Raw genomic sequence first — 115343 nt, 5'->3', positions numbered from 1 at the left:
ATTATTGTCGTTATCGATGTTCCATTTCAAATCTGGAACCACAACAAGCAGCTGAAGATGACGAAGCAGGAGATAAAAGATGAATATAAAGATACCGAAGGTAAGCCGGAAGTTAAGGGCAAAGTAAGGCAGATGCAAAGAGAGATGGCGCAACGCCGCATGATGGGCGAAGTACCTAATGCCGATGTGATTGTGGTCAATCCGGACCATTATGCCGTTGCGGTTAAGTATGATGCCATGAAAGCCACGGCTCCCTTTGTTTTGGCAAAAGGCGTCGATGAAGTGGCATTCAAGATTAGGGAGATAGCGCGAGAACATGAGATTGCCATCGTCTCAGCCCCACCTCTGGCGCGTGCTATATACCATACAACTAAGATCGATCAGGAAATTCCCGAAGGACTTTTCACTGCGGTAGCTCAGGTGCTCGCTTACGTATTTCAGCTTCGTCAATTTCAAAAACATGGTGGTAAACGACCCAATCCAATTCCAAGTGAACAACCTATCCCTGATGAACTTAAACATTAAGTTACCGCTGTTAAGTGTTAAATAATGGGCAATTGAAGCTTGGCTGATTCGATATAAGAATATTAACCCTCAGAATAGTTGCATTCTTATCCACGTCTACCGCTTTTATCATTATATTGTCCATTTGAGATATTAAGCCGTTCATTTACCGTGTGTTTAACGGTATAGTGGCGCAGCTAAAAATCTACTTACTAATTTTTTACTAAGTTTTTACTAAATTCGCACTAAATTACTAAACTCCCCATATTGGCTTAAAAATTGCTGAATAAGGGCTAGATGTCAAAGTTTGGACTCTTTTTGAATGGATGTTAAAGCAAGCCTAGGTCAATTAAAGCAAGTAAGACCCGCCAATTTTAAAGGCCTGGGTACACCTCTGCTTGTTTTAGCCGCTTTGGCTATGATCGTATTGCCGATCCCTGCATTCCTGCTCGATATTCTTTTCTCTTTCAATATTGCCTTAGCGCTTGTTGTATTACTGGTATCTATCTATACCGACAGGCCACTGGATTTTGCCGCTTTCCCAAGTGTATTGCTGGTTGCAACCCTGTTGAGGTTGGCACTTAACGTCGCCTCTACCCGAGTCGTTCTGCTCGAGGGGCACAATGGTGGTGATGCGGCCGGTAAGGTGATTGAGTCTTTCGGTTCTGTGGTGATTGGCGGTAACTATGCCGTGGGTCTGGTGGTCTTTCTCATTCTGATCATCATTAACTTCGCCGTAGTGACTAAAGGTGCCGGGCGTATCTCAGAAGTGAGTGCCCGCTTCACCTTGGATGCCATGCCTGGTAAACAGATGGCTATCGATGCCGACTTAAATGCCGGGGTGTTAAATCAGGATCAAGCCCGGGTTCGCCGCGCTGAGGTCACTAAAGAAGCTGATTTCTATGGCGCGATGGATGGTGCATCGAAGTTTGTAAAAGGTGATGCGATTGCCGGTATTATGATCATGGTGATTAATATCTTAGGTGGTTTCGTCATCGGTATGGTTCAGCATGGACTCGATTTCTCCTCTGCGGTAGAGATCTACACCCTGCTAACCATTGGTGATGGCCTGGTGGCTCAGATACCAGGCCTGTTGCTCTCTATTGCGGCTGCACTCATGGTGACACGTCAAAATGAGTCGGGTGATATGGGCCAGATGATGATGAGTCAGATGTTTGACAATCCGAAATCGATAGCCATCGCCGCCGCAGTCCTGTTTATCATGGGTATCGTACCAGGGATGCCACATGTTGCCTTTCTCACTCTCGCTTTTGCCGTCGGCGGCGTTGCTTTCATGATGTATAAAAAGAAGGAAAATGAGCGCGAGAAAGCGCTGGAGTTGGCTAAGACCTCTCCGGCTGAGAAGGCCGATGCCGGTAAACCAAAAGAGCTCAGTTGGGATGATGTTCAACACGTCGATACCATTGGGCTTGAAGTGGGTTATCGATTGATCCCACTGGTCGATAAAGGTCAAGGTGGAGAACTGCTGGGCCGAATCAAAGGGGTTAGAAAGAAACTGTCTCAGGAACTTGGCTTCCTGGTTCCTGCTGTTCATATTCGCGATAATCTTGACCTGTCGCCAAATACCTATCGTATCTCTCTGATGGGAGTGGCCTCCGGGGAAGCCGAGATCAGACACGATTGTGAACTGGCGATTAACCCTGGACAGGTGTATGGCAAGTTAGATGGCATTGAAACCACCGATCCCGCCTTTGGGCTGGAGGCGGTGTGGATTGCCCCTGAGCTTAGAGAGCACGCACAAACCTTAGGGTATACCGTTGTTGACGCTGCGACGGTAGTGGCAACGCACTTGAGTCAGCTATTAACCAATAATGCGGCTAAGTTGCTGGGCTACGAAGAGGTACAGCAGTTGATGGAGATGTTAGGTAAGCATTCTCCAAAGCTTGTCGATGGATTCGTGCCAGATGTGATGCCACTTGGCTCTGTAGTAAAAGTGATGCAGAACTTGCTTAATGAAGGTGTTTCAATCCGGGACCTGAAGACCATAGTTCAGACATTACTTGAGTATGGCACTAAGAGCGCCGATACCGAGGTACTGACGGCCGCGGTGCGTATTGCACTGAAACGCATGATAGTTCAAGAGATCAGCGGACCAGAGACAGAGATCCCTGTCATTACATTGGCGCCAGAGTTGGAACAGATGTTGCATCAGTCTATGCAGGCGACTGGCGGTGAAGGTCCGAATATTGAACCTAGTCTAGCTGAACGTATGCAGAAGTCTTTAGAAGACGCATCACAGAGGCAGGAGATGGTTGGACAGCCGGCAATATTGCTTACATCGGGTATGTTACGTTCAACCTTGTCCAGGTTTGTTAAACATACAATTCCAAACCTAAGGGTGATCTCCTATCAGGAAGTGCCCGATGAGAAGCAGATTAGAATAGTATCTGCTGTCGGTCAGTAGAGGGTGTGTAAGTGAAGATTAAACGATTTTTAGCAAAAGATATGCGCACAGCTCTCGCCCAGGTTAAAGAGACCTTAGGTTCAGATGCCGTGATTATGTCCAACAAGAAAGTGACGGGTGGCATAGAGATAGTGGCGGCTGTCGATTACGACGAGCCTAAGCCCAAATTGCAGCAAGCTGCAAATGCTGCTCCCACGTCATCATTTCTGGATCTGGCAGAAGAGAAAATTTCTCTTGGGTCAAAAAGACCCGTTCGGACGGAATCAAAAATTAAGCCGGCTCCTGCCGCTGATTCATTGCAAGCCCTGTTAGAGAGACAACAGAGTCGTGTTAACCAGCAGGTCGGTCACAAATCTGATGAGCTGGATATGCCCGAGTGGGCAAAAGGGTTACAAGCTCCATCTGTTAATGCGAGAGTAGCCGAACCCGAAGCAAAGCCATTTAGTGGTCGAAGCGGGCATGAATCTAAAGTTAAACCGAATCAAGAGTTTGATGCGATGCGTGAAGAGTTAGCCTCTCTGCGTAATTTATTGACTCATCAGGTGACGTCGTTACTGACGGAGCAAAAGAGTCGGGTTAATCCTGTCGGTGCCATGTTAGAAAGTAAATTGCTGGATGCCGAGTTTTCACCGGCAGTGGCAACAAAGCTTTCCGATTTGAGTGAACATTATACTCCGGCCGAACTCGTCAGAACTTTGCCGCGCAGTTTGGCCAATATGTTAGATAATCAAGGTGATGATATCGTTCGTCAGGGTGGTGTCGTCGCATTTGTTGGCCCTACAGGGGTCGGCAAAACAACAACTGTTGCAAAATTAGCCGCCAGATATGTTGCACACCATGGTGCAGATCAAGTTGCATTGATTACAACCGATCATTATCGCATAGGAGCCTTTGAGCAATTGGCTACCTATGGCAAAATAATGGGGTGTCCGGTAAAGCAGGCACACGATCTCAGTGAGTTGGAACAAATTCTTTATCAGTTCAGGAATCGCAAGCTAGTATTGATAGATACGGCGGGTATGGGTCAACGAGATATCAGGCTTTTCCAACAACTTGATAATTTAGCTGCAAATAGCAGAATACCTATACGCAGTTATCTGGTACTGTCTTCTACAGGGCAGAGAAGGGTCTTAGAGGACGCCGTAGCGCAGTTTAAACGTATTCCGCTATCGGGAGCCGTGTTGACTAAGCTCGACGAATCAATTTCTTTAGCTCCAGCATTGAGCGTATTGATACAAAGTGGGTTACCATTAAGTTATGTAACTGACGGGCAAAGAGTTCCAGAAGATATGCAAGTTGCTGATACCTTAGCTTTAGCCAATAAAGCGTTATCGGTATTAGATAAGAAAGAACACTTAGTACAGAACAATGAACGGTCAGATGAAAGGGCCTATGCATTTGAGTAAAGCAATGAGTCGGGATCAAGCAAGTGGTTTACGTATGATGAATCAACCTTATAACGAAAAAGTAAAAGTAATCGCGGTTTCCGGTGGTAAAGGTGGCGTGGGTAAAACCAGTGTCTCTATCAATACCGCTGTCGCCTTGGCTGAAAAAGGAAAGCGTGTATTAGTCCTGGATGCTGATTTAGGCTTGGCTAATGTCGATATTATGTTGGGGTTACGAGCCGATCGTAACTTATCACATGTATTATCGGGAGATGCAGAGCTGGATGATATTATCGTTCGTGGGCCTAAAGGTATCGGTATTATTCCGGCGACCTCGGGAACACAGGCGATGGTTGAACTGTCTCAGGCACAGCACGCCGGTTTAATTCGAGCCTTTAGTGAGATGCGTACTCAATTCGACATTTTAATTGTCGATACTGCGGCAGGTATCTCAGATATGGTATTGAGTTTTTCTCGGGCTTCTCAAGATGTGCTAGTAGTAGTCTGTGATGAACCGACATCGATCACCGATGCTTATGCCTTAATAAAGATATTGAGTCGTGAGCATGGTGTTTTCCGTTTTAAAATAGTTGCCAATATGGTGAGAAGTTTACGGGAAGGGATGGAACTCTTTGCTAAACTTAGTAAAGTTACGGATCGTTTCTTAGATGTCGCGTTGGAATTAGTTGCAACGATACCTTTCGATGAAAATTTACGTAAATCTGTACGTAAACAAAAATTGATCGTAGAGGCGTACCCTAAATCGCCGGCATCAATTGCTTATCATGGCCTGGCCAATAAGATAATTAGTTGGCCGATACCTCAGCAACCAGGTGGTCATCTTGAATTTTTTGTCGAGCGATTAGTACAACGACCTGAGTATCAAGAGGATAGGACGAGTGAGTAAAGCCGCTGCGTATACTTGTTTAGATAATAAAGCCTCAATAGTTGAACAGTATGCACCGTTGGTTAAAAAGATTGCCCACCATCTGTTAGCGCGTTTACCGGCATCGGTTCAACTCGATGACCTGTTGCAAGCCGGAATGATGGGGCTTCTCGAAGCTTCTTCGAAGTTTGATGGTAGCAAAGGGGCAAAATTTGAAACTTTTGCAGGCATTCGGATCCGTGGTTCGATGCTTGATGAGATCCGTCGGGGAGACTGGGTTCCGCGTTCGGTTCATCGTAATCAAAGGCGCGTTGCTCAGGTTATCGATGAATTAGGGCAAGAGCTAGGCAGAGATGCCGTTGACAGCGAAATTGCACAGCGACTTGATATGTCGCTCGATGAGTACCATCATATTCTAAATGATGTTTCAGTGGGTAAAGTTGTTGGTATCGAAGATTTAGGTGTGTCGGTTGATGTTGTTAGCCATGAAGAGGTTCAGCAGGACGATATATTTGAGTCGATAGCAGACGTAGAATTTCATAAGGCATTAGTGGAAGCTATCAAGCTTTTGCCTGAGAGAGATGGATTAGTTTTGTCGCTTTATTATGACGAAGCACTGAATTTAAAAGAAATTGGGGCCATTCTTGAAGTTAGCGAGTCGCGGGTAAGCCAGATATTGAGTCAGGCGATGCTCAGACTTAAAGCTAAACTTAAGCATTGGACAACAAAATAACAATTATACACCCAAGCTGCCTCAAGTAGTTTGGGGATATCAGTAACAATTAAAGAGCTCCGCGGAGGAAACCTTGGACAAGAATATGAAGATTCTCGTTGTTGACGATTTCTCAACAATGAGGCGTATCATCAAGAACTTGTTAAGAGACTTGGGTTTTAATAACACTCAAGAAGCAGATGACGGTTCAACAGCACTGCCTATGTTGCAAAAAGGCGACTTCGATTTTGTCGTGACCGATTGGAATATGCCTGGCATGCAGGGAATCGATCTATTAAAAGCGATTCGTGCAGACGATGAGTTAAAGCACCTCCCTGTGCTGATGGTTACTGCAGAAGCAAAAAGAGAGCAGATCATCGCAGCAGCGCAAGCGGGTGTGAATGGTTATGTTGTTAAGCCTTTTACAGCCGCTACGTTAAAAGAGAAGTTAGACAAAATTTTTGAACGACTCGGATAATCAAGGTTGTGTTATGCAGGCTATAACTTCAGGGCTCATTTCGTTAGAGCAAGCAAATAAACTTGTCGAACTGCTGACCGAAGGCCAGCAAGAGCAAGCCGACGAGTTGGTCAGGGACATTGCAACGCCAATTCAAAAAGAACTGTTCGATGAGGTTGGAAGACTGACTCGACAGCTTCACAGTGCCATTGTTGATTTTCAGGTCGATGACAGACTGATCACATTAGCGAGTACTGAGATCCCTGACGCTAAAGAACGCCTAACATATGTCATCGATATGACAGAGCAAGCTGCAAATAAAACCATGGATGCTGTTGAGGAGTGTCTGCCTTTGGCAGAGGCTCTGACAACGAATATTCAATCGGTAAAACCAACATGGGGTAAGCTCATGAGGCGTGATATCGAACTGAATGAATTTAAGGTTCTTTGTCATGACGTTCAGCAGTTTGTCGATCGAAGCGAATTAGATTCGATTCGTTTAAGAGAGCTACTAAATGAAATTTTATTGGCTCAAGATTTCCAAGATTTAACAGGGCAGATGATTCGAAGGGTCATCGACTTAGTACGTGAAGTCGAAAATAACTTAGTTTCTATGCTTACTGTATTTGGTGAACAGCCCGTTAGTGAGGACACACCAATCACGAGCAGCAATGTTGAAGCCGAGGGGCCTATCATGAATGCAGAGGAACGTGATGATGTTGTCACAGGTCAAGACGAAGTCGATGATCTGCTTTCGAGTCTGGGTTTCTAATTAGGAGTCATATTAATGTCATTTGATGTTGATGAAGAGATACTGCAGGACTTTTTGATCGAAGCTGGTGAAATTTTAGAGCTTTTGTCTGAACAGTTAGTCACTCTGGAAAATAATCCAGAAGATACGGAACTGCTAAACGCAATCTTTCGAGGTTTCCATACCGTAAAAGGCGGTGCTGGATTTCTTAGCTTAGGCCCAATGGTCGATGTGTGTCATGAAGCCGAGAATACCTTCGATCTGTTGCGGACAGGTAAGCGAGAAGTATCTTCAGAATTGATGGATATCATTCTGCAAGCAGTGGATGCCATCAACGCAATGTTTGCTCAGACTCAGGCAGGTGTCGAGCAAGACCCCGCCGATGCAGAACTATTAGCCAACTTAAAATTACTGAGCTCAGGTGCTCCTCTTCCCAGTGAAGGTGCTGCCCAGGAGGCTCCAGCCTCCGACGACTCAATTGAGTTATTCGATCAAGCTCCGGCAGCGGATGATTCGGGTATCGAGCTGTTTGATGAGGCACCTGCACCAGCAGTCCAAGCCCCGGAAACCACAGTCGCTGGAGCTGGTAGCGGCTCTGGCAACGGCAGTATTGATGAAATTGATGAGTCAGAATTTGAGGCGCTTCTCGATGCTCTTCACGGTGCGGCGAATGGTCCTACCGGTTCTAAGGATTCTAAATCTGATGCTCCTGAAACTCCTGCAAGCAGTGATATCACAGACGATGAGTTTGAGTCACTGCTCGATGAACTGCATGGCTCTGGTCAGTTTAAAAATAAGGATGCACAAGTTGCCCCACCAGTTGAGCCTGCGCCTCCAGCGGTAGATTCCGACGACATATCTGATGATGAATTTGAAAAATTACTCGATGAATTGCATGGTTCGGGTGGAGCCCCCAAAGCTGTCAGCCCAGCTCCTGTAGCTAGCCAGCCTAAGAGTTCACCTGCAGCTCCAGCAACCCCAGTTGCCAAGCCTGCTGCGAAAGCGCCGGTAGCTAAAGCGGCACCTAAGGCTGTAGCCAAAGCGGCACCGGCGAATATGCCACAAGCGGAAACGACAGTTCGTGTCGATACTGCAAGGCTCGATCAGATCATGAATATGGTCGGTGAGTTAGTGTTAGTGAGAAACCGCCTTATCAGCTTAGGGATTAACCGGGACGATGAGGAACTCTCTAAGGCCTTGGCTAATCTGGATCTTGTTACCGCCGATCTTCAAGGTGCGGTGATGAAGACTCGCATGCAGCCGATTAAGAAGGTCTTTGGCCGTTTCCCTCGAGTCGTGCGTGATTTAGCCCGTACCCTGAATAAAGAAATTGATCTGAGAATGATCGGTGAAGATACCGATTTAGATAAGAATCTTGTCGAAGCACTTGCCGATCCATTGGTTCACTTGGTTAGAAACTCTGTCGACCACGGCATCGAGATGCCAGCAGACAGAGAAGCTACGGGTAAATCCAGAACGGGTACCATAACCCTTTCTGCTAGTCAGGAAGGTGATCACATCCTATTGAAGATTGAGGATGACGGCGCCGGAATGGATCCAAATAAACTTAAAGAGATCGCCATAAGTCGTGGTGTGCTCGATGAAGATGCCGCGTCAAGAATGTCTGACGAAGAGGCGTATAACCTGATTTTTGCTCCAGGTTTCTCAACCAAAGTTGAGATCTCCGATATTTCGGGGCGTGGCGTCGGAATGGATGTGGTTAAAACCCGTATTGCTCAATTGAACGGAACCATTCATATCGACTCCTTGCAAGGTAAGGGAACTCGATTAGAGATTAAAGTACCGTTAACGCTCGCGATTATGCCGACATTAATGGTTGAAGTTGCAACACAAGTCTTCGCACTGCCTCTATCAAGTGTGAGTGAAATATTCCACCTCGATCTGACTAAGACAAATATCGTCGATGGTCAGCTGACAGTAATCGTTCGGGAAAAGGCCGTGCCTCTGTTCTATCTAGAGCACTGGCTTAGCCGAAAACAGACCGGGTTTAAGCATGGTGATAAAGAGCATGGCCATGTGGTTATTGTTCAACTTGGCACTATGCAGATAGGTTTTGTGGTTGATTCTCTTATTGGTCAAGAAGAAGTTGTTATTAAGCCTCTGGGCACCTTGTTGCATGGAACACCAGGCATGGCAGGGGCCACAATTACATCTGACGGTGGTATTGCACTGATCCTTGATGTACCTGGTTTGCTGAAGAATTACGCAAAAAAATAAAACAACATGCGGTATAGGAAATTGAATGGGCATTAAAGTTCTTGTTGTTGACGATTCCAGTTTTTTTCGTCGAAGGGTAAGTGAAATTGTCACTAAAGATCCAGAGCTAGAGGTAATTGGTACCGCTTCTAATGGTCTGGAAGCCGTAAAAATGGCGGCAGAACTTAAGCCACAAGTGATCACTATGGACATTGAGATGCCCGTAATGGATGGCATCAGTGCCGTCCGTGAAATTATGGGTAAAACACCGACGCCAATTTTGATGTTTTCTTCATTGACTCAAGATGGCGCTAAGGCGACGCTTGACGCGCTAGAAGCTGGGGCACTCGATTTTCTTCCTAAACGCTTCGAAGACATTGCGACCAATAAAGATGAGGCGATTCTCTTACTGCAACAGAGAATTAAGGCACTTGGACGTAGACGAATTTATCGACCTGTAACCCGCTCTACGACACCGACGCCTGCTAAATCGACTAAAACGCCGGCATCTCCTCAGTTAGCCCGTTCGGTGACGCCCGCTCCGGCTCCTGTAAGAGGAACCGTTGTTAAAAGGGCATCGGGTAAAAAATATAAATTATTATTGATTGGTACTTCCACCGGTGGGCCTGTGGCCTTGCAGAAGATATTGACTCAACTACCGGCAAATTATCCCCATCCTATTTTATTAATTCAGCATATGCCGGCAGCCTTTACTCCAGCATTTGCCAGTCGCTTAAATGGACTTTGTAAAATTCAGGTAAAAGAGGCACAAAATGGAGACCAATTAAGACCAGGCTCCGCATATCTGGCTCCTGGCGGGATGCAGATGATGCTTGAGAGAGGTGGTGCTCATGGTCGGATTAAAATCGTCGCCGGTAGTGCAGATATGAATTACAAGCCCAGTGTCGATATTACGTTTGCTTCAGCTTCAAAAATATCCGGAAGGGAGACGATGGCAGTGGTCTTAACCGGAATGGGAGCCGATGGAAGAGAAGGGGCCAGAATGCTTAAGAGTGCCGGTGCTACTATCTGGGCACAAGATGAAGCCAGTTGTATCGTCTATGGTATGCCTCAAGCTGTGACTGCCGCCGGGATATCGAGTCAATCGATAGCGCTGGATGATATGGCCGAAGCTATTTTAAGAGAATCCAGCCATGGCTAGAGCCAAGAGAAAGATGAACACTTTCTCTATTCTGATTATTTTTCTACTCTCAATAGGCGTTTTTGTTACAACTACCCTCTACTTCGATGTGCGGCATAAAAATACATTGCTACTCAGCGAGGTGGAGCGATTGCAAAGTAGTCAGGTTTTACTCATGGTGCCAGACGAGCAAGCTGAAGTTGTAGCAAAATGGATGGCTGAACATCCCAAAGCGACACAGGCATTGCTATCCCACGCTAAACCTCAGCAGGAAGTTAAGGTGACAGTTGGACCCGGTGTAGAGGTTTCTGAGGCCAGAGTTCACAAAACGAGTCAAGGTGAGTCGCGTAACGCTGCACAATTGGGTCAGGATGATATAGTTGTACCAAGCAGTATTGCCCGCACTCCGAATCAGAAAATTGATGGGGACTCTGTTAACGAAGCAACGGATCTATCCAGACATAGTTCACAAACGCCTTCGAATACCCAGGAAGCCGAGCTTGCTTCCACTCTTGAATCCGGTGGGATAAAGAGTGAAGTCGACGGTAGCGGCGTTCAGAAAGAGTTAGTGGCGGTTCCCCTAACTATTTCAGAAAATGAAGATGGGGTTAAAGTGATAAGCTTGCCTCATGGCGGCATTCGAGTGACAACTCGAGAAAATAATTAGAAAAGTGATATTGATTGTGAATTTGAGGGGCTTTTTTTGAAGATCTGGACCATAGCAAACCAGAAAGGTGGCGTGGGTAAAACGACTACGGTTGCCAGTTTAGCTGGGGCTCTGGCTAAACGTGGCCAGCGTGTCTTGATGATCGATACCGATCCTCACGCATCACTGGGCTATTACCTTGGCATTGATTCCGAAGAGGTTCCTGGCTCTCTCTATGATGTTTTTTTGGCTCATAAGCAGCTCACTAAAGAGAGAGTGAAAAGCCATGTCGTCTCAACGGATGTCGAGGGGATCGACCTCCTTCCTTCGACTATGGCGCTTGCGACCTTAGATAGGTCTCTCGGTCACCAAGGAGGCATGGGGCTCATACTGCAAAAACTGCTTGTTTTAGTTGAAGATGACTATGATGTCGCACTGATCGATTGTCCACCAGTCTTAGGTGTGTTGATGGTCAATGCGCTTGCGGCAAGTCAGCATATCATTGTGCCTGTTCAAACGGAGTTTCTTGCGATTAAAGGTTTGGACCGAATGATAAAAACCATGATCTTAATGGGGCGGTCTAAGAAAACCAGATATAACTATACTGTTGTTCCTACTATGTATGACAGACGGACAAAGGCGGCATCATCCGCACTGCAGCATCTGGGAGAAAAGTATGGTGACAAACTCTGGCCGGATGTTATTCCGGTTGACACAAAATTCAGAGATGCGAGTTTAGCGCATCTTCCCGCTTCTCATTACTCGGCAAGCAGTCGTGGTGCGAAGGCATATGAAAGGTTGTTAGAACATCTACTGACTGGGGAGCTTTCTCATGACAACCTCAGTTGATGAAACCGTATTCGATTATTTTTCTCTGCTTCTTACTGAGGTCGAAGATGAGTCAAATATTCAAGTTGAGGCACTAACGGCCGATATTGCTGAACAAGTGTTCCCCGAACTGATTTCAGACGGATCAAGTGTCGAGGCGTTGAAACCAGAAGCTTTAAATCAAGAACAAGTAAAACCAGATCTTGTAAATAAAAAGGCTGTAAATATTGACCCTTTAACGCAAGAGTCATCAAGGCCTGCTGGAAATGAGTCTGTAACTGAAAAGCCAGAAGCGATTGAGCCGCCAAGGCTACAAACACAACTCAAGACTCAATCCCACAATCAGACGCATACAGAGACACAGGCGTTAACGAAACCAAAAATTAGAGAGACCGATCCTAATCTGGATAAGTTGGCTCTGGAGCAACTTTTAGCGCCGGTTTTCAAACCTGAGCCACAGATTGAAACTGAATCAATTGTTAAGCTTCAGAATCAAACGCTTGCGAAATCGAAAATTAAGACGACATCTGTTCCGGATAAAGTCTCTGTTAAGCCTAAAGTCGATGTTCATGTTGAGAACAAGGCCGATATTAAGCAAAAGCAAAAGCAGGAACAGGAATTAGAGTTAAAGACACAATTAGGTGAAATACCACCTAAAGTGACAAAAGATCTGCTTGAAACGCTCGATGATGAGTTTCAGGTACTATTCTTTAAGGTAGCAGGGCTGACATTGGCCGTGCCGTTAGTGAGCCTGGGCGGAATAGTTAAAATTGAACGGATTAATCATATTATGGGCAGACCCGCTTGGTATAAGGGAGTCCAAACATATAGAGATACACAGTTAAATGTTGTCGATACCGGTGCTTGGGTCATGCCTGAAAAGTACGATAAAGCGTTAGCTGAATCCGTAAACTATCAATATGTTGTATTATTAGAAGATAGTAACTGGGGATTGACGTGTGAATCCTTGGTAAATGCAGTAAGAATCACGAAATCTGAGGTCAACTGGCGGAGCAAAGCTGGGAAGCGCCCTTGGTTGGCTGGTGTAGTAAAAGAGCAGATGTGTGGCATATTGCATGTGCAAGCACTCATAGAGTTATTAAATTCAGGTTTAGGTAGTCAGGATCCTGTTGGCTGAGGTAGATATGACAGACGCAAATAAAGTAGCGGTAGCGGTAAATAAAGATGATGAGGTGTTGCAGTGGGTAACCTTCAGACTCGACAATGAAACTTATGGCATTAATGTCATGCAGGTTCAAGAGGTATTAAGATATACCGAAATTGCACCCGTTCCCGGTGCACCACACTATGTATTGGGCATTATCAACCTAAGGGGTAATGTTGTCACAGTCATAGATACGCGCACTCGTTTTGGCTTAGCTTCTGCTGAAATAGACGACTCAACAAGAATTGTGATCATTGAAGCTGAAAAGCAGGTGATTGGTATTCTGGTCGATAGTGTTGCTGAAGTTGTTTATCTTCGTGGTTCAGAGATAGATAATGCACCTAACGTCGGAACAGAGGAAAGTGCCAAGTTTATTCAAGGTGTGAGTAACAGGGATAATGAGTTACTTATCCTTGTAGACCTGGATAAGCTGTTATCTGACGAAGAGTGGATGGAACTGTCCCAACTTTAACCGCTACAGTTTCTGACTCAGGCTTAGATCTATTCGTTTCCATCTTTTAGATCGAGTGCAGCCAGAGTTTAGTATCAGGAATTTGCTGGTCTATTTTCAGGTTCCGGTTTTGCCGGAGCCTGAAATCTTGTATCTTCTATAAAGTTACTTCCTTAAAAGAGTCTTATACCAGTTCCGTTAAGTATCTGTTCATTCAGCGGGAACTCAAGGCTCTGAAGACGAGGTGGATACTCGAAGTTTATAGTTGTTCTATACCAAGAGTATCAAACGAAGTATACAGAGCCTTACTCTTGGTTAAAGCACTAGCCGCCCTTAGGGAGCTTCTCTGGCATTCCACTTCTGTGTTGCATTGACTTAAAAGGGAATAACCATTTCTACATCAATGCGCCTTGAATTGAAAAGCCTGAGTAGCTCTGAATTGACAACATACTTATCGGAATTGGTATATTCACATGATCGGTGATGAAATCTTAATCGCAGCATTAGTGTATGTGATTGCGAGTTTAGGCTTGGCATTCTTTCAGCAAAAGCAAACCGCTAAGCTTAAGGCGAAAGTCGATGCTCTGACCGTATTAGTTAAAGAGAGTGATCGGCAGCGAGAAGCGGTAAAGCGTGAGCTTCAAGAGTTAAGAAGCGGTACGATCGGTGTCGGAAAGCGCATGTTAGAGCTTGAAAAGAAAACCTCCCAACAAGATGCCAGACTCGATGAAGCAAACCAACAAGACCCACAGGCCAAGTTGTACACTCGGGCGATGAAAATGGTCGACTTAGGTGCAGGTGTCGAAGAGTTGATTCACGAATGTGAGCTCCCCAAGGCTGAAGCCGAGTTAATCATCAGGCTGCATGGGAAAGGGTAAAACTAAAGCTAAGATGACGCTGCGCTGTCAGAGCCGAGATGACGCTGCGCTGTCAGAGCCGAGATGACGCTGCGCTGTCAGAGCTAAGATGACGCTACGCTGTCAGAGCTAAGATGACGCTACGCTGTCAGAGCCAAGATGACGCTGCGCTGCCAGAGCAAAGATGACGCTGCGCTGCCAGAGCAAAGATGACGCTGCGCTGCCAGAGCAAAGATGACGCTGCGCTGTCAGAGCTAAGAGGACGCTGCGCTGTTAGAGCTAAGATGACGCTGCGCTGTTAGAGCTAAGATGACGCTGCGCTGTTAGAGCTAAGATGTCGCTACGCTGTTAGAGCTAAGATGTCGCTACGCTGTTAGAGCTAAGATGTCGCTGCGCTGTTAGAGCTAAGATGTCGCTACGCTGTTAGAGCTAAGATGTCGCTGCGCTGTTAGAGCTAAGATGACGCTGCGCTGTCAGAGCTAAGACGATGCTGCGCTGTTAGAGCTAAGATGACGCTGCGCTGTTAGAGCTAAGAGGACGCTGCGCTGTCAGAGCTAAGATGACGCTGTGCTGTCAGACCCAAGATGACGCTGCGCTGTTAGAGCTAAGATGACGCTGCGCTGTTAGAGCAAAGATGACGCTGCGCTGTTTGATGTTCCCTGTAGGAGCGTGCTTCAGCCGCGAAGCTTTTACTCAAAATAATTTCAAACCCATTCCCGGCTAAAGCCGGTCCTACACAAGCGTCTCAGCTCCACAGGCTAAGCCGTCGCTTAGCACACAAGGTGTGCATCTTCTCAGCCCTTACAGCCAACTGGTTGGCGTCGTCTCAGCTTTCTAAGGCAAAACCATCGTCTCTGCTTCCACAGGCATCGCCGCCAATCAGCACACAAGGTGTGCGTCGCTCTTTTAAACCTCCTCAACAATCTTTTGATGCATGTTATTCCACTGCTCTGGGAATTTTCCGTCGAGCATGTAGACGAATGCAATTAATTCGGCAATAAGAAAGTAGAGCTCTTTGGGGATCTCCTCGCCAAGCTCTAAGCGCTGCAAAAAGTCGCTTAGGTGTGGGTTCTTATGAATATGAACGCCGGCCTCTTCGGCTAAGGCAATTATCTCTTCGGCAACCAGGCCCGTACCTTTAGCCGTAACGGTAGGTGTGTGTTGACCGTCGAACCCAAGTGCTACAGCCTGTCGCTCAGTCTGTGGGGGCTCTTCTTGATAGCTATCATCTTCTTTTTTCATATCTGTCACTTTTTATTAATTTGCTGGACCATTCCCGGCTAAAGCCGGTCTTACATCAAAGCCGGTCCTATACCATAACCATTAACCATTAACCATTTGCCCTCCCTTGTAGGAGTGCGCTTCAGCCGCGAAGCTCTTGGCTACGGAGCGGCAGCGGATGTATGTCGAAGCCATTCCCGGCTAAAGCCGGTCTTACATCAAAGCCGGTCCTACACCATAACCATTAACCATTAACCATTTGCCCTCCCTTGTAGGAGCGCGCTTCAGCCGCGAAGCTCTTGGCTACGGAGCGGCAGCGGATGTATGTCGAAGCCATTCCCGGTTAAAGCCGGTCTTACATTAAAGCCGGTCCTACACAATCAAGCCTTAATCTTAACTAAATAATGATCGCCGGGGAGCAGCGTCGCGGGGACTTTAGTCCGTTTGGTTACTACCTTATCCGGTGTTAAACCGATATCGACCAGTTTTTCCATGAGTGGTGGCAATAGCAGATCAATCTTATTGAGTAAGGTGTCATCTTCGCCGTTGAATGTCATCTCTAAGCGGTTGGCTTTTATATGGGTCTTAATTAAAAGGGGCCCTTGAGCTAAGTTAAATTTGAGCTGGAGTCGCCAATTTGAATCTGGGTCATCTTCCTGGTTAGCTTCCTCTTTGGTGAACTGTCCCTCAAGTTGATCTTGATGCTGATTGAGCGAGTAGGGGAGGGTAAAGTACCAGTTAGTCTGCCCATTGTTATCGTTGCTGGCCTGGGAGTAGAGGTTCAAATTGTTAACTAGCTTCGCCATAGTCTCAGTCGTCCCCGCCTTGTCGAACATGGACAGAAGCGAAGGGGTCACACCTAACTGAGCCTGAAGCTTTTGTAAATATTTTTGAGATGACGCACTCAGTTTAGCGCTATTACCGCTTCCGGGCTTACCGGCTAATCCAGTCGTCTTAACACCGAGTAGAAGCTGAAACAGTAGCGAGACTGAGTTCATGTGTGACATGGATGCTCTGGCGACTGCATTGACCTCAGCAAATGAATGTAAATGCAGCAGGCCCGCTAACTCCTCCTGGACCTTGCTCGGTAGAGCTAAGGTTCGCAACATAGAGGGTTGAATTTGGGGCAGAAGTTTAAACAACAGAGTAGCAAGGGATTTTTGAGGCTCAGCGGCTTTCTCTGTCATTTGCGGGAGGCCTCCCGCTTTCCCGAACGCCTTATTAAGCGCACTTAACATCAGATCTCTGTTTAGCCCGGACGAAGGGGCCTCTTTTTCCTGTTTACCTGTACCGGGTGACACAAACTCTGACTTTTGATTCGGTGACTGTAGTTCAGGTGACTGCTGTTTAGGTGACTGTCGCTTAATCTCTTCGATCACTCCCTTTACTGAGTCGGGTATATTGAGTCCTTTACTTGTCAGGTCTTGATTCGTCTGGTTCTGGTTCGCCTGATATTTATTGCTCTGCCCGGTATCTGTCTGTGAACCCGATGCCTTAGATTCAGAAGCATTAGTTAGTGTATGCGATAGTGATTTAGCTAAAGCCTCCGGGTTTATGCTAGCGCTGGTTTTCGTTGAGCCGACAGTAGAGTTAGCCTCAGCTAAAACACCTGTCGGTGACAGCTTGGTACCGGGTACATTTGAACTGGCAGGGGGCAAGCCATTTGAGTCTTTGTAGGGGAGTTTTTCCAGCACTTTAATTAAGCTTGAGTACAGCTTAGATAATTCCGGCTTAGCTAACACTAACTGTGACTCCATCTCCCCTATGTTTCGTGATGAAGGTTGAGACCGTAAGTTAGAGGTGAGCTCCACGATGCTGGTCTCTATGATAGGAGTAAGCTTCAAAACCCATTGCTGGTTTTGATAAGTAATGCCAGGTATGACATCAAGTCTGGGAGTGGTGCCTTGAGTGGGAGAGGCTTGAGCTTTGATCAGAGATGAAAGACTGACTTGTGGCAAAGGCAGTGACAACCCATTGGAGAGGGTTAACGCCTTGCCGTCGAACTGAGCGGTGGGAAGTGGGTACCCTTGGGATCGGGAACTCAGCTGCTTTAATTGGTTGAGGTTTATGCCATTTTGTTGGATCAAGTTTTTAAGCCCATCGGGCAGGCTTGTGGATATCGTTTTACCCAAGGATATCAACTGAGCCGTGAATGAATCTGTCCCCTTAGAAGTAACTGCACTTTCAGTCGCCGGATTTTGAGGTTGAATTTTATGAGCTAATGTTTGTTGAGCCAATGCTGTTTGAACCTGTGATTTTTGAACTATTGAGTTTTGAAGATGTGAGAACTCTTGACTAGTATTGACAAGGTAACTCATGGCCTTTAACGCAGTGCGACGACTCGAGTAAGATGAAAAATCAATATTGTAATTTGAGCCATTTAAAGTTATTTGGTCTATCTTTGAAGAAAACTGTATAACGGCTGCTCTTAGCCCCTGAGCCTCTACTTTTATTTGTGGATTTCTGTCAGTAGCAATCGAAGAGGAGGGCACTTGGACCTTACTGTCGGCTTTTTGTGAAACTGCCGAGCCCACTCCCTTTGGAGTTGCCGTGTGAGGCGCCGGGCTGGTGTTAGTACCCGTATTGGGCACTGAAGCAGCTGTTTTCGTTTGAGGTTGAGTTTCAGGAGAGGGCACCACCTCTCCTCTGGAATGGTTACCGGAAACGACTCTTGTTATGGGCAGGGCACTATTTCCACTGCGTGTGTTGACAGGTTCTGACATTGACTGATTTCCGGTATTTTTTCATTAGTGCTTACAATTTTCGAGATAATTAATTTGATCTATTTTTTTTGACTAGTATCCTTATCGCCTTACAAACAAAAATCACACTGAGTAGTCTAGTTATTAGCTGATTAGGATATTTTTTGTCATTACTACTCATTATCGACTCTAGCAGAGACTTACTTTAGTTTTTCCTGCTAAGAGCCTAAGCAAAGCTGAATTTTAGCTGAGGCTACAGTCACTCAGGTAACTGGGACTCACTCTTAAATCTAGCACCAATGCAGTGTCTGGTTTGTATTAATCGTAAGCAGTATCAGCTGAAACGGATTCAGTTGTTTTACCAAAGAGAAAAATATGAAGTTTAAATGGATAATGCTGGTTATAGCAGTGTTTGGCGTTGCGCCCATTTCAGCATCGCAGTTAAACAGATACGGACAGGACGTCGAACGTGTACATGTCGATTCTACCGATTCCCAAATTAGCTCTGGTCAGACTAACTCTGACCAGGCTAACTCAGTCCAGGCTTACTCAGAACAGAGCATCTCAGGCCCAATTGACGGTTCCGATATCGCATCTGGCATCGAAGGGATTGATTCCGATGTTAGCGCGTCTGAGGGTAATGCAGAGGTCACGACCGCCGAGGTTACCGTTACCTATATTGATCCAAGAGATCCCATCGAAGGGTTTAACCGGGCTATGTGGGACTTTAACTACCTGTACCTGGACAGGTATTTTTATCGACCAGTTGCTCATGGATATAACGATTATGTACCAAGACCGGTGAAGACAGGTATCCATAATTTTGTGACTAACCTCGATGAGCCCAGCGCCTTGGTGAACAACACCTTGCAGGGTAAATGGGGCTGGGCGGCAAATGCCGGTGGACGCTTTACGATAAACTCGACCATGGGGTTACTCGGTGTAATCGATGTCGCAGATATGATGGGCCTGCCCCGCAAACAAGATGAATTCAATGAGGTGTTAGGCTACTACGGTGTACCTAATGGCCCATACTTTATGGCGCCGTTCTTAGGACCTTATGTCACCAGAGAGGTCGCGTCGTTCTGGGTTGATGGCCTATACTTTCCAATATCGGAGATAACTGTGTGGCAGTCCTTGTTAAAATGGGGGCTTGAGAACCTGCATAGAAGGGCCGGAGCTATCGATCAAGAAAGACTCGTCGATAACGCATTAGACCCTTATACTTTTGTTAAGGAAGCCTATTTTCAACATATGGACTATAAGGTGTATGATGGTGATGTACCTGTCGATCTTGATGAAGATGAGCTGTTAGATGAGTTTATGCAGGAATTAGATTAAAGAAGGCCCAGGGCATATTTATACCCAAACGACCTCGAAATGCAGGATTCAGCATGTCGAGAAGTGACAGAGTTCAAGGCATGAAATAGCTGAACTAGTTATTCTAATTTTATATTTCATAACGCAGAAACATGTTGCTTCTCACCTTGCCCTGCGGGAGTTTCCGTAGAATACCTGCACTGCGTTAGTGATATTGAAAAGGGGCTCACCATTCTCTTCAATCACTGCCTTGTTCAGCTACCCTACGGGAGCTCTGAAACGAGCATTTTGAAGTAGCTTGGGTATACCCCAGGCTCCGGGTAGTAGAACCCGGAAACTCGAGCCTTCTAAAAAGGACCCTTATGGCGCTAAAAGATTTAGTCATTCTACTTGTTGAAGATGATCCTGTTTTTCGTCGTATCGTTGCATCGTTTCTCGATAGCCGCGGTGCGACGGTTATCGAAGCCGATGATGGCGAACAGGGGCTGGAAAAGTTTAAGCAAAGAGCTTTCGATATTGTCCTGGCCGATCTCAGTATGCCGATAATGGGCGGTTTGGTCATGCTCAAGAAGATGTCTGAGTTAAATCCCGGCACACCGTCAATCGTTATATCCGGTAATCAGGTCATGGCAGATGTCGTTGAGGCGCTGCGTATTGGCACAAGCGATTACTTAGTTAAGCCTGTCTCCGATCTATTTCTCATCGAAAATGCGATAAAGCAGAGCCTGGATGAGAAACACACTAAAGATGTTCAACTCGAAGATATCGAGGAGCTCTCCTATCAGGAGTTGCAGGATAACCTGGCGCTGTTAGAACAAAATGCCGAAGCGGCTAAGAGTGTTCAGCAGCAGTTATTCCCCCCGTCACAGATTAACTATCTCACCGCCAAAATTGACTACAGCCTGTTTAAGACCGATGAGGTGAGTGCTTACTTTATCGATACGGTCAATGTCGGCGATAAACATCTTGTGATGTATATGGCTCATTTTCACCCTCAGGATAATCGCGCGGCTTTCGCCAGCGTCTTGCTTAAGAGTTTCGTTAATCAAAAGCTGAAGTTGTTTCGCAATGGCACCACTCAGGCGATCATCGAACCCTACAACATGCTCACTTATCTCAATGAACGCATGACAAAATCAGGTTTAGATATCTGTATCGATATTGTCTATGTGGTGGTAGAGCTGACTAAATACCGCGCATCGATAGCGCAAGCCGGCCAAGGTTTACGTTGTTACATCAGAAATAACGAAGGATTAACGCCTCTCGCGCTCTCAGACTCTCTCCAGCTTGGAATATTGGATTGGGGGCACCCAAGTGCTCAGTTCAGGACTTTAATGCCCGGAGAGCAGCTATGTATCTCTTCAAGTAAGCCCGTCCATAAGCAGATGTTACTCGAAAACCAATTCCACGGTCTCGTCTACGACACCCAAACCCCCACCGGCGGCTATGTGCAGTTGTCGTTTTAAAAAAGGGTCGAGTTAGTAGTTCCTAGGAACTAGGATAAGCGGAAAGCTTTAAGGGCCAAGTACCACCAGCCCTTTATACATAACCATGGATGGTGACATGAGAAAGTATTCTTTTGAAAACTTAGATGTTTGGCAACGTGCTTCGCGTTTAGTCTGTAATGTTAATACCAATCGGAATAAGAAAGTGATCTACTCAGAGTTTTTTTGGCAAACTAATTCAAGACGAATGGGTGAAAGAATGGTGTTCCCTTTTGAAGTCATTTAACGCAGAAGTAGGCAGCCAAAAACACTCCTGAAAGGCGAGTTTTAGCGCTTCCTATACAGTGTTAACGAGCTTAAACGTAGAATTACTATGTTCTTTACTCGTTGCCTTGCCTAGAAAGCGCTAAATTCTCGCTGAGCGGTCACATCTTTATACCGATTGGTATTACTCTTTGAATGTAGTCGTGATCGTGGTTTTAAGGACCAAGTCACCAGAGCCGCTCTTTCTATCCCATCCAATATTGCAGAAGGGGAGGAGAGAGGCACACCTAAAGATTCTGCAAGATTCCTCTATTATTCCAAAGGTTCAGCCGGAGAGTTGGTTACACAGCTATATATCGCCATTGAAATAGGTTTAGTCGATAAAACTAAAGCATTACAGCTGATAGATGAAACCAAACAGTTATCCGCAATGTTGGCTGCTTTGATCAAAATACGCAAAGGTGAAGTGTATGAATGCCCTGCAGGATATCAGGCTAAGGAAGACTGAAATTCTTAGATTCTGCTATAGGCAAAGTTTGAAGTTTCTTCTTGAGTTACCAGTCTTAGAATAGTCTGGGGATACGTTTACTTTTAGTCCTCGAATTGAACTCCTCGAACCTAGGCACTCGTAACTCTATACTTCTTTTAGATATAAAAAACGCCGCATATACATATGCGGCGTTTATTCGTTTGAGCTGGTCGGTACTAGTAAACTAGAGTCTCGAACCTTCTTTTAACGCTGTATACCTTCATGCTCTGCAGTCACTGCGATCTCTTCTTCCAGAGCTTCTTCTTCAGTATGATGCGGGCCTTCGGCACCGTGCATCCAGCTTACTAGCTTGTCAGCCATGAAGTAGAGGATGATACCCGAAATAGCCGATGTGATGGCGATACCGGCGAAGATAGACATTGCGTTAGCAAGCTGCTCCTCTTTTGGTCCGCCGTGTCCAATGAATGAACCTACGATACCACCAATCTTGTTTGCAGCAGCAACGAACAGGAACCAGGCACCCATCATCAAAGATGCGATGCGAAGCGGAGCCAATTTAGTCACCATAGACAGACCGATAGGAGACAGACATAACTCACCCATAGTATGGAAGAAGTATGCACCTACTAACCACCACATGCTTGACTTAGCATCCGGGTTACCACCCATCTCAAGTACGGCACCAATCATAAATAGGAAACCAACACCAAGCAGTACCAGACCTAAGGCAAACTTAACCGGAGAGTTCGGCTCGTTCTTACCCAAGCGGATCCAGATAGAGGCGATCACCGGCGCGAAAATCACGATGAACATGGCGTTCAATGATTGGAACCAAGTGGTCGGCACTTCCCAGCCACCAATCATACGGTCGGTAAAGTCGTTGGTGAACAGGTTCATCAGACCACCGGCTTGCTCGAAACCAGCCCAGAAGATGATAGTGAACAGACCCATGACCATGATCACCTTAATGCGATCACGCTCAACCTTGGTCAAAGGTTCTTTTTTTACATTTTCTTGACCGTTGGCTGCCGCTTTCTCTTTCTCAAGTTTGGCAGCCGGGTGTTTACCGATATCACCGAGTAAACGTTGTGCGAAGGCAAATTGAATGATTAAAGAGAAGACCATACCGATACCGGCACAGAGGAAGCCCATCTGGAAGTTGCCGTCATAGGCGCTGACAACCGAACCTACAATGATACCCGAAAGGAAAGCACCGACGTTGATACCCATATAGAAGATAGTGAACGCGCCATCACGACGATGATCGCCCTCTTCATAGAGGTCACCAACCATGGTAGAGATGTTAGGCTTAAACAGGCCGTTACCTAGAATAAGTACGCCAAGACCAAGATAGAAAACTTGAGTCTCCATTCCCTGTACCCACGCATGTGGTGTACCAAGGATGAATTGACCGGCTGCCATCAGAGCACCACCAATCATGATGGCGCGGCGTTGACCCAGATATGTATCGGCTAACCAGCCACCGATGAGGGGAGTCAGATAAACTAAACCGGTAAATGTACCATAGAGTGAGATTGCGTCTGCGCTGGTCCAACCTAAACCGTGACCACCTTCTGTTTGTACTTTATCTACCAAATACAGCACCAAAATGGCACGCATTGCGTAATAACTGAATCGTTCCCATAACTCTGTTGTAAACAACAGGAACAATCCCTTCGGATGCCCTAGCATCGTCCCCTGGGGTTTTGCTACGCTCATTAAGTCTTCCACCTTCGCTTGTGATTGCCTGCGGGACAAATGTCGCCACAGAAAAATGTTACTACTTTGTTTTACAGTCTTGTAACCTTACATGCCAATTGAGCACTCGCTTACATTAAATACATGATTGTAAGAACTTTATGTGCCCAGGCCGCTAACAAGTGTGTCACAGACTATTGTTATATTTTACTATTTGAAGTTATAAATCCTACGAAACCCATCTTATATACCCTTTTCAGGCTGCAAATGTCAATTTAGATGGACCGAGTGGCGAGTATTTAGCCTGTTAGACTCTTAAAAGTTTGCTCTGTGGAATTCTTTTCACAAAAGAAGTGGAGTTTGATATTATGAAATCGAATTGGAAATCACTAATTGTTGGTTAATAGAGACAATTAGGGCTGTTTAATTAGGCATCCTGATGCAAATGGCCGGTTAAAAGGACGTATAGGCATAATAATGCAAAGAGTAAAAATGTGATGAAAGCTTGGTATCTTTTATATTGTAAGCCTCGCGGAGAATCCAGAGCACTTCAAAATTTAACTATTCAAAATATTGAAACTTACCTACCAACTATTGCTGTCAAAAAGGAGCAAAAGGGTCAAGTTTCGGTCGTGAAAACTTCACTCTTCCCAAGTTACCTCTTTATTAAGTTTGATCCCAAAGAGGTAAGCGTTAGTCGAATAAATTCGACCCGTGGTGTTGTTCAGGTTGTTGGTTGTAAGGAGTTGATGACACCAATCGACGACGGGATTATAGATGCAATTCGACAACAAGAATACGAGTTGAACTCGATGACTCAAGGTTCAACCGATATCGGTTCGTCTTCCAATGAAGAGTTTGAACCCAAAGTGATTAATCCCGGTGAAAAAGTTCGCTTGACTGAAGGAGTATTCTCTACTCTTGAAGGGATTTTTCAAGAAAAAAGTGGTGATAAGCGTTGTCATGTTCTATTTGAGATAATGGGGGAGATGAAGAGCGTTAAAATTCCCATGTCTATCGTCAAGCCTTCTGATTAATTTCAAATGTGGCGTTGTCTCCGTTAAGCATGAGTTGGTTCTATGTTGCCTTTATGTTTTCAATGTGGAAACGAATGATTTTTTAGTCAGTTTGTTTTGATGTGCTACTGTACTGAGGTTATTAAAGGCGTATAATCGTGCGAAATTTTTATCTGAAAATTTATTGGTTTGCTGGTTCCAGCCTATAAATTAGTAGGAACAGTTATTGATTTATGTTTAAGAAAGTGAATTCATAGGTTTGAATTTGCCGATTTATTTTTTAGCTAGTGCCTTTTTGTGGGCACCGATTTTTGGTTTGATTCTCGGAGAGTGCGGTGTTACTAAAAGTAAAAAAACTCATTATAGTAAGCATAGGTGTTATATGTTTAGCAAGTGGGGCGGTTCAGGCTGTTACCCCTTCACCGCAAATGATCGAGCAATTCAAGACCTTACCTAAGGCAGAGCAAGAAAGGCTTGCCAAGCAATATGGGCTCGATCCATCAATGCTAAATGCTGACTCTACCACTACTCAAGAAGGGTTTGAAAATCAGTCAATTATCAACCCAAGAGAAGTGGAAGATGAAAAAGCGAAGGAGTTGAAAGAGCAGCAGATCATCGTAGATGAAGTCACTCAGTTCTTAAAAGATCAAAAAGATAAAGATACAAAAAAATTACAGCCATACGGTTATGACCTGTTTGAAGGTGAACCAATGACTTTCGCACCTGTATCGGATATTCCGGTACCGGGTGAGTACCTGGTTGGCCCTGGTGATAACATCAAGGTTCAGCTTTATGGTAAAGAGAATAAAGAGTATGACTTAGTCATCAGTCGTGACGGTAACATTCAGTTTCCTGAACTGGGTCCAATCTCAGTCTCTGGTTTGAAGTTTGAAGATCTGCGTAAGACGGTTTCGGCACGTATTAAGCAGCAGATGATCGGGGTAGAGACCAATATCACCATGGGTGAACTACGCTCTATTCGCATCTTTATCGCCGGTGATGCCTATAAACCAGGTTCATATACCGTATCCAGTCTCTCTACAATTACTCAGGCACTATTTGTTGCCGGTGGTATTGCTGAAATTGGCTCGTTAAGAAACATCCAACTCAAGCGTAAAGGTAAGCTTTTAGGCACATTAGACCTGTATGATTTGCTGATGCGGGGTGATGCATCGAACGACATGCGCCTGCGCTCAGGTGATGTGGTATTCATTCCATCTGTTGGTGGGCTTGTCTCGGTCGACGGTGAAGTCCGACGCCCGGCTATCTACGAGCTTAAAGGTAAAGAGTCCATGGGTGAGGTTATCGCCATGGCTGGTGGTCTCAAAGGCGCTGCCTATCCAAGAAGTAGTAGTATCGAGAGATACAATAAGCAAGGTTTGAAAACGATTAAGAATGTCGATCTGACAGCCGATAAAGGCCGAGCTGTGATAGCCAAAGCTGGCGACATTGTTAAAGTTAAAACGGCTACAACTCAATTCGAAGATGCGATTACCGTCCTTGGTGCAGTAATTCGTCCGGGTAAGTATCAGTGGTATCAAGGTCAAAGGGTCAGCGATCTGCTACCATCAATCTGGGGCGATTTCCAGCCTTCTGCCGATCTCGATTATGCGATTATCATCAGAGAGATCAATAAGCACGGTGATATAGAGGTGCATCAATTTGCACCGTCGCAGGCGATTATCACCAAAGCGGCTACAGAAGATTTAGAGCTCAGCCCACGTGACATAGTAATGGTGTTTAACTTCAGTGATGATGCACAGAATCGATTCGAACTCAATAAACTCGTTAGGGAAAGAGTCGAAAAAGTTGTACAACTTGTCGGTGACAGCTCTCTTTCGAAAGATCTATTCAAAGCAGGTTTTTCCCAGTTAGAAAATCAAAAACTGCGCAACCGCAGCCAACTTGGTGGCGTGGTAGTAGCTAAAGAGCAGGTAGAGGATGACGAAGCTTTAGCTATAAAAGGTGAAGTCAACAGGATGATGGCTAACCTGTTTGAAGATCCTGAACTCATCAAACTCAGTGGTTTGATGAACCGTAGTGAACTGCTTTATCCAATCATCATGAAGCTAAATCATCAGAGCCGTTCGGGCGATGGTGTACAGGTAGTTGCCATTAAGGGGCAGGTCTACCACGAGGGTATGTATCCACTCGCAGTTAATGCCAGAATTTCAGAGGCTGTTAAAGCGGCGGGAGGACTGAAAGAGGGCGCCTATACATCCAGAGCCGAACTGACTCGCACCGTCACCGTTGCAGATGGTTCGAACATCACCCACCAAAATATCGAACTATTAGCGGCATTAAATGGTGAGCCTAGCTCAAACTTGACATTAAAAGGCCGAGATATCCTGACTATCATGACCACGCCTGAGTGGCAGGAAAACAAGTCAGTCGAAATTCGTGGTGAGGTTCGCTTCCCGGGTGTCTATAACATTCGCCGTGGTGAAACGCTTAAAGAAGTCGTTGAGCGAGCAGGTGGCTTTACTAACTTTGCTTATCTTCCTTCATCGGTATTCGTTCGTGAATCGGTCCGTTTGCAGGAACAGCTGGAAATTAAAAAGTTAGCCGATCAGCTTCGACGGGATATCGCTACTCGTGGTGTCTCTAAAGATGGTGATGTTGTGAATTACGCCGATGCCCAGTTGATGTTAACGGATCTCGAGAATATCGAAGCCGTTGGTCGTCTCGTTGTTGACCTTTCAGCCATCTCAATTGGCATCGAACAAGCTGATCTTCAGTTGGAAGATTCTGATGTTCTTTACGTGCCATCAACCAAGCAAACTATAGCAGTAATGGGTGAAGTGCAGCACGCAGCAACTCACAGATATAAACAAGGGTTAACACTGGATCAGTATCTGAATATGTCAGGTGGTGTGAGAGAGAGAGCCGACGATGGCAGAACTTATGTTGTGAAAGCTAATGGCTCAGTGATGCTACCTAGCCGCTCAATGTGGTTTAGCAGTGAAGACCGTTTACAACCGGGTGACACCATTATTGTACCACTGGATACAGAATACAAAGATAATTTAACCCTTTGGACTCAGGTTACCAGTATCATCTATAATACAGCCGTTGCATTTGCTTCAATTTCTAATATTAAATAGAAACTGTGGCCGTTATGTTTTGAGTTAATTGAGGGTTGTAAGTCTTTGATTAACTATTTTACAAACATGTAGTGCAAAAACAGGTACTGCTTGAAAGTTCGAGTAGTGCTTGTTTTGTGCTCTGTTCAACGTTAGATCATTTGTAAGAAGATAGGAAAGCATTCATGGATTTTCTAATCCCTTTGAGTTGCGCGTTTTTCGTTTCGTTTATGGCGATACGCTGGGTTATCCCCGTCGCGGAAAGATTTGGCCTAGTTGATGTACCTGCTGGTAGGAAGCAACACGATGGAAAAGTTCCGCTTATTGGCGGCTTTGCCATCTACCTGAGTGTTTTAACAACAAGCATGATGTTCATTCCCAATAGCCAGGCACTCAATATCTATCTGGTGTCGGCGTCCTTGATCCTTTTTATCGGAGTATTAGACGATAAATACGATATTCCGGTCAGGTATCGTTTAGCGGCTCAGGTTATCATCGCCTCTATGATGATCTTCGGTGCTGGTCTATATCTCAAGGATTTAGGTAATCTGTTAGGCTTTGGGCTTATCTCACTTAGTTTTGTAGGCGTCTTTGTTACGGTTATCGCGGTTATCGGGGCGATTAACGCCTTCAATATGGTCGATGGTATCGATGGCCTTGCCGGAATGCTCAGTCTAATAACCTTTGCCGGGTTAGCTTTCCTGTTAAGCCGTGTAGGCAGTGACTGGTACCTCTTACCCCTCCTGTTTATTGCCTCATTGGTTGCTTACTTAATGTTTAATTTAGGTTGGCCGACTAAGATATTACGCAAAGTTTTTATGGGTGATGCCGGTAGTATGCTTATTGGTTTAACGGTTGTCTGGCTACTTGTTATCGGGGTCGATGATGGTGTAGATGCTTTTAGGCCGGTTACAGCACTTTACTTGATAGCTATCCCCTTAATGGACATGGCTGCAATTATGTTCAGAAGGATCAATAAAGGTGAATCACCTTTCAAACCCGATCGTGACCATCTGCATCATATTTTTATGCGCGCAGGGTTTACGCCAAGGCAGTCATTGGTCATTATTAGCCTATGTGCCAGCTTGTTCACCTTTGTTGGCGTATTATCTGAACTTTATCATGTTCCTGAAGTCATCATGTTTATCGGTTTTATTATGATCTTTGGACTCTATAGTTATGCCATTCAGCATGCCTGGCAGATATTGTCGTGGTTCAGAAGTCAATTTTATTCATAGTGCTTTATTTAGCAGTCGAATTATGTGTTAAGAGGTAAGATTTTAAATGGTTAAGATAAGCAGTTTGTTACGTAGAAAAAACTCAGGCTTTACGCTAGTTGAGCTACTTATTGTCATTACTATCTTGGGACTACTGATGTCTCTGGTAGCACCCAAAATGTTCAGTAAGGTTAGTTCAACTCAGCGCAGTACCGCAGTTGCTCAAATGCAAAACCTCGAAACATCACTCGATACATATAGATTAGATGTAGGCTCTTATCCGGCTAACCTGCAAGAGCTAAGAAGTTCAACCAAACGCGGTTGGGATGGCCCGTATTTGCCAAAAGATGTGCCATTAGATCCTTGGGGGAATCCATACCAATATGAATCTCCAGGAGAAGGTGGTTTACCTTATTCTCTGAGATCTTTAGGTAAAGACGGCCAAGTTGGCGGCACAGACGATAACGAAGATATTATCCACCAATAATGAATATTGAAACACTACTGACGCAAGACTTCGCCGTATCAACAGTCGATATTGAAAAAGCAATTGCTTATCAAAAACGTGCTAATGGTCGCCTTGAAAAAATTCTTGTTAATATGGGAGCCTTGTCTGAAGAGGTACTACCGCGCCTTTATAGCAAGCTTTTACAATTGCCCTTGGTCGATATCAACGCTTTGCAAGACTGGCAAGCGCCAGTTTGGGAAGAAAAAGTCGACCTTTCAAAATTAGTTGAACATGGTTGGTACCCACTTCAGCAGACTAAAGGTGTTTGGACTATTGCGGTTCAGGACCCACTTAACTTTGATATCATGCAACTGTTAGAGTTTTATCAAATTCAGTTTGAACTGCAGGTACTCGATGATGAAACGACTACGGTATTAGTCGGTCATTATCAAGATGCAGAGTTACAAACCGCTGATAATGAACTATCTACCGATGAAGAGGAAAGGTTAAAGGAGTTAGCTACAGAAGCACCGACAGTTAACCTTTTAAATTCTTTGATTGGTAGAGCATTAAAGGCTGGTGCTTCAGATATGCATCTGGAACCATACCAAGAGAAGTATCGAATTCGATTCCGTATCGATGGGGTACTGCAAGATATCGAGATGCTCCCGGCAAAGATGCGTCTACCTATAGCATCACGTCTGAAAATTTTGTCAGGTATGGATATCGCTGAAAAGCGAAAGCCTCAAGATGGCAAAATCGAAATGAAGATCGCCTCTGAAGAGTTTGATATTCGAGTATCGGCCTTACCATTGAACGATGGCGAGAGTATTGTGATGCGTTTTCTGCGTAAAGAAGCCATTAAGTACGATATGGATGTGCTCGGTCTATCCGGTGATATCCGTGAGCTGATTGAGGAAGATCTTAAAACCACGGCGGGTGTTATTCTGCTAACCGGCCCAACCGGTAGTGGTAAAACGACAAGTTTATATACCTTCCTCAACTCCATTAATAATAGTGACGTAAAAATTATTACCCTCGAAGATCCAGTCGAGTATCAACTGGAAGGGGTTAACCAGGTTCAGGTTCAGTCTGAAATCGGCTTCGATTTCTCAGCCGGCCTTCGAAGCATAGTCAGGCAAGATCCCGATGTGATCATGTTAGGTGAAATTCGTGACTCAGAAACTGCTCAAATCGCCATGCAGTCTGCACTCACCGGACACCTGGTATTCAGTACTGTTCATACAAATGATGCGGCCAGTGCCTATACTCGCTTAATTGACTTGGGTGCTGAAGAGTTTCTACTTAATGCGGCGATAACCTCTGTTATTGCGCAACGTTTGGCTCGAAAGCTGTGTAAGCATTGTTCGCTACCTCATCCCGATGCAGATAAAATAATTGAAAAGTATCAGTTAAGACCTTTAGCAGATCAGTGTGGAGTCGAAATAAACCTCCATATTCCAAATGGGTGTGAGCACTGTAATGAAAGTGGCTATAGCGGCCGAATTGCGATTGTTGAATACCTTCGCTGTGATGACGAGATAAAAATGCTACCGAAAGATAAACATTTTCCTATCGTTGCCCGCGAAACTGCAAAGAAAAGGGGTTATCGAAACTTGCTAGAAGATGGGCTTTATAAGGCCATGATAGGTATCACTTCAGTAGATGAAGTGCTTCGGGTTGCCGGATAATGGCGCAATTTACGTACAAGGCTTACGATGCCAGCGGCGCAGTTGTGACCGGTGAAATGGAAGCTGTTAACTCTGGACAAGCTAAAGAGCAGTTACTGAGAGATAAACTTCGCCCGGTGCAGCTCGTCGAAAAAGCGGTTGCTGCAGAAGGAATAAAGCTAAGCTTTGGTAACAATAACGTGGTGACGCTGGACGATGTAGAGTTTGTCACCGCCGAGTTAAGCTTGCTGCTGCAAAGTGGCGTTAAAATTGACAAGGCCTTGTCAGTTCTTGCCAGAACAAAGTCAGGAACCGCACTGGCTGACTTACTACAAAAACTATCCAATGATGTACGTAAAGGTCAAAGCCTCAGTGAAGCTATGGCTAAGCATCCTAAGGTGTTTGATAATCTCTATATCAACCTGGTCACCATTGGTGAGTCTAGTGGTAATCTTGTTGAAGTCTTTGCCGGTTTAGCTCAAGATCTCAAATACAGAAAAGAGCTCAAGAGTAAGATCACACAGGCAATTGTCTATCCAAGTGTAATTCTGTTGGTCTGTATCTGTTCAGTACTATTTATCTTTAATTTTGTTGTACCTAAACTGACCGTTATGTTTGCCGATGCGGCAGAGCTCCCCATCTATACCGAAATTCTGCTTGGAGTGTCCGACTGGATCCAATCCTATCAGATCCATCTGTTTGTCGTCGTTGCAGCCATAGCTTTCGGCTTTCGCTGGATGATGCAGCAGGGGCATTTTGCTCATAAGTTTGACGACATTGTATTGCAACTTCCTGTGCTGAGGAATTCTGTTAATTTGGTCGAACGTATCCGGTTTGCCAGTAGCATGTCCTTGATGCTCAATTCGGATGTTAAGCTAGATCAGGCCCTAGTATTATCTGCGGGTAGTGTTAAAAACCGTGTTATCGCGAGAAACCTCTCGGGTGTAAAAGACAAAGTCCGTAAGGGAGAGTCAATTACTGTTGCGTTAAAGCAGAGTGGTCTATTTCCTGACTTGTTTATGTCACTGCTCGAAGTGGGTGAGGAGAGTGGTAAAATGGCGCCTGTATTTGAGGAAATTGCTGGTCGTTCACGTACCGAGTTTTCAAATTGGACCGATAAGATGACAAGTCTAATCGAGCCTTTGATGATCCTCTTTATGGGGGGGATTGTAGGTTCGGTGGTTGTGGTGATGATGATGAGTATTGTATCTGTTAATGATATTGGGATTTAAGTTGAAGTCATTAACTTATTCTAAGGTCAGAGGTTTTACACTCATAGAACTCATAGTTGTTATGTCTATAATGGCAATTGTGATGTCTTTGGTTGGGCCATTGACGATACAAATGATTAATAGAGCTCAAGCACAGTCAGAACTAATAGCCTTCAAAAATAACTTACAAAAAATAAGTTACCTCTCTTTTGCCAGCGCTACTGAATATACCTTTGAATTTGAAAATAGCCACTTTAAGCTATTTAAGAGCAATGAACTGTTTAAACAGTCAAGTTTTGAGTATCTTTCATTGGGTGACCAAAAGATAACTTTTAACAGTCGGGGCTACCCCAAGCCAGAAATATTAAGTGTCGAAATGCCTTCAAAAATCGATGAGATAAATGTATTTAGGTTAATTGAGGGTGTCGATGCGCAAGTTACCGACTAATTCGAAAGGTTTCACACTGATAGAGGTGTTAGTTGCAGGTGTGATTCTAATTATCACCGTTTCGGCTATGACTCTCGTCTACAGAACAGCTTCAATCTCTAGTTTGACGGCTTCAAAAAATGTCAATTTTAGCGGCAGTGTGGGGTTAATACTCAATACAATAAAAAGTGAGATTAGAGGTACTAATGCTTCAACAGCACTAGAAGGCTCCGGGGAGATAGGAGGAGTTAACTATACCTGGAGCTCAACCTTGATATCCAAAAAAGGGCCACCGGCAAGATTTGAGCCTGATTCAGGTAAGTGGGTTGTACCACCCGAAAAGTTTTTCCTCTGGCAAGTAGAGCTAACTATTAGCAGTGAAGCGAAAGAAAAGCACTATAGCTTCAAAGAGATCAGTTGGTTAGCTAAATGATCCGAGTATCCAGAGGTTTTACACTTGTCGAACTGCTGATTTCTATGACATTACTTTCGATGATCATGTTATTGGGAAGTTGGAGTTTTTCTGTTTTCACCAATAAATGGGAAGGACGCCTTGGGTATTTCTCTCAGCACGTATCTCAGACAAAAGATCATATTCTTTTGAATGATGTCATTATGTCCATTATCCCTTATGTATCCAAGGTTAAGAATAATCCTAAGTATTACTTTTCTGCTTCAGCGTCAGAGCTGAAAGCTGTGACACAGAGTTCAATTTTTCATCCCGGCCAACCAGTTGTATTTAGATTATCAGTAGAAGAGTCAGATGATGGTAGTAAATATCTTTTGTATCAAGAGTCCTTGCTGAGTGTATTTGAAGAGAATACTGACATTGTTTATACGCATGAGAAAATTTTGATAGCTAAGGCAAGTGCAATATCCTTTAGTGCCTTTGGCTGGTCTAGTGCCCAGTCAAAGATAAGAAGTGAAGATCCGATATCAGCTGGTACAAATGAAAAACCAGTATGGCGTACTAATTATAATTCGGTACAGTCAAATTTAATGCCTATCTCAATTCGAGTGGCATGGGATGGTAATCTTGTCAGCTTTCCGGTTCAAAATGATCAGGGGATGTGGTTAACCTTGATGATAGGGGAAAGTAACTGATGGGAGCATTAATGTCTCACTCTAAGTCAAAAGGCATGGCACTTTTTCAAGTATTGTTGATCACTATGGTGATCAGTATCTTGGCATTACAGTTTACCCAAACAGCCAAAAACCAGATAATAATTGCTGCAACTATCGTCGATAGAGTACAAGCTCAAGTCAATTTGAAAAATACTGAGTCAGAATTATTATTTGCCTTGTTTACTGAGGTGAGAACCGGGCAAACAAGTGATGAAAATCAATTAGCTCAACATTGGAATTTTCATGGCAAACCTTTCACTACTGACGAAAATGTGAAGGTATCAATGCAAGACCAAAATGGTTTGATTAGCCTCTATAAAGGAAGACCTCAAAAGTTATTGGAATCAATGATAAACTATCTGGGAGTTGAAAATGTATCAGCTTCTGTTGCGAGTAATAGTTTAATTGATTGGCAAGATGGGGATGATTTAATAAGAGCTAATGGAGCTGAAGCGAGTTACTATGGGGCTCCGGGCATGCCCACGAATATGCCATTACAAACTTATTCTGAAACACAGAACATTCGTGGTTTTACTCCTGAATTAGTCGAGGCTCTGGCGCCGTATGTCACTATTCGACCACAAACTTATTTCAACCCTATGACTGCACCAAAAGAGATTTTAGCTATAGTTGTCGGCGCTGATAAGGCTAATCAGATTATATCGCTGAGAGAGACCAGTTCACTTTCTAACTCTATGTTTCAGCAGTTATCTGGTATCAGACAAGATGAAGGGATAAATTTTTCGCCTAGTGGCCTGTTAAAAATTAGTCTTAAATCAAATGTAAATGACGTGATACTTGAAAAAAGTATTGAAATTTTGGTCCAGCCACTAAATCTGCATCCGTTGATTGAATATCAAGTAATAAATTAATGTAATATGCGAGAGCAGACTCAATCGTGTCACTATTCACAATAAAAGTTTGGACAAGATATTGAAATATAAATACATCAACAAGTTCGTGTTTTACTATTCAAAACAGAGCTTCAGATTACAAGATGATGGTCTTGAACCCATAGAAAGATCAAACTTGGCTAAAGTGATGATAGTAGCCAGGCAGCATTATATTGAACGTGCAATCTCATTACCGATCACGTTAACTAAAGATGTGAATGCGGCAATCCAATTCGAAATTGAGTCACTGCAAAGTGAGTTTCACCTGTTTCACAAAATCATCAGTACAGCTGACGGTAAAACGCAGGTCATGATATGGCAGATCCCGAGAGATATTGTGCCAAAAGGCGTAATGCTGGTGTTGCCTGAAACATATTTACTCTCTTTCATTTTAGAAACTAATCAGGTTTGTGTTTACCAAGCGCCTTCTGGTGCGGGCCCCGTAAAACTGGTTAAAACGACCAAAAAAATCTGCTCCTCGGCAAGCGAGCAGCAGTCACTGGCCATCTTCTCCCAAGCAGCAGGTGTGAACCTTCAAAATACGCTGGATATCAGTGCTGAAGAATTTTTGAGCCACCTGTTAAATGCTTTGAAGATTTCTGTTAAGCATCTAGTGACCGGTTTTTGGGTAAAACCGTCGGCGGAGAAAAAAGATTGGGGACAAATTTTAAAGCCTTTAATTGTGCCTATAGCGACATTTTTCATCGGTTATTTGGCAATCACTTCGTTATACGTCTCTTACCGTTTATCCACTGTCAGCAATATGATTGAAGATCAAAGAGAAGATATCGATACTGTACTCACGTTACAGTCAAGTATTCACGAGTTACAAAATCAGATTGAGCAATATCAATCGATGAGTTCAAGCGAAGAGCCTGCTTTCAGAATGTGGCAAGTATTCGCTCCCCTTTACAAGCAAGGAATACAATTTAAGTTTATTCGTTATAACGGACAACAGGTGTTTTTTAGCGCGTCAGCCAAGTCGGCATCTAAGGTCTTAGAGCAACTATTGAATGTTAAAACTGTGATTTCCCCTCAGTTTAGTACGGCAGTAAGAAAAACGGGTGATGAGGAGACATTCATCATTAAGTTCTCCCTGGCAGCTGAGGAAAGTCTAGATGAATAACAAACCTTTACTATTAGGTGCTCTGGCAGTTTTATTTCTGTTGAAATTCATTGTTGTACCCGTTATCGAGTGGCAAGATGAAGCCGTTTTAGAAACTAAAAACTTACAGTCAAAAATTGATAAATCCCAGTCCCATATCAAAGATCTACCTAACTTAGTCAAATACAAGGATCAGTTAGAGGTCAGTTTGACTAAAGCGAAAGAAACCATTGAACGATACAATGACGCCAGTCGATATCAGATATCCAAGCAGCGGCAGTTTGAAGCGCTATTTAAAGAGCATCAGTTGACTATGTCCAGTAGCAACTGGAGAGATGTTGTTAAAACCGATAACGGCTCGACTTTTCAGCTACAAGTCCAGTTTAATGGTATGTTAAGCGATTTTATCGCCTTTCATTTGCAAGTGAATGCTATGGGGCCAAGTGTGGTGATTGGTAATCTTGGTTTGAATATTCGGGGTCAATCTCAGGCATCGCTTGGATATATGACCGGAAATATGGTCATATTTTTCAATCCCGCGGAGAGTGTCGATGCAACTATCTAACCAAAAATCATGGGCTATTGCTGCTTGCATAACGGCGTTGGTTGTTAGTTGGGATTTTAGCAATAGAATCATGATTTCAAATCATTCTAAAGTTTCAAACACAGAATTAGATATGAGCTATATTGCTTTATCCCAAGCTAGTTCTGATAACACCGATGATAAGATAATCGGTCTGTATGCTGAATATGATAAACCTGTAGCACCAGTTACTCCGGCTTCTGACATTCTGGAAACTAAAAAGAGTGGCATGACAGCCGAGCAGATGAAGAATCAGGAAGGGAGACTGGATAAGTTTTTCATCGGAGATTATACCTATGTACTATCGGGTGTTTTTTTCGAAAAATCTAGATTTGCTGTTTTGTTACAAACGAGTATAAAGACAAACAAAGTAAAAGAGATTAAGGTTTCTCAAGGTGAGAACATCGGAGAGTATCTTGTCGATAATATCTCTGAAAAAAGAATTGTTTTTAGTGAGCAAGACAGAAAAGTGGAATTATCGATTTTTTAGCATGTTCCAAACAACTAACTTTTCGTTAATGCTGGCTAATAAGATCACTCAGCGTTATCGATAAAACACTTTTATTACATTTTACTAATTAAGAATAACCATGAATCTAGTTAAGAAGAATTTTTTTGGTTTGAAAATAAACCAACTGGCAATAGCCGTGTCCTGTGCGCTTTTATTAACGAATTGTGCATCTACTTCTGAGCATAAAGTCGACTATTTAGAAACCGGTGATAAATTTCAAATAAAACCTTCTTACCTGAAAAGTGATAAACTTTCCGATGGTATAGTAGAACAGACAACTCAGACGGATGAAGAGTCTGAAATGTCTGGAGAGCTAGGGGTTGAAAAACTTAGTCCGTTATCCAGAGAAAAGGTTAGTGTTTCCTCTGAAGGATTAAATCGGCATTTTAGCGATAGCAAAGAACTTTCTGTTACTGTCAATGATATGACAATGAAATCTTTCTTGAATTATGTCTTCGGTGATCTACTTTCGATAGATTATGTTATTGGTAAAAATGTAGAAAACTCTAAAATAACCCTAAATGTAGCAAGTAAAATCAGTCCCAGAAAACTGTTTGAAATGACCACTCAGGTTCTACAGGAACAAAGAGTTGGCATTAGGTTGAATGATGGTATCTATTACATATATCAGCTTCCACAAGGCGGTAAAGTCAGCGTCGCCATGGGGTTTGGGCGAGACAGCCAATCTGTACCACAGAACTCCGGGCAGGTACTGCAGGTTGTTCCACTTAAATATGGTGTTCGGATTAGCGTCGAGAGAACGCTAAACGGCTTGGTCGATGCGAAAATAACACCAGATTTTGAACAAAGTGCATTGTTTATTCAGGGAACACGCGATCAAATTATACGAGCACTCGATCTGATTCGCCTTCTTGATGTACCTTCCAATAGAGGCAAGTATATATCCTTGATATCTCCAGTTTTTATTTCGGTTGATGATTTTGTTTCATCGACCACAGAACTACTTAAAACGGAAGGTATCGAGATCCCTAAACCGGGTAGTAATAACGGTAACTTATTGTTTGTGCCGTTAAGTCAACTAGGGTCAGTGGCTGTTTTCTCGGCTGAGCAAGAGTTGCTAAATAGAGTCGAGTATTGGGCGGCACAAATTGACAAGCCCAGTAAAGGGACTGAGCGTCAGTATCATATCTACACACCAAAGTTCGCTCGAGCATCCGATCTGGGTGACAGTATCTCTCCGCTTATTAGCGGGGAGAGCTATTCGGGGAATAGTAAAAAAACATCGAGTAAAGATAATAAAGATTCATCGGTAGTGGATAATAATAGCTCTATGTCTACTCTAACCAGTAACGATAAGATGACCTTGGTCGTCGACGCACGGTCTAACTCTTTAATATTTCATGCATCGGGTACAGAATATCAATCTATCCTTCCTCTCGTGCAAAGAATGGATATTTTGCCAAAGCAAGTCTTGTTAAGCGTGACGATTGCTGAAGTCAAATTAACTGGTGAATTTAAGCGTGGTTTCGAATTTGCGCTCAGCAGTGGTAATTTTAGCGGGTCTACCAAGGGCGGATTAGGCTTAGATGAAATTGTGGGAGGGACTTTTAGTTGGAAGTCGGGGGCAAATGAGATTATTGGCAAATTTGTCGAAGAAAACTCCCAAGTTAACATTCTATCTAAACCCTCTCTGCTTGTTCGTGACGGCACCGAAGCCAACATTAATGTCGGCGACAAGATCCCGGTCAGTAGTGGTAGTTCATCTAGTGGAAGTGGTGAGGTGGTTACCGAAAATATCACCTATCGTGAAACGGGGATTAAATTGACGGTGACGCCAACGGTAAACGCGCAAGGTGTGGTTATCATGGAGATTAATCAGGAGATCTCCAACCAGGTCGTCGGCCCGGTGGGTAAGGGAGGTAACCCGACCTTTTTCGACCGAAGTATCAAAACAGAGGTGGTTGCAGATACCGGGCAGACGATTTTGTTGGGTGGTTTGATAAGTGACGACACTACAAACAGCAATAAAGGTGTACCATATCTTAAATCTATTCCCTTAATAGGTGCTCTTTTTGAGTCGGATTCAAAGAACAATACCAAAACTGAGTTGGTCATCATGGTTACGCCAAAGATTGTCGAGCGTTCGAGTCAATGGAATGGGATTCTGAATCAGTTCCAGAAGGCCTTGACCAACATAGATATCGAATAACTTGTTTAATTTTTGTAAGGGAGAAGTGTGATGTGCTTCTCCTTTTTGAGCCTTGGTAAAGTATATAAATCTAATAGGTAACAATTTAGTTGTATTGCAACCCCCTTGATTTCTGGCCGGTCAGTTCAAACCATCGGCTGGCTATGTATCTTAAATGTTCCGTTAATATACGGGGCATACAACAGCATTGAATTCATTGATTAACTGAGTCATAAACTAAAATATTATAAGATGTTGGTTTCAACGATGTTATTACAATGTTTTGTTGCGGCGCTAAGTTTAAGCTGAGGTGTTATTTCAGTGATTCGTATCAATGTTTACAGCTTTAAAGTGAGTTTTTACTTGTGACAACAGGCTCCCTTGATAAAATGGTTTCACAATATCTGTTGCTGTTAACTTATTGCCCACAGACGGAGATAGATTACAGGCTTGTAAGATATTGTTTATCTAAGGTATAAGAAAACCCTCGTTTGGTTGATAAGTAAACAGTTTTTCCGGTTTTAGAGGTTGACACAAATTAATTACACTCTAGAATTGGTTCCGGTGTAAGCATCCAAGATGCTGCGTAGCTATTGTGTAAATAGCATACTTGATTCTAGCCGAAGTATTACTAGGTATAGTAATTACTAGTCATTACTACATTTAGTATTGATAATTGAAGATTCAAGGATTTCTTGGTTTTTCTTGTCAGGGTTAGAAAAGAGGGTGGTGTTGAGGTGGTTTACCCACGTTAAATTTAACAAAAAGAAGAGTCCACACTACCCCTTAATTGGAAATGGATAATTCTAAATTTCATGAAATTGGAGACAAAAATGAAAACGATTTTCAAGAGCACTCTACTAGCAGCTACTGTTGCTGCAGTATGTGGTACAGCTGTTGCTGGTGATATTTCAACTGCACCAGTAACTTACTCACAAGAAGGTGTTAGTGCTGTTATTACTGCTCAGTCTTACGCTGCTATCAGCTACTTGACTAAAGCTGCTTACGCAGTTGGTGATAAGGTAACTTATACTTTTGATGCTGGTGCACTAGATACAACTAACGTATTCCCAGCTCAAATTAACGTTGCTGCTGTTACTGGCCGCGCTGGTATGGCTTTGGGTCTATTGAACCAAACTGCTGACACTGTTACTTACCGTGTAACTTCAGTTAACCAGTTTGGTACTGAAACTGGTAAGACTACACTAGGCGCTACAATTGTATTGACTCCAACTACTGCAGCGCTTAAAGCGACAGCAGTTGCAGGTGGTACAATCAACGTAACTGTTAGCTCTGAAACTTCAACTGGTGATGATCTAGACAGCTCAAGCAGCACTAACGCTAGCCGTACTGGTCCTCTTACTCTAGTTAAGACTCAGTTTGGTAAGATTTCAGTTGGTACTGAGCTTGACGGTACTATTTTGGTAGCTAAAAACCGTAAAGAACTAGACAACGGCAACGTTGATTCAATGGTTTACTCTATCAGCCAAATCACAACAACTGGCTGGCAGCAACTTGTTACTAACAACGGTACTGTTGCTACACTTAAAGCTGACCTTGCTGGTTGGGATCTAACTAAGAGCATCGGCTCTATTGGTTCTTCTGCAGGCGGTACAGCAACTTATGATGATGCTAAGAAAGAAGTTACTTTGAACTACGGTACAAACGTAATTACTACTGATACAGTAACTCTTACGCCTCCTACAGGTACTAAAGCTGTCGTTCTATTAGCTCAAGACTTCGAAGTTGCTGCTTCTTACGCTTATACTCATGGAACTTCAACTGGTTCAGCTTCAGTAGGTACTGCTGATGCTGGTGAGTGGACTCTAGATGGTGCTGTAGTTAACGTTCCTTACATGCCTTATGCTGATTCAATCACGCAGATCATGTACGTAACTAACGAAGGTTCTCTGGACGCTGACGTTTCAGTTATGGCATTCGACGAAGCTGGTAACGACTACGACCTAGGTGTTGTAGCTGTTTCTAAAGCGGGTACTGTTGAAGCTATCGCTGGTGCAGTTCAAACTGCCCTAGAAGCTCAAGGCTTCACTAAAGGTAAGGTTTCTCTAACCGTTACTGTTAACGCACAAGACAAAGATATCAGCATCTACGCTGCATACAATGTTGGTGGTGTTGACCGTGGTACAGTGACTAACTCACAGTACAAGCAAAAGTAATTTTACTTAATTATTTTTGAAAAAAGGCGAGCTTAGCTCGCCTTTTTTATTGGAAAATTCAATGTCCATGTAGAGTAGACTTTAGAGGTCTCTGAGTTTTTTATTAGACACAGGCAAAGGTGAAAACGTTGGAACAGATAAGAGTTATTTTTAACCGGTATCCGAGTCTCTCTTTTGTCATATTAGCTTTTATCACATCTTTACTGGCTTACTGGCCAAGTTTTTCCGTTCCTTTCTATCTCGATGACAGAGTCTCGATTGCTGAAAATCCGTTGTTATTAACTGGCACTATGAGTCAGATATGGCAAGTATACGGAATGCGATTTGTTGGTTATCTCTCTTTTTGGCTCAATGTGCAGACATCTGAACTGAATCTTTTCGGCTTTCACCTGACTAACTACGCCATACACCTACTTAATGGTTTACTCATCTTCGCTATAGTTAAGCAACTGCTAAAGTGCTTTGCAGGTGATTGGTCGCTACCCAGACAACATATATTTGCCTCAACAGTAGCCCTTATATGGCTGCTGCATCCTTTAAATACTCAGGCCGTCACCTACATCGTTCAAAGGCTGGCCTCACTGGTTACCCTCTTCTACCTTGTGGCCCTTTATAGCTATTTGAAATTTCGATATGGCAATCGGAAGGTTATTTGGCTATCGCTGTTTGTTTTTAGTTGTGTGCTTGGCCTGTTGACGAAGCAAAACTTCATCGTCTTGTTTGCATTTATTGTGTTCTACGAACTTATCTATGCTGAACAGGTAATTAAGAAGTGGCTTCTTGTTGGTTTTGCCGCAACTTTTGTCACGTTAGCTATCGCGTACCCATTTATCCCTCATGTCATAGAAATTATATCGGGTATGACTAAAGAGACTGCTGCGATCTCCCGCTACGATTATTTTGTGACTCAAACCTTGGTGATATGGGAATATATTCTAAAGTTCTTCATACCTTATCCGCTACAACTTGATATGGGCGTTGATATAGCAAAAACTTCTTCAGGGATCCATTTTGCAGCACTTTTGGCTCATCTGACTCTAATCTTGTCAGCACTGTTCGCGGCTAAGCATTTGCCTCTTTTCAGCGTAGGTATCATAGTTTTTTACACAGGCCACAGTGTAGAGTCTTTTGTCATCCCGATAACGGACCTGGCTTTTGAGCACCGCACCTATCTTCCGAATATTGGTTTAACATTGGCTGTCTGCGGTCTGTTGTTTTATATATCTGACAAGCAAGACAAATCAAACAAAATTATCACTGCCGTAATTCTACTAATCTGCGGAATGTTCGCTGTTATGACTTTTGAAAGAAACACTCAGTGGCAAGAACCATATGCGTTTGCTGAAAATGAATATAATCTCGAGCCTGATAGTCCGAGAGCAATGACTTCCTATGCGCTTGAATTAGTTAAAGTGGGAGAGTTAGCACAAGCTGAGAAACTCCTGGTTAGTGCCGTGAATTCAAATATGCAAAAAGGAAAGCTGACGGTAACCAGTATCAATAACCTTATGCTGCTGCTGTTTAACCAAGGTAAGTACCAGTCTGCTGTAAACACCGGAATGATGGCGTTAAAATACATCAAAAGGCCCAACGATCGAAGTCTAACACTGAGTAACATTGCCTATGGCTACATTAAGATGGGCTACTGTGATTTTGCGATAGGTTTGACCCGGAAAGCCATAAAACTTGATGCACATAACGAGAATGCAAAAAATTATTTAAATCACTGTTTATCCCTGAAACCGCAATGAAAGTTTGAATTTTCCTACTATTGGGATGACGTTAAGATGAAACTATTGGCTGCTAATTAACCATGTTTGAGGTCGGGAACAGCTGCGTGTGATTCAGATATATCTATAGCTATATCTGAATCGATTTTTTGACTAGACCTGTTATACTGTCGACCTCGAAATTTCGAGACTGAAAATTTAAAAATGCAGGGATACGGGAACCTTACCTATGGGCGGTAGCGTGTCTTAAATGTTAGTAAGACTCTGAGGCGGCTATGAAACAAGCTATTGTTATTCCCGCATTTAATGAAGAGAAAACGATTTGTAAAGTAATCGAGTCGGTACGCCCGTTTAGTGACTTTGATATTATTGTTGTTGATGATGGCAGTGCGGATTCAACTTCTTCGTTAGTTAAACAGTTTGAACATGTTATTTTACTGCCATTAGCGACTAACCTAGGTGCATGGAAGGCGATGCAAACAGGTATTCGTTTTTGTTATGAGAATGATTATCAGCGCGTGATAACCTTTGATGCTGACGGGCAACACTTACCTGATTCAATTTTAGCATTAACCTCATTTCAGAAAGCGTCTAATAGCGATGTTGTGATCGGCTCTTGTACCCAAAGGGGGAGTGTGGCTCGTCATATAGCCTGGCGCTTATTCCGTAAGTTATCAGGTGTGAAAATTATGGATATTACCTCGGGGCTGAGACTATATAATCGAGCGGCTATGTCAGTGTTAAGTACACGTGAAGCAACATTACTAGAGTACCAAGATGTGGGTGTACTTCTTATGCTTAAAAATTTCGGCTTATCATTTGATGAGGTCAAGGTTGAAATGGAACCGAGACAAGATGGAATTTCACGTATATTCCATTCTTGGTGGGCGGTGGCTTACTATATGACTCATACTAGTCTTCTTTGTATCAGTAAGGCACGTAAAAACAGTGAGTTACAATGTCAATCCTCTTTAAATCGTTAATCGTAAGTGGGGCAAGTGCAAAACTATCAAATATTTTCAGCAGGTATAGCAATTATTTTTTTTGTTACTGCATTTATTTTAGTCAGGCGTGACAATATTTTGCCTGGCTCAGCCATTCGTTGGACGCTTCTGTCGGTCTTAATTTTAATTTTAGGGGTATTCCCTCAACTTTCCGATATCGCTGCGAAACTGCTTGGGATCAGTTACCCGCCCATTTTACCCGTGTTATTTGCCTGCATTATCTTACTGCTAAAGGCACTTCTCAATGATATCGAGCGAACCAAAGATAGGGCAAAAATAGAGCGTTTAGTTCAGAGAGTTGCCATGTTGGAACAAAAAATAGATTCAGCAACTAAGTATTCTAATAAGGTTTAAATATTTCTCATGCATTTTTTTCAATACTGTTCTTTGATCCATGTTATGGCTCGCATGAAATTAAAGTCAAAAGCGAATATGTTATTACTGAGTTATGTATGGTGGGTACTAGAGCCTCTACTGTTCGTTTTGATGTTTTACTTCGTTTTTAAATTTCTGCTTAATCGCGGTCGTGAAGACTTTTTCATATTTTTGATTATCGGTAAAATCCCATTTTTGTGGTTTTCTAAAAGTGTCACATCAGCAGCTAACTCATTAATTGAGAACCGAGGTTTGATAAACCAGAGGCCAATCCCTAAGTTTGTGTTTCCGCTGGTCAATGTACATGAAGCGGCGTATCAGCAACTGGTTACATTTGCAGTATTGATCTCATTTGTCATATTTAATGGCTATCACGACTTTGGTTTATGGTGGCAATTAATTCCTCTCATTTTTTTGCAATACCTGCTTATTTGTGGCTTATCGAGTCTGTTTACTTTATTCGTCACTTATGCACCAGACTTTAGAATGATAGTGTCGATGTTTATGATGGGAATGATGTTTTGCTCCGGTATCTTTTGGAGTATAGGGGACATTGCAGATCCGCAACTGCAGAAGATTATACTGTTATTTAATCCTCTTGCCGTCATTATTGATGGTTACAGACAAGTGTTGATGCATGGACAACTGCTTAACTGGATGACATTTGCACCAGCGCTACTCATCTCTTTAGGGTTGATACTGACTGGTTTTGGCGGTTTAAAGAAGTTTGATAGTCTGTTAACACGCAGGGTGTTCATGTGAACAATTCAGCTATTTTATCTGTACGCAATCTAACACTCGAATACCAAACCCGTTCTGGTTTTTTAAAGCTATTTACTCATAAAGCGATTGATAATGTGTCTTTTGAGGTACAAAAAGGTGAAGTATTTGGAGTCTTAGGTCGTAATGGTTCCGGTAAGTCGTCACTATTAAAAGTGTTAGCAGGTACTATCCAACCGGATTCTGGAGAGGTAATCTGCCCACCTAATACAACACGTTCTTTACTCGCTTTAGGCTTAGGGTTTAACAATAACCTCAGTGGCCGGGATAACGCACTTATTAGTTGCTTACTCAATGGTTATAGTAAGCAGGAATCACAACCGATCATCGAGCAAGTCAAAGCATTTGCCGAATTAGGTAAGTTTTTTGAACAACCAGTGAAAACATACTCTGCAGGTATGCGGAGCCGATTAGGGTTTGCTACCGCCATCTTTACTCAAGTTGATATCATGCTGATTGACGAAACTTTGAGTGTGGGCGACAGTGCTTTTAAATTAAAAGCAGAAACCGCTTTAAAAGAAAAAATAACCAATAACGAGCAAACAATTATTTTTGTATCTCATAGTATCCAGCAGATAAAGAAACTGTGTCAACGTTGTCTATGGCTTGAAAAGGGAGTGGCGAAGCAGTTAGGGACAACCGATTCCGTCATGGAAAATTATTTAGCAGATAAACAAGAGACAGTGAAAATATGACAATACAACGTAAAGGGATTATCTTAGCCGGAGGCTCTGGCACTCGTCTTTACCCATTAACTAAAGTGGTGAGTAAGCAGTTAATGCCTGTCTATGATAAGCCAATGATCTATTATCCGATCTCAAATTTAATGGTGGCAGGAATTAAAGAGATCCTGATTATCTCTACACCTGAAGAGTTACCTCGCTTTAAAGATTTATTGGGTGATGGCTCGGCGTGGGGTGTTTCTTTTGAGTACGTAGAGCAACCAAGCCCAGATGGCCTAGCACAAGCCTTTATTTTAGCAGAAGAGTTTTTAGCAGGGGCACCTGCAGCCCTGATTCTAGGTGATAACCTCTTTTATGGCCATGATTTACCTAAATCATTAAAAAATGCAAACGCTCAAGAGAGTGGAGCAACCGTGTTTGGCTACCATGTGTCAAATCCATCCTCCTATGGCGTTGTCGAGCTTGATAAAGAAGAAGGCACGGCGATTTCAATTGAAGAAAAACCCGTAAAGCCTAAATCAAATTATGCCGTAGCAGGTTTGTATTTTTTTGATAGTAAAGTGGTGGAGTTTGCAAAAAATGTTCAGCCATCAGAACGTGGTGAGTTAGAAATTACCGATGTAATTGAACAGTATTTAGAAGCAAACACCTTAAAAGTTGAGCGCATGGGGCGTGGTACTGCGTGGCTAGACACTGGCACTTTAGATGATTTGTTAGATGCTGCAGTATTCATCCGTGCAATCGAAAAGCGTCAAGGTTTAAAGATCAGTTGCCCAGAAGAGATAGCTTATCGCATGGAATATATTAATGCAGAGCAACTTAAAGAGTTAGCTCTGCCATTAGTGAAATCAGGCTATGGTCGCTATTTATTAGAGTTATTAGAGCATAAAGCTTTTTAACTTTTAACTTTTAGCTGAGCTTTCATGTTATGAAATTTATTAATACAACCATTCCAGATGTAAAAATCATCGAACCACAAGTGTTTGGTGATGAACGTGGTTTCTTTATGGAGACATTTAGAACTTCTTTATTTAAAGAAAAATGCGGTGATATAGAGTTTGTGCAAGAAAACCACAGTAAATCGAATCACGGTATTTTACGTGGTCTGCATTACCAAACAGAGCAAACCCAAGGTAAATTAGTTCGCGTTACCAAAGGCGAAGTTTTTGATGTCGCCGTCGATTTAAGAAAAGACTCCCCAACCTATGGACAATGGGTTGGAGAAATTCTGTCTGCTGAAAATAAACGCCAGTTATGGGTGCCAGCAGGTTTTGCTCATGGCTTTTATGTGATGAGTGAAGACGCCGAGTTTATGTACAAATGCACAGATTATTATAACCCAAGTGCAGAGGTATCAATTAAGTGGGATGATCCAACACTTAATGTTCAGTGGCCATGGGTAGATAAACAAGCACCATTACTGTCTGAAAAAGATAAAAACGGATTAAGCTTTGAACTGGCTCCAAAGTTCTAACTCTGAATTTGGATTACCCTCATTTTTTATAAAAAAAAGAGACAGATGAAAGTATTAGTAACAGGAAAAGGTGGTCAACTGGCATGGGAGCTAGAGCAAACCACACCAAGCTATATTGAAATCATCAGCTTTAGTGCTAATGAGCTGGATATCACCAACCAAGCACAAGTCAATGAAGTAGTAATAGCTCATTCACCAGACATCATTATCAATGCAGCCGCTTATACCGCAGTAGATAAAGCAGAAACTGATAAAGAAACCGCCTATGCCGTAAACGAAAAAGGCAGTGAATATTTAGCGTTAATCTGTAAAGAAATTAGCGCAAAGTTAATTCATATATCAACTGACTTTGTTTTTGATGGCTTAAAAAATACGCCATATCAAACTGACGATACCCCAAACCCTGTTAACGTATATGGTGATTCAAAATTGCAAGGTGATATTAAAGTAAATAATCTCTTGGGGTGTCAAGCTATAATTATTCGTACTGGATGGATGTATTCAGAAAATGGTAATAACTTCGTAAAAACCATGCTACGTTTAATGGTAGAGAAAGAACAGCTCGGTATCATATATGATCAAGTAGGCACACCAACTTGGGCGAAAGGGCTAGCAGAAATGATTTGGGCATTAATTTCTCGTCATTCCGGAATCGAGGAACGAGATATCCGGAATCTAAGTACCTCTTCAGCTCAAATTTACCATTGGACAGATGCAGGCGTTGCCTCTTGGTACGACTTCGCAGTAGCTATTCAAGAGCTCGCAATTGAAAAAGGCATGTTAGACAAAGCGATTCCAGTACGCCCAATCCCCGCAAGTGCTTACCCTACACCAGCTCAACGGCCAAGTTTTAGCGTGATAGATAAAACCACAGCAGAGCAAGCAAGCAGGGTAGAAACTAAACACTGGCGCAAACAACTATCAGCAATGCTAGATGAACTCCATTCTAGCTCTTAGCTCTTCTTCGCATCTCGCCGCGGAAAAATCAAGAAGAAGCCTGGTTTTACTGAAAATCGGTGACTACCAGTTTCTAGTTGAAATTTGATGATAATCAAATGCATTAACCCTCGGGCAAGAGAAAGTATTTTAAAAAAGCAATGAGATTACAACTGCCACTAAGTTGTTGAACCTGTTTAAAATTAATGAATGGTTGGTTACTGTTGATGCGGTGGAGTGTTAGGGGGAACGTTACTCAAAAAATCCTAGAAAAGGCAGTTGATTATCTATTAGCTGTCAAAGGAAACCAAGGGAGCTTAGCGTCTGCTTTTGATGATTATTTCGATTTTAGTATGCTAAATAATGATGATATTGAAATATATACAACCAAAGAACAATCTCGAGGTAGACATGAAAGTCGAGCCGCTTTTGTTAGTCATGATTTATCTGTTTTAGGTGATATTTCAGATGAGTGGCCGGGGTTAAAATCGATGGCTTTTGTTGTATCGATGAATTCAGAAAAAGAAGTTGCAGAAGAGGCTGATATATACGTTCGTTATTATATTAGTTCTAAGCAGCTAAATGCTGAAGAATTGTTAACTGCAAGTCGTTTGCACTAGTTAGTTGAATCTATGCATTGGTAGTTAGATTGCTCTTTTGGTGAAGACAAATCACGAAAGAGAGTAGAGGAAAGTCCTGAGAACTTTCTAGGATCAGGTAGGTTTGTTTGAACCAACTAAAAATAGAATCCACTTTCAAAGTAAGTATCAAGCGTAAAAGAAAGATGTGTTTGATGGATGCATCATACATTTGGAAGGTAATAGGAAGCTAGTCAGAGCAAGCTTCTTCATGACTTTTCCGTGACTCATGCGGTTGCCCTGGGGATTCGAATACTTAAAACATTTTATTAAAATCAATCAAGGGAATTACTTAGTGACTAAAGTAGCTATTATCACTCGAACAAAAAACAGGCCTATTTTATTGCCTCGTGTTAGAGCTAGTGTTGAAAATCAAACTTTTCGAGATTTTGTTTGGGTTTTAGTTAATGATGCTGGAGAGAGAGGGGAGGTTGACCGTCAAGCTGATATTGCTCGTACTAATGGGGTGGATGTTGTTGTTGTCCACCGTGATAAATCTGTTGGTATGGAAGCGGCCAGTAATGATGGCATGAAAAAAAGTAGCAGTGAATATGCCGTTATTCATGATGATGACGACACGTGGCAACCTGATTTCTTAAAACAAACAGTTGATTACCTTGATGAAAATATAAGTAATGTTGGCGTTGTAACTCACTCTATTCGAATAGATGAAGAAATAACTGATAATCATGTAAAAATTACCGGCAAAAGTTCTTTTAATGGGCAACTTAATAGCATTAAGCTAAGTGATTTATCTTTTCATAATAACTTTCCACCTATCTCGTTTTTGTTCAGGAGGAGTTGCTATGATGCTGTTAACGGCTTTGATGAGACCTTACCTGTGTTAGGTGACTGGGACTTTAATTTACGCACTTTATTGGAGGGTGATATTGGACTTATCCCAGAAGCACTAGCTAATTATCATTTTAGAATATCTAATGTTAAAGCAAGTGACTCTTATGGAAATACAGTAACGGCAGGGATAGATAAACATATTCAATATGAAGCTATTTACCGTAATCGGAAATTACGCAATGATATTAATACGAATAGCTTAGGGTTAGGTTTTGTGTTACACCAAGCCTATGTAGCAGGACCTAGGCATCAAAGTTATGTTTCTCTTCTCATTCAAAAGATTTTAAAAAAAATTGGCTTGTTTGAGTTTGTTAAGAGGCTTTTAAGTTGAAAGAGTTAACCTAGATATGTTTGCATCATTGAATAACCCGAATGCTTATAAGAAATTTGAAAAAGTTGTAAGCTCGGACCATATAGACGTTGTCTCAGTTGATATTTTTGATACCTTACTTTTTAGGACTACATGCCCTGAGTATCTTAGGTTTGAAAAGATGGCAGAACTTTGGTTAAAAAAGCTTAAAGCAGAAAGCGCCTGTGTCAAAATGTCAATTGATGATATTACAAGTCTAAGAGTTTTTGCTGCTATGGCTGCTTACCGAAACACTAAAGACTTTAATGGTATCCGCGAAGCTCAGCATAATGAAATATTAAAAATTGTCTGTGAAAATTTGCAACTATCCCATGAATGGATTTCAACCTTCGCAGAAGAAGAGTTAACTTATGAAAAGAGTGTCCTTTTTGTAAACCCCTTGTTACTCAATATATTAAAATCTGCAAGAAATAAAGGGAAAAGAGTTATTGGCATCTCAGATATGTACTTATCCTCTAATAAAATTGAAGATCTACTTAATGATAACTTAGGAGGATTTCAGCTAGACGCACTCTATTCTAGTGCTGATTTTGGTGTTGGTAAGTCATCAGGTGATCTTTATCAACGGGTGAAGAAAATTGAGATGGTTGACTACGATAAAATTGCGCATTGTGGGGATAATTATTTCTCTGATTTTGTACGTTCAAATGAACTTGGCATTAACAGTGTTTATGTTCCGCGACCATTAATGTGGCGTTTTATTCATAAGGTGCGCCTCGTGGCATACTTGATTAAGCATAGAAAAGTTAGGCTTAGATAATGGTAAAAGTTAGAACAAAGTATGAATTTGGTTATCATGTATTAGGGCCTATATTTTATAGTTTTTCCTATAAATTATGGCTCAATCAGCAAGTTTGGACAGATAGGGATTCATTAACTCTATTTTTATCACGCGGTGGGTTAAGATTACGGTATGTTTATAATTTATTTTTAAGTAAAAATAATATAAAAGCACCTCTCCCTGAGGAAGACTTTTATGTATCACGTATGGCTTTGTTAAAGGCGAGTTACCTCAAAACACCAGAAGAAACATCTACACTTTTACAGCGAGAATATAACTGTGTGACTGTTTTAAAGGCAATGGAGTATTTATTGCCTAAGGCTGTATTTCATTCTTGGCAAAGTTCTTTGTGCACAGTTGAAAAAGAAATATACAAAAAAAGGGATATTCAGGTAGATGATTTCTGCGAGTTTATTAAACCCACTCATGCAGGGTATACAGTATTAGCAGCCTACTTAAAGTCACACACAAAAGAATTACGTCGCCACTTAGACGAGATAAGGCAAGGGAACTCTCATTTGTTAATGGTTGATACAGGTTGGAGCGGAACAATACTTCGTGAGTGTCAAAGCATATTTCCAGATATTAATTTTTTTGGTCACTTTTTTGGACGAAGTGCTTTCTCTTCCCAAGTACCTGAGCACTTTTCTAATCTACAAGGTGTTGCTTTTGAAGCTGATAGGTACCATTGGCTTTATCCATTATCGTCTATATTATTACATAGGCATCTAATTGAAGGTGTTTTTGAACCCAAATGGCCGAGTGTTGAAGGGTACCTGCTTGAAAGTCCTCACGATTTAATTCAACCTGAAACGGGTGTGATTCCTGACAATATTAGGAAACCAAGTATTGAAGATGATTTTTTAAATGGGATTTGCGACTATATAGCCAAATCAGATACAGAACTGAATGCTAACCAAATTCAAAGAGAGGAGAATCTAGCAGCTAAAATGATTCAAAGGCTTATTGTTTTCCCAAGTCGCAGTCAGCTCGACTTTTTGACCGTAGATACTCGCTCTGCAGACTTTGGTAAAGGCTTAGATGTATCTGTTTTAATATATGATGGATATGGTCAATCAATATCACAAAAATTGAACAGAGTGACTCAGAGTCTATGGCCGCATGGACAAGTCGCTATAGAGTTTTCTGGGTTAATGAGAGTATCTATTCAATTTCTTCTTTCTTGTCCCAACTTGATGAATAAACTGTGGGCTTTTACAAACAAATATATTTTGCGGCGTGCTAGTTAATATTTATCATAGGTCGGATTGAAAGGGGTCTTTGAAAAATACTAAATTATATACTTAATAAATTTCCTTAATATTTGAATTTTAACACTGAGAGAAAAATGCCTTCTGAAGATTGGAACTTAATTAGAAACTTAGATGAAATCGCAGATATACCTAAAAAACTTCTCAGCCTACCTCCTCAGACTCAAGTTGAACTTAACTTGACTTCAATGGCCAACTTTTTCCCTTTTTTACTGCCTATTATTAAAAGTATTATGCCTACTAGAATTTCTGAGATTGGAGCGGACAGGGGCTTTACTTCGAAGCAATTACAAGATGTAGTTTCTGACTTAGGTGCTGAGCTGGATATCATTGACCCTGCATTAAATCAATCGGATGAGGTTGAACTCCCTGAGCATACAAGCTTATTTGCAGAGAAATCGTTTGATTATTTCAACAGAAAAAGAAAGGCTGAGATATGTTTTCTCGATGGAGATCATAATTATGCTGTTGTTAAGAAAGAGTTAGAGCTATTGAACCAAGAGCAAATAGGCTGCAAAGTTATTTTTGCTCATGATGTGGGTTGGCCATGTGGTTATCGAGATATGCATTATGGTGATGAGTACCAAGACTCGAAACTTAATATAGTTGAACGTGCCAAACTTTTCCCAACTACTAGTAATGTATCTAAGGTTGGGTACTCTATGGATTATCACATTGCTGAGCAAGAAGGGGGAGAACAAAATGGTGTTTTAAGTGCTTTTGAAGAATTCCTTGCTGAGAACGATGATTGGGAATACTTCAGTATTCCATCTGTTTGGGGACTTGGGATTATGTTTAAACCAGATATGCTCTCCCAAGAACAGCTTGATCTACTTGCAGATACAAGAGAAAAACTTGATTTATTAAAACCGTTTTTAGGAGTGCTGGAGCTAAACCGTATTCATTTGCTTGCAAAGGTCGATTCGTTGTATGGTGTAACAGGGAAAATGGCTCAAGATAAAGCTAAAGCGGACGAAGAGATAAAGCGTTTGAATAAAGTATTGATGGGACCCACTACTTTAAGGGGCGTAGTTTATGGGCTTAAAAAAATCTTTCGTCTCAATAAATTATAAGGGTAACAGTCGTGATTTTAATATATATTAAAATTGAATCTATTTTAGTTTGCAATAGATAAATAAAATGAAAGAAATCTACCTTCATGTGGGCTACCATAAAACAGGTACTACGGCTATCCAGAATTTCATGCATCGCAATAAGGATTTGATTTTGTCAGAAGGAATATTATATCCTTTAACAGGACTATCTGGTGCAGGCCATAGTAAGCTTGCTAATGCCTTCAAAGGGAATGAATGGGATAAGGTTCTGAAGTCTCTTCTACCAAAAGAAAATGAAATTAGACAGAATATCTACGCGCTTGAAAGAGGGGAGAGCTCAGCGTCTCTATATATGGCTCTAAAAAGTGAAGTTGCTAAATCAGAAGTCAAAAAAATTGTATTGAGTAGCGAGTGCTTCCTTGAGTGGATTGATCCTCAAGAGGTTAAAGAAGCATTAGCTGGTATAAATGCAAGTATAAAAATTATCTTCTACTTTAGGGAGCCAAAGCAATGGATAGAAGCTGTTTATTACCAGTTGATTAAAGATAGATACTTTAGGTACTCTGGAGAAATTGAAGATTTACCACAGTGGGAAATGTTAAACTATAATGCCGTTTTGCAAGACTGGGCTCTGGTTTTTGGTCGAAATAATTTAATTGTCCGTCAATACGAAAATACTACTTGTCTAGAGCACGGTGTAATTACAGACTTTCTAAATATCATTGGACTTTCAGAAGTAAATAATTTCCAGTACCCTACAGCCGTGTCAGATGTAAACTTAGGTCTGCATCCCTTACTTATAAAATTATTAAAACATACAAACAAGCTGAATTTTTCGGAAAAATTTCACAAAAGGGTTTTAAAATTTCTTTACCCCATTTCTAATTGGTTAATAAAAGTTAGAAGTTAGTAGTCGCTCTGGTAAATATTATTGTGTTAACAAATAGTGAGTTTTAGGATTTAATTTAAATTGCTAAATTACCTTTTCTTCGAAAATTGCTGAAAGACCTAATGATATTGACGCGTTATTACCATGGAATATTAAGCGTAGCTAGGTCTTGTTACCCAGACGCTTACACTACTACGGTCAAATTTCGGAAACCATACAAAATGGAATTCTACTTTATTCATTCCTGTAATTCATGGTAAAGTGTTTATATTGAAAGCTTCAATTGGTTAGTTATTTTTTACTGATTTTGCCATTATATTAATGGGAGTGTTGGGACGTACCCAAACCGAGTAATAGTATATCCTTCCTCCATCATAAATGGAGGGGTATTCTATATAAGTAGAACTTTTATCCTCTAATGACACTAATTTAAATGACAAATAAAAAAACAGTATATTTTCATATCGGCTACCATAAAACAGGTACGTCAGCTATACAATCATTTTGCTCGGCAAATCAAAGTGAATTGGCACGCAAAGGTTTCTTATACGCAGAAACAGGAAGAGCAGGGGCCGCACACGGGCCATTAGCAAATTGTTTGAAAGCTTCCAATAAAAACCTTGATCCTAATTTGCTTTATGCCAGCCTGAAAAAAGAAATTGCCAATTCAAATGCTCAAAGTGTAATTATCAGCTCGGAATGCTTTTTAGAACAAATACCATTAGATAGAATTGAACCATATTTAAAAAAATTGAATGCCCATATTAAAATTATTGTCTATGTGAGGAGGCAAGATGAGTGGGCACAGTCGGTCTATAATGAAATCATTAAAGATTCATCAAGGCGTTATACTGGCAGTATTCTACATATGAGAGAAATTCGTATGGGGTGGTTGAATTATAATAATGTTATATCTCAATGGGAAAATGTCTTTGGCAGTGAAAATATTATTGTTCGGCCCTATGATAAAGCACAAATGCGAAATGGGCTTTATGCAGATTTTTTATCGATATTTAATATCGATAATGTTTGCGACTTTGAGAATCCTGTAACTGGAAAGGCTACTAATCAAGGGCTTTCTGAAGATGTAATCCTCGTGCTGAGGGCGCTAAACGAAGTGCCAATGATTCGTGATATGCATAAAGAAATGGTTAGCTACCTTATAGATATCTCCCATAACTCAGAAGAAAAGAAACTAGGCCGAAACTATAAGATTCTTACCTTTTCAGAAAAGTCTGAATTGATTAGCTCTTGCAAGCAGAGTAATGATATTTTAGCTGAGAAATTCTTAAATTGTAACACTTCATTGTTTTGTACAACTCTTGTGGAAAACAAGGATGATAAATCTCCAGTAGAGATGTTATCTATTGAAAGGCAATGGCAGATTTACAACCAACTTCCCTTACATATCAAAAAGCATATTGAACGATTTAGGCCGCTGTTTGCCCAATCAGAACAATCTAAACCATTTGTTTATGATGTTAATAATAATGAAATTGAGCGTCTTAGATTAGTTATTCAACGACAAAGATTAGAGCTAAACTGGCTCTATGAAGATAATACACTTGGGTCTATTCGCAAGGAGGGGCTTGGTGTTCTATCGAAGTTTTTTGCTAAGTTATTTAAATAAAAATGGGTATTAAATACTGTTCTAACTTAACCATTAAGTTTAGAAAGCATATAAATATATTTAAAGTTTATCCCCATAAATTATTTTATAATATAGCAGTGAAAGGAAAATGTGTTACTCACGACTTAGATAACTCTTTCTATAGAGATGATCACTTAAGCACAGTGAGGGGGGGCTTTCAGGGTTTTCACGTGTTATTTTTACAGTTTTTATCAAGGTTTCGGGATTAAATTTTAAAAAATGAGTTGAATCTGGTGAACTTACGTGATCTTATACTGTTAAATAACAAGGCGAGATTGAAAAGATGAATAACGACGAATTCAAAGTGCATTTTAGCATATTGAATGATAGCCGTCAGGAACGAAAAATTACTTATGACTTCTTCGAAGTTATGTTCACAAGTTGTGACAGCAATGGTTTCTGTAATGAAAACTGGGATGAAATAGAAACATTTGGAGAATAGAACTTAGAATGGCATAGAAAGTTCAGCCCTTATTCATCAAGCATACCCAGTCAAGATACTACAACTTTTATTGTTGGATTGGTGACCATGATGAGTTTCCTCTCTGTTTTACTCGATGGTGTAGCAATATTTAAAGTGAAGAATATTATAAACTATTCATGTAACTATTGATGGTAAGTCTTTGAAAGTGATTATGATTACAGCGAAAAGAAATACTTAACACACATGGTCAATGCTTATTCAGTCGATACTGGTTCAGTTTTAGGTCAACTTAAACGAACTCTAAATTCAATAAGATCACGACAATTCTATCGCTGCACAAGTTAATTTGAGTTAAGGGTGTGTGTTTAACGAAATTGCAACTTATGCGGGAGGATGGCCTTCTTGTGTGAGGTTTTTCTATCAGACATTCAATTCCTATATCGAGATCGGCTTTAATCCATTTTTCACACTGAATTGGCTGACTTTAAGAATTGAAACGATTTCAGTCCGATTTTTACCCTCAATAAAGTGAGATACTGCGAGTAATCTTAGTCTAAAACTTGCATTTGTATTCGAAGTGGAGTTGATAAGCTTAGATTAGTCTGAGTTCATATAAGCTGCTTTAAGAACTCATATTAGAGCATAAAAGTATAAACAACACTGTAACTATAAACAATGCTATAACATTGATTCTAAAGCAAATGTACAAAGCTACTTCTCCAAACTATTTATAAAGAATGTTCAGGATACTATTTGTAATAAAAAAGAAAAGTGCTATTATTGCGCAACGCGAACGAACGCGAATGACGATAAACAATAGTTTTTATAAAATATTCAAACTTGCGATATAACGTTGAGTTTTACACTGTACTACTAGGATTAATGAAGGAATATGGACTACCAAAACAAACTGAATGTTAACTTATTTAGTAACCAAGACAAACCATCTTATCCTATCGATGAATTTCTATCCTCTCAACAATTAGAACCTGAAAACATTGTATCTTTTGCTGAACGAAAAGAATTCAATATCAATAGAGTTTCGGAGCTACTAGAGAGTTCTGAATTTTACAACCGTTGGTCCAACAGAGGGCCTGCATGGTTCGCTTTAGCACATGCTTATGAGAATTTTTTTACACGTTTAACGAATAAAGTAGTAATTCCATGTGCCAACGGAGGTATTGCCCTAGAAGCTTTAGCTGGGTTGCACAATGTTCGTCAAAAGAAAACTTTGCGTTGGTGTGTGAGTTCATTCAGCTTCGCAAATGCTGGACGAGGAGTTTTTTCCAATGCAATTAAAGTCGATTGTGATGAGCAAGGTGCTTTATCGCTAGATGCATTATCACAGATTGATCAAAACAGTTTCGATGGGATTGTAGTTACTAATCCATTCGGCCTTTTAAAGGATTTTTCTCTGTATTCAGAATGGCAAAATAAAACTGGGAAAGTTGTCATTTATGACAATGCTGCTGGTATTAATGCGGATTTACCTGATGTACCTTATCAATCACTAAGCCTACATCACACTAAACCCTTTGGGCTAGGTGAAGGAGGCTTAATTATAGTGCCTAAGGATGAATTTGAAGATATTCTTAAGCTCATCGAATACACAACAATATCACCTGACGAGTCAGCAAACTGGGTCAATAATGGTAAAATATCAGATATCTCATGCGCGGCGTTACTAACTCGGCTAGAGACTTCAGCACAGTGGATTCCTTTGTATCAACAACAAGCTATCAGATTAGTCAATATAGCCGAAGAGTTAGGTTATTCAAATTTATTTTGTACCGATATTCCTGCTATGGGATACCCTTTATTAGCTCCCTACTCAATAGAGTCACATACTTTAGAAAATAGTTTTTTCCGCGTTGGCAAATATTATAAACCTCTTGCAAAAACATCAAACGCAACTAGTATTTTTAACCGAATAATTAATGTCCCAAGCCATCCTGATATGCACAAAGTTTCAGATGATAATATTCGCAGTGTTTTACAGAAAATACTTGATAAAAACTTGTTAACATGATCTATATTATATCAACTAACTAAAAGCTGGCGTTATGCAATATAAGTCCTTGGCTTTATCCAAATTGAATAAAGCCTCAATAAATAATAAAATTATGATGTATGCAAAAGATACTGCAGCATTTATAAAGTCAGCAATATCTTCGCGAAAGGTACAGCTAAAACATTGCTTTTGGCTGCTTTCAATAATGGTTTGTAACTTATTTTTAAAAATTAAAATAGAACATTCTTCAATTGTGTATATTAAAGGGGTTTCTTTATTAAAATTAAAAAGGTTTGATGAAGCAATAAACTATTTTGAAAGAAAAGCAAAAGAAGATCCTTACAAGCCATTGCTTATGTTAGGTTTAGCACGAGTAAAACTTTGCAAAAGAGAATATAATGGCTGTATAAAATTATGTGAGCAGCTTTTTACAAGAGGGGTTTCTTTAAAAGCATTACATATCTGTTTTTGGCAAGCCTCACTTAGTGCTAAAAATTATTCTGAAGCCGCACGTTACGCCAAAAAGCACATTCAAAGTAAAGGTATAGGTGTATTCTCATCTCACCATATTCTCGAGGTAGCTAGGAAATTAAACAAGTGTAAACTGTGGCATGAGTGCTTAAAGTATTGCAACTTTGCACTATCCTTGAGGGATTTTCCTGATGAAATATTACACTTAAAAGGAATTTCTTTAGCTCAAATAGGAGACTTCAAACAAAGTGAAGCAACTTACCTTCAGCTAATTAAGCGCAATTTACATTATCCTCCGGGCCATTTTGGCTTAGCACGTTCTTACTTTAGACAAGAGAGGTACCTAGAAGCGATTAAAAAGTGTCAATACGTCTTTTCGCACTTCTCTCCTCCTTCAGATATGTATTCAATAATGGCTGAAAGTCTTCTTAATGAGGAAATGTACAAAGAGGCAGAAAAATTTTCTAATGATTACTTTGAAAATAAAGGCTTAATGTATAACGGTCGTATTCTACAAAAATGCATGTTAAAAGTTAACCTTCATGAACATCATTTGTTAAGAGTCTTATGGAGAATTAAAATTAAATTAAAGGATTTTGAAGCTGCTGCAGACATTTATATGGACTTGAATAGGCTTTCTCAACGCATGAGTTTTCTCAAGTTTTATGGTGAAGAAAGTTTGTTAGTCCCATGTTTTGATAATAGTATTACAGGAATTTATACATGAGCAATAGTGAGTACCTTTTAAGTAATCTAGACGATGTCATAAGCGTTAACTCTTCTTCTCTTTCAGAGTTGGCTCAAGTAATTGACAAAAATTTAGGTTTTCTCAATATTGCTAAATCAAGAACTAGAATTCGGCCAGACCCTTTTCTTCCTCCATATGGGGCAAAAAAGTTTTTCAATCCTATTGAAAAATATGATGAGAATATGCATCTGATTGCTTTTCTAGCAAAGCAAGCTATTTCTAATTCAAGAGTCAACACACAAGCATATAACTTGTTGGCCTCTAGCTTATATAATCTAAATATGATGCAACAAGTTATAGAGGTTATTGAGTGTGCAGAGAAGTATGATATTTCCACTACTTTATTAAATGAGCTACAGAGCAAGGCCACTTTAGAGCTTGGTATACGTGAAACAATCAACCAAAAATTTACACAATTAGGATACGAAAATGTTGAACAGTTTGAACATATGCAACTATCACCGTTCTTATCTTATAAAGGTTGGGCTAAAGAAATTAGTGGGAAACTCATAACAATTTGCGATACAAAAAATACTGTATCAAACATTTATCGGCATGCTCATCAGGATTTTGATGACGTAAAGGTACATACAAACAAAATAAGTGCAGAACCTTTGGTTGGTATCCAAGTTAAGCAACTAAATATCCTTTTAGGTACTATTCCCTTTATCGATAATAAAGGGCTATATGAGTTGGACTTACTACATAATCATCTGAAAAAACAATTGGTTAAAGTTGCGGACACAAGTTTACTTTATAACCCTGCACAGCTAGATAAGTATTTATTTAGCGGAAAGTATCTAATTTCTGCTGTTCCGAATAATTATTTTACAAATTACTTTCATGCTTTAATTCAAGTTAGCTCTAGAATATTACTTACTATTGAGAACCCTGAATTCGATGATCATAAAATTCTCATGCCTGACAATACCCCCAGGTGGGTGATAGAATTCCTCATTTTAGCTGGCGTTACGGAGTCTAGAATTGATATTATGCCAACAAATGGTATATCGACTATAGAACACGCAACGATCCTCCCTATGAATTGGGATGTATGCCCTAATGAAATAGCTGCATCACGAAGAGCATTATTGAAAAATAATAGCTCATTAGCAGGCAAGAAAGATTATTACCTTATTCGAAAGGATGTTCAAAACTACACACGGGCATTGGTAAATGAAGAAGAAATAATTGATGCCTGTAACCAGAGAGGTATTGAGGTTATTGATCCCCTTGATTATACCTTACCAGAACAAATGCAACTATTTTCTAACGCTCGTACATTGATCTCTAGTGGGAGCTCATCAATTACCAACATGTTGTTTGCAGGTCCTGAAACTGAGATCATTATTCTTGGCCCTCGCTTATTTTGGGGAATGTTATTTCCTGACATGGCAGCGGCATGCGGCCATAATTTTTCAGTTGTTTTTGGTGACTTTATCGCAGGTAACAACCATACAAAAAATCCTCATAATTTGTATGTCTCCGATGTTAAATCTTTTACTACTTTATTGGACGAGCATATTTGCAACAAATGGTAACAAAAAGGTAATCAGATAACACTAGATTGAGCAATAACTCTCTTAATAATATACCTTCAAAAGAATCTAAGATTAGCACTAATTAAAATACACCCATGGAGAAAAATAAAATGAAATTAATAATTTTTGGAGTGACAGGAAACTGTGGTACTTATTGTGCTCAAAAATTTCTAGAAGATGGATGGACGGTCTACGGTGTAGGTCGCTCTGAATCCAGTATAAATCATCCTAATATGAACTTCATTAAAGGTGATATTCGAACCGACGAACTGTATACAAAATTACCAACAGATGTAGAGTTAGTTATTAATTTTGCAGGTGTTCAACCAAGTATATTAGCAACATCAGAAAATACAGATCTTACTGCTACCTTAAACGCATATCTTGATGTAAATATAAATGGCGTATTTAAAGTGCTAGAGTTTGTACGACAGAATAATATAAAAAACTATGTATATACAACTTCTCACCGAGATTATGAGAATCACTGGTCCCCTAATAATTTCTTAAAGAATGACTTACCTCCGGCTATTAATTACAAGGGTGATCATGTGATGTACGCAATCACAAAAACTACCGGTAAAATGATAGGGGATTATTTTGGAGAGGCCTTCGGAGTTAGGGTGTTTAACTTACGCCTACCGATGATATTCATGGTTCCTGAGTCTCCATACTATCGAAATAATGGTGAGCCAACATTAATGCCTTTCTTAAAAGTTATCCGTGATGCAATGGAAGGAAAGCCTTTAGAAATTTGGGGGGACCCTCAAATGGTAAGAGATTATGTACATATAGACAACTTAGTTGCACTTATCAAATCATGTTATAAGAGTTCTTTGAATAGTGGGACTTTCAATGTAGGAACTGGTGAAGCGGTTACTACTGAAAGATTTATTAAAACCATTGGTAAAACATTTGCGCCGGACCCAGAGAATGTTGAGTATATCTATAAAGAAACTAAACGTACTTACAAATGTGCTATTTATGATGTTTCAGAACAAAAAGAATTGTTGGGCTATCAACCTGTTTTACTTGAAGAGATGCTATTCAAACTAAAAAATGATATGACCGAAAAAAATTGCATGGAAAAATGGGGATGGTAATGACATCCTAATTTTATAGTTTATATACTAAGGTGGGTAAATATCCACCTTTAATTTTACAACCTCATTAATGGTACTTTAATGAAAATTATTTTACACTTCGGCTTCCCTAAAACTGGCTCTTCAACATTACAGTTTGGTTTATTTAAACCTCTTGAAGAAAAAGGGCTATTAAACCTTAAAACTTGGCGCCAATTTGACCCTGTTGAACATCATGACCGACGCCCAAGTAGTTGTCTATTTAATGGACAAAAAATATTGGACGAGTATCTCGACTTTGATGAAGGTAAACTCAATATTTTAAGTGATGAAAGTTTTACAGCTCCCATTAAATTAAGACAAAACAACTATGGTAAAAATATTATAGATCCTTTCTCTTTTCCTTCTACTATAAAACAGCAAATAGAAGAGAAATACGGAACTGACATTGAATTTATTCCAGTAATATCAATTAGAAACCAGTCTGATTTACTTTATTCTCAATACGTCGAAGAATATAACCTTAAGAAATACAAAAATGTCGATTTACTTTTTGATGAACAAGGAATAATCGACTTGACTGGTTTTGAGATATATCAATTTGGCAAGTATTTTGAAACACTAGAAAGAGTATTTGGGCCAGGCAAAACAAAACTTTTCCTTTTTCAAGATTGGAAACAAGATTACTCAGGTTTTTGTGCCCGATTAGCCGAGTTAATTAACGTCGAAGAAAAAACTGTAGAGCAGTATTTATCATCAAATCATGTTAATAAGAAAGAAAAGAGCTCAGAAGGTTATTATACTAAAGATGGGGCTACACTCATTCCGTTTTTAACCGTACAACAAAAGCAGGAAATTCTTAGTTTTTTCAAAGAGGATAACTTATTATTGCAAAAAATATTGGGTTCAGAAATTAACTTAAAAGAATATGGGTTTTTTAATTGATGAGAAATATTTATCATTATTGCCTTTTAATAGGTGACCAAACCAGTTTGTACAACGAGCTTTGTAAAAGCTTAAGTTTCTCTACACATTGTAATTACTTACAAGTATCAATAGAAGAATCTTTTGAGTTAAGTAATCATATTCATATGAATTGGATGGACATAAACTCATTTGAAACGTCCCATCTTCCTGAAGATGAAGCAATTTTCTGTATTTGCACGCTAGATAACAATATAACACTAAAACGATTTGAGTCTCGTGAAGAGTTAGAAAACGTTATTGGAAGTCAACGAGATGTAAAGACTATTTTTAAAAGTCTAGAGTCTTATTCTGCACCAACTAAAGCTCAGTCAACTCAACTTTTATCAAGTTTTTGTGATGCATATATTAAAGATAAAAAAGAAGTTTTATTGAATTTAGTAAAAAACAGTACTCCAAAATATATAGCTTTAGATTTTTTAGTAGATTATATTGGTGACGTGAATTTTATTGGTGGGACTTTGCAAAATAAGTCGGACCAAATATCTGATGTTCAGTTATTAAGCGAAGAAAATCATAATCTACTGCATGTTTCTCTAGCTGAACAAGGCATGTCTCCCGGTGTAAAAAACAACACTATCAGCCTAGTGCTTGAATATAACCAAGTTAAAGATAGCTTTGATATCAGCCCAAGCTTGAATATATGGCAAAGACATTGGGTGTTATATAGAGCCGCAGGAATAAACATTGCCTTAATATTAGTTCAAAACTTATTAGCTCGTAAAGTAAAAACTCGATATTTTGTTAATCCTAACGATATTCAATATAACGCCGTATTGGCATCAGCACAATATATCCACTCAGTTGATACTGTATATTTTGACCTGGATGAAACTCTCATTTGGAAAGGGCAAGCGATAAATGATTGTCGGGCATTATTACTAGATCTTAAAAGCAGGGAGTATAACGTTAAATTAATCACCCGTCATACGTTCCCGATACCAGATACATTAAAGAAGATTGACTTAGATGAAACAGTATTTACTGAAATAATCAAAGTAACCCTTGAGCAGAAAAAATCTAGTTTTATATCTGGAAATGCACTTTTTATCGACAATGAATTCCCCGAAAGGTTAGATGTACGAAATAATTGTGAAATTCCTGTTTTAGATTTAGATCAACTAGAATTTTGCAAATTTAACTAGGAAATGATATGAAACTTGGAATTATGCAACCTTATTTATTTCCATATACACAACAATTTAGACATATTCAACAATGTGAACAGTGGATAGTATTTGATACCCCAAAATATACTCGAAAGTCATGGATTAATCGAAATAGGATTGCTAACCCAACTAAAGAATGGTGTTATATTTCTGCTCCTGTAATGAAGGGGGCAACTACAGGGGCGATAAGTGACGCAGTTTTAGCAGATACAGGCTGGCGAAAAGATTTTGTAGATCAGCTAAGAGTATATGAATCTAAAGCTCCATTCTATACAGAAACTGTTCAATTAGTTAAAGCTTGTCTCTTTATGAATAACAAAGTGCCAACAATAGCAGATCTTAATACACATACGTTAAAAGTATTATGTCAACATCTAGGTATAGACACTAAAATCACCCGTTTATCAGAGATGAACTTAGATTTACCTATGCATGCCGAACCTGGTGAATGGGCGTACATGATTAGTAAAGAGTTAGGCGCAAATATCTATTCAAATGCCTCAGGTGGACGCCATCTTTTTGACCCTGACCTTTATGAAAGTAATGGTATTAGCCTTGAATTCTATGAGCCTATACCATTAGAATTTTCTACTCCTGGTTTTAGTTTTGTACCAGATCTATCTGTAATTGATACGCTTATGTGGATCGGCAAAGATAATTTGAGTCAATGGTGTAAAGAATAAATTACTTTTGATCTTTCCATCATGGTCTAGGAAAAAGTAGGGTGACGTTGCGAGCGTTTTTTAACGATTCATGTATCAATTGGACGATCATATTTACCTGTGATTTTATACTCCTTTTTAAGGGAGACAATCATGCATATTGACCATTTTAAAGATCATTTTCACACCATAGCCGATCAACGCTAAGGTAACTTATTGTTTGTTTGAAGTTCTGTTTGGCACATTATGTGGGGTGATAGCAGGAGCCATTGGCTGGTTCGATATTCGTGAGTGCATTCTTGGTAATCATGTACGGTTTTAACGTAATGGTGTTTTTAACGAGATTCCAACGGATTAGACCATTGCTCGCATTATATCTACGATTGAACCTGCGCAGTTTCATGAATGCTTCGTCAGCTGGATGTCGTCAGTTTATACTTTGACCGAAGGCCAAATAGTCGTGATTGATGGCAAAACACTTCGTGGGACCTACAATCGTGAAGATAGAGCCTGTACCATCCATATGGTCAGCGCCTATGCGTCATCCAATAAGTTAGTGTTGGGACAGCTAAAAACTGAACAAAAAAGTAATGATTTTTCGCAATCCCAGAGTTAATAAAGATGCTCGACATAAAGGAGACATTGGTGTGCATCGGCGCAATGGCTTGTTAAACCAAGATCATCTTCGATAATGGTGCCAATTACTTACTTGCGGTCAAAGTAATTAGGGAATATTCCGTAAAGCGGTAGAAAAGGTGTTTACTACAGAACGATCATGCGTAGCCGATGACATCATTTTTGAGAAAGGCTATGGTCGCATCGAGTCACGCCAATGTTTTCTCTTTGGGTGCGCCAAGCTAGAGGGTAACTTCTAACGCTGGAAAGGTCTAAAAAGTATCATTATGGTCGAAAACTTCCGCTTTGTTATAGGGAATAAATTAGTCCTAGAGTACCGTTACTACATTAGTTCGAAAGAACTGACGGCAGAACAAGCCGCGAACACGGTTAGTGAGCACTGGGGTATTGAGTCCATGCATTGGGTACTCGATGTGAGTATGAATGAAACGCATACCTGATATACAAAGGCCATGGTGCAGAAATCCTACCTGCCTGAGTCATATGAGCCTGAATATGCTTCGAGAAGAGCAACGAAACTCAGTATCGTCGGAAAACAGAAACGGTCTATGATGAATACTTCAATGTTGGAGTCAGTGTTGAGAGCTGGTTTAATTGGCATGGTCCAAAACTAAACACTCATGCGGTTGCTCTGTGTAGCCAAGTCGTTGTAAATTCAGTGCCTGTAATCTAAAAAAGAAAAGTTGTGGCTCGATACCTTTGACTACTATCTTAACTATGGTAGTTTTATGGTCAAGAAGACTGTTTGCTTACAAAATGTAAGTTTTTATTTAGTTATATAAAAAGGCACTACTTGTATTGTAGTGCCTTTTAGATTAATCCAACTGAGGGATTTGTGATTGATATATTGACTGCAAACAATGAGATTTTAATATTAATGGCAACTTTTAATGGGGCGAAATTCATTCAAGAGCAAGTCGAAAGTATTCAAAATCAAACATTAACTCGATGGACGTTGGTTATTAGAGATGATGGTTCAACTGATGAGACAATTACACTTTTAAAAGATTATATTGAGAAAGATAAACGAATTTATTTGTTGAAAGATAGCTTAGGGGCGACAGGTAGTGCACAGGGTAATTTTTGTTGCTTGCTTGACTTTGCACAAAAAACAAGCTCAGAGTATATTTTTTTTAGTGATCAAGACGATGTTTGGCTCTCCAACAAACTTGAGAGTTTTATAAGTGAGGCGAAAAGGTTAAGTGCTTGCAACTCATCACCTTTATTAGTGCATTCAGATTTACGAATTGTTGATCAAAACTTGAAATTAATAGCTCCTTCATTTGTAAGCTCTGTTCGTTTGTCTCCATTAAAAAATAATACCGTTAAGTCTTTTGCTTTCCAGAATAGTGTCACAGGTTGTGCCTGTATGATCAACAGAGCCTTATTAAACAAAGTAACACCTGCACCCAAAAGTGTTTTAATGCATGATTGGTGGTTAGCATTGGTTGCTAGCAGTGTAGGAACTATTACTTTTATGCCTGAAGTCACGGTGAAATACAGGCAACATACCGGTAATGCTGTTGGTGCGATCTCTTACTTAACTTTGTGTAACCCTTTTTCAAATCTAAGTTGGAATATGATAAGAGAAGGCCGTAAATTTATTGAGGGCAGTTACCTACAAATTGTTAATTTACGTGAGCGATTGCTCGTTGGAGGTTATGACACATCTGAAGCTGATATATTATTGGCGTCAGCTAGATTGAATCGTTTTCACCGTATTGTGTATCTGAAAAAGCATGGTTTTTTGCCAGTAGATAAAGGTAGAATAACAGGATTTATTATAAGGCACTTACTAACCCCTCGAAGCGATATTAAAAAATATGCAAGGTAAACAAATTACTTTCACAATCCCTTTTTATGAAAATGAGATCTTACTTAAAAAAACGGTAGAGAGTGTACTGGCGCAATCTATACCTGATTGGCTTTTAATCATATCTTTGGACTCTAAATTATCAAATGAGTTCATTAGCTATCTTAGAAGGCTCAATGATAATAGGATTTCAGTTATTGAAAATGAAAGCAGCAACAAAGGTATTTGTGGGAATTGGAATAATTGTATTGATTCAGTTGAATCTGAATATGTCACAATTCTTCACTCAGATGATGAGTTGATCCCAAATTATATTGTTACAATGCTTGAGGCAATGAATGAAGCACCTGACAATGCTTTTTATTTTTGTGCTGTAAAAGTCATCGATATAAACTCCCAAGCAACTTTTTCGTTTGCTGACAAAATTAAGAACTATATTAAACCAAACAATAGTATTGTTAAACTTACTGGTGACAATGGTTTAGCGAGCTTATTAAAGGGCTGTTTTATTTTTTGCCCTTCAATTTGTTATAAAACTTCTGTTATTAAAAAGTATAAGTTTCGTGAAAAGTGGAAAATGGTTCTTGATCTAGATTTGTATGCCCGCTTGCTATTTAATGGTTATAGCATGTACGGAACTTCTAAGGAAGCCTACCGCTATAGAAGGCATGATAATAATCAAACAGCTAAGTTGACTAAAGACTTTAAACGATTTGATGAGGAGGTTTTATTGTATGATGATATATCTAGAAAAGCTAAGAAAAATGGCTGGAAGAACACTGAACGAGTTGCGAGGAATAAAACTATTATAAAACTTCATTTATTGTTTCTGGTGACGAAGTCTGCTTTTTTATTAAACTTTAAGCGCTGCAGGCAAGTGCTAGAATATTTTTTAAGATTGATAAAAATATGAGTTGTGAGCTGGGTCGCAGACGAGAAGGGGGGAGCTGCTTATCTCTCAATTCTTGAGCGCTTTGCTATCTCTGAAGTCTCCCACAAAATTGATGCTCTTTATGAGCAAGTGATACAAAAATCATAAGTTCTGCAATTATGTTTTTGGCGTATTATGTTTGTATATAAATAATTGGAGTGAAATGTGAAAATACTAATAACAGGTGGTGCAGGCTTTATTGGTTCTGCCGTGATCCGTCATATTATCAATCACACACAAGATAGTGTGGTTAATCTTGATAAACTGACCTATGCCGGTAACCTTGAATCTCTTCAAGAAATTGAAAATAGTTCACGCTATTGTTTTGAGCAGCTTGATATTTGTGACTCTGTTGAGTTAAAGCGAGTTTTTGAGCAGCATAAACCTGATTGTGTCATGCACTTGGCTGCAGAAAGCCATGTTGATCGCTCTATTGATGGACCAGCGGCATTCATTGAAACGAATATTGTAGGAACGTATGCCCTCCTTGAGGCGACGCGTGCTTATTGGATTGCATTAGATGAAGATAAGAAAGCCGCATTCCGCTTTCATCATATTTCGACTGATGAGGTATACGGTGATCTTGAAGGGACAGTCGATTTATTCACAGAAACAACGCCTTATGAGCCCTCCAGTCCTTACTCTGCTTCAAAAGCATCCAGTGATCATTTAGTTAGAGCATGGCAACGTACTTATGGGTTACCAACCATCGTTACTAATTGTTCTAATAATTATGGTCCTTATCATTTCCCAGAAAAACTCATTCCATTAATGATTTTAAATGCCTTAGAGGGTAAACCTTTGCCTGTTTATGGTGATGGTATGCAAATTCGTGATTGGCTATACGTTGAAGATCATGCAAGGGCGCTTTATAAAGTCGTGACCGAAGGGATGGTTGGCGAAACTTATAATATTGGTGGTCATAACGAAAAAGCGAACATAGAAGTTGTGACGACGCTATGTTCACTTTTAGAGGAGTTGGTTCCAAACAAACCAGCAGGTGTCTCGACTTACTCTGATTTAATCTTGTTTGTGAAAGATCGCCCTGGTCATGATGTTCGTTATGCGATTGATGCAAGTAAGATTGAGCGAGAGCTAAGCTGGAAACCAGAAGAAACATTTGAGAGCGGCATTCGTAAAACTGTATTGTGGTATTTAAATAATAAAGAGTGGTGGAGTCGTGTTCTTGACGGCTCATATTCACGCGAAAGACTAGGTAATTAACCCCTTAATATATTAAAAACTATGAAATGAATTATTTAGCAGGTGGTTCAGCAGGAACGCGTTTGTAACCCATCACTAAAGGTGTCTCTAAGCAGTTATTGCCTGTTCATAATAAATCGATGATCTTATAACCCACTCTCGGTGTTAATGTTTGCCGGAATTAATGATATTTTGATCATAAAAGATCGGGGGCTGGTCTTGTATTTTGCATCTCGAGTTAATCTAAACTAGATTTGTTATATCAATATCTATTTTTGGTTATGGCGATGAGTCGTCTTAACGTTTAGAGTTTGCTGGTGTGCTTTACCATGTTACCTTAAGAGGTATTCTGCTTAAGCCGATCTATTTGCAAGAAGATGACTTCGATTTGTTTTTAAGGGTTTTAGCCGATGTCTGTCAACGTTATAACTGGGTAGTTCGTGCTTATTGTTTGATGACCAATCATTATCATCTTTTGCTGGTGACTCTCTCATGCAGTAATGCAGTAATGCAGTAATGCAGTAATGCAGTAATGTAGCATAGGTGTATCAGAATATTCTTTAATACCGCCTGAAAACTTTATTTGAGCTATTACGTGCTACTTTGATTGATAATAACCTAATTGTTGATAATCCTTCTATATATTTTGCGTTTAAGGTTTCGCCGCAATCCTACTCCGTTGAAGGTAATGTTAGTTGTTTATTTAAGGAGATGGTCGACAGATTCTGTATAGCTCCAGGTAATCGAGGTGGTGTCTGCTTTGCGTTAGCGGAAGATTTTAATTCAAATGCAGATTTAGTCAATGCTGTGAAATTCGCAACTGCGGCGGTTTACTTTAACCCTAACTACATACGGTTTAAGAACTTTTTGAATAAGTTGTTATTAGTTGTGAATGAAAATAATCAAAATTCATTTTTGGGTAGGCAGTCTAAGGGGGGGCGCGCATTTCAGCATAATAAGTTGAGGTGGGGGCAATTTTCCAACAGGCTAGTGTTACGCCTATAAAGACTAATTGGATTGATATAGGGTAGAGCTAGATACATTGCTGTGTCAATTTTGAATGTTCAAAAATTGAAACTATAACACTTACTACTTGATCTGTTTGCCCAGGGGGCAGGATTGTTGTCCCCCTTTAAAATCAACCATTAAATCAATACAAGGCGCCGTAAGTGCGAACTAATTTGCCTTCAAGGTGCGTAATAAGAGTGTTAACTATCCTGGAAATAGCACTCTATTTACTTTTTTCCACATAATTGCTTATGATAGAAAGTTGTTAAGTTATTAGATAATTAAGAATGAATAAATTTAAAAATAGCGACTATATTTACTAAATGTTTATCTCTATTATTTTGTTTTTTGATGCTATCATAAACCAATTGTTTTGCAGTTATAATCGCTTGTTTTTTATGCGCCCACAGATTTAAATCGGAATTAGACATGTCTAAATATCAAACACATCTAAAACAGTTGGAAGCTGAGTCAATTCAAATCATGCGTGAAGTCGCCGCTGAGTTTGATAATCCTGTGATGCTCTATTCAGTAGGTAAAGATTCCTCTGTATTGCTGCATCTGGCACGTAAAGCATTCTACCCGGGCAAAATTCCGTTCCCATTGATGCATGTCGATACTAACTGGAAGTTCAAGGAGATGATTGATTTTCGAGATAAGATGGCTAAGAAACATGGTTTCGATCTTATCGTTCATAAAAATCCTCGCGGCATGGAGATGGGAGTTGGTCCGTTCACACACGGCAGTGCCAAGCATACAGATATCATGAAGACTGAAGGGCTTAAACAAGCGCTCGATATGCATGGTTTCGATGCTGCTTTCGGTGGTGCCCGCCGCGATGAGGAGAAGTCTCGTGCCAAAGAACGTGTCTACTCCTTCCGTGACAGTAAACATCGCTGGGATCCTAAGAATCAGCGCCCGGAACTCTGGAATATCTATAACGGTAAGGTAGATAAAGGGGAGAGCATTCGAGTTTTTCCACTTTCTAACTGGACCGAACTGGATATCTGGCAGTACATCTATTTAGAAGGTATCGAGATCCCCTCTCTTTATTTGGCTGCCGAGCGTCCTGTCGTTGAACGCGACGGCACCCTGATTATGGTTGATGACGAGCGTATGCCTATCGAAGAGGGCGAGAAAGTAGAGAATAAGATGGTGCGCTTCAGAACATTAGGTTGTTATCCGTTAACCGGTGCCGTTGAGTCACAGGCGCAAACCCTACCGGAAATTATTCAAGAGATGTTGCTCTGTACTACCTCTGAGCGTCAGGGGCGCGTAATCGATAACGACTCGGCTGGTTCGATGGAAAAGAAAAAGATGGAAGGGTATTTCTAAAATTGAGAAGCGATTTTAGAAATAGGACCGGCTTTAGCCGGGAACAGTGATACAAGCACGGCCAAGATTTTGAGCTACAAGAGTCTTCGCGGCTGAAGCACGCTCCTACAGTGAATGTTGGCGATCTAGCGCTTTTTGAAAATATTGAATATAGATTTAACCGTGAGCAAGCTATTTTCGAAGCTCGAAGCTCGAAGCTCGAAGCTCATAGATAAGGAATAAAAATGACCACCAGTTCTAATTTGATTGCTTCTGACATCGAAGCGTATCTGAAAGTCCACGAAAACAAAGATATGTTGCGCGTTTTGACCTGCGGTAGTGTTGATGATGGTAAGTCTACCCTGATTGGTCGCTTGTTATTCGATAGTAAGATGATCTTCGAAGATCAGATGGCGGCGATAGAGAAAGATTCGAAGCGTTTTAATACTACTGATGAAGCATTTGATTTAGCCTTGTTAGTTGATGGTCTTCAATCTGAGCGAGAGCAGGGGATCACTATCGATGTGGCCTATCGCTATTTTGCCACCGAGCAGCGCAAGTTTATTATTGCCGACACCCCGGGCCACGAGCAGTATACCCGCAATATGGCTACCGGTGCGTCGACCTGTGATCTGGCCATTATCTTAATCGATGCGAGGCACGGTGTTCAGGTTCAGACCCGTCGCCATAGTTTTATCTGCTCACAGCTTGGGATCAAGCATGTGATCATCGCTATTAATAAGATGGATGCGGTAGATTACGAGCAGTCGACTTATCAGAAGATTAAGAAAGAGTATCGCGAGTTTGCAAAGGACTTATCGTTTACCGATGTTCGCTTTGTGCCTATTTCGGCACTTAAGGGCGATAACGTGGTGAATGAGAGTAAGCAGATGACTTGGTATCCGGGCTCTACACTACTTAAATTATTAAATACAGTTTCTGTGAAGCAAGACAGTAGTGAATCTTTTCGTTTTCAGGTTCAATATGTTAATCGTCCAAACCTCGATTTTCGTGGTTTCTGTGGGAATATTAGCTCTGGTGAAATTCGTGTCGGTGACACTGTGGTTGCACTGCCTTCGGGTAAAGAGAGCCGCATAAAGTCGATAGTGACATTCGATGGTGAGCTGGATAAGGCCGGAGCTGGTGAAGCGGTGACACTGACACTCGAAGATGAGATCGATGTCAGTCGCGGAGACATGTTGGTGCGCCCACACGATAAGCCTAATTCGGTGAGCAATTTTGAAGCCGATGTTGTTTGGATGACAGAAGAGCCGCTTTGCGTAGACCGCGAGTACGCCATTAAAGTCGGTAGTAAGTCCGTGTATGGCTATGCCGATGCCATTAATCATAGAGTCGATGTGAATACGCTGGAGAAACAACCGGCGCAGCAGCTCGAGTTAAATGAGATTGGGAATTGCCATTTTGCCGTGACCGAGCCGGTGCAGTTCGATGCTTATGATGAGAACCGCTCGACCGGGGCCTTTATCGTTATCGATAGACTGACTAATGTTACCGTTGGTGCAGGGATGATCCGTAAACCTCTTGAAGTCAAAGAGGTGCAAGCCCATGAGTTTTCTGATTTCGAATTAGAGATGAACGCACTGGTCCGTAAGCATTTCCCACACTGGGGGGCGAAGGATATCTCGAAGGGATAGAACTGTTTATTGTAGGAGGGGCTTTAGCCCCGAATCTTTTGACTGAATTTATGTTCCCGGCTAAAGCCGGTCCTACATTGAAAAGATTAGGATTTTATGTCTCTGGATGCTTATTTAACTATCGGAATATTTCTCGCGACGATTGTGGGTCTTATTCGGTTTCAGAGTCGACCGGCATTGGTGTTCGGTGTGGCTCTATTGACTCTGGTCGGGCTGAATCTGGTCTCTAAAGAGCAGCTGCTTTCGAGCATGTCCAATCCTGGATTAGTCACGCTTGTGCTCTTGATCTTGTGCTCCTTTGCGCTGGAGAAGACACGGCTTCTGCGTGTCATCGCTTCTAAAGTGATAGTGAGCAGTTACAACTCTACCTGGTTACGCTTGTTCGGTATTACCGCACTGAGCTCCGCTGTGCTGAACAATACAGCGGTGGTTGCAACCTTGCTTTCGCCTATTCGAAATAATCCCCATCATTTTTCCAGTAAATTACTTTTGCCTTTCTCCTACGCCGCAATATTAGGTGGAACCTTAACCCTGATTGGGACCTCGACAAACCTTATCGTGAATAGCCTCTATATCGATGCGCAGGGGAAGTCGTTAAACTTTTTCTCCTTCACGGCCATCGGTGCAATATTGGTAATCGCTTGTGGATTAGTGTTGAGGGTCGCGTCTCGTTGGTTACCCGAAATCGAGCACAATGATACCTGCTCCAAAGGCTATTTTATCGATGCAAAGGTTGTCGAAGGCTCAGAGTTAATTGGCCGTTCGGTTGAGGGGAATGGTTTAAGGCATCTCGAATCTCTGTTTCTAGTCGAAGTAGTGCGCAGTGGACGTTTAATCAGTCCGGTGACCCCAGCAGAAGTACTGCAACTCGGTGACAGGCTTATATTCAGCGGTGATATCGCGAAGGTGATGCAGTTGAGTCAATTTTCCGGACTTGAGATGTTTGCTGAGAAAAATGGCCTGTTAGACTCAAACCTGACCGAAGTTGTTGTTAGGCAGGAGAGTATACTCATCGGTAAAACATTAAAGGGTGCGGGCTTTAGGGCACTGTTTGATGGCGCTGTGGTGGCGATTAGGCGAGATGGTGAGGATATATCGGGTAAGTTAGGTGAAGTAGTGCTCAAAGCGGGTGACTTTCTAGTTTTAGCTGTTGGTAAAGACTTTAGGACGCGGAGAAATATTAGTAAAAACTTTATCGTTATTAGTGGGGTAGAACCTGAGATTCGGATTAATGGTCATAAGGCTTGGCTTTCTATCGGGGGCTTCTTATTAACAATCGTATTGGCGGCGACTGGCATCATCGATATGCTACAGGGATTAGTGCTACTTTTGGGAGTCTTGATTTTTAGCGACTCGATTAGCGTGAATGAAGTGACAAGAAGGTTTCCTGTTGATATCTGGCTTATCGTATCTTCGGCAATTTTGCTTTCTCATGCGTTGGTTAATACAGGTGTAGTTGAAGTGTTGGCTGGTTTAGTCGGTGAAGTAACAGACATAGATCACCTTTATTTAGCGCTGATACTTGTTTATTTAGCTACTTGGTTAATGACTGAGTTAATCACGAATAATGCAGCAGCTGCGTTGATGTTCCCTGTCGCTTACAGTATTGCGTTAGGTTTCGGGGTTGATATCTTGCCTTTCATCATGACCGTAGCTTTTGCTGCCAGTTGTAGTTTTATCAGTCCCTATGGATACCAAACAAACTTGATGGTTTACAATGCTGGTCAGTATCGATTGATGGATTTTATCAAAATTGGCCTACCCGTTAGTCTGGTGTATGCCGTTATCGTATTAACCACCGTACCGATATTTTTTCCGTTTTAGTTCTTTATAAAACTGGCTTTAGTTATTGTCGGACCGGCTTTAGCCGGGAACGATTCAAATGGATATGTAATGACACAAGAAAAATTTAAAGTTGTAGATGTGGCGAATGAAAAGTCCTCTGATGTCGTCTGGCATCAGGCGAGTGTGTCTCATGCTCAGCGTGAGGTGGCCAATGGTCATGCTCCTGCGGTACTCTGGTTTACAGGCTTGAGCGGTTCAGGAAAGTCGACAGTCGCTAATGCCGTCGATAAAATGCTGCACGATTTAGGCTGTAAAACCTATGTGTTGGACGGTGACAATGTCCGTCATGGTCTAAATGGCGACCTTGGTTTTTCAGATGCCGACAGGGTTGAGAATATTCGCAGGATAGGCGAAGTCTCTAAGTTGTTTGTCGATGCAGGTTTACTTGTCTCTACCGCCTTTATCTCACCCTTTGTCGAAGACAGAGAGAGCGTGCGTGCTTTGCTTAATGACAGTCAGTATAGCAATAGTCAGCATAGCAATAGCCAGTTTATCGAAGTCTATATCGACACACCCATCGAAGTGTGTGAACAGCGCGACCCTAAAGGTCTGTATAAGAAGGCTCGAGCGGGCGAGATAAAAAACTTTACCGGTATTGATTCGGCCTATGAACTGCCGACCAGCCCTGAAGTGCATGTTAAGACAGCAGTGCAATCTATCGAAGAGTGTGCCCTGCAGGTAATCGATTATTTGAAAGTGAGTGGATATATAAAAGTGTAGGACCGGTTGTAATTATTTGTATGACCGGCTTTAGCTGGGAATGATGATACAACCAAGGCCGAAAGCACGGTCCTACATTGGTATTGATTCGATGATAGCTAAGAACCGTCATCCTGAACTCGTTTCAGGATCCATTGTATTTCTTTGCACGCGACTCACAATTTTCTAAATTTATAGCTTATAGCTTATAGCTTATAGCTTATAGCTTATAGCTTATAGCTTATAGCTTATAGCTTCTCTTAAGGAACTCATGAACTACGATATTTTTAATGGTGATGCCGATGGCATTATTGCACTACTACAGCTGAGATTAGCTAATCCTGTTGAGAGTGAGTTGGTGACAGGTGTTAAGCGGGATATCGGTCTGCTAACAAAGCTTACCGAAAAAGTAGCTCTCACTAAGGCTGATAAGCTCACAGTGCTCGATATCTCTATGGAGAAAAACAAACCTGGTTTATTGAAGGCTCTGAACGAGGGCGCCGGAGTTTTTTATGCCGATCACCATAGAGCCGGCGAAATACCTGAGAGCGCACATTTAGATGCACATATCGATCTCGATGCTGATACCTGTACGGCATTAATTATTGATAGACTTTTAGATGGTCAGTTTCATTATTGGGCCATTACGGCAGCTTATGGTGATAATCTGATTGCTAAGGGCGACAAACTTTCAAAGGCGGCAGGTTTATCTGTTGAGCGTTCAGAGCAACTGAAAGAGTTGGGGACTTTAATCAACTACAACGGTTATGGGGCTGAGGTTGAAGACCTGCATTTTCATCCTGCTACCCTGTATAGGGCGCTGCTTAAATATTCATCTCCTTTCGATGTGATTGCCGACAAAAGCTCTCCTTTTTATCGGCTTCAACATGTATATCAAGAGGATATGAATAATGCGCTAGCCATAGAGCCTGAACATCGAAGTGAAAAACTGTCAATATTTGAACTTCCCAATGAACCGTGGGCGAGGCGTATCAGTGGTGTGTATGGCAATCTGCTTGCTAACCAAAATCCAAACTCTGCACATGCCGTGCTAACGAAAAACCGTGATACTACCTATACAGTTTCTTTGCGTGCACCGCTGTCTAATAAGCAAGGTGCCGGTGATATCTGCAGTCAATTTGATACCGGAGGGGGGAGGGCTGCTGCAGCTGGTATTAATGCATTGCCTAAAGAGCTGATAGTGAGCTTTATACAAACAGTGGAAGCGTTTTATTGATGTTGAAACAATTCTATGTGAATGCCAGTGAACTGGTTGCTTTAGAATCAGCTCTAATCTAAAACAAATATTCACTTTAGGGCACACTTTATCTGCAATATTTCGACAGGCTTATTTGGTTTTTGATTATAAATATGCCTTTAATATCACCTAAGTGTGAAAGCGGTACAGTTAAATAAACATTGTGACGAATACGAACTTTTTTCAATCACGATACAGCAGTTTTAAATCGCTTTGAGTCAAATTTTTCAATTGAAAGTGTAGCTAAGCAAACATTAGCACTGTATGAGTCTATTGGAACTGATAAAAGAGGCTAATGAAAAACATTGGTATTGTTAATTGAACAATAAAAAATATCTTAGTGGACTATCTAAGTTCGTGCCTTCCGGAGTGCTCAACAATGCAAGTTGGCTTCTGCTCGAAAAAGGCTTGCTATTAGGCAGTGGCTTTCTATTTACTATCGTTTTAACACGGTATTGGTCTGTGTCGGAGTTAGGGGATTACCAGTACCTGTTAGCTTTAGTGGCGCTTCTGGTTCCATTTTCTAATCTTGGGTTAAACTCACTGGTGAGTCGAGAGCTCGTGACCAGAGCCGAGCATACCGATGTGATTATGGGGACGGCTGTTGTTCTCAGGTTGCTAGGGGCGCTACTCGGCGGGGTCATATTTAGTCTACTATCGATTTGGTTGGTAGCTCCCACCCTACAACCTCTATTTTTCGTCTTGTTATTCGCGCAATTATCCCATGCATTTGGGGTCTTCGATTACTATTTTGAAGCAAAAGTACAATCGAGAGTTTCGGCAATTCTGAGGACCTGTGTAGGCCTTAGTTTTATGGCGGTTAAACTTTCATGTGTAGTGCAAGGTGCTGACCTTTATACAGTATTGTTGCTTACCGTCGTAGAATGGGTAGTACTCAGTTTGATGTGGTTATTGGTATATCAGCTTTATCACAAGCGTCTCAAAGAGATGTCTTGGTGCTCTGCCCAAGCTCGAAGATACCTTAGTCGCTGCGGTTGGCTAATACTCTCCAGTATCGCTGCAATCGTCTATCTAAAGATTGATCAAGTCATGTTAGGCTCTCTGCATTCCAGTGAATCAGTCGCTTTTTATAGTCTTGCGAGTCGATTATCTGAGGTCTGGTATCTGGTACCAGGAATCGTTGTAGCTTCATTTTATCCCTCTTTAATCAAAGCTAAAGAGCAGAATGAAGACTACCAGGGATCATTGCAGCGTCTATCTGATAGCCTTTGTTGGGCCGCGATTACTATTGCGATTTTGATGAGTGTTATTGCTCCCGTTCTCGTGCCGTTGCTATTTGGTGATACTTACCTGCCTGTAGTTGCCATATTGCAGATCCATATCTGGGCGGGCGTGTTTATTTTTATGAGAGCGTTATTTAGTAAGTGGCTCCTCATTGAGGATCTACCCAAATATTCTTTGGTTACCCACGGAAGTGGCGCCATTATTAACTTATTACTGAATAGCCTACTCATACCTGAGCATGGTGCGTTAGGTGCAGCTTGGGCTACGCTGGCATCCTATGCGGTGGCTTCATATTTAGGTTTGTTTATTTTTCCTAAGACCCGCTGTATGGGAGTGTTGATGACGTACTCCCTATTGGCACCTGTGTGTAGGTTTAGATTGAGAAAGAGGGGCTAAACTCCTCTTGTCAACGTACTCATTGCCGTAGTGTTTTATGTTCTAACCACGAGTACGCATATGCGTGGTCAATAGTGTAAATTGACACATTTTTTTGAATGGCTACTTCTGTAACCAACTGCGGCGTTAAGTAGTATTTCCCCCTCCAATCGAGTAAAATCCTCTCTTTGTTAGCTTTAGCAGATTAACTATTGATGAAGACAATTGCCCGCCAGCTTCTTCCTGCCAATTTAAAGAACTCCATCAGAGATACTTTAACGCGATTCGATTCGTTGTTATTGAGCATTTTTTCTAAACCTATTTTCATGGCGCATCCTCGTATATCTAATGCTATATATCGCTTATTTAGTTCGAAATTCGACCGTGAACAGCAGGCTGTTTTGGCTGGCCGGCTAGCCTATAGAGTCAATACCGGCGTAGGCGAAAAGAGTAGCGCACTGCTTAGGCGTAACACCCATAGGCTCGAAAAAGGCCTGAGCATGCAGCCTCGTCGTGAGGTCTTTGCCGAAGAGTTTATTATCGAAACTGCAACATGTTTCGTTCAGTGCATGGCGGCCGATAAAATTTGTGAACAGGAGTTAAAGTGGGCTGAAGATGTGCTCAGCAGCTATTTTGGTGCAGTGACCCATACGGCAAACATCGCCGAGGCTTATCGCATCTTTGCTCAGACGAGCAGATGCAGTGATACGTCTGAATCAGGTAGTGCTCCATCGAGTATTCCTTATCAGCATCAGCAGATAGAAAAATCTCACATCGATACCGATTCCTTTACCGCCCTGTGCCGGCAGCGCCGTGCCGTTCGTTGGTTTAGCGAGCAGTCGGTAGTCGATGCCGATATCGACAGGGCGATCGAGATCGCATCACTTGCCCCCAGTGCCTGTAACCGCCAGCCGTTTGAGTTTTTTGTAGCTAACGATAGGGAGTTAGCTCCATCCATAGCTAAGTATGCGGGTGGTACATCAGGTTTTGTTGATAATATTCCTTGCACCATTGTGGTTGTTGGTGATTTGAGTGCCTACCCAGCCGAGCGGGACAGACATGTCATCTATATTGATGGCTCATTAGCCGCTATGCAGTTGATGCTGGCTTTGGAGACGATGGGCTTGAGTAGTTGCCCGATTAATTGGCCCGATCTCGATGTGCCCGAACAGAAGATGGCAAAGCGCCTGGGGTTAAAACCTTTTGAGCGTCCAATTATGCTTATTGCCGTAGGCTATGCCGAGTCTGATGGCATGATCCCTTTTTCACAGAAAAAACGCGCTGGCGTGTTACGAAAAGACATTTAATTCATGATAATAGAGATAAAAGGTGTTCAGTTTGTCAATAAAGGCGCTGAACTCATGTTGTATGCCGTGTTGCAGCAAGTCGAGAAGCTCTGGCCTGATGCCGAGATAGCGCTAAGAGCCTGTCCTAATTCACCTTATTTGAAGCGTGCTCGCCTGGGAGCATGGCAAAAGGTCAGTCTGCGTAAACATATTATCGATTTGAATAAGTTTACTTACTCACTGCCGACTAAGGTCAATGCCTCCCTCAAACGTTTGGGTATTGTCACCGAAGCCGACATCGACCTTGTACTGGATGCCTCAGGATTTGCCTATGGTGATCAATGGCCATTGAGACAGCTGACCCATATCAGCCATGAAGTTTCGCGGTATCATGCTAATAAAAAGCCCTATATATTTCTGCCTCAGGCATTTGGCCCTTTTTCAAATCAGGCGTTGGAATCGTCTATCAGATCCCACTGGGGTAAAGCTGCGCTTATTTTTGCCCGAGATAAGGTGTCACACTCTCATCTCGTCAGGTGTCTAGGGGAAGATAACCCGTCGCAAGAATCACTACATCTTATGCCTGATTTTACTAACCTGGTTAAAGGTAATCGGGTTGGGTTAGACAATGCTGACAGAACGGTATTGATCATACCCAATGGCAAGATGGTCAGTCGTCGAAATGGCAGAAAGTCCTGGATTGAGAACTACACTGCTTTAATGTCAAGAATGTGTGTCGAATCACATGAATTGGGTTTCACCCCTGTGCTGCTTAACCACGACGGCGCAAAGGATGCTAAGTTATGTGAGCAGATCATAGCGGGAAGTAAACTTGAACTGCAGACCCTCACTTTAGATGATCCCCTGGATGTAAAAGGTGTGATCGGTGAAGTGGCCGCCGTAATCAGCTCACGTTTTCATGGTTGTGTGAGCGCCTTGAGTCAGGGCGTTCCCTGTATCGGCACCAGCTGGAGCCATAAGTATGAGGAGCTTTTTGCCGATTATGGACAGCAGCAGATGTTGATCTCAACTCCCGAGGATGAGGGGGTAAGTGCTAACCTTCAACATCTTCTTTGTGATAGTTATGCTAAAGAGTGTCGGGAAAATCCATTGATTGATTCACAAAAAGCCGAGACTAAAAAAATGTGGTCTCTTGTTTTTGACAAGGTTGCTAAATACCATGTCTGATTGTCAAAATCGTGACTCGGGACGGGGATCTTGTAGCAGTAAAAATTTGGGCAAAGAGTCTATAAACTGTGAGACTTTGGACCATGGCCCTATGGTCAGTGTTTATATGCCGACTCATAACCGTGAACACTTACTTAAGCGGGCAGTTGAGTCTGTACTTGCTCAAACTTATCAAAACTTCGAACTTATCATCGTCGATGACGGCTCCCGTGATGGTTCGCCAGATTACCTGCAGAGTCTGGCTAGCAGTGAGCCCAGAGTACGTTTCTTTTGTCAGCCGATAGCGCAGGGTGCCTGCGCGGCGAGAAACATTGCGATTAAAGAGGCTAAAGGCAAATACATCACGGGTTTGGATGATGATGATGAATTTTTGCCAAACCGACTGGAGCAGCTTTTATCATCCTATGACGAGAAATATGCTTTCGTTTGCCAGGGAACATTTTGGCATTATGGCTCCCATAAAAAAGCATTAGATGCTAATGCTATGATAATCAATCTTTCACAGATGTTAGATTACAATTACTCAACCAATCAAGTGCTTACCGAAACAAAAAGGTTGCAATCTATTGGTGGCTTTAACCCTGAATTTCCCGCTTGTCAGGATTACGATACCTGGACCCGATTGATATTAAAATACGGCGCAGCAAAACGAATTGCCGGTGCCAGCTATATCATTCATCAGGGTCATGAAGGGCCGAGGATTATCTCTAAATCTAATATGCAGAGAGGCTATAAAAAATTCAGTGAGGAGTATGGTTCTCTGATGTCTAAGGGGAACCGGATTAATCAAAAATATTTAGCCTTAGTCTCTTCTCGCAAGCGTTTTAAGCTACTGGATTTTTTCCAGTCTGTCAGATATGGACTCGTGGTTAAGAAGTGTCGCTATCTACTTTCCAGCAACCTAAAATTGCTGTCAAAATTGAGAAGTAAATGGTTGCGGGGTTAGTGATATCAAGAGTTCGATATGCTTTTAATTGTCGTGTTATCTCTTTCTAAGGAAGTTATATGAGAGGCCTGTACCTTAACTGTACAAATGGGTCGATACCCGTGTCATCAAGCTATGTTGCTTCAAATTCTATCTTGATGAATTTACCCGATGATATTGGTGTCGAGCATGGGTCACTTGTTTATAACCCGAAGGAGTGGAGTTGCCAGCCGGAAGTCAGGGTTGGCGAACAGTACTTTGCCATAGCGGGTTGGTTTGTCTATGAGGGGAGGAGAAACTGTTTAGACTCTCTATCTCTGGCACTCATTAAAAGTGGCATTCAGGTTCTGAACGATATTGAAGCTGGCTCGTTTATCATCTATTGGTGGAACGGAGTGGAGGGGACGGTCGTCAATGATTACATGGGACTCTCGACCCACTATATTGATTTGAAATCAGAAGGTTTGAGAGTGGCACCATCGGTTCAGTGTCTATACCAACCCCTCGTTCATACCATCAACCCCATGCTTAAATCTATTCTGGATAAAAAAGAACATCTGTTTGGGGATCACACACTCTATAATGGCATTGAGAGGCTGAGCCCTGGTTCTGGTTATTCTGAATCGGATAAGGAAGAATACCTGAGCTTGGCTAAAGAGGATGCCTTACCATTAGATGAGTTAGTCTGTCAGGTTGGACGGCTAGTCGATAGATGGCCGGTTAAACATCGACTGCTACCGATAAGTGGTGGTCTGGATTCACGGTTTATTTTAGCCAGTAACCATTTTGAGTTTGGTTTTACCTATGGGCCAGAGACGTCACCTGAACGTAAAATTGCGAGTCACTTTCAGTCAGAGTTTCAGCAGTATCATAGTTACAATTACATCGATACCCCTAAATTGGATATAGAAGATGCCCTACTGAGGGAGGTGGCATTTGGTGTTCACAAAAAAATAACTCCGTCCCTATTTTCCAATTATGATTATGTCAGTAAACAGTTTCCTCAGGCTGATTTTTTCTTCGATGGTTATATAGGGGATGCCTTGCAGCGTGGTACCTATATTCAGTTAAAGGGGGCGCTTGGCGAGTTGTTGCGAGTATTCCCCTTCCTTTACCGCTTTAAACTTAGTGCTAAATTTTTGATGTGCCGTCGTTATAAAGAGTTAGATGTTGATGAGTTTGCATTCTTATTTGCTGATTTTACAGACAAAACACAACACCTAAAATTGAACGCCTATCAAAAGGTGACATTTTACGAAGCGCTTTATGGTCGAGGAGCTCGCAACATAGTTTTTGGAGGCAATGTTCTTGTATCTCAAATCTTTACTTCTGTATCACCATTCACTTCAAAAAGCGTTTTTAATTCACTGCTGCACCACGATTTTTCGGAAGCTGTTTCTTATAAGACCATTAAGCAACTCTGGAGTAAGGTTAATCGGAAGTATAGGAAAGTGCCAGTTGAATCCGGTTACTCACTGATGACGCCCAGGTTAGTGATACCTTACATACAGCTGTTATTCAGGCTCATGCTGCACTTCATTCCGTCCAGGGCTAATTATTCTGTGACTTTAAAAAGAAAAGGGTCGAAAAGTTACAATGAATCATAAAGTCATCATTGTAGGTACGCACACTACTGAAACTCGTGGTGGAATAAGCACGGCGCTAGCGGGCTATCAGGACGGCTTAAACCAGCTCGAAGTTGAATATATAAGGGTAAACTCTCATAGCGATATTCGTGGTCGTTTATCTACCTGGATAATCGCCTGGTGGCAGGTTCTTCTATTAGCCATGCGATACCGTTCGAGGGCCATATTTTGGTTTCACTGTGGTCCTTGGTTTTCAATGCTGCGGAAGGTGAGCTTTGCCATTCCTGCGAGGCTCTTTGGTTGTAAAACCATTGCTCATATGCATTCTCCTACATTGCATAGCTATATAGAACACAAGCATGGCAAGTATTTACTTAAGTTATTTTTCGCTCCTTTTAACTGCGTGATCGCACTCACTCCCTGGTGGAAAGCCCGGTTAGTTTCATTCGGCATCAAGAAGCCAATAGATGTGTGTGCTAATCCTGTGTCTGAAGATGTCTTATCTGTGGCCAATAAAGCGTTGTCGGTGCCGGGTTGTGCGAGTGAGAAAGCAGAGAAAATTGTTATCTTATCGATGGCCAGGTTAATAGAGGGAAAGGGGGTTGAGCATGTTATCGATGCACTGGCACTATTACCTGAGTGTTATCAGTTGAATATTGCCGGTGAAGGCCCTTTAAAGCAGCAACTGATTGATCGGGTTACCTTGTTAAAACTCCAAAATAGAGTGACTTTTCTCGGTTGGGTGGAGGCTTCCCAGAAACAAAACTTGCTGAATAGTGCGGATATATTCTGTTTACCCTCCAAGTATGATTCATTTGGTGTCGTTTTTATCGAAGCTATGGCGTTTAACTTGCCTGTCATTGCGTGCGATTGGGGCCCTATCTCTGATGTCGTGACATCAGATGTTGGCATGTTAGCCCCTTATGGCGAATCAACGACTATCGCTACTCAGATAGAGCAGCTGGTTAAGCGAAGAGAAGATTATAGCCTTAACGGGCCCAAGCGAATAATTGCTAATTATTCGTCATCGATTTGTTGTCATAAAGTCATGCAGGTATTCGATAGGTTAATGAGTGGGCATTAAACTTTCTAGATCCATGAGGTGAGCCATCATTGCGCTTATTATCTTCTCGGGCAGTGGTTATATCTGAGGCTTTACTTTACAATGTCGGGCTAGCATCTTCATGGTGCTCATTTCTTTTATTTTCGTTAGTTTGGTACAAGTAGTTTGTATGCATGAAAAAGTGATTTTGGTGATATATGGCCGAGGAGGCCACAAAGAGCAGATGCGCCGTCTGTTAAATGAGCTGAGGAAGAGCTCGCCAAATTTGAAATTTGTATCTATTGCTGATGTCGATGATAAATTCGGTTCCCAATGCCATCTTAAGTGTCCAGAGCCCAGAGATAAGTTTAATCTTTGGAGTGCACCTTTTAAACTTATTTATTCCGGAGCCGTCAGCCTGATACAGTCGGTTAGGCTCGTTGCCAAGTATCGTATCACTGGTATCGTTTCTACAGGACCTGGTATGGCGGTTTTTCCTTCGATCCTTTTTCGGTTACTAGGCAAACAAGTTGTCTATATCGAGTCCTGGTCTCGATTTTATTCTGCCTCTTTAACCGGAAGGTTCATGTACTGCATATCGAACATCTTTTATGTTCAAAATAAAACGATGAAGTCTATTTTTCCGAATGCTAAATATACAGGACGTCTATGAACATCTTCGTCACTGTAGGCCATACCCGGTTTGATTCACTGTTTAAACAGATCGATGAAATACATCGTGATGACTGGCATTTTATCTCACAGATGTATGATGGTACATATACCCCAAAAAATGGTGAGCATATAGCCTATACACACGAGATCGGTACCTATTATGAAAATGCCGATGTAGTGATCACACATGCTGGTGCCGGGACTGTTTATAATCTACTCGAAATGGGCAAGCCTACTATAGTCGTCGCCAATAGCGATCGAATAGATACCCATCAAGAGGATCTTATCAGGTATGTCGAGGACTGTCGGTTTGCACAGGTTTGTCGTAATTTAGATGATCTTGAAGGTTTGATAAGTAATGTGGACGCCTTCGTCGCTGAAAAATACCATAGCGAACCGTTTGCGGGTGCTGGTGATATTAGTAAAGCTTTAGGTTTAATTGATTGAGTTCAGATTATTTTTCTGAGCCTCTATTTGATAGGGTAAATTTTTGATGTCTAGTGAAATTGAACGATTGAATTCAAATACTGAAGTGGTCTCTTTTAAGGCCATGTTTGCCATGTTGTGGCGAACTAAATGGTTCATCATTGTTTTTACCGGTCTAATATCTGTGGCGACGGTCATATACGCCATTAATGTGCCAAATGTATACCGTGCCTCTGCTATTTATTTACCTAAAAGTAGCGATGATGCCGGCGGGCTTGCTCAGTTAGCTGGTCAATTCGGTGGTCTTGCGAGCATGGCGGGAATCAACTTAGGTGGTGGGGGAGCCGACAAAACAGCCGCTGCAATAGAGTTTATGAAGTCACGTGCTTTTTTACAGGCTTTCATTGATAAACGCGACTTAACTGTTCCTATTTTGGCCGCTAAAGGTTGGGAACAGGAGTCAGGAAACCTTTTGATCGATCCTGAACTATATGATGAGAGTAAACAAGTTTGGGTTAGAGCGGCACCTCCAGGCTTTCAGGTTACTCCCACAGCTTGGGAAGCCTATGATCTATTCAGGAAGATGATCAGTATTTCGGAGCAGTCTAAAAAGGGCTTCGTAAAGATTGAACTTGAATACTATTCACCTGACTTAGCCGCTAAGTGGTTGGGATGGTTAGTGGAAGACCTAAATGCTTACTGGAAAACCAGAGAGCATGAGCAGACTCAGAAGAGCATCGCATTTTTAACTAAACAGGCCGAGAATGCTCAACTTTCAGAACTTAGATCTGTTTTTTATCAGCTCATTGCCGAGCAAACTAAAAACACGGTCTTAGCTGAAGTCAGCGATGAAGTCTTATTCGAAACAATTGCTCCTATCGTTGTTCCTGAGCAAAAGAGTGCACCTTCCAGAGCCCTGCTCTGTCTGCTAGGTTTCGCATTAGGAGGAGTTTTATCTTGCATATTAGGTCTGTTCTATTGTGCGATAAGGCCAGTTGCACCGTCTAGTTATAAATATTGATATTGCTGGATTTAGTTAATGCATACTATGCGTGTTCAGCTGCTAAAAGAGCGTAATGAAAAGGTTATCGTGCTACTACATCATTTTGTGATGTGGTTAATGGCAGGGTATCTGTTATCGGATATGATCTCAGGCTTCGCATTAATTCGATTAGGAGTCGATCTTAAGTTTTCATTAATATATAAGACCCCATTATTTGGATTGCTTCTTTTACTCATTGGACGATATCGCTTTGGATTGATGTTAGCAATTCTAGGGGCCATTGTTGTCTTAATGATTGCGCCTGTTATCTCCTATTTTAGGGTTTTGCAGCCAGCATTTTTCTTTGTCGATTTTGGTTATGTCGTTAAAATGCTGATGCCAATGACTATTTTTGTCTATTTTTATGTGATGAGTCAGGAAGCTCCCGATTGGTCATATCGCTGGGCAAGAATTATTCTGTGGGTATGCTTCGCTTCGCTTTGTCTAAACTTTTTGGTTGCATTGTTGGGTTTTGGGCAAGTCACCTATAATACTGGCGGGGATAATACGGCCGGCTCAACAGGTTTTATCTATGCGGGTAATGAGTTAGGGCCAACCTTTATTGTCATCTTTGGCTATGCCCTACATAAAGTTTGGAATGACAGACCGCGAATATTTTATCTGGCTTTATCATTGTTTAGTATTGGCTGCGGTTTTATCGTTGCCACTAAAACGACTATGTTGGCAGCACTGATACTTGTGGTGATGGTTCCAATCGTTAATGAGCGTCAAAACCTGTTTCGTTTTACTAAGTTTAAAGCGAAATTGATTATCCCTTTGGTTGTAGCCGTTACCATTTTAATTATTAGCCTGTTTGAGATCTTAGACTCAATTGGCTTGCTTGGCCGCTTTCAATGGTTTTATGAAAAGCGAGGCTTGATCGGTATTATCTGGTCTAACAGAGATATTTTTATTGCCGAAGCCATGTCGATCTATATGCACCAAAGTACTCTGATCGAGCAGTTTTTTGGACAAGGTATTGCTGTTGGGTTAAAGCAGTCTGTAGGTAAAGGTTCTGCCGAAGTCGATTTTGTCGATGCATTGGTGTGGTTTGGGTTTATCGGTTTATCTATTTGTCTGATGTTCTACCTGTTCTTGATAGGCTTATCAGCGAAGTTGACGGTTAAAAGATTGAGCATACATGCACCAATTATTTTTCTCGTTAATGGACTCCTACTTTTATTATCTATTTTAAGTGGCCACATCTGGTTTTCTGGCACCTTAGGCATATCAGTGGGAGTTATCAATGGCTTGCTCTGGTACGAAAAAATGGACTTCGAGAAAAGGTCATTAGTGTAAGTATTGCTTTAAAAACTGATCCAGATTATTTAGTTAAGATTTTGAAATTATAAAGAGAAGTGTAATGTTTAAACAATCTAAAATAGCTATTATTGGCCTTGGTTATGTAGGCTTACCTCTAGCGGTAGAGTTTGGCAAACACTACCCTACTATGGGCTTCGATATCAACAGCTCTCGTGTTGATGAATTAGTATCGGGTGTAGATAATACCCTTGAAGTTGAAAGCGAAGAGTTGCTAGAGGCCAAGCATTTAACTTATACCTGCGAGCTACAGGATATTAAAGATCACAATATCTATATTGTTACTGTTCCTACGCCAATCGATGAGAATAATGCCCCTGATTTGACACCGCTTGTTAAAGCATCTGAAGCCCTCGGTAAAGTTATCAGCCAAGGTGATATTGTCATCTATGAGTCAACTGTATACCCAGGTGCGACGGAAGAGGTATGTATTCCTCTTATAGAGAAGATCTCCGGTCTTAAGTTTAATGAGGACTTCTTTGCTGGCTATAGTCCTGAGCGTATTAATCCGGGTGACAAAATAAACCGTCTGACGACGATTATGAAGATAACTTCCGGTTCGACACCTGAGATCGCCGAGTTTGTAGACCAACTCTACTCTTCGATCATCACTGCGGGAACCCATAAAGCCTCTTCGATTAAAGTGGCTGAAGCCGCAAAAGTCATTGAGAATACTCAGCGCGATCTTAATATCGCCATCATCAATGAGTTTGCAAAGATCTTTAACCGCTTAGATATCGACACAGAAGAGGTGTTGAAAGCTGCCGGTACTAAGTGGAACTTCTTGCACTTCAAACCAGGGCTAGTCGGTGGTCACTGCATCAGTGTGGATCCTTACTATCTAACCCATAAAGCAAAGGAAGTTGGCTATATTCCTGAAGTGATCTTAGCGGGTCGACGTATCAATGATGGTATGGGCGCTTATGTTTCAACCCAGATGGTTAAGAAGCTTTCAAGTAAGAAGATCCATATCGACGAAGCTAAAGTCTTGGTTTTAGGTTTTACCTTTAAAGGCGACTGCCCTGATGTACGCAACACTAAGATCATCGATGTCGTAAATGAGTTGAAGAGCTTTAACATCTCTGTCGATGTGTATGATGGTTGGGCCGATCCTGCGGAAGTTAAGCATGAATATGGCTTATCACTGATCTCTGAATTAAAACCAAATGAATATGATGGTATCGTGCTTGCTGTCGATCATAGCGAGTTTAAAGAGATGGGTATCGAGAAAGTTCGTGAGCTTGGTAAAGAAAATCACGTCGTTTACGACGTTAAGTATGTTTTCGAAACAACTGATTCAGATTTGAGGCTGTAATAATGAAAAAATTTGCACTGATAGGTACTGCTGGCTATATCGCACCGAGACATTTGAATGCGATCCGCGATACGGGCAACGAACTCACTGTCGCCATGGACATCAATGACTCGGTTGGCATTATGGATATGCATTTTCCAGAGTCTGAGTTTTTTACAGAGTTCGAAGAGTTTGCCGCTTATGTTGAAGATGAAGCCATTAAGGGTAATAAGTTAGATTATATCTCTATCTGTTCACCTAACTATCTTCACGCACCACATATGAAGTTTGCTTTGAAAAATGGCATCGATGTTATTTGTGAAAAGCCGATGGTGTTGCACTCCGATGAGATAGACACTTTAGCTCAGTATGAAAAAAAATACGGTGCAAAAGTGAATACCATTTTGCAACTGCGCCTACATCCTTCAATTCTTGCTCTTAAAGAGAAAGTGGCAAATGCGCCTAAAGATAAGGTGTTCGATGTAGAGCTTACTTACATGACCTCACGTGGTAAGTGGTATCTGAAATCATGGAAGGGTGATAATGCTAAGTCTGGTGGTGTCGCCACTAATGTCGGTGTACATTTTTACGATATGCTTCATTTCATCTTCGGTGATCTTAAGCATAATGAAGTTCATTATCGTGATGAGCAGACTGCTGCAGGTTACCTCGAATATGCTCAGGCTCGCGTTAAGTGGTTCTTGTCCATTGATGCGAATAATCTACCAGATAATGCCGTTCAAGGTGAGAAGAAGACCTATCGCAGTATTTTGATTGGCGATGAAGAGCTAGAGTTTTCCGGTGGTTTTACCGACCTGCATACTCAAAGCTATGAACGGATCTTAGATAACAAAGGTTATGGTCTGGAAGACAATCGAGTTGCGATTGAGACTGTGGAAATTATCAGAGAACAAGAGCTAACTTCTAATCCTGAAAACTACCACCCGTTAATGAATAAGTTAGTTTAACCAATCACACTTCTATCTATATTGCACTGCAAGCCATTTCTGTAATGGCTTGCAGATGAGTTGAGTCATTATGAAATATATCAAACATGAAACTGCCATCATCGATGATGGTGCAAGCATTGGTGATAATACGCGAGTCTGGCACTTTGTTCACATTTGCGGTCAGGCAAGCATTGGTGAAGGCTGCTCGCTAGGGCAGAACGTTTTTGTTGGCAACAAAGTTATAATTGGTAATAACGTTAAGATTCAAAATAACGTTTCCGTTTATGACAATGTATATATAGAAGATGATGTGTTTTGTGGGCCTAGTATGGTCTTTACCAATGTTTATAACCCGCGCTCTTTCATCGAAAGAAAAACAGAGTATCGCGATACCGTCATCAAGCGGGGGGCAACGCTTGGTGCCAACTGTACCATCGTATGTGGGGTGACTGTAGGCGCTTTCTCATTAGTCGGTGCCGGCGCCGTTGTAAATAAAGATGTCCCTGCTTATGCGTTAATGGTTGGCGTTCCTGGGAAACAGATCGGCTGGATAAGTGAGTATGGCGAGCAACTCCCTCTTCCTCTTCAAGGAGAAGCTGAGTGTGCTTGTGAGCATACCGGAGCTAAATATATCCTAAGCAATAACACATTAACGAAAGTGAGTTAGACACTATGCAATTTATCGATCTTGCAGCCCAATATAAACACCTTAAAACGCGTATTGATGACCGAGTTCAAACTGTTTTAGACCACGGTAAATATATTATGGGCCCGGAAGTTGCGGAACTTGAGTCTCAACTTGCGGACTATGTTGGCGTGAAGCATGCGGTGACCTGTGCGAACGGTACCGATGCTTTACAGCTCTGCATGATGGTGTTGGATATTAAAGAGGGGGATGCTGTTTTTTGCCCTACCTTTACTTTTTTTGCCTCAGCAGAAGTCATCGCCTTTGCCAATGCGACACCTGTGTTTGTCGATTCTGATGCACAAACGTTTAATATCTGCCCTGAGGACCTAGAAAAAAGGATCCTGGCAGTTATTGAGGAGGGTAAGTTAACTCCTAAAGCTATTATGGCCGTGGATCTATTTGGCTTGCCCGCCAATTATCCTGAAATTCAGAAAATTGCCGATAAGTATGGTCTTAAATTAATCGAAGATGCCGCTCAAGGTTTCGGTGGCGAGATTAATGGGCAACGCGCAGGCAGCTTTGGTGATATAGCAACAACCAGTTTTTTCCCGGCTAAACCTCTTGGCTGTTATGGTGATGGCGGAGCCGTATTTACCAATAACGATGAATATGCTGCACTTCTTAAGTCTTTTAGGGTTCACGGCAAAGGCTGTGATAAGTACGATAACGTAAGAATTGGCATGAATAGCCGTTTAGATACGATACAGGCTGCCATATTACTGGAAAAGCTGGCGGTATTTCCTGAAGAGCTGGTTAATCGTAATAAAGCGGCATCTCTTTATGATGCCAAGTTAAGTGATAAATATGCTACCCCTAAGGTTCCTGAAGGCTTTTTATCATCCTGGGCTCAGTATACTTTGCTCGATGATGACCGTGATGTAGTCATGGCTGAATATAAGGCCAAAGGTGTGCCTACTATGATTTACTATGGTACATGTATGCACCAGCAGACGGCTTTTAACCATTTAGGGTACCAGATGGGAGATTTCCCTGTCGCTGAGCAATTAGCCGATCATGTGTTTAGCCTGCCTATGCATCCTTATCTGACCGAAGAGTGCATTACTATGTCTCTATCAAATTCATAATGAACAATATGTGGGGGAAGGCGCTCAAGGTTTTTATAGGGACATCGGTACTCCAGGTTTCCTCTATATTAAATTTTATTGTGCTCGCTCGATTACTGACATCTCAAGAGTTCGGTAACCTAAGACAGCTAATGTTACTCAACCAAGTGCTGTTTACGGTCTTATTTACTGCAGTCCCCATATCGTTACTCTATTTTTGTGGAATGTTTTCACAAGTTAATGAAAAAAAAGAGGTTGCCTACAAACATCTCGTTCTTATTATTATATGTGGATTGGTTTGTTCTCTGGGCATTTTTACCTTTAGAAGTGCCATAACAGATATTTTTGCTAATAATGAACTTTTTGAGTTGTTAGGCGTTTTTTTTGTTTTTCCAGTGCTCTATATGCTTTACAACGCAGTTCCTACGTTCCTGATTGCACTAGATAGAACACACCTAATCAAATGGTATTGTCCTGCGATTGCATTTGTAAATACATTTTTTGTATTGGCTGCAGCCTGGTTTGGTGACTTTACAGATGTCTTTTATACCATAATTTTATCAGCAGGATTTTCAGCGGGTGTCGCGCTATTGCTTCTTTCTGCTTTGATCAAACAGAGCCAACCTGGTGTAGCTGTTGACCCCAAGAGGTTGTCATACAGGCAGATAATTGGATACTCCTGGTTTTTAGTCGCGGCAGCTTTGATCTCAATTTTAGGCAGCAAAATAGATCAATTTGTCATATCAAATAAGTTAGGCATAGATGTGTTCGCTATCTATGTCGTTGGCGCTTTCCAAATTCCAATTTATAGCATAATTCAATCTAGTGTGAACTCGGTTATGCTACCGCAAATTACAGCACATATTGCTAATAATGAATGGAATGAGTTACGGCTATTATGGCGTGAATCAGTCAATAAAATCAGCCTGTTTGCTCTGCCTTTAGCCGCTGTTCTCACTGTGTTTTCATCTGAATTCATTACCCTGGTATTTGGTGAACAATATCGCTCAGCGTCTACCATTTTTTTAATTTTTTCATTACTAGCGCCAATAAAGTGCATCTCATTTGGGCTTATATTTCGGGCATCAGGTAAGCCACAATACGATGTGATTGGTGCTTCTGTTTTCCTTATCTTATCGAGTGTATTAACTCTAGTTGGTGTCAGCATTTGGGGCCCTGTAGGGGCTGCAGTCGGTGTGGTCTTGGCTACATTACTTTTAGCGTGCATGATGAGTCTGATGGTTAAGGCACACACTAAGGGGGAAATTGGGGTATTTGATCTTATTCCCACTTTTTTCTTCTATCGATTTTTTGGCTTACTATCTGCCTGTTGGATTTTTAAAGCATTTGGGGAATGGGTTCTATCGTGAAATCATTAATTAAACGGCTAATTACAAGTAATCAATACCTTAACGATAGGGTGTTTAACTATGGTTTTCTGACTAAATTCAATTTGAGGCAGTACTTTTTTAATTGTCTGATAAACTTTCTCTCAGGAAAAAAGCAAGGTAAGTATAGCTATGCTCACTTTACTTCTCAGGTGATTGCTGCCGACAATTTGAAACTCACAGGTACAAAAAAAGGGACTTACTGTAGTTTGGTTGTCAGTGGTGGCTGTTATCTACAGGCTGGTAATGGGATCACAATAGGTGAAGGAACCATCTGGGCTCCGAATGTAGCGATAATTAGTGCTAATCATGATATGAATCAGAAGGATAATGCTTGGTCAAAGGATGATGGCGTGGTGATTGGTAAGGAATGTTGGATCGGAACCGGTGCAACAATTTTGCCGGGAGTAACTATCGGTGATAACTGTATAATAGCTGCAGGAGCAGTGGTCACCCGTTCTTTTAAAGAATCAAACCAGGTGATTGGTGGAGTTCCGGCTAAAGTTATTCGTTAATTTGTTATAGTCAATTGGCTGGTTTTAAATGGATTATACGGGATTGGCTTGTAGTTGATTCTGGAAAGTAAGTAATGGTTGAGGTTTTATGAAGGTTTTAACGGTAATTGGTGCAAGACCACAGTTCATTAAAGCGGCTACAGTGAGCCGAGCGATTAAAGAACACAATGAAGAAAACCCTGATAGAACAATAAATGAGATTATTGTTCATACCGGGCAGCACTATGACATGAACATGAGCGATATTTTTTTCGAGGAGATGGATATTCCTAAGCCTGGTTATTCATTGGGTATCGGTGGAGGTACTCATGGTGCCATGACAGGACAGCAACTAGAGCAGATAGAGAAAGTGCTGCTTAAAGAGCAACCTGACTGGGTTCTTGTTTACGGTGATACTAACTCTACCTTGGCTGGAGCATTAGCTGCGTCAAAACTTCATATCAAAGTGGCTCATGTTGAGGCTGGATTGCGAAGCTTTAATATGAAAATGCCTGAAGAGCAAAACCGAATTTTAACCGATAGAATCAGTTCGGCTCTGTTTTGCCCTACGCAAACGGCTGTAAAAAACCTAGAAGCTGAGGGATATAGCAATTTTGGTATAGATATTAACATCGTTGGTGATGTTATGTATGATGCTGCGCTTTTTTATACCGAACGAGCAGTTAAACCTAGTTCAATCGATGACCTCGATTTGTCTGATGGTTTTGTATTATCGACGATTCACCGTGCTGAAAATACCGATGATAGAGACAGATTATCTGAGATTGTTTCAGCACTTAATCAATTGCACCTTGAAAGACCAGTTGTAATGCCACTTCATCCAAGAACGAAGAAGAAGTTGGAAGAGTTTGGCTTGAAATTAAATGTAAAACTTATCGACCCGATTGGTTACCTGGAAATGGTCTATTTATTAGCTCGTTGTACCTTTGTAGCCTCTGATAGCGGCGGCGTTCAAAAAGAAGCGTATTTTTTCAACAAGCATTGCTTAGTATTGCGTGATGAAACTGAATGGGTCGAGCTGGTAGACAATGGTTCGAATTTTATTGTCGGTACTAATAAAGAATTAATTACCAGCAAGGGGGAGGAGATCCTTCGAAAAGAGCTCCCTGGTTCATGTTTCGGGCAAAACTTATATGGAACGGGTGATGCTGCAAAACAGGTTGTTGCTTTTTTGAATAATAAAAAGTAAAGCCTGTTATCGGCTTCAGTTGATTTTGTTTTAAAATGGATTTTAATGGTAAAAAATTAAGTCAAGTCTATGACTTGGCTTTCTCTTTTTACTCGATCCAAAAGTTCTGACTACTTTCTACGATTTTAGTCGTTACCTGTGTTTTAGTCTTTTATTTTCAACTGGTTATGCTGGTTATGGATGTCTTGAATAAAGTACAATACTCGTTTGAAAATCATTCTGGTAGATAGTTTTACCGTTTGAAATGAATATTTATGTTTATTGATTGTACGAGCCTCAAGATCGACAAGATTTGTCTGTTAATGCTGTTTGCACCGCATTACAATAAGGCCAATCCCTTGGTGTCTGCGTCATGTAACTAAAAATGACAACAAGATTGTGACGCAAATACTGAGCTTTGAGTCATAAAGGAATGATTTTTAAGAATGAGAGATGTAATGAAAGTAATGCTAGTGTTTGGTACGCGACCTGAGGCCATTAAGATGGCGCCTTTAGTGTTAGCGATGAAAGCTAATCCTGGTATTGATGTGTCCGTTTGTGTTACCGCACAGCATCGTGAAATGCTTGACCAAGTACTTGAACTTTTTGATATAGTACCGGATTTTGATTTAGATATCATGAGCCCCGGGCAGGGATTGACAGAGATCACCAGCCGGATACTGATAGGGCTCAAGCCTATTTATGAGCAGGTGCAACCAGATCTTGTATTAGTTCATGGTGACACATCAACAACGTTATCTGCTACTTTAGCGGCTTTCTACCAACAAATTCCAGTGGGTCATGTTGAGGCTGGTTTAAGAACCGGTAACTTACTATCCCCTTGGCCAGAAGAGGGGAATCGTAAGCTTACTGGCACCATTGCATCATTACATTTTGCACCTACAGAGACCTCGAAGCAGAATTTACTGAATGAGGGTATCGCAGAAGATAAAATATTTGTTACAGGCAATACTGTTATCGATGCTCTTTTATTAGTACAAGATAAAGTCACTTCAGATGAATCGCTGAAACATAGCCTGGTTCAGTTATTTCCGTGGCGTGATACTAGTAAGCGATTGGTACTGATCACTGGACATCGACGGGAAAGTTTTGGGGATGGTTTTGAACAAATCTGTAAAGCTATTAGTCATTGTGCTGAAAAGTATCCCGATGTTCAATTTGTATACCCGATGCATTTAAACCCCAATGTTCGCGGCCCTGTTAATAAATATCTTTCAGATATCAAAAATGTATTGTTGATTGAGCCCTTAGATTATCTACCTTTTGTGTTTTTAATGGATCAGTCACATATTATTTTGACCGATTCTGGTGGTATTCAGGAAGAGGCGCCATCTTTAGGGAAGCCTGTACTGGTTATGCGTGACACTACCGAACGGCCCGAAGCCGTTGACGCAGGTACAGTCAAACTTGTTGGTACCAATGCCGATTCTATTGCTGATGCGATTACTGTTTTACTTTCGGATGAGCAAGTATTTAATACAATGTCCAAAGCTCATAACCCTTATGGCGACGGTAACGCGTGTTCGCGCATTATTTCAGCCATAAGTCATACCGCCTCAAACTAGGTTGTAGGTTGGTTTTTAAGCAATTTTGCTGTAGTCGAAAAATTCGGCACGCAGTATTTTATAGTTTACAGATTGAAGGTTTTTTAAGGTTCAATAGTGATCACTGACATTAAAAGTAAATTAGTTCCTTTTGCATCATTAGACGAAGCCAGTACGTTCGTCAGAGAGAATAAAGGAATGTACATATCCATGAATTTACAAGCACTTGTGGATGATAAACTGGTCGATTTACTAAGTTTACCTAACGTATATGGATATGCTGACGGTATAGGTGCTCAACTGTTTTTAAATAAAAAGTGTGGGGTTAAGGCGACTAAAATTCCAGGCTGCGAATTATGGTTAAATATTCTTCAGCAAGAACAGGAGAAGTCTTACTCTATTGCTGTTGTTGGTGCTTCGCCTGATACTAACAGTAAGACAGTTAAAAAGTTAAAGCTTGATTATCCACAACATAATATTGATTATTTTGTTGATGGTTATAATTTTGTCGAAGAACAGCTGATTGAAGAACTGTCAAAAGGGGATTTTGATATGGTTTTCATCGCTTTAGGTCAGCCTAGGCAAGAAATTTTAGGTGAGAAAATCTTAAATGCCGTTCCTAATATTACTGTTTTAGGACTTGGTGGTTCTTTTGATGTGTATTGTGGTTTGATTAATCGTGCACCAAAGCTATTTATAAAATTACATATCGAGTGGCTTTATCGAATATTGTTAGAACCAAAAAGAAGTATCAAGCTTGCCATATCGGTTTCACGATACTTAGTTATGATGTTAAAGTCTTGAACTTATTTGTTAACGTGTTTTTGAGGACGAATTTTGAACATTCTTTTAGTCACTAATATGTATCCGAGTGAGGGTGATGTCAGCTGGAGAGGTTCATTTGTTAAAGAACAAGTTGATATGTCCCAAACTCATAATAAAGACATCAACTACGACATAGTGCATATTAAAGGTCGTGTATGTGGCGGGAGTAATTTAAATTACTTGCTGGCACCACTGTTGATTTTAAAAAAAATGCTGTTTAATAAGTTTGATGCAATTCATTGTCACCATGCTTTTTGTGTCTTGGTATCATCTCTTTTTTTTAATAAAATTATTTACACTGTTCATGAAGGCGAACTTAATAACCATAAAACAAGTATTTTTATAAAGCTGGCCATATCGCTGTCAAATAAAGTCATTTTTGTTAATCATGCAGAGTTTTTAAAGTCGACGCATAAACGAAAATACTTCTTACCATGTGGTATCGATTTTTCTTTTTTTAAATCTTCAGATCTTGCCCCTAATGGTTGTATTCTATTCCCGGCAGATCCGAACAGAGTCGAAAAAAATGCCAGCCTACTTCGTGAAGCTGAAGCTGTAATTACTGCGGACTATCCCAATGTAAAGTTTATATATGGTGGAAAGATACCGAGAGAGGAGATGCCTTACTTAATGAGGCAATCATTATTGGTTGTTACTATAGGTAAGTTTGAGTCTGATGGACTCGTTCTAAAGGAAGCTATGGCTTCTAATGTGCCTGTTGTTAGTACAGATGTAGGCAATGCGAGTTATTACTTAAACGAGCAGTCAGGTCTTATCTGTTCAGCTAATACAGAGTCTTTGACGGCAGCTACTCTTAAAATCTTGGGTGATAGGGAGTCCTACTTAAGGGGAAGGGAACGTTTATCCTCACTTCATGTCGATCAGGAAAAAACAGTTACTAAATTAGCCAAGATCTATCAAAGTTGAATGAAATAACATCCTAAAACTTTAGGTTATTTCGAGTTTTTTGGTATATATGACCGTGAGTATTTGATACGTGGCTGTATGGCAAGACTAATGAGTCAATATTTCTCCTGCCATACAGCTTGATGTTTAAAGCATAGTGCTTATACGTTCAAACTCATCCGCTTGTTCTACCTCTAAAGTCTTTACTTTGTCGTTGTTTGATAAAGAATTTCTTATATCAGCAGTATCAATTTTTCCAGTTACTATATCTGATATGGATTTTGCCATATTCTTATCAAAGTCTTTATTGATATCAATATACACTCCGCCTTCAGACTGATCAGCAAAAGGTGTAACAGACCCATCATTAATTGTTATAAATGGGGTATTGTAAAAAATTGATTCTAATATAGGGTTGCCAAGATTACTCATGTCGTTGACCATGATGACTAGATCTGCAGTTCTTAAGGCAACATTGGAATCTATATGATCAAAATTATCTAAAAACTCGACACAATCAGTTAATCCTTTATCTTTTACAAAGTTGATTAGTGATTCACGGTCGGGACCAAAATAGGTCGTTTTTAAAATGACTTTCTCTCTGATTTCTAGTGGTAAATAACTCATTGCCCGTACGATTCTATCGGGTCTTTTCCATGCACTACAGCTGGCGTTGTTAAAAATAACAAACTTGTTATTTTCAGCTCTTTCAACGCTTGATGGATAATCAGAACTGGACACGCCATGTGGGCGGAACCTGATATTTGAGCAACCACGGTGCTGTGCCCAATACTCGCCATCTGTACCATCATTCACCATCAAGCATAGGTCTGATTGGTTTATTCCCCAATATAATTTTGGATAATATAGCTTAGCAATTAATGAGTTTCTGTTTGTAGCCGCTAATATGGTTCCCTGGAACTTATTTATAAAAGGCTTTTTATATTGTGTCGCAATATTTTTAGCAAGGATGGATAACCCAGCTTCATACCCTATAATGCAATCAGCTTGCTGAAATACAGAGTCGAAACTTTTGATTAACTTTCCTTTTAGTTTTACTGACTTTGCTAAGGTATACGTGAATTCGGCCCATCGTCTGAATATTGTCATGTAGCCTTTTGCTGTAAATGGCATAATGATATCTTCAGACTGGATTTTATTATAGTCAGTAAGCAAAGAGTTATTGGTGTTCGTTGCGTTTTGCTTCTTTACAGCCCCTTGGCTTGCACCCAAGGCATGTAATTCAAATAAGGGGTGACTTAATGTATTTTCACCGCCGCTGTCTTTACCCGTTGTAAACAAAGTAACTTTACAGTTATTTTTGAGGAACATTTTAACGAACCGCATTAAACTTTGATTTCCCGACTTCCTAAAAGGTAGATCCGTTACAATAACTATTTTCTTCATTTTCATCTTGTTCCGACATTAATTCTCAATTAGGTATATAGAGGGTCACAAAAGTTTCTGTTGCGTAGCTTGTTAATTACAATATCGACCCACAGTCTTTTAGTTAGCGGGATGACATGATAATACCTCAATATTTTGGGTGTGAATTTTACCTAAACGTGCAGGTTACTACAATGTGGGAGCTAAAATAGTTCACAAAAGTTAGCTTATGACGCACTATCGCTGCCTGAAGCGAGCGTCTACGGAGAGGGGATGGTGCATTGGTTAATCATGTAGGACCGGCTTCAGGTGGGAAAGATGACATGAACACACCTATTACAAGAAGCTTCGCGGCTAAAGCATGCTCCTACAACGGCTAAATCACGCTCCTACAGAGGGGCGTGTCTACCTTTTCTAGTCTCTCCCTATCTCGATTTTAGTGTCGGGTAAAAGCTTCTTATACTCTACCGCTAATGCTTCTTTAGCCTCATCATCGCCATGGACTATGCGGATATGCTCAGGCTTATGGTGCATACGTTTGACGAAGTTGATGAGGTTATTCTGATCTGCATGGGCCGAGTAGCCGCTGATGGTGTGCACGCCGGCTTTTATCTCACGCTTATCTCCCTCCAGATAGACATAACCTCCCTTAGGGCCGTAGGTCTGAATATCTCTTCCTGGCGTTCCCCGTGCCTGATATCCCACAAATAGAATGTCGGCAGTCGGTTCATCGATAAACTGCTGCAGGTAATTCATTATCCTCCCGCCACTGCACATGCCGCTTGCGGCGATGACGATGGCTGGTTTTCCTCTTTTAGATAGATACTCTACCGTAGATAGATGTTCATCATGGCTGTCGACGGTATAGAGTTGGTCGAAGTCGAGTGGGTGTCTATGCTGTTTTAGTTTCCGTCTGGCTTCCTTGTCCCAAAGCTCTTTGAACTCAATGTATTTTTCTGTGAAGTTCGCCGCAAGTGGCGAGTCGACGATGATTTCAATGCTATTCCACATTTGAGATTGCCACATCTCGCTATTTTTTTGCTGGCCAGCCAGGTTATTGCTCCCTTGCTTGTGCTCTTGTTTGATAGCGGTGTCAGGATACTTGTCACCGGAGCGGTTAGCGGAAAGCTTGCGCTGTTGATAAATGATCTGTTCGAGTTCATATAAAAGCTCTTGTGTTCGTCCTATGCTAAAGGCGGGAATGAGTACCACGCCATTGTCTGATACGGCTTTTTCTATCACTTTTCGCAGGCTTTGCGTTCGAGTCTTACGTCCCTGGTGATTTCTGTCGCCATAGGTGGACTCGATGATTAAGGTATCCGCTCTATAGGGACTCTTGGGGCTGGCAAGGAGTGGCGTATAGGTTGCGCCCAGATCGCCGGAAAAGACGACTCTATGTTTGTTTACCGTTTTGGGATTCTGTTTATCTGTCTTTGGACTGCTGAGTTCTATCTCTATGTAGGCCGAACCAAGAATGTGACCGGCAGGTTTAAATTTTGCCTTAGCCTTGCTAAAGCCTTGAGTGTTAGTTTTATCAGCGGTTTTATCTGATTTAGTACGGTTTACTTCAAGGGAAAACCAGTGGTTATACTCGATAGGGACGAGTAATTCCTTCAACTTTTTCAGATACAGCTTGATAAGTCTCTTATCTTTAGTGACACCAACCCTGATAGCATCTTCGATGACCATAGGCAGCAGCGCAGCTGTTGCGGTAGTGGCAAATATAGGTTGGTCAAATCCGGCTGCCAAAAGGTAGGGAATACGACCCACATGATCGATATGGCAGTGTGTGACTAAGAGTGCTGTGATACTGCCAATATCGAATGCTATTTTTAACTGTTCAGCATTCGAGCTTCCGGCTGTTTCTGCTCCCTGAAACAGACCACAGTCGATAAGTAGACTGCTTTTTTCATTGATTACGAGCTGATGGCAGGAGCCTGTGACACCATTGACCGCACCGTGATGGATTATCTCTACAGCCTGTTTGCAAGCCATGGTTTGAGTTCTCGGCAAAATACACTCCCTGTATGTTTGTCTCTATCCTATTTGAATATATAGCCTTTCAAAGAGAGAGCAAGTAAAAGCTTCGCGGCTGAAGCGCGCTTCTACAGAGGTGCTGGGGGTTATATCTTGTGTAGGACCGGCTTTAGCCGGGAAAGATGTTGTGAACGATGCATAGCTGATTCGATTCGCTGATAAAAAAATTCGTGGCTGAAGCACACTCCTACAACAGCTGAGGCACGCCTACGGAATCAAAGATATAGGGCTGAACATACAATTAAGAACTTTATATTTCATTTTGGTATAAGTGTTATTGCTTTTATAACTTTAAAATCATTTCTGCCGTGGGTATGATGATTTCAGAGCGTCATCCTGACGATATTTTAGTCTTGATTGTATTTGAGCTGCTTCTCTTTAGTTAGAGCATGGTATGTTAACGGCTGTGAATGATCAGGTTAATAAACAGTTGGTTCTGACTGATACTTTGGCTCATGTGATACTACTTCAAGTGATACTACTCAAGTGACACTAATTAGAATCAGTAAAGTATGAGCTTGCAAAAGTTATTTTTACAATCGTTTAAACGGAAATCGATATGTCAAAACATCTAACCCACCTGAAGCAGCTGGAAGCTGAGTCGATTCAAATCATGCGTGAAGTTGCCGCTGAGTTTGATAATCCTGTGATGCTCTATTCAGTAGGTAAAGATTCCTCTGTACTACTGCATCTGGCACGTAAGGCATTCTACCCGGGGAAAATCCCGTTCCCTTTGATGCACGTCGATACGAACTGGAAATTCAAGGAGATGATTGAGTTTCGTGATCAGATGGCTGAAAAACACGGCTTTGATCTTATCGTTCATAAAAATCCCCGTGGTATCGAGATGGGAATTAGCCCATTCACACACGGCAGCGCTAAGCATACAGATATCATGAAGACAGAGGGGCTTAAGCAAGCACTCGATATGCATGGCTTCGATGCCGCTTTTGGTGGTGCACGCCGTGATGAAGAGAAGTCTCGCGCCAAGGAACGTGTCTACTCTTTCCGTGATAGTAAGCATCGCTGGGATCCTAAGAACCAGCGCCCTGAACTGTGGAATATCTATAACGGTAAGGTCGATAAAGGCGAAAGCATTCGAGTCTTCCCGTTATCTAACTGGACCGAACTGGATATCTGGCAGTACATCTATTTAGAAGGTATTGAGATCCCCTCTCTTTATCTGGCAGCCGAGCGTCCGGTCGTCGAGCGTGATGGCACTCTGATAATGGTCGATGATGAGCGTATGCCGATTGAGTCAGGTGAAGATGTGCAGACCAAGATGGTACGTTTCAGAACCTTAGGTTGTTACCCGTTAACCGGTGCGGTTGAGTCAGAAGCGCAAACCTTGCCGGAGATTATTCAAGAGATGTTGCTCTGTACCACATCTGAGCGACAGGGACGCGTCATCGATAACGATTCGGCCGGCTCGATGGAAAAGAAAAAGATGGAAGGGTACTTCTAAAATTGAGAAGCGATTTTAGAAGTAGGACCGGCTAAAGCCGGGAACAGCATTTTTTTGTGAAGGCCCTCTTCGTTGCTAAATGCTTAGCGGCTAAAGAGCCCCCACGTTGACATAGTGCTCATCGAAATAATATTGAATATCGATTTAACCGTGAGCAAGCTTCTTTCGAAGCTCGAAGCTCGAAGCTCGAAGCTCGAAGCTCATAGATAAGGAATAAAAATGACCACCAGTTCTAATTTGATTGCTTCTGACATCGAAGCGTATCTGAAAGTCCATGAAAACAAAGATATGCTGCGCATTTTGACATGTGGTAGCGTTGATGACGGTAAGTCTACTCTGATTGGTCGTTTGTTATTCGATAGCAAGATGATCTTCGAAGATCAGATGGCGGCCATTGAGAAAGATTCGAAGCGATTTAATACCACAGATGAAGCATTCGATCTGGCTTTGTTAGTCGATGGTCTTCAATCTGAGCGAGAGCAGGGGATCACCATAGATGTGGCCTATCGCTATTTCGCGACAGAGCAACGTAAGTTTATTATTGCCGATACCCCTGGCCATGAGCAGTACACCCGCAATATGGCAACCGGTGCGTCGACCTGCGACTTAGCCATTATCTTAATCGATGCCAGGCACGGTGTTCAGGTTCAGACCCGTCGTCATAGCTTTATCTGCTCTCAGCTAGGTATTAAGCATGTGATCATCGCCATCAATAAGATGGACGCGGTGGATTATGAACAGTCGACTTATCAGAAGATTAAGAGAGAGTATCGTGAGTTTGCTAAGGACTTGTCATTTACCGATGTTCGCTTTGTGCCTATCTCGGCTCTAAAGGGTGATAACGTGGTGAATGAGAGCAAGCAGATGACCTGGTATCCGGGCTCTACACTACTTAAATTATTAAACACGGTTTCAGTGAAGCAAGATCGTAGTGAATCTTTTCGTTTTCAAGTTCAATACGTTAATCGTCCAAATCTTGATTTTCGAGGTTTTTGTGGCAATGTTGGGTCGGGTGATATCCGGGTCGGAGACACTGTGGTTGCACTGCCTTCGGGTAAAGAGAGCCGCATAAAGTCGATAGTGACCTTCGATGGAGATCTGGAGAAGGCCAGTGCCGGAGAAGCGGTGACATTGACACTCGAAGATGAGATAGATGTCAGTCGCGGCGATATGTTGGTCCGCCCCCACGATAAGCCCCATTCGGTGAGTAATTTTGAAGCCGATGTCGTTTGGATGACTGAAGAGCCGCTCTGTGTAGATCGTGAATACGCTATTAAGATCGGTAGTAAGTCTGTTTACGGCTATGCCGATGCCATTAATCATAGAGTCGATGTGAATACGCTGGAGAAACAACCGGCAGGGCAGCTCGAACTGAATGAGATCGGTAGCTGTCATTTCGCTGTGACAGAGCCTGTGCAGTTCGATGCTTACGATGTAAACCGCTCTACGGGCGCTTTCATCGTTATTGATAGGCTCACTAATGTCACCGTTGGTGCAGGAATGATCCGTAACTCTATCGAGGCTATCTCTACCAAGAGCAAGTCGGCTAAACATAGCCATTCTGAGTTCGAGTTAGAGATGAATGCGCTGGTCCGTAAGCATTTCCCACACTGGGGTGCGAAGGATATCTCGAAGGGGTAAGAAGCTTCGAGCTAAGGACAGGGCAAAGAAAGTGGCGAGTCGCGAGTAATAGCAGTATCGAAGAGCAAGAAGTCGCGAGCTCAAGATAGGGCTAAGAAAGTTTCGAGTTACGAGTAAAAGATTAAAGCAGATAAATAACAGGATATCAGTTGTAGATTATTTTCTTGGTTTTAAACTTTGCGTAGCGCGTAGCGCGTAGCTCGTAGCTCGTAGCTCGTAGCTCGTAGCTCGTAGCTCGTAGCTTAATAAAGATAGGAAACTATGTCTCTAGATGCTTATTTAACTATCGGAATATTTCTCACGACGATTGTGGGGCTTATCCGGTTTCAGAGTCGACCGGCCGTCGTGTTCGGTGTGGCTCTGTTGACTCTGGTCGGGTTGAATCTGGTCTCCAAAGAGCAGCTGCTTTCGAGTATGTCCAACCCCGGGCTAGTGACCTTGGTACTCTTGATCTTGTGCTCTTTTGCACTGGAAAAGACACGCCTGCTGCGTGTTATCGCCTCAAAAGTGATAGTGAGTAGTTACAACGCTACCTGGCTACGCTTATTTGGTACCACCGCCTTGAGTTCGGCTGTGCTGAATAATACTGCAGTGGTGGCGACCTTGCTTTCGCCTGTTCGCAATAACCCTCATCACTTTGCCAGTAAGTTATTACTGCCTCTCTCCTATGCCGCGATCTTGGGTGGAACGTTAACCCTCATCGGTACCTCGACCAACCTGATTGTGAACAGTCTCTATATCGATGCGCAGGGGCAATCGTTGAGCTTCTTTTCGTTCACCGCGATCGGTGTGTTATTGGTATTGGCTTGTGGCTTAGTGTTGAGAGTGGCGTCTCGTTGGCTCCCGGAAATTGAGCATAAAGAGACCTGTTCGAAAGGCTATTTTATCGATGCGAAAGTGGTCGATGGCTCCGAGTTAATTGGCCGTTCGGTAGAAGATAATGGTTTAAGGCATCTCGAGTCTCTGTTTTTGGTTGAAGTGGTCCGCGATGGGCGTTTAATCAGCCCGGTAACGCCCACGGAAGTGCTGCAACTCGATGACAGGCTTATCTTCAGCGGCGATATCACTAAGATGATGCAGCTGAGTCAGTTCTCTGGACTCGAGATGTTTGCCGAGAAAAATGGCCTGTTAGACTCGAACCTGACCGAAGTCGTCGTTAAGCAAGAGAGTGTTTTGATCGGTAAAACCTTAAAAGGAGCCGGTTTCAGGGCACTGTTTGATGCCGCCGTGGTTGCGATCAGGCGTGATGGTGAGGAGGTATCGGGTAAGTTAGGTGAGGTCGTGATCCAAACCGGTGACTTTTTGATGCTAGCCGTGGGCGAGGATTTCAAGTCTCGTCGTAATATCAGTAAAAACTTCATCGTCATCAGTGGCGTCGAGCCAGAAACCCGTATCAATGGTCATAAAGCCTGGCTCTCTATCGGTGGTTTTGTGTTAACTATCGCCTTGGCGGCGACCGGGGTTATTGAGATGCTGCAGGGGTTAATACTACTCCTGGGTGTGTTGATATTTAGTCAATGCCTTAACGTAAACGAAGTCGTTCGCCGCTTTCCGGTCGATATCTGGCTTATCGTCTCTTCGGCAATTCTGCTCTCCCATGCCTTAGTCAATACCGGCGTCGTTGAGCTGTTAGCCCATTGGGTGAATGGGGTCACGGATAGTGATCACCTCTATCTGGCCTTGATCCTGGTTTATCTGATGACTTGGTTATTGACTGAGCTGGTGACGAACAATGCTGCCGCCGCGCTTATGTTTCCCATCGCTTACAGTATCGCATTAGGTTTCGGGGTCGATATTTTACCATTCGTCATGACCGTGGCCTTTGCTGCCAGTGGTAGCTTTATCAGCCCCTACGGATACCAGACAAACTTGATGGTCTACAACGCAGGCCAGTATCGGTTAATGGATTTTATCAAAATAGGTCTACCCGTCAGTCTGGTGTATGCCTTTATCGTATTAACCGCCGTACCGATATTTTTTCCGTTTTAGGGGGAAAGCAGCTTCGAGCTATAGACAGGGCTAAGAAAGCTTCGAGTTGCGAGTAAAAGCAGTATCGAAGAGCAAGAAGTCGCGAGCTAAAGACAGGGCTAAGAAAGCGTCGAGTTGCGAGTAAAAGATAAAAACAGATAAATAACAGGATAGCAGTTTCGAGTTCAAGAGAGGGCTAAGAAAGCTTCGAGTTGCGAGTCAATGATTAAAGCAGGTACACAACAGAACTGCTGCTGCGAGTTAAAGACTAAAAAATAGAAAGTCTTGTTGTTATTTGAATTTTTTGTTCTTTATCATGCGTAGCTCGTAGCTCGTAGCTCGTAGCTCGTAGCTCGTAGCTCGTAGCTCGTAGCTCGTAGCTCGTAGCTCGTAGCTCGTAGCTCGTAGCTCGTAGCTCGTAGCTCGTAGCTCGTAGCTCGTAGCTCGTAGCTCGTAGCTCGTAGCTCGTAGCTCGTAGCTCGTAGCTCAATAAGGCATGGAGGCCTGATATGAAATATGAACAACTTGAAGTCTGGCAGCGTAGTTTTAAATTGAGCATTAAAATCTACCGCTTGTTTACTAATTCTCGAGACTATGGGTTTAAGGATCAAATTTGTCGTTCGAGTATTTCTGTACCTAGCAATATAGCTGAGGGAATGGAGCGTTGCTCTGACAAAGAAAAGGCAAGATTCTTGAGTATCGCTAAAGGTTCTGTTAGGGAGTTAAAAACGCAAGTAATGATTGCTAAAGAGATTGATTATATTTCCGGTGATGAATGTTCTTCATTGTCAAATGAATGCGAACAAATTAGCAAAATGCTTGGGAGTTTTATACGAACCTTGCGCACAAATATTGAATATTGATTCAATCGAGAACAAGCTTTTCTCGAAGCTCGAAGCTCGAAGCTCGAAGCTCGAAACTAACTTATGGATTTTTTTATGTCATTGTTATCGAAAACAGCAGCGTCGCCTTATCAGGAAATAGAGAGCGAAGGCGATAAATCCTCCGATGTTGTCTGGCATCTTGCGAGTGTCTCTCATGCTCAGCGAGAGACGGCCAATGGTCATGCTCCGGCGGTACTCTGGTTTACCGGCTTGAGCGGTTCGGGAAAATCGACAGTCGCGAATGCCGTCGATAAAATGCTGCACGATTTAGGATGTAAAACCTATGTGCTGGACGGTGACAATGTTCGTCATGGTCTAAATGGTGATCTAGGCTTTTCAGATGCCGATAGGGTTGAGAATATCCGCCGGATAGGTGAGGTATCTAAGTTGTTTGTCGATGCGGGTTTGCTGGTCTCTACCGCCTTTATCTCTCCCTTTGTAGAAGATAGAGAGAGCGTGCGAGCTCAGCTCAGCGATTCTCAGCATAGCAATAGTCAGTTTATCGAAGTGTATATCGACACGCCCATCGAAGTATGTGAGCAGCGCGATCCTAAAGGTCTGTATAAGAAGGCTCGCGCCGGTGAGATAAAGAACTTTACCGGTATTGATTCGGCCTATGAACTACCGATTAACCCGGAAGTCCATGTTAAGACCGCAGAGCAATCCATCGAGGCCTGCGCTCAGCAAGTGGTCGATTATCTGAAATGTAATGGCTATCTCGATGTGTAGGACCGTCTGTAATTAGTTGTAAGATCTGCTTTGATGTAAGACCGGCTTTAGCCGGGAACAAGATATGAAATAGGCACTGGTCGGAACATTATACCTGCTTTGACCTAGGAGCTAGGACCTAGCATCTATTACCTTTGCCAAAGCTCGCGACTCGAAACTTTCTTAGCTTCATCTTGAGCCTTCTGACTTCTATATAGGATTTTATGAACTACGATATTTTTAATGGTGATGCCGATGGCATTATTTCATTACTGCAGCTTCGCTTAGCGAACCCTGTTGAGAGCAAACTGGTGACCGGCGTTAAGAGGGATATTGGCTTGCTCGGAAAGCTGACTGAAAAAGTTGGCCTTTCTAAGACTGATAAAATCACCGTGCTCGATATCTCTATGGAGAAAAACCAAACAGGCTTAGTGAAAGTACTCGATGCAGGAGTCGATGTTTTTTATGCCGATCACCACAGGGCCGGCGAAATACCTACGAGTAAACATTTAGATGCGCATATCGATCTGGATGCCGATACCTGTACGGCGTTAATTATCGACAAACTCTTGGATGGTCAGTTTCATTATTGGGCTATTACGGCGGCCTATGGCGATAACCTAATTGCCAAGGGTGATAAGCTTTCTAATCTTGCAGGTTTATCAGTTGAGCTGTCTGAACAATTGAAAGAGCTTGGCACCTTAATCAATTACAATGGTTATGGTGCTATAGTTGAAGATTTGCATTTTCATCCGGCGGTGCTTTATACGGCGCTTCTTAAATATGCCTCTCCTTTCGATGTAATTGCCGATAACAGCTCTCCTTTTTATCGGCTTCAAAATGCATATCAAGAGGATATGGCGAGTGCGTTAGCAATAAAGCCTGATCACCAGAGTGACAAACTGTCAATATTTGAACTCCCCAATGAGCCATGGGCGAGGCGTATTAGTGGCGTGTATGGCAACCAACTTGCTAATCAAAATCCCAAGTCTGCACACGCAGTATTAACGGAAAACCGTGACGGAACCTATACCGTTTCTCTACGTGCGCCTCTGTCGAATAAGCAAGGTGCGGGTGACATCTGCAGTCAATTCGAAACCGGAGGGGGCAGGGCCGCCGCCGCAGGGATCAATGCATTATCTAAAGAACAGATTGGCGATTTTATAAAAGCCGTAGAAGCGTTTTATTGATTTTGTGTAGGACCGGCTTTTATGTAAGACCGGCTTCAGCCGGGAATAGCTCTTTAGGTTAATAAAAAGCTTCGCGGCTGAAGCGCGCTCCTACAGAGTCTGGTGTCATCGCTTTGATTGCCCCACTTTTAACGGTACACTTCGCAGTAACCTCTTTTGAAGAAAATAGCAGTGATGAGAAAAGGCATTATTTTAGCGGGTGGTACAGGCTCTCGCTTGTTCCCTATAACACAGGTCGTGAGTAAACAGCTGCTGCCTGTCTATGATAAGCCTATGATCTATTACCCACTATCGACTCTGATGCAGGCGGGGATCACTGAAATATTACTTATCTGCACCCCTGTCGATAAACCCTTGTTTGAAACCTTATTGAAAGACGGAAGCCAATGGGGAATCTCCCTTCACTATGCCGAGCAAGCTAAGCCAAATGGACTTGCTGAGGCATTAATCATCGCAGAGCCATTTCTCAATGGTGAAGCTTGTGCACTGATCTTAGGGGATAACCTATTCTACGGTAATGCACTGAGCACTTTATTGACCGATATTAGCTCAAATAGTAAAGGGGCAACCGTTTTTGGATATCACGTTGCTAACCCCAAAGATTACGGTGTTGTTTCGTTCGATAGCTCTGGTAAGGTTTTGTCTATTGAAGAGAAACCGAATCAACCTAAATCTCAATATGCTATGCCTGGCCTGTACTTCTTTGATAATCGAGCCCCCCAATTCGCAAAGCAGGTTAAGCCTTCGGCTCGCAATGAACTCGAGATAGTCGATGTTATTAATGCTTACTTATCGGCAGGTGAGTTGAGTGTAAATATTTTGGGAAGGGGAACGGCTTGGCTGGATACCGGGAACCCCGATGCACTGTCTGAAGCGACGCAATTTATCGCAGCAATCGAAAAACGACAAGGCCTTAAAGTGAATTGCCCGGAGGAGGTCGCTTACCGTTTAGGTTTAATAGGCGCTGTCCAAGTAAAAACGTTAGCACAACCCTTGTTGAAAAGCGGATATGGTGAGTACTTATTAAGCCTGTTGGATGATCCATGTAAGACCGGCTTTAGCCGGGAAGGGCTATTGTCGGATCGATTTAAGCTGAGCTAGTTCATCCCTTCCGATAATTTCATTTTCTATTGTCGAGAAGGCATCGTTATCCTCAGTCTGCCAATAGATTTGCTGAAGTAATCGATACTCTTTTTCCGTCTCGGTGTCGATATGGAAACTCTCCTCTTTGTTTAACACCTCCAATAGTGCCGGGAATGTATGTACGGCTCTATTCGATGAAGAGTTACAGCTTGTTGAAAGCCCGCCGACTAAAGGTAGGCACTCTGCATAGTCATAAGCTTCTCTGAGTTGAGTCGATTCTTCCACTTGGTTGAAGCGGTAAAAAAGGATTGGGACCCGATATAAAAGCAGGTCGATAAACAGAGATGACTGGTCGGTGATTAATAGATCTATCTCGTGCAAGGTGCTGTAAACATCCTGCCAGGATGAGATATCTATGATATTTGGATACTGGCTTAGTTGCTTGCCCAGATGGGCTTCATTTGGATGAAAGCGAATTAAGAATAGCTGGTTATTCTGCTGCAGTTGTTTTGAGAGTCTGGGCCAGTCGAAGCCTTTATCGTAATGACTCATGCGACCCATCACGCTCTGGCTCAAGCTCGAGGCCTGACTCTTAATCTGGCTATTATTCCCCCGCGTCTGCGCGGTGTCGTGACAGGTAGGTACATACAAGATCACCTGATCATACTGCACATTAAAAATGCTCTTCAGGGATTTTTTTTGATTGGGATAGCGTCTGTGATAGTCGGTTCTCGGATTACCACTTCGTATCACCTGCTGCGGTGTGATTCTGAAAGCCGATGTGAAAAGGGGGTCGATAACCGGACTCGGGCTCAGCATGATATCGGGGGTGATATGTTGCTGGTGGAATTTCAGAGAGTTTAGTACTCGATCCAGTGGTCCCGCAGCATTATAGATGTGAGCTAACGGCCCTGATTCAATGTCGAACTCAATTTTCTTAAGCGGTGAGCCATGCCAGAGGTTTGTTTTTATTGCTCCCTTGGCGACATACTGATTGATGTCGCCAATATAGGTGTTATAAAAATAGTATTTTGAGGTTAGGCAATGATAGAGCCCACGCAGGCTTCTTCGGTGATAGGCTTCAATACCCTCTTCACGTAACTGTTTTATCAGGCTTGCATCTCCACTTATCCAGATGGCACGGATAAAGCGGGTCTGTTGCCAATGAAGGCATAAATACTTGGCATTATCTGAAAACTGATCCTTGTAACTACCCAGTACCGCCTTATTCATTCTCGGGCTGAAACCAGAGCAGTGATAGATTATTTTTCTTAATATTGATGTGATCACCTTCATCATATTCTTCTCACTTTTTATCGACTAATATCGGAGAGACTGCTCTTTATTTCCGTGGTGGAGATATTGCCGGTTCTGTCTAAGTAGATGACCTGACATTGACTGGATAGTGAGTCGAATTTCCCCTCCCAGTCATTGCCCATACCGAAAACGTCTATCTTTAGTCTTTTTATATCGTGTTGTTTCTGCTGCCAATTCATCTCTGGAATGACGAGGTCGACATAGCGACACGCGGCAATAATTTCAACCCTTTGTTGATAGTTGAAAAATGCAGCCTTGCCTTTTTGAGCATTGAACTCATCGGTCGAGACGCCGACGATGAGTCTGTCACCCAATGACTTGAGGCGCTGAAACAGGCGTACGTGGCCGAAGTGAAATAGATCGAATGTACCGTATGTGATAATCGTCTTCATGGGTCTTCTCCTCGAACGTTTGGTATTTTAAATGCTGCTCTCTAAAAGCTTTTTTCTACGGGCTTTGCTCACTCACCATTGGTTTTAAATCTACGACTCAAATTCACTCATTGAGCCACGGTGTTTTGAGCCTCTATGGTTGAATCCAAGGGACTGGCTGTGCACTCGCAAGGAGCACCAAATAAGTGAAAGGTATTTTGTGCTGTGATTATTAGCTTCAAATTCAAGCGCTAACAGGGCTCTTTCCTCTTGTGGAGCCGATTCATCGAGAAGGAGTTGCACGGGGCCAAATACCCCCAAGCGGTCTGTTGTTTGCCCGTGGGAATAACTGACTTGCGGGGAGGATCCAAAGAGATCTAATCTGCCACTGATGACGTAATACAGTTGAGGAATTAGTGCCAATATCATTGGGGATATGTTCCACTTCCATGTTTGGAAAGTATGCCCCAGATTATCTTTGTAGCTCTGTGTTATCCTTGCTCCTAATGCCGGTTCGGATAGCGAATCTTTTGGTGATTCGCTCTTATTATTGTCGCTATTCTTTACCCCGTAGCTGTTGATGAATGAAACCGCCTGTAACAGAGGCCATAAAGGTAAACTCATAGTAAGTAAAATGAAGAGTAAAAATCGCGTGATTAAACCCGTTTTATCTGTGCCCCCTTTCACTGCCACTTTGCAAGAGCCTATCAGAGCTTGATCGTCTATCTCTATGACGCCCTCGGTCCTTACATTTATCAGCAGGTTCTTACACAAAATACTGTCCTTTACCTCTAAGCCTTCGCCAACGTAGGTATGGGGTAACACCAGGCAGTTATTCAGTATTGAACCTTTATCTACCTGGCAATCATTGCCGACCAAAATACAGTTTTTCATGGTGACGCTGGGATCTATCCAAGCGTTTTCCCCAAGGATCCCCCATCCCTGTTGATCGTTTAACTGTCCTGTTCGTGCCTTTGCGCCAACATAAAAGTCTTGCTCGGGGTTGGCTGAGTTGTAACTGCGCTCCATAGGAGTTAGTGAAGGAAATTCGTTGGCTGCCAGGCTTAGGTTGGTATCCATATATGATTGGATACTGTCCAGCCTGCAGCAATGTCCATGAAGAACCAAGGTGACAACGGCTTCTTCATTGTCTTGCTGAGTCAGGGGCCAATTAAGATCGGCGATGTGGGGGAGGGCTGCCGGTAATAACATCATCCCCGCATTCTGGTTGGCCATCTTGGCTTGAACAAAGTTGTCCGGGAACTCTTTTGAGAACTCGATAAACTGCATAATCGATGGCGAACGGAATATATCTCCCCTGACAAGCAGTAACTTATCTTGCGTATCGAGTGAGAGGCGTTTTAACACGGCCGAGGTCTCCTCCTCTGGCTTACTCAGGAAGTACTCAATTTCAACTCCCCACTTTTTACCCGACCCCAAATGTTGCTCAATCTCTTTTGCCTGGGGAGAGATAACCAGTTTGACCTGCGTGATGCCTGATGAAGCGATATCCTCTAACGTATAGTCAATGACAGCCTTGTTGCCTACGGGGAGCAAGGTGGGGCAGTAGTAATGATTCAGAGGAGTGAGCTCATCTCCGAGTCTATTGGCAAAAATTATGGCTTGCATAGGTTACTCTCCATAGTAAAAAGTGATTGTTTTTATGGTTAAAGAGTTCTCTCAGGCTAGTAAGCCCCCCGTGCGAGCAGTACGGCCGGGATGGTTTTAAGTAAAATCCAAATATCGGTGAGCAGTGACTGTTGGTAGATATAATCCACATCCAGCTCCACCTGTCGGTCAAATGGAATATCTGAGCGTCCACTCACCTGCCAGATACAGGTTATGCCTGGTTTTACGGCTAATCTTTTTCTCTCTTTCAGAGAATATTGTTTTACTTCAGACTCCAGAGCCGGGCGAGGGCCCACCAGGGACATCTCTCCGCAGATCACATTCCACAGCTGAGGCAGTTCATCGATAGAGGCTTTTCTTATGAATTTGCCCACTAAGGTGATACGAGGGTCACGTTTCATTTTGAACAACACGCCCCCTTGCATCTCATTGTCAGCTTGTAGTTTACCCAGTCGCTGCTCGGCGTCCTGGTACATGGAGCGGAATTTCCACATGGTAAATGGGGTGTTATTTTTTCCTGCTCTTTGCTGGCTAAATAGCACCGGACCTTTTGATTCGATTCGGATCAGCAAGGCCACTAACATCAGAGCGGGAAGTAGAAGTAAGAGTAAAAATGAGGCGCCAAACAGGTCTAATATCCGCTTAACGCCGCAGCCTAGTCTTCTGCTGATCCTTTGACGTTGGCAGCGGGTGAGTGCGAGTAGATTTTTAGTTTCAATATTCGAAAGGTCTGCGATGCTGATATCTGAAGCTGTTGTGTCTGTTTTACACTCAGGTTCAATCATCGCACCATTACCCGAATGACTCTGATTAAGCTTATGGCTATCCTTGCGGATACTTTTCTGAGTCATCACAGCCTGTGCTCTTTCCCGGCGGATCTCTTTCAATACCCGGTAGATAAACAGGGGGTTTCCTAGGATATAGCGCTTCCACATACGTCCGGGCTCTTCAGATAGGCGGCATATCCACTCCATCCCAATCTGTCTCACCCATAATGGTGCGCGTTTGACCTTTTCCGCATAGAAGTCGAATAGTCCGCCAACCCCGATACCGACGGCGACATCG

The 115343-nt window shown here is 41.8% G+C and carries 99 protein-coding genes and 2 pseudogenes (2 of these 101 running past the window's edge); 91 read left to right on the top strand and 10 right to left on the bottom strand.

Going from position 1 to position 115343, the window contains the following annotated elements; all coding sequences use genetic code 11:
- From flhB to SSED_RS15935, 14 genes are all read left to right on the top strand, one after another.
- On the top strand, positions 1–525 hold the 3' portion of the coding sequence (flhB, locus tag SSED_RS16000) for a flagellar biosynthesis protein FlhB (RefSeq protein ID WP_012143387.1). Its footprint begins 609 nt before the window's first position; the window shows 525 of its 1134 coding nt (coding positions 610–1134); its start codon lies off the left edge, out of view; its stop codon occupies positions 523–525.
- A 301-nt stretch (positions 526–826) separates the two neighbouring features.
- Complete coding sequence (flhA, locus tag SSED_RS15995) at positions 827–2929, top strand: flagellar biosynthesis protein FlhA (protein WP_012143386.1); 2103 nt, start codon at positions 827–829, stop codon at positions 2927–2929.
- An 11-nt stretch (positions 2930–2940) separates the two neighbouring features.
- Positions 2941–4335: a flagellar biosynthesis GTPase FlhF gene (flhF, locus tag SSED_RS15990; RefSeq protein ID WP_012143385.1), complete on the top strand. Its 1395-nt coding sequence runs from the start codon at positions 2941–2943 to the stop codon at positions 4333–4335.
- Positions 4336–4339: 4 nt separating this feature from the next.
- The gene (locus SSED_RS15985; protein WP_012143384.1) at positions 4340–5221 is read left to right on the top strand and encodes a MinD/ParA family protein; all 882 of its coding nucleotides are present in this window, start codon (positions 4340–4342) and stop codon (positions 5219–5221) included.
- Entirely contained in the window at positions 5214–5933 is a 720-nt protein-coding gene (locus tag SSED_RS15980; protein ID WP_012143383.1) for an RNA polymerase sigma factor FliA, read from the top strand. Before SSED_RS15985 ends, SSED_RS15980 begins: the two co-directional genes overlap by 8 nt.
- Positions 5934–6006: 73 nt before the next feature.
- Entirely contained in the window at positions 6007–6390 is a 384-nt protein-coding gene (gene cheY / locus SSED_RS15975; protein ID WP_012143382.1) for a chemotaxis response regulator CheY, read from the top strand.
- 13 nt (positions 6391–6403) lie between these two features.
- A complete protein-coding gene (locus SSED_RS15970) occupies positions 6404–7141 on the top strand; it encodes a protein phosphatase CheZ (RefSeq protein WP_012143381.1) in 738 nt (245 codons plus the stop codon).
- Positions 7142–7156: 15 nt separating this feature from the next.
- Positions 7157–9358, top strand: coding sequence for a chemotaxis protein CheA (locus SSED_RS15965; protein ID WP_012143380.1), 2202 nt, complete (start codon positions 7157–7159; stop codon positions 9356–9358).
- 25 nt (positions 9359–9383) lie between these two features.
- Positions 9384–10499: a protein-glutamate methylesterase/protein-glutamine glutaminase gene (locus SSED_RS15960; protein WP_012143379.1), complete on the top strand. Its 1116-nt coding sequence runs from the start codon at positions 9384–9386 to the stop codon at positions 10497–10499.
- On the top strand, positions 10492–11145 hold the full coding sequence (locus SSED_RS15955) for a hypothetical protein (RefSeq protein ID WP_012143378.1): 654 nt from the start codon (positions 10492–10494) through the stop codon (positions 11143–11145). The genes SSED_RS15960 and SSED_RS15955 overlap by 8 nt, the downstream gene beginning before the upstream one ends.
- Positions 11146–11181: 36 nt before the next feature.
- On the top strand, positions 11182–11973 hold the full coding sequence (locus tag SSED_RS15950; RefSeq protein ID WP_012143377.1) for a ParA family protein: 792 nt from the start codon (positions 11182–11184) through the stop codon (positions 11971–11973).
- The gene (locus SSED_RS15945; protein ID WP_012143376.1) at positions 11957–13090 is read left to right on the top strand and encodes a chemotaxis protein CheW; all 1134 of its coding nucleotides are present in this window, start codon (positions 11957–11959) and stop codon (positions 13088–13090) included. The genes SSED_RS15950 and SSED_RS15945 overlap by 17 nt, the downstream gene beginning before the upstream one ends.
- Before the next feature lie 7 nt (positions 13091–13097).
- A complete protein-coding gene (locus tag SSED_RS15940; protein WP_012143375.1) occupies positions 13098–13589 on the top strand; it encodes a chemotaxis protein CheW in 492 nt (163 codons plus the stop codon).
- Between the two features lie 452 nt (positions 13590–14041).
- Entirely contained in the window at positions 14042–14446 is a 405-nt protein-coding gene (locus tag SSED_RS15935; RefSeq protein ID WP_012143374.1) for a DUF2802 domain-containing protein, read from the top strand.
- Between the two features lie 885 nt (positions 14447–15331).
- Here SSED_RS15935 and SSED_RS15930 read toward each other — a convergent pair.
- A complete protein-coding gene (locus SSED_RS15930; RefSeq protein WP_012143373.1) occupies positions 15332–15667 on the bottom strand; it encodes an EscU/YscU/HrcU family type III secretion system export apparatus switch protein in 336 nt (111 codons plus the stop codon).
- Between the two features lie 359 nt (positions 15668–16026).
- The gene (locus SSED_RS15925) at positions 16027–18369 is read right to left on the bottom strand and encodes a hypothetical protein (protein ID WP_012143372.1); all 2343 of its coding nucleotides are present in this window, start codon (positions 18367–18369) and stop codon (positions 16027–16029) included.
- A 354-nt stretch (positions 18370–18723) separates the two neighbouring features.
- Between SSED_RS15925 and SSED_RS15920 the strand changes: the two genes are divergently transcribed.
- The 3 genes from SSED_RS15920 to SSED_RS15910 all read left to right on the top strand — a co-directional run bounded on the left by SSED_RS15920 (position 18724) and on the right by SSED_RS15910 (position 21885).
- Positions 18724–19689, top strand: coding sequence for an MlaA family lipoprotein (locus SSED_RS15920; protein WP_012143371.1), 966 nt, complete (start codon positions 18724–18726; stop codon positions 19687–19689).
- 341 nt (positions 19690–20030) lie between these two features.
- Positions 20031–21134 carry a response regulator gene (locus tag SSED_RS15915; RefSeq protein WP_012143370.1) on the top strand — a complete coding sequence of 368 codons (1104 nt, stop codon included), beginning with the start codon at positions 20031–20033 and terminating at the stop codon, positions 21132–21134.
- Positions 21135–21555: 421 nt separating this feature from the next.
- Complete coding sequence (locus tag SSED_RS15910) at positions 21556–21885, top strand: four helix bundle protein (RefSeq protein WP_012143369.1); 330 nt, start codon at positions 21556–21558, stop codon at positions 21883–21885.
- 225 nt (positions 21886–22110) lie between these two features.
- Here the strand turns inward: SSED_RS15910 and SSED_RS15905 are convergent, their stop codons facing one another.
- Positions 22111–23586: a peptide MFS transporter gene (locus SSED_RS15905; RefSeq protein ID WP_012143368.1), complete on the bottom strand. Its 1476-nt coding sequence runs from the start codon at positions 23584–23586 to the stop codon at positions 22111–22113.
- Positions 23587–24062: 476 nt separating this feature from the next.
- On the opposite strand from SSED_RS15905, the gene rfaH reads away from it, so the two are divergent.
- The 48 genes and pseudogenes from rfaH (at position 24063) to SSED_RS15660 (ending at position 78767) form a co-directional block, all read left to right on the top strand.
- Positions 24063–24602: a transcription/translation regulatory transformer protein RfaH gene (gene rfaH / locus SSED_RS15900; protein ID WP_012143367.1), complete on the top strand. Its 540-nt coding sequence runs from the start codon at positions 24063–24065 to the stop codon at positions 24600–24602.
- A gap of 314 nt (positions 24603–24916) precedes the next feature.
- Positions 24917–27685: an SLBB domain-containing protein gene (locus tag SSED_RS15895; protein ID WP_012143366.1), complete on the top strand. Its 2769-nt coding sequence runs from the start codon at positions 24917–24919 to the stop codon at positions 27683–27685.
- A 164-nt stretch (positions 27686–27849) separates the two neighbouring features.
- Positions 27850–28902, top strand: a complete 1053-nt coding sequence (wecA, locus tag SSED_RS15890; RefSeq protein WP_012143365.1) for a UDP-N-acetylglucosamine--undecaprenyl-phosphate N-acetylglucosaminephosphotransferase — start codon at positions 27850–27852, stop codon at positions 28900–28902.
- 46 nt (positions 28903–28948) lie between these two features.
- Positions 28949–29368, top strand: coding sequence for a type II secretion system major pseudopilin GspG (gspG, locus tag SSED_RS15885; protein WP_012143364.1), 420 nt, complete (start codon positions 28949–28951; stop codon positions 29366–29368).
- Entirely contained in the window at positions 29368–31020 is a 1653-nt protein-coding gene (locus SSED_RS15880) for a GspE/PulE family protein (RefSeq protein WP_012143363.1), read from the top strand. Before gspG ends, SSED_RS15880 begins: the two co-directional genes overlap by 1 nt.
- On the top strand, positions 31020–32231 hold the full coding sequence (locus SSED_RS15875; protein ID WP_012143362.1) for a type II secretion system F family protein: 1212 nt from the start codon (positions 31020–31022) through the stop codon (positions 32229–32231). The genes SSED_RS15880 and SSED_RS15875 overlap by 1 nt, the downstream gene beginning before the upstream one ends.
- A 1-nt stretch (position 32232) precedes the next feature.
- On the top strand, positions 32233–32658 hold the full coding sequence (locus SSED_RS23715) for a pilus assembly FimT family protein (RefSeq protein WP_190273163.1): 426 nt from the start codon (positions 32233–32235) through the stop codon (positions 32656–32658).
- On the top strand, positions 32639–33070 hold the full coding sequence (locus SSED_RS15865) for a PilW family protein (protein ID WP_041421738.1): 432 nt from the start codon (positions 32639–32641) through the stop codon (positions 33068–33070). Before SSED_RS23715 ends, SSED_RS15865 begins: the two co-directional genes overlap by 20 nt.
- Entirely contained in the window at positions 33067–33741 is a 675-nt protein-coding gene (locus SSED_RS15860) for a PulJ/GspJ family protein (RefSeq protein ID WP_012143359.1), read from the top strand. The genes SSED_RS15865 and SSED_RS15860 overlap by 4 nt, the downstream gene beginning before the upstream one ends.
- Positions 33742–33752: 11 nt before the next feature.
- Positions 33753–34634, top strand: coding sequence for a type II secretion system minor pseudopilin (locus SSED_RS15855; RefSeq protein WP_190273162.1), 882 nt, complete (start codon positions 33753–33755; stop codon positions 34632–34634).
- Between the two features lie 61 nt (positions 34635–34695).
- Positions 34696–35781, top strand: a complete 1086-nt coding sequence (locus SSED_RS15850) for a hypothetical protein (RefSeq protein ID WP_041421737.1) — start codon at positions 34696–34698, stop codon at positions 35779–35781.
- The gene (locus SSED_RS15845) at positions 35774–36325 is read left to right on the top strand and encodes a hypothetical protein (RefSeq protein ID WP_012143356.1); all 552 of its coding nucleotides are present in this window, start codon (positions 35774–35776) and stop codon (positions 36323–36325) included. The genes SSED_RS15850 and SSED_RS15845 overlap by 8 nt, the downstream gene beginning before the upstream one ends.
- Positions 36312–36833: a hypothetical protein gene (locus tag SSED_RS15840; RefSeq protein ID WP_012143355.1), complete on the top strand. Its 522-nt coding sequence runs from the start codon at positions 36312–36314 to the stop codon at positions 36831–36833. The genes SSED_RS15845 and SSED_RS15840 overlap by 14 nt, the downstream gene beginning before the upstream one ends.
- Before the next feature lie 100 nt (positions 36834–36933).
- Positions 36934–39024: a secretin GspD/PilQ domain-containing protein gene (locus tag SSED_RS15835; RefSeq protein ID WP_012143354.1), complete on the top strand. Its 2091-nt coding sequence runs from the start codon at positions 36934–36936 to the stop codon at positions 39022–39024.
- A gap of 812 nt (positions 39025–39836) precedes the next feature.
- Positions 39837–41180 carry a Slr4 family S-layer protein gene (locus tag SSED_RS15830; RefSeq protein WP_012143353.1) on the top strand — a complete coding sequence of 448 codons (1344 nt, stop codon included), beginning with the start codon at positions 39837–39839 and terminating at the stop codon, positions 41178–41180.
- 128 nt (positions 41181–41308) lie between these two features.
- Positions 41309–42931, top strand: a complete 1623-nt coding sequence (locus tag SSED_RS15825) for a hypothetical protein (protein ID WP_012143352.1) — start codon at positions 41309–41311, stop codon at positions 42929–42931.
- Positions 42932–43185: 254 nt separating this feature from the next.
- Complete coding sequence (locus tag SSED_RS15820; protein WP_012143351.1) at positions 43186–43893, top strand: glycosyltransferase family 2 protein; 708 nt, start codon at positions 43186–43188, stop codon at positions 43891–43893.
- Between the two features lie 15 nt (positions 43894–43908).
- The gene (locus tag SSED_RS15815; protein WP_150104352.1) at positions 43909–44268 is read left to right on the top strand and encodes a DUF2304 domain-containing protein; all 360 of its coding nucleotides are present in this window, start codon (positions 43909–43911) and stop codon (positions 44266–44268) included.
- A gap of 54 nt (positions 44269–44322) precedes the next feature.
- Entirely contained in the window at positions 44323–45051 is a 729-nt protein-coding gene (locus SSED_RS15810; protein ID WP_190273161.1) for an ABC transporter permease, read from the top strand.
- A complete protein-coding gene (locus SSED_RS15805; RefSeq protein ID WP_012143348.1) occupies positions 45048–45764 on the top strand; it encodes an ABC transporter ATP-binding protein in 717 nt (238 codons plus the stop codon). The genes SSED_RS15810 and SSED_RS15805 overlap by 4 nt, the downstream gene beginning before the upstream one ends.
- Positions 45761–46651, top strand: coding sequence for a glucose-1-phosphate thymidylyltransferase RfbA (gene rfbA / locus SSED_RS15800; RefSeq protein ID WP_012143347.1), 891 nt, complete (start codon positions 45761–45763; stop codon positions 46649–46651). The genes SSED_RS15805 and rfbA (SSED_RS15800) overlap by 4 nt, the downstream gene beginning before the upstream one ends.
- Positions 46652–46680: 29 nt before the next feature.
- Entirely contained in the window at positions 46681–47226 is a 546-nt protein-coding gene (gene rfbC, locus SSED_RS15795; RefSeq protein WP_012143346.1) for a dTDP-4-dehydrorhamnose 3,5-epimerase, read from the top strand.
- Between the two features lie 45 nt (positions 47227–47271).
- Positions 47272–48183, top strand: coding sequence for a dTDP-4-dehydrorhamnose reductase (gene rfbD / locus SSED_RS15790; protein ID WP_012143345.1), 912 nt, complete (start codon positions 47272–47274; stop codon positions 48181–48183).
- Positions 48184–48368: 185 nt separating this feature from the next.
- Positions 48369–48782: an ISAs1 family transposase gene (locus SSED_RS24150; protein WP_012143344.1), complete on the top strand. Its 414-nt coding sequence runs from the start codon at positions 48369–48371 to the stop codon at positions 48780–48782.
- A 313-nt stretch (positions 48783–49095) separates the two neighbouring features.
- Entirely contained in the window at positions 49096–49986 is an 891-nt protein-coding gene (locus SSED_RS15780) for a glycosyltransferase family 2 protein (protein WP_012143343.1), read from the top strand.
- A 16-nt stretch (positions 49987–50002) separates the two neighbouring features.
- Positions 50003–50785 carry a haloacid dehalogenase gene (locus SSED_RS15775; RefSeq protein WP_012143342.1) on the top strand — a complete coding sequence of 261 codons (783 nt, stop codon included), beginning with the start codon at positions 50003–50005 and terminating at the stop codon, positions 50783–50785.
- Positions 50785–52056 carry a hypothetical protein gene (locus SSED_RS15770; protein WP_012143341.1) on the top strand — a complete coding sequence of 424 codons (1272 nt, stop codon included), beginning with the start codon at positions 50785–50787 and terminating at the stop codon, positions 52054–52056. Before SSED_RS15775 ends, SSED_RS15770 begins: the two co-directional genes overlap by 1 nt.
- Positions 52057–52154: 98 nt before the next feature.
- Complete coding sequence (locus SSED_RS15765) at positions 52155–53150, top strand: class I SAM-dependent methyltransferase (RefSeq protein ID WP_012143340.1); 996 nt, start codon at positions 52155–52157, stop codon at positions 53148–53150.
- Positions 53151–53217: 67 nt separating this feature from the next.
- On the top strand, positions 53218–54042 hold the full coding sequence (locus tag SSED_RS15760) for a hypothetical protein (protein WP_012143339.1): 825 nt from the start codon (positions 53218–53220) through the stop codon (positions 54040–54042).
- A gap of 412 nt (positions 54043–54454) precedes the next feature.
- Positions 54455–55651: a hypothetical protein gene (locus tag SSED_RS15755; protein WP_012143338.1), complete on the top strand. Its 1197-nt coding sequence runs from the start codon at positions 54455–54457 to the stop codon at positions 55649–55651.
- Between the two features lie 1337 nt (positions 55652–56988).
- On the top strand, positions 56989–58125 hold the full coding sequence (locus SSED_RS15750) for a DegT/DnrJ/EryC1/StrS family aminotransferase (RefSeq protein ID WP_012143337.1): 1137 nt from the start codon (positions 56989–56991) through the stop codon (positions 58123–58125).
- Positions 58126–58159: 34 nt separating this feature from the next.
- The gene (locus tag SSED_RS15745) at positions 58160–59305 is read left to right on the top strand and encodes a tetratricopeptide repeat protein (RefSeq protein WP_012143336.1); all 1146 of its coding nucleotides are present in this window, start codon (positions 58160–58162) and stop codon (positions 59303–59305) included.
- Positions 59302–60867, top strand: coding sequence for a glycosyltransferase family 61 protein (locus SSED_RS15740; RefSeq protein ID WP_012143335.1), 1566 nt, complete (start codon positions 59302–59304; stop codon positions 60865–60867). The genes SSED_RS15745 and SSED_RS15740 overlap by 4 nt, the downstream gene beginning before the upstream one ends.
- A 110-nt stretch (positions 60868–60977) precedes the next feature.
- The gene (locus SSED_RS15735; RefSeq protein ID WP_012143334.1) at positions 60978–61970 is read left to right on the top strand and encodes an NAD-dependent epimerase/dehydratase family protein; all 993 of its coding nucleotides are present in this window, start codon (positions 60978–60980) and stop codon (positions 61968–61970) included.
- Positions 61971–62051: 81 nt separating this feature from the next.
- Entirely contained in the window at positions 62052–62894 is an 843-nt protein-coding gene (locus tag SSED_RS15730; RefSeq protein ID WP_012143333.1) for a hypothetical protein, read from the top strand.
- The gene (locus SSED_RS23710) at positions 62891–64078 is read left to right on the top strand and encodes a hypothetical protein (RefSeq protein ID WP_150104350.1); all 1188 of its coding nucleotides are present in this window, start codon (positions 62891–62893) and stop codon (positions 64076–64078) included. Before SSED_RS15730 ends, SSED_RS23710 begins: the two co-directional genes overlap by 4 nt.
- Before the next feature lie 8 nt (positions 64079–64086).
- Positions 64087–64785 (top strand): WbqC family protein, encoded by a 699-nt coding sequence (locus SSED_RS15720; protein ID WP_012143331.1) that lies wholly within the window; start codon positions 64087–64089, stop codon positions 64783–64785.
- A 132-nt stretch (positions 64786–64917) separates the two neighbouring features.
- A pseudogene (locus SSED_RS15715) lies at positions 64918–66014 on the top strand (ISAs1 family transposase).
- 221 nt (positions 66015–66235) lie between these two features.
- Positions 66236–67234 (top strand): glycosyltransferase family 2 protein, encoded by a 999-nt coding sequence (locus tag SSED_RS15710; RefSeq protein WP_012143329.1) that lies wholly within the window; start codon positions 66236–66238, stop codon positions 67232–67234.
- Positions 67224–68126 (top strand): glycosyltransferase family 2 protein, encoded by a 903-nt coding sequence (locus SSED_RS15705; protein ID WP_012143328.1) that lies wholly within the window; start codon positions 67224–67226, stop codon positions 68124–68126. The genes SSED_RS15710 and SSED_RS15705 overlap by 11 nt, the downstream gene beginning before the upstream one ends.
- A gap of 183 nt (positions 68127–68309) precedes the next feature.
- Complete coding sequence (gene rfbB / locus SSED_RS15700) at positions 68310–69368, top strand: dTDP-glucose 4,6-dehydratase (protein ID WP_012143327.1); 1059 nt, start codon at positions 68310–68312, stop codon at positions 69366–69368.
- Between the two features lie 71 nt (positions 69369–69439).
- Positions 69440–69548: pseudogene (locus SSED_RS25110) on the top strand (sugar phosphate nucleotidyltransferase); the annotation flags it as partial.
- A 1236-nt stretch (positions 69549–70784) separates the two neighbouring features.
- A complete protein-coding gene (gene cysD, locus SSED_RS15685; protein WP_012143325.1) occupies positions 70785–71690 on the top strand; it encodes a sulfate adenylyltransferase subunit CysD in 906 nt (301 codons plus the stop codon).
- 224 nt (positions 71691–71914) lie between these two features.
- Complete coding sequence (cysN, locus tag SSED_RS15680) at positions 71915–73324, top strand: sulfate adenylyltransferase subunit CysN (protein WP_012143324.1); 1410 nt, start codon at positions 71915–71917, stop codon at positions 73322–73324.
- Between the two features lie 96 nt (positions 73325–73420).
- Positions 73421–75148 (top strand): SLC13 family permease, encoded by a 1728-nt coding sequence (locus tag SSED_RS15675; RefSeq protein WP_012143323.1) that lies wholly within the window; start codon positions 73421–73423, stop codon positions 75146–75148.
- Positions 75149–75217: 69 nt separating this feature from the next.
- Positions 75218–75889: an adenylyl-sulfate kinase gene (cysC, locus tag SSED_RS15670; protein WP_012143322.1), complete on the top strand. Its 672-nt coding sequence runs from the start codon at positions 75218–75220 to the stop codon at positions 75887–75889.
- A 250-nt stretch (positions 75890–76139) separates the two neighbouring features.
- Positions 76140–77105, top strand: coding sequence for a hypothetical protein (locus SSED_RS15665; protein WP_012143321.1), 966 nt, complete (start codon positions 76140–76142; stop codon positions 77103–77105).
- Positions 77106–77444: 339 nt separating this feature from the next.
- Positions 77445–78767 carry a flippase gene (locus tag SSED_RS15660; RefSeq protein ID WP_049772126.1) on the top strand — a complete coding sequence of 441 codons (1323 nt, stop codon included), beginning with the start codon at positions 77445–77447 and terminating at the stop codon, positions 78765–78767.
- Positions 78768–78951: 184 nt separating this feature from the next.
- On the opposite strand, the gene SSED_RS25075 is transcribed toward SSED_RS15660, so the two are convergent.
- Positions 78952–79074, bottom strand: coding sequence for a hypothetical protein (locus SSED_RS25075; RefSeq protein WP_263053369.1), 123 nt, complete (start codon positions 79072–79074; stop codon positions 78952–78954).
- A gap of 73 nt (positions 79075–79147) precedes the next feature.
- Here SSED_RS25075 and SSED_RS15655 point away from each other — a divergent pair, with 73 nt between their 5' ends.
- The 19 genes from SSED_RS15655 to SSED_RS15565 all read left to right on the top strand — a co-directional run bounded on the left by SSED_RS15655 (position 79148) and on the right by SSED_RS15565 (position 98620).
- Complete coding sequence (locus SSED_RS15655; protein ID WP_223295918.1) at positions 79148–80053, top strand: nitroreductase family protein; 906 nt, start codon at positions 79148–79150, stop codon at positions 80051–80053.
- 3 nt (positions 80054–80056) lie between these two features.
- Positions 80057–81220 carry a polysaccharide pyruvyl transferase family protein gene (locus SSED_RS15650; RefSeq protein WP_012143318.1) on the top strand — a complete coding sequence of 388 codons (1164 nt, stop codon included), beginning with the start codon at positions 80057–80059 and terminating at the stop codon, positions 81218–81220.
- Entirely contained in the window at positions 81213–82166 is a 954-nt protein-coding gene (locus tag SSED_RS15645; RefSeq protein WP_012143317.1) for a glycosyltransferase, read from the top strand. Before SSED_RS15650 ends, SSED_RS15645 begins: the two co-directional genes overlap by 8 nt.
- Before the next feature lie 101 nt (positions 82167–82267).
- The gene (locus tag SSED_RS15640) at positions 82268–83752 is read left to right on the top strand and encodes a hypothetical protein (protein ID WP_150104349.1); all 1485 of its coding nucleotides are present in this window, start codon (positions 82268–82270) and stop codon (positions 83750–83752) included.
- Positions 83742–84815, top strand: coding sequence for a glycosyltransferase family 4 protein (locus SSED_RS23705; RefSeq protein ID WP_012143315.1), 1074 nt, complete (start codon positions 83742–83744; stop codon positions 84813–84815). The genes SSED_RS15640 and SSED_RS23705 overlap by 11 nt, the downstream gene beginning before the upstream one ends.
- A gap of 100 nt (positions 84816–84915) precedes the next feature.
- Entirely contained in the window at positions 84916–85446 is a 531-nt protein-coding gene (gene pssD, locus SSED_RS25185) for a PssD/Cps14F family polysaccharide biosynthesis glycosyltransferase (RefSeq protein ID WP_083758951.1), read from the top strand.
- On the top strand, positions 85443–85895 hold the full coding sequence (gene pssE / locus SSED_RS23695; protein ID WP_012143313.1) for a PssE/Cps14G family polysaccharide biosynthesis glycosyltransferase: 453 nt from the start codon (positions 85443–85445) through the stop codon (positions 85893–85895). The genes pssD and pssE overlap by 4 nt, the downstream gene beginning before the upstream one ends.
- Positions 85896–85941: 46 nt before the next feature.
- Positions 85942–86895 (top strand): Wzz/FepE/Etk N-terminal domain-containing protein, encoded by a 954-nt coding sequence (locus tag SSED_RS15620; RefSeq protein WP_012143312.1) that lies wholly within the window; start codon positions 85942–85944, stop codon positions 86893–86895.
- An 18-nt stretch (positions 86896–86913) separates the two neighbouring features.
- Positions 86914–88215 carry an O-antigen ligase family protein gene (locus SSED_RS15615; protein ID WP_012143311.1) on the top strand — a complete coding sequence of 434 codons (1302 nt, stop codon included), beginning with the start codon at positions 86914–86916 and terminating at the stop codon, positions 88213–88215.
- A 64-nt stretch (positions 88216–88279) separates the two neighbouring features.
- Entirely contained in the window at positions 88280–89551 is a 1272-nt protein-coding gene (tviB, locus tag SSED_RS15610; protein ID WP_012143310.1) for a Vi polysaccharide biosynthesis UDP-N-acetylglucosamine C-6 dehydrogenase TviB, read from the top strand.
- A 2-nt stretch (positions 89552–89553) separates the two neighbouring features.
- Complete coding sequence (locus tag SSED_RS15605; RefSeq protein ID WP_012143309.1) at positions 89554–90498, top strand: Gfo/Idh/MocA family oxidoreductase; 945 nt, start codon at positions 89554–89556, stop codon at positions 90496–90498.
- 70 nt (positions 90499–90568) lie between these two features.
- Positions 90569–91147, top strand: a complete 579-nt coding sequence (locus tag SSED_RS15600; protein ID WP_012143308.1) for an acyltransferase — start codon at positions 90569–90571, stop codon at positions 91145–91147.
- Between the two features lie 5 nt (positions 91148–91152).
- On the top strand, positions 91153–92253 hold the full coding sequence (locus SSED_RS15595) for a DegT/DnrJ/EryC1/StrS family aminotransferase (RefSeq protein ID WP_012143307.1): 1101 nt from the start codon (positions 91153–91155) through the stop codon (positions 92251–92253).
- On the top strand, positions 92253–93602 hold the full coding sequence (locus SSED_RS15590) for a lipopolysaccharide biosynthesis protein (protein WP_012143306.1): 1350 nt from the start codon (positions 92253–92255) through the stop codon (positions 93600–93602). The genes SSED_RS15595 and SSED_RS15590 overlap by 1 nt, the downstream gene beginning before the upstream one ends.
- Positions 93599–94135: an acyltransferase gene (locus SSED_RS23690; RefSeq protein ID WP_012143305.1), complete on the top strand. Its 537-nt coding sequence runs from the start codon at positions 93599–93601 to the stop codon at positions 94133–94135. The genes SSED_RS15590 and SSED_RS23690 overlap by 4 nt, the downstream gene beginning before the upstream one ends.
- A gap of 88 nt (positions 94136–94223) precedes the next feature.
- Entirely contained in the window at positions 94224–95324 is a 1101-nt protein-coding gene (wecB, locus tag SSED_RS15580) for a non-hydrolyzing UDP-N-acetylglucosamine 2-epimerase (protein ID WP_012143304.1), read from the top strand.
- A gap of 437 nt (positions 95325–95761) precedes the next feature.
- Entirely contained in the window at positions 95762–96889 is a 1128-nt protein-coding gene (wecB, locus tag SSED_RS15575; protein WP_041421732.1) for a non-hydrolyzing UDP-N-acetylglucosamine 2-epimerase, read from the top strand.
- Positions 96890–96985: 96 nt separating this feature from the next.
- Positions 96986–97672 carry a WecB/TagA/CpsF family glycosyltransferase gene (locus tag SSED_RS15570; protein ID WP_012143302.1) on the top strand — a complete coding sequence of 229 codons (687 nt, stop codon included), beginning with the start codon at positions 96986–96988 and terminating at the stop codon, positions 97670–97672.
- A gap of 33 nt (positions 97673–97705) precedes the next feature.
- Positions 97706–98620, top strand: coding sequence for a glycosyltransferase family 4 protein (locus SSED_RS15565; RefSeq protein ID WP_012143301.1), 915 nt, complete (start codon positions 97706–97708; stop codon positions 98618–98620).
- 126 nt (positions 98621–98746) lie between these two features.
- On the opposite strand, the gene SSED_RS15560 is transcribed toward SSED_RS15565, so the two are convergent.
- On the bottom strand, positions 98747–100012 hold the full coding sequence (locus SSED_RS15560) for a glycosyltransferase (protein ID WP_041421730.1): 1266 nt from the start codon (positions 100010–100012) through the stop codon (positions 98747–98749).
- Positions 100013–100399: 387 nt separating this feature from the next.
- Positions 100400–101980 (bottom strand): MBL fold metallo-hydrolase RNA specificity domain-containing protein, encoded by a 1581-nt coding sequence (locus tag SSED_RS15555; protein WP_012143299.1) that lies wholly within the window; start codon positions 101978–101980, stop codon positions 100400–100402.
- A 601-nt stretch (positions 101981–102581) separates the two neighbouring features.
- Between SSED_RS15555 and cysD (SSED_RS15550) the strand changes: the two genes are divergently transcribed.
- The 7 genes from cysD (SSED_RS15550) (at position 102582) to rfbA (SSED_RS15520) (ending at position 110979) form a co-directional block, all read left to right on the top strand.
- Entirely contained in the window at positions 102582–103487 is a 906-nt protein-coding gene (gene cysD / locus SSED_RS15550; protein WP_012143298.1) for a sulfate adenylyltransferase subunit CysD, read from the top strand.
- 219 nt (positions 103488–103706) lie between these two features.
- Entirely contained in the window at positions 103707–105128 is a 1422-nt protein-coding gene (gene cysN, locus SSED_RS15545; protein ID WP_012143297.1) for a sulfate adenylyltransferase subunit CysN, read from the top strand.
- Positions 105129–105389: 261 nt separating this feature from the next.
- Positions 105390–107117: an SLC13 family permease gene (locus tag SSED_RS15540; protein WP_012143296.1), complete on the top strand. Its 1728-nt coding sequence runs from the start codon at positions 105390–105392 to the stop codon at positions 107115–107117.
- A 488-nt stretch (positions 107118–107605) separates the two neighbouring features.
- Positions 107606–107959 (top strand): four helix bundle protein, encoded by a 354-nt coding sequence (locus SSED_RS15535; protein ID WP_012143295.1) that lies wholly within the window; start codon positions 107606–107608, stop codon positions 107957–107959.
- Between the two features lie 75 nt (positions 107960–108034).
- The gene (gene cysC, locus SSED_RS15530) at positions 108035–108709 is read left to right on the top strand and encodes an adenylyl-sulfate kinase (protein WP_041421728.1); all 675 of its coding nucleotides are present in this window, start codon (positions 108035–108037) and stop codon (positions 108707–108709) included.
- Positions 108710–108912: 203 nt separating this feature from the next.
- On the top strand, positions 108913–109878 hold the full coding sequence (locus tag SSED_RS15525; RefSeq protein ID WP_012143293.1) for a DHHA1 domain-containing protein: 966 nt from the start codon (positions 108913–108915) through the stop codon (positions 109876–109878).
- A gap of 174 nt (positions 109879–110052) precedes the next feature.
- The gene (rfbA, locus tag SSED_RS15520; protein ID WP_012143292.1) at positions 110053–110979 is read left to right on the top strand and encodes a glucose-1-phosphate thymidylyltransferase RfbA; all 927 of its coding nucleotides are present in this window, start codon (positions 110053–110055) and stop codon (positions 110977–110979) included.
- On the opposite strand, the gene SSED_RS15515 is transcribed toward rfbA (SSED_RS15520), so the two are convergent.
- The 4 genes from SSED_RS15515 to SSED_RS15500 all read right to left on the bottom strand — a co-directional run.
- Complete coding sequence (locus SSED_RS15515; protein ID WP_012143291.1) at positions 110950–112260, bottom strand: CDP-glycerol glycerophosphotransferase family protein; 1311 nt, start codon at positions 112258–112260, stop codon at positions 110950–110952. The genes rfbA (SSED_RS15520) and SSED_RS15515 overlap by 30 nt on opposite strands.
- A 14-nt stretch (positions 112261–112274) precedes the next feature.
- Positions 112275–112670, bottom strand: coding sequence for a glycerol-3-phosphate cytidylyltransferase (gene tagD / locus SSED_RS15510; protein ID WP_012143290.1), 396 nt, complete (start codon positions 112668–112670; stop codon positions 112275–112277).
- Positions 112671–112760: 90 nt separating this feature from the next.
- Positions 112761–114278, bottom strand: coding sequence for a sugar phosphate nucleotidyltransferase (locus SSED_RS15505; RefSeq protein ID WP_012143289.1), 1518 nt, complete (start codon positions 114276–114278; stop codon positions 112761–112763).
- A 56-nt stretch (positions 114279–114334) separates the two neighbouring features.
- Positions 114335–115343 carry the final stretch of a WecB/TagA/CpsF family glycosyltransferase gene (locus tag SSED_RS15500; RefSeq protein WP_012143288.1) on the bottom strand. 1142 nt of this gene lie beyond the right edge of the window, so 1009 of the gene's 2151 nt are visible here — the last part of the coding sequence; the start codon falls outside the window, past its right edge; it ends in the stop codon at positions 114335–114337.

Origin of the sequence: Shewanella sediminis HAW-EB3 (genome assembly GCF_000018025.1) — a bacterium.
GTDB classification, from domain to species: Bacteria; Pseudomonadota; Gammaproteobacteria; order Enterobacterales; family Shewanellaceae; genus Shewanella; species Shewanella sediminis.
The sequence above is the reverse complement of the archived record's forward strand: the minus strand, read 5'-3'. Positions and strand labels throughout refer to the sequence as shown.

Coding starts and splice junctions, on each gene's coding strand:
- pssE (WP_012143313.1), top strand. CDS start 85,443: ATGAACATCTTCGTCACTGTAGGCCATACCCGGTTTGATTCACTGTTT.
- SSED_RS15740 (WP_012143335.1), top strand. CDS start 59,302: ATGAGCAATAGTGAGTACCTTTTAAGTAATCTAGACGATGTCATAAGC.
- SSED_RS15590 (WP_012143306.1), top strand. CDS start 92,253: ATGAACAATATGTGGGGGAAGGCGCTCAAGGTTTTTATAGGGACATCG.
- SSED_RS15560 (WP_041421730.1), bottom strand. CDS start 100,012: ATGAAAATGAAGAAAATAGTTATTGTAACGGATCTACCTTTTAGGAAG.
- wecB (WP_041421732.1), top strand. CDS start 95,762: ATGAAAGTAATGCTAGTGTTTGGTACGCGACCTGAGGCCATTAAGATG.
- rfbD (WP_012143345.1), top strand. CDS start 47,272: ATGAAAGTATTAGTAACAGGAAAAGGTGGTCAACTGGCATGGGAGCTA.
- SSED_RS15555 (WP_012143299.1), bottom strand. CDS start 101,980: ATGGCTTGCAAACAGGCTGTAGAGATAATCCATCACGGTGCGGTCAAT.
- SSED_RS15650 (WP_012143318.1), top strand. CDS start 80,057: ATGATAATAGAGATAAAAGGTGTTCAGTTTGTCAATAAAGGCGCTGAA.
- flhA (WP_012143386.1), top strand. CDS start 827: ATGGATGTTAAAGCAAGCCTAGGTCAATTAAAGCAAGTAAGACCCGCC.
- SSED_RS15820 (WP_012143351.1), top strand. CDS start 43,186: ATGAAACAAGCTATTGTTATTCCCGCATTTAATGAAGAGAAAACGATT.
- SSED_RS23705 (WP_012143315.1), top strand. CDS start 83,742: ATGAATCATAAAGTCATCATTGTAGGTACGCACACTACTGAAACTCGT.
- SSED_RS15615 (WP_012143311.1), top strand. CDS start 86,914: ATGCATACTATGCGTGTTCAGCTGCTAAAAGAGCGTAATGAAAAGGTT.
- SSED_RS15720 (WP_012143331.1), top strand. CDS start 64,087: ATGAAACTTGGAATTATGCAACCTTATTTATTTCCATATACACAACAA.
- SSED_RS15760 (WP_012143339.1), top strand. CDS start 53,218: ATGAAAGAAATCTACCTTCATGTGGGCTACCATAAAACAGGTACTACG.
- SSED_RS15620 (WP_012143312.1), top strand. CDS start 85,942: ATGTCTAGTGAAATTGAACGATTGAATTCAAATACTGAAGTGGTCTCT.
- cysD (WP_012143298.1), top strand. CDS start 102,582: ATGTCAAAACATCTAACCCACCTGAAGCAGCTGGAAGCTGAGTCGATT.
- SSED_RS15775 (WP_012143342.1), top strand. CDS start 50,003: ATGTTTGCATCATTGAATAACCCGAATGCTTATAAGAAATTTGAAAAA.
- SSED_RS15955 (WP_012143378.1), top strand. CDS start 10,492: ATGGCTAGAGCCAAGAGAAAGATGAACACTTTCTCTATTCTGATTATT.
- SSED_RS24150 (WP_012143344.1), top strand. CDS start 48,369: ATGAATGGTTGGTTACTGTTGATGCGGTGGAGTGTTAGGGGGAACGTT.
- SSED_RS15960 (WP_012143379.1), top strand. CDS start 9,384: ATGGGCATTAAAGTTCTTGTTGTTGACGATTCCAGTTTTTTTCGTCGA.
- SSED_RS15755 (WP_012143338.1), top strand. CDS start 54,455: ATGACAAATAAAAAAACAGTATATTTTCATATCGGCTACCATAAAACA.
- tagD (WP_012143290.1), bottom strand. CDS start 112,670: ATGAAGACGATTATCACATACGGTACATTCGATCTATTTCACTTCGGC.
- SSED_RS15645 (WP_012143317.1), top strand. CDS start 81,213: ATGTCTGATTGTCAAAATCGTGACTCGGGACGGGGATCTTGTAGCAGT.
- SSED_RS15525 (WP_012143293.1), top strand. CDS start 108,913: ATGAACTACGATATTTTTAATGGTGATGCCGATGGCATTATTTCATTA.
- SSED_RS15770 (WP_012143341.1), top strand. CDS start 50,785: ATGGTAAAAGTTAGAACAAAGTATGAATTTGGTTATCATGTATTAGGG.
- SSED_RS15920 (WP_012143371.1), top strand. CDS start 18,724: ATGAAGTTTAAATGGATAATGCTGGTTATAGCAGTGTTTGGCGTTGCG.
- cysN (WP_012143324.1), top strand. CDS start 71,915: ATGACCACCAGTTCTAATTTGATTGCTTCTGACATCGAAGCGTATCTG.
- SSED_RS15595 (WP_012143307.1), top strand. CDS start 91,153: ATGCAATTTATCGATCTTGCAGCCCAATATAAACACCTTAAAACGCGT.
- SSED_RS15830 (WP_012143353.1), top strand. CDS start 39,837: ATGAAAACGATTTTCAAGAGCACTCTACTAGCAGCTACTGTTGCTGCA.
- SSED_RS15865 (WP_041421738.1), top strand. CDS start 32,639: ATGCGCAAGTTACCGACTAATTCGAAAGGTTTCACACTGATAGAGGTG.
- wecA (WP_012143365.1), top strand. CDS start 27,850: ATGGATTTTCTAATCCCTTTGAGTTGCGCGTTTTTCGTTTCGTTTATG.
- SSED_RS15905 (WP_012143368.1), bottom strand. CDS start 23,586: ATGAGCGTAGCAAAACCCCAGGGGACGATGCTAGGGCATCCGAAGGGA.
- SSED_RS15835 (WP_012143354.1), top strand. CDS start 36,934: ATGAATCTAGTTAAGAAGAATTTTTTTGGTTTGAAAATAAACCAACTG.
- SSED_RS15705 (WP_012143328.1), top strand. CDS start 67,224: ATGCAAGGTAAACAAATTACTTTCACAATCCCTTTTTATGAAAATGAG.
- SSED_RS15940 (WP_012143375.1), top strand. CDS start 13,098: ATGACAGACGCAAATAAAGTAGCGGTAGCGGTAAATAAAGATGATGAG.
- gspG (WP_012143364.1), top strand. CDS start 28,949: ATGGTTAAGATAAGCAGTTTGTTACGTAGAAAAAACTCAGGCTTTACG.
- SSED_RS15515 (WP_012143291.1), bottom strand. CDS start 112,260: ATGATGAAGGTGATCACATCAATATTAAGAAAAATAATCTATCACTGC.
- SSED_RS15965 (WP_012143380.1), top strand. CDS start 7,157: ATGTCATTTGATGTTGATGAAGAGATACTGCAGGACTTTTTGATCGAA.
- SSED_RS15730 (WP_012143333.1), top strand. CDS start 62,052: ATGAAAATTATTTTACACTTCGGCTTCCCTAAAACTGGCTCTTCAACA.
- cysD (WP_012143325.1), top strand. CDS start 70,785: ATGTCTAAATATCAAACACATCTAAAACAGTTGGAAGCTGAGTCAATT.
- SSED_RS15935 (WP_012143374.1), top strand. CDS start 14,042: ATGATCGGTGATGAAATCTTAATCGCAGCATTAGTGTATGTGATTGCG.
- rfbA (WP_012143292.1), top strand. CDS start 110,053: ATGAGAAAAGGCATTATTTTAGCGGGTGGTACAGGCTCTCGCTTGTTC.
- rfbC (WP_012143346.1), top strand. CDS start 46,681: ATGAAATTTATTAATACAACCATTCCAGATGTAAAAATCATCGAACCA.
- SSED_RS15875 (WP_012143362.1), top strand. CDS start 31,020: ATGGCGCAATTTACGTACAAGGCTTACGATGCCAGCGGCGCAGTTGTG.
- wecB (WP_012143304.1), top strand. CDS start 94,224: ATGAAGGTTTTAACGGTAATTGGTGCAAGACCACAGTTCATTAAAGCG.
- SSED_RS15540 (WP_012143296.1), top strand. CDS start 105,390: ATGTCTCTAGATGCTTATTTAACTATCGGAATATTTCTCACGACGATT.
- SSED_RS15665 (WP_012143321.1), top strand. CDS start 76,140: ATGAACTACGATATTTTTAATGGTGATGCCGATGGCATTATTGCACTA.
- SSED_RS15915 (WP_012143370.1), top strand. CDS start 20,031: ATGGCGCTAAAAGATTTAGTCATTCTACTTGTTGAAGATGATCCTGTT.
- SSED_RS15745 (WP_012143336.1), top strand. CDS start 58,160: ATGCAATATAAGTCCTTGGCTTTATCCAAATTGAATAAAGCCTCAATA.
- SSED_RS15970 (WP_012143381.1), top strand. CDS start 6,404: ATGCAGGCTATAACTTCAGGGCTCATTTCGTTAGAGCAAGCAAATAAA.
- SSED_RS15750 (WP_012143337.1), top strand. CDS start 56,989: ATGGACTACCAAAACAAACTGAATGTTAACTTATTTAGTAACCAAGAC.
- SSED_RS15605 (WP_012143309.1), top strand. CDS start 89,554: ATGAAAAAATTTGCACTGATAGGTACTGCTGGCTATATCGCACCGAGA.
- SSED_RS15735 (WP_012143334.1), top strand. CDS start 60,978: ATGAAATTAATAATTTTTGGAGTGACAGGAAACTGTGGTACTTATTGT.
- SSED_RS15810 (WP_190273161.1), top strand. CDS start 44,323: ATGAAATTAAAGTCAAAAGCGAATATGTTATTACTGAGTTATGTATGG.
- SSED_RS15880 (WP_012143363.1), top strand. CDS start 29,368: ATGAATATTGAAACACTACTGACGCAAGACTTCGCCGTATCAACAGTC.
- SSED_RS15505 (WP_012143289.1), bottom strand. CDS start 114,278: ATGCAAGCCATAATTTTTGCCAATAGACTCGGAGATGAGCTCACTCCT.
- SSED_RS15765 (WP_012143340.1), top strand. CDS start 52,155: ATGCCTTCTGAAGATTGGAACTTAATTAGAAACTTAGATGAAATCGCA.
- SSED_RS15925 (WP_012143372.1), bottom strand. CDS start 18,369: ATGTCAGAACCTGTCAACACACGCAGTGGAAATAGTGCCCTGCCCATA.
- rfbA (WP_012143347.1), top strand. CDS start 45,761: ATGACAATACAACGTAAAGGGATTATCTTAGCCGGAGGCTCTGGCACT.
- rfaH (WP_012143367.1), top strand. CDS start 24,063: ATGAAAGCTTGGTATCTTTTATATTGTAAGCCTCGCGGAGAATCCAGA.
- SSED_RS15845 (WP_012143356.1), top strand. CDS start 35,774: ATGAATAACAAACCTTTACTATTAGGTGCTCTGGCAGTTTTATTTCTG.
- SSED_RS15985 (WP_012143384.1), top strand. CDS start 4,340: ATGAGTCGGGATCAAGCAAGTGGTTTACGTATGATGAATCAACCTTAT.
- tviB (WP_012143310.1), top strand. CDS start 88,280: ATGTTTAAACAATCTAAAATAGCTATTATTGGCCTTGGTTATGTAGGC.
- SSED_RS25075 (WP_263053369.1), bottom strand. CDS start 79,074: ATGAAAATAGGTTTAGAAAAAATGCTCAATAACAACGAATCGAATCGC.
- cysC (WP_012143322.1), top strand. CDS start 75,218: ATGACACAAGAAAAATTTAAAGTTGTAGATGTGGCGAATGAAAAGTCC.
- cysN (WP_012143297.1), top strand. CDS start 103,707: ATGACCACCAGTTCTAATTTGATTGCTTCTGACATCGAAGCGTATCTG.
- pssD (WP_083758951.1), top strand. CDS start 84,916: ATGGTGCTCATTTCTTTTATTTTCGTTAGTTTGGTACAAGTAGTTTGT.
- SSED_RS15855 (WP_190273162.1), top strand. CDS start 33,753: ATGTCTCACTCTAAGTCAAAAGGCATGGCACTTTTTCAAGTATTGTTG.
- SSED_RS15535 (WP_012143295.1), top strand. CDS start 107,606: ATGAAATATGAACAACTTGAAGTCTGGCAGCGTAGTTTTAAATTGAGC.
- SSED_RS15945 (WP_012143376.1), top strand. CDS start 11,957: ATGACAACCTCAGTTGATGAAACCGTATTCGATTATTTTTCTCTGCTT.
- SSED_RS15600 (WP_012143308.1), top strand. CDS start 90,569: ATGAAATATATCAAACATGAAACTGCCATCATCGATGATGGTGCAAGC.
- SSED_RS15840 (WP_012143355.1), top strand. CDS start 36,312: ATGCAACTATCTAACCAAAAATCATGGGCTATTGCTGCTTGCATAACG.
- cysC (WP_041421728.1), top strand. CDS start 108,035: ATGTCATTGTTATCGAAAACAGCAGCGTCGCCTTATCAGGAAATAGAG.
- SSED_RS15860 (WP_012143359.1), top strand. CDS start 33,067: ATGATCCGAGTATCCAGAGGTTTTACACTTGTCGAACTGCTGATTTCT.
- SSED_RS15675 (WP_012143323.1), top strand. CDS start 73,421: ATGTCTCTGGATGCTTATTTAACTATCGGAATATTTCTCGCGACGATT.
- SSED_RS15930 (WP_012143373.1), bottom strand. CDS start 15,667: ATGAAAAAAGAAGATGATAGCTATCAAGAAGAGCCCCCACAGACTGAG.